Genomic DNA, 112,105 nt, shown 5'->3' with positions numbered 1-112,105 from the left:
GCCTGGAGGTGATCCCGGTGGACATCACGATCGTTAAAGAGGGCCTCCCGTTCCTCGCGGGGGACGTCCAGATCGTCACCGTGGACCTCCTCTCGCTCCTCGACGCCCACCCGCCCGCCCGCCCGCCCGCACTCGAAACGGAGATCCGCCGTGCCGGACCAGACCGAGGATCCCGCCGCAGCGGCGGCGCAGCGCGAGAAGTGGAAGGAGAAGGGCGTCGCCCTGCGCGCGTTCTTCTACATCTTCGGGACGCACGTGTTCGCCGGGTTCGTCTGGCTGCTGTTCTACCTGGGCGAGCACGCCAAGAAATGAGGCTCACAGGGCCGGCCCGTACGGCTCGCGCGCCCCTCAGTCCTCGCCGCTCCGGGCGCGCGCACCCGACCGGGTCCGCCCCGGCGTCTGGGCGCGCTGGGGGTGCCGGCGTACGTACTCGTGCTCCAGCTCGTTCATCCGCTGCGTGTGGGTGACCAGCGCCTCGTCCGACCCGTACAGCAGGGTCTCGTGGCGGGTCCGGTGGATGGCCTCCAGCTCCTTGAGCAGCTTGCCTTCCTCCAGGTTCGCCGCCGAAGGGCCGCCGTCATGCTCCGCCATGGCCCGTACACCTCCTCCCCTCCATCATCCCCTCCGGCGCCCCATTCGTCCCGGTCACGCCGGGTTCGGCCACCCTTCCCCCCGACTGCACGGCGTGGCGCTGCGGCTACCCTTGCGCCATGACGATGCGAGCGGCCGTCCATGTGAGTGTGGATGCGATGATCGAGGACCTCAGGACACTCGTCGAGATCGAGTCCCCCTCGCGGGACCTCGACGCGCTGGGGGTATCGGCCAAAACCGTCGCCGCCGTCATCGAGAACCGCCTCGGCGGGGAGGCCGTCCTCATCGAGAGCGAGACCGGACCGCACGTCCACTGGTCGGGCGGTGGCGAGCCCCGGGTACTGATCCTCGGCCACCACGACACGGTGTTCCCGCTCGGAACCCTCGAACGCCGCCCCTTCGCGGTCGAGGACGGGCGCGCGACCGGTCCCGGCGTCTTCGACATGCTCGGCGGCTTGGTGCAGGCCATCCACGGGCTCGCGCTGCTCGACGACCTCTCGGGCGTCGAGATCCTGGTCACGGCCGACGAGGAGATCGGCTCCCCCTCCTCCCGGACCCTCATCGAGGAACGCGCCCTCGCCTGCGGCGCGGTGCTGGTGTTCGAGGGAGCCGCCGACGGCGGAGCCCTGAAGACCGGGCGCAAGGGCTGCGGCTCGTTCCACGTCTCCGTCGCGGGCCGGGCCTCGCACGCCGGCCTCGAACCCGAGGCCGGGGTCAACGCGCTGATCGAGGCGGCACACCTCGTACTGGACATCGCCGCACTCGGCCGGCCCGAGATCGGCACGACCGTCACCCCGACCGTCGCGTCCGCGGGCGGGGTGGACAACGTCGTCCCCGCCGAGGCGACCGTCACCGCCGACGTGCGGGTGGAATCGGCGCGCGAACAGGCGCGCATCGAGTCCGCGTTCGCGGCGCTCGCCCCGCACCTCGAAGACGCGGAGATCTCGGTCCACGGGTCCATCGGCCGGCCCCCGATGCCGGAGTCGGCGTCGGCCGATCTCTTCGCGGTGGCCCAGCGACTGCTCCCCGGCCTCGAAGGCCGGTCGGTCGGCGGCGGCAGCGACGGCAACTTCACGGCGGCGGTGGGAGTACCGACCCTCGACGGCCTCGGTGCGGTCGGCGGCGGTGCCCACGCCGACCACGAGTACCTGGTGGTCGACGCCATGGCCGAGCGGGCGAACCTCGTCGCCGGACTGGTGCGGGCGATCCGGAACACCCGGGAGAGCGCGAGCGCTTAGCACCCGCACTCCCGGCCCCGCGCCGTAGGGTCCAGTCCGGCCACATCGGGTAGACAGCGTCTACGCCCTGCTGGTAGACACTGTCCATGGATTCGCACAGCCCGCTCCGGGAACGTCTGATCGACGTCGGCGTCGACCTCGTACTGACCGAGGGCACCGCCGCCCTCGGCCTGCGGGAGATCGCCCGCCGCGCCGGGGTGTCGCACGGCGCGCCCCGGCGCCACTTCCCCACCCACCACTCCCTGCTCTCGGCGATCGCCGGGCGCGGATTCGCCGACCTCGGCGGCCGGTTCGCGGCGGCGACCGCTCACGCGTCCTCACCGCGCGAGCAGGTGCGGGCACTCGGGTGCGCGTACGTCGGCTACGCGCTGGAGCACCGCGGGATGTTCGAGCTGATGTTCCGCCACGACCTGCTCGACAGCGAGGGACAGGAGACCGCCGGGGAGGAAGCCGCCGGGGAAGAAACCGCCGGGCAGCAGTCGCCGCGACTGCGCGACTCCACGATCCCGCTCTTCCGCCTCCTCGTCGGGCTCGTCTCCGGCTGCCGGACCGACGGCGATCCCGAGGTGACCGCCGCCGCCCTGTGGGCCAACCTGCACGGCGTGGCCCAGCTGTGGGCCTGGGGCAGCCTGCCCCTGGCCCTCGGCGACGCCGCCGACCCCCGGGTCGGCGTCGAACGGCTCGTCGACGCCGCCCTCGACGCCCACCTCGGGCAGGACCGCGCATGACGACCCGCCCGAGGCAGCGGATCGCGCTGCTCGTCAGCGTCGGCGGCGCGATGCTCGTCGCCCTCGACGGCACCGTCCTCAGCGTGGCTCAGCCCAGCCTGCGCCACGACCTCGGGGCGAGCGTGGCCCAGGTCCAGTGGACCAGCACCGCCTACCTCCTCGCCGTGGCCGCCCTCCTCGTCATCGCCGGCCGCCTCGGCGACCGGTACGGACATACGCGGCTGCTCCTCATCGGCGTGCTCGGCTTCGCCGCGACCTCCGCCGGGGTCGCGCTCGCGCCCGGGGTCGGCTGGGTCATCGCCCTGCGCGCCGCCCAGGGGGCCTTCGGGGCCCTGCTGCAACCGGCCACCCTCGCGCTGCTGCGCCTCGCCTACCCGCCCGACCGGCTCTCCACCCCGGTGGCGGTCCGGACCAGTGCCATCGGCGCGGCCGCCGCGGCCGGTCCGCTGCTCGGGGGCGTGCTGGTCGCGCAGTCGGGCTGGCGTTCCGTGTTCGTGCTGAACGTGCCGATCGCCCTCACGATCGCCGCGCTCGCCCTCGCCGTACGCGTGCCAGCGCCGGACCGGGCCGGATCCGGGGGAGCCGGACCGGAGGGGGGCAGGTCCGACGGGCGCGGGTCCGGCAGGCCCTCGCTGACCGGTGCGGCGCTGCTGGCCGCGGCCCTCGCCGTGCTCGTCCACACGCTGGCCGGCGTACCCGCCCACGGCTGGGCCGCGCCGCCGACCCTGCTCGGGCTCTGCGCGGCCGCCGCCCTGGCGGCGGTGCTCGTACGGTACGAACGGCGGGCCGCGCAGCCCCTCGTACCGGCCGCCGTGGCGCGGTCCCGGCCGGTCGCGGCCTCGATGGCGCTGCTGCTGGCCGTCTCCGCCGGCATGTTCGGGGCGCTGTTCGCGGCAACCTTCCTGCTCCAGGACGTACGGGGACTCGACCCGCTCGCCACCGGCCTGCTGGTGCTCCCGCTGACCGGCTGCATGGTCGCCGGCGCACCGCTGGCGGGCCTCGCGCTGCGCCGGTACGGGCCGCGCCGGACCGCGCTCGCCGGTACGGGCCTGGTCGTCCTCGGGGTCGGCGGGCTGGGCGCGGGGGCGGGCGTCCCGGTGGTCATGGCGGCCTTCGCGGTGCTCGGCGCCGGGTTCGCCGCGGTCATGGTGACGGCCACCGGCACGGTGGTCGGCGACGCACCGGCCGGGTACGCGGGGGTCGTCGGCGGGCTCAAGCAGACGGCGATGAACATCGGTCCGACCCTGGGCATCGCCGTCGCTGCGGGCGGGGGCGCGGGCGCCGGCGCCGCGCCGACCGCGCTGTTCGCCCTGGCGGCGCTGGCGGCCGTGGGACTGCTGCCGGCGTCACTGCTGCCGCGCGGCGCGCGCCGTGCAGCTGCGGGCCACGTCGTCGGCGAAGACGCGGGCCAGCGGGGACAGGGCCGCCCAGCGGCGGACCGCCCAGCCGACCGGGAGCGGCGGCAGGGCCGGGACCGGGACGAGGCGCAGCGGGCCCTCTGATCCGGGGACCCGCCAGCCGGGCAGGGCGGGCACGAGGGCGTGGCCGAGGCCCAGTTCGGCCAGCAGCAGGGCGGTGTCCCAGTCGGCCACGCTGGTGTCGGACCGTATCCGGATGCCGGATTGCGCGAAGGCGGCATCGAGGTGGGCGCGGGAGGCGGAGTTCTCCGGGAGCCGGATGTGGCGGATGCCGGTGAGGTCGGCGGGCTCGACGCGGGGCCGGGCGGCGAGGGGATCGTCGGCGCAGACGGCGAGCACCCAGGGGAGCTCCATCACCGGCCGCTGCTCGATGCCGCGCACGGGCCGGCCGATGGTGATCCAGGCGAGGTCCAGGTCGTCGGCGGCGAGCGCGTCGAAGCAGCTGCGGCTGGAGTTCTCGGTCTGGAACTCCAGGCTGACCCGCGGGTGGCGGCGCCGGAAGCCGACGACGGCCTCGGACATGAAATGCCGTACGGTCGTCGCCCCCGTGGTGATGCGCACCGATCCGCTGTCCCCGCGGACGAGTTCGTCGAGGCGCCGCAGGGCTCCGTCGAGCCCGGCGATGCTGTCGGCCGCGGCCGTCTGGAGGATGCGCCCGGCCTCGGTGGGGACGACGCCGCGGGCGTGCCGCTCCAGCAGCTCGGCGCCGGTCTGCTTTTCCAGGCGGCGGACGTGCTGGCTGACGGCCGACTGCGTACAGCCGAGGTCGCGGGCGACGGCACTGAGACTGCCGGCCCGGCAGACGGCCACGAAGACGCGGAGATCGTCGAGGGTCACGGGATCCACGCTACTCCAAGTTCTGGCTTGGGACTTGATAGGGAATCAGAGGATTGACTTGCATCTGCGGGTGGACAACGATCCCTTCAGGGCCCCGGGCGGCAACCCGTCCCCGCTCGCGCCACGGTCCGGACCCCGGCGCGGGCGGGGACGGGTGTCGACCCACCCACCCGACCGAGGCACGCGGGAGAGGACCACGCCCATGCCGGCACCGACACCGACACCGGACGAGCGCCGGGAGGCGCGCGCCCTCGCGCTGCTGCGCGAGCTCGGCGCCGGGCAGCTGGACCACCCCGGTGGCACCCTGCTCGCGCATCTGGAACGCGTCCACGCACGGCTCGGGGCGTGGGGAGCCCGGCCGGCGCTCCGGCTCGCGGGCCTGTGCCACGCGTTCTACGGGACGGACGGCTTCGCCACCGCCCTGCTGCCGGTGGGCCGGCGGGCCGAACTGGCCGCGGTGATCGGGGCCGAGGCCGAGGAGATCGTCTACTTCTACGCCGGTTGCGACCGCGCGGCCTCCTGTCCGACGCTCGCCTCCGACGTCCCCCGCGCCGCAGACGCCGACGCCGACGTCAACGCCGCAGCCCACGCCGACGCCGACGCCGCCGACAACGAGGCGGTGCCGTCGGTGGCGCCGGCGTTCCGCGACCGGTTCACCGGCCACGTCCACTCCCCCGACCGGCAGTCCCGGCGGGACTTCGCCGAACTGTCCGCGGCGAACGAGCTGGACCTCGCCCGGATCGACCCGGCGTTCCGCGCGGCCCACGGGCCGGGCCTCCTCGCCCTGTTCACCCGGCTACGGGGGCTGCTGACCGAGCCGGCCTGGCGGGAGTGCCAGGCCGTGCTCGGCGACGGCGCGCCCTGACGAACGGTTTCGTCAGGGCGTGAAGGTCCAGCGTTGCGCGGGACCGCCGTCGCAGGCCGCGCGGGTGAGCTTGGTGCCGTTCCCCGTGCCCGCGCCGACCGGGGCCAGGCACTGGCCGAGCGTACGGAGACTGCCGTCCGGCCCCGGCTGCCAGGTCTGGCCGGCGGCCGCGCCGCACGTCTGGACGGTGACCGAGGTGGCGCTCGTACCGTCGAGGCAGACCCCGCCCAGGCCGGCGACCCGGCCGTCGGCCGTCAGGCTCCACCGCTGGTTGGGGCCGCCGTGGCAGGCGTACAGGGTGGGTTCGGTGCCCGGCGCGGTGGCGCTGTACGGCAGGTCCGCGCAGCGGGCGGAAGCCGCGTGGACGAGGGTGGCGTCGGCCGGCAGCGGGGCGGCCCGCCCGGTCAGGCTGATCTCGGCGGCGCTGGTCCAGGGGCCGCGGCCGCCGGCCTCGGTCAGGGACCGCAGGCGCAGGTAGCGGCCCGTCTTCGCGGACAGGGAGACGGACTTGGCGGCGGCGGTGTCGGCGAAGGTACCGGTCGCCACCGGTTGGCCCCAGTCGGTGGTGCTGTCGGAGACGTACACCTCGTAGCCGCCGATCCGGCCGTTGACGCCGCCGTCCTGGCGGGGCAGGTACCCGAGGCCGTCGACCGCGTAGCGGGCGCCGAGGTCGATGCGGATCTCGTGCGGCAGCGCGGCCGGGGTGCCCGAGGACCAGGCGGTGTGCCAGAGCGTGGCCGGGTTGCCGTCGAAGGCGTTCTTGGCCGCGCCGTTCTCGGCCGCGGTCTCCTGGCTGTCGGCGGAGACCAGGGTCCACCCCGACTGCGGGACGGGGGCGGAGGTCGCCGGGATCGGGTCGGCCGGCGGGACGGAGGTCCCGGTGACCGTGATGCCGAAGGCGCCCGGCTTCGTACCGGCCTTGACCCACAGGATGCCGCCGCGGTCGGCCGGGTCGAAGAACCAGCCGGACGCGGCCGCGTCGTACGCGGCCTTGGAGGTCTGGCGGGCCAGGGCGGCGCCGTCCGCGGCGACCGCGCCCGGCGCGGAGGCCACGTGGAGGCTGAACTCGTAGCCCCGGGATGCCGGTTTGCCGGTGTAGCTGCCGGTGGGGGCGCCGACGGAGACGGTGACCGTGCCGGAGCCCGCGGCCGGAGCCGTGACGTCCACCTGCTGGCGGGCGTACGCGCCGGACTGGTAGGCGCGGGTGAGACCGTCGTCCTCGTAGAGGCTGAAGGAGGAGTTCCCGCGCGGGTGGATGTCGTAGGTGAGGGTGGAGACGGGCTTCTCCCCCGTGTAGTTCATCTGCGGCCACATCGGAACGATCGCGCCGCCCTTGACGAACAGCGGCAGGGTGTCGAGCGGTGCCTGGTAGTTGTTCAGCCAGCCAGGTCCCGCGTACGTCTTCCCGCTCCAGTAGTCCGTCCAGGTCCCGGCGGGCAGGTAGATGCCGTCGCGGACGGAGGTGTCGGAGACCACCGGCGCGACGAGGAAGGAATCACCGGCCATGAACTGGCCGCTCGTGAGGTTGCCGCGGGCCACCGGGTCGTCCGGGTACTCCAGGACCATGGCGCGGGTGCTCGGCACACCGCTCTCGTGCGCGGTGCGGCTCATGGTGTACAGGTACGGCATCAGCCGCATCTTGAGCTGGAGGTACTTGCGGTTGATGGAGAGGTACGGCTCGGCGAACCGCCAGGGCTGCTTGTCCTGGTAGCCGGCGGCCGGGTTGGTCGCGCCCCAGCCCGACATGGTCATGAAGGCGGGGGTGAAGGCCTTCCACTGGAGGTCGCGGGCGTAGGTCTTGGGGCTGCCGCCGAAGATGCCGTCGACGTCGCCGGAGGCGTAGTTGAGGGCGGACAGGCCCGCACCGGTGACGGCGGGGACGTGCCAGCGCATGTCGTCCCAGGTGCCGTTGGTGTCTCCGGTCCACACGACGGCGTTGCGCTGGGTACCGGCCCAGCCGTCGACGGTCCAGACGTAGCGGCGGGCGTCGGAGTTCTTCTCGATGCCGTCGACGGCCTGCTGGACACCGCTGAAGGCGCTCTTGTAGCCGCCGCCGATCCACGCGACGTCCGTCTTCACGCCCCGGGTCCCGGCCGCGGCGACTTCGTCGGCAATCGAGCCGAGGCCGGTGGAGGTCCACAGTCCGGTCTGGAAGCCCTTGGCCTTCAGGGCGTCGACGGTCGATTTGAGCGGCGCGGTGTAGCCGCAGCCGTAGCCGTCGTTGGGGAGGAACCAGCCCGAGGGCATGTCTGCGGCGCGGGCGTCGGAGGCGTATCCGCCCACGTCGGGGGTGGTCTGGTGGCGCAGGCGGTTGTGGTCGCCCTGGTATGCGGGGTTGGAGGCGTTGAAACAGTCGGCGTTGCCCAGTTCCAGGCCCCACATGGGCGCCATGAACGGCTTGCCGCTCACATCGGTATAGCCGTCGAGGACGGATTTCAGCGAATCACCGGTGAAGTACCAGGCGTCGAAGCGCTTCTCGTCGTGGGTGAGGGTGGTGGGGGCGTTGAAACCGTACGAGCCGGGGGCCCAGGTGTTGCGCATGACGCCGTAGCCGTTGGTGGACATGTAGAAGGGGGCCGGGCTGGCGTTGTTGTTCTCCCGCCACTTGTTGTCGACGGCCACGGGGACGGTCTTGCCGCGCAGCGCCCATTCCCCGAGGCGCAGGCCGGTTCCGTAGAACTGCTCGTCGGCGCCGCGGGCCAGGTACTGGGTGGTCTGGGCGGCCGTCCAGGAGGTGGGCTGGGTCTCCTGCCAGACCAGGGTGGCGTTGTCGGCGCGGTAGACGGAGAACTGCAGGGGCGTCTTGTTGACGCGGATGTTCAGGGCGCCGGTGGTGATGCGGTAGTACGCGCCCGCGTCGCTGAAGGAGGCGTCGACCGGGCCGAAATCGGTGGTCGGGGCGAGGTCGGAGCCGGCCGGGTCGTTGGTGAAGGCGCCGTCGGGCGAGAGCCAGAGCCGGAAGATGTCGGCGCGGGCGATGACGACGCGGGCCTTCGCCCCGGCGGAGGTGCTGACGGTGAAGGTGTTCCCGGACCGGGTGAGGCCGGTGGCGTTGCCCGCCGTGGCGGGGGCCGGTGCGGCGGCGGCCGGTGAGGTCATCGGGCCGGCGGCGGCCAGGCCGGCGACGGCGAGGGCCGCTGCGAGCAGCGCGGCCAGGGGTGCCCGCTGTCGCTTGGCCTTCTTGTGCGTGCGGGTGGGGATGCGGCTGTGCGTGCGCCTGGGGATGCGGATGAGTCTCATGGGGCAGCTCCTCGTGCGGTCCGGATTACGGACACACCGCTTTGGCATGCGCCTGGCAAGATAGCGGCCCACGGAGATCACTTGAAGGATGCTGCTCGAAATCGTCTCCCATCAAGCATCTTTGAGCATCCGTCAGTTGCATCCTGCGCCAGGGGCGGCGTGTCGTTTCTGCGGTGAACCGGGCCGCCCGATCGGGTGATCGCGGGGCGGATGGCCTTCCGGCGGGACGAGCCGGACCGGTACAAACCCGTGCCGTGACCATGAATCTGAAGCATCAGGCCCTGGCCGCACTCGCCGTGGCCGTCCTGCCCCTGCTCATGACCTCCGTTCCGGCCCACGGGGCGCAGGCTGCGGCGCTGCCGCCGGGCGGCCCCACCAAGCTCGTGAACAGGAACTCGTCGAAGTGCGCCGATGTCGAGGCGTGGTCCAAGGACGACGGGGGCAACGTCCACCAGTGGAGCTGCAGGCTGGACAACGACTCGAACCAGAAGTGGACGTTCCGCCGCACGGCGGACGGGTACTGGAACGTCGTCAACCAGAACAGCGGCAAGTGCCTGGACATCCAGGGCCCTTCGTACGCCGACGGAGCCCACCTCCACCAGTGGACCTGCTCGGGCTACGGCAGCCAGAAGTGGGAGCTCCAGTACACGACCACCGAATACTTCAAGCTGGTGAGTGCGTACAGCGGGAAGTGCGCGGACGTCGAGGGCCCCTCGCTGAACGACGGGGCGCAGATCCACCAGTGGACCTGCCGGAACCAGGACAACAACAGCCAGCAGTGGCGGTTCTTCACCGCCACCTAGAGGGTGCCTCCCGGCGCGGCCGGGTCCGCGGGCTCATCGGGCGGGGGCGGGAGGTCCGCGAGCGGCATATCGGGGCGGACGACGCTGCTCGTGGCGGGGGCCGAGGCGGCCGGCAAGGTGACCGAGGCCGGGGAGGCGGGCATCGAGATCCTCGGCGAGGAGGCGTTCGCCGAGCGGATCGCCGCGTTCCTCAGCTGCTGAGCGGTACCGGCGTCCCCGGCCGCCCCACTGGTACGGGCGTCCGCGGCGCCGGGGTGACGGTCAGGATCGGCGGGGCCGGCGAGGCGTACCGGTGGCCGCAGGGGTCGAAGACCAGCAGCACCGGCCGGCCCGGGCACTGACGCCAGGAGATCCGCTCCGGTGCGCTCGCGCACACCGGGCAGCGCGGGAGCGGGCCCGGCTCGGCCGGAGGAGCCTCGGGGGCGGCCGCGAGCCGGGTCACGGGGTGCGGATCGCGCATGGGGGCTCCCTGGTCCGGCAGTGCTGTCCCAAGGACTGTGCCATGGCCCGCCCCTCCGGGACACGGGCCGATCCTCCAGGATCCCGGCTGGTCAGGGGTGCGTTCCCGGTGCGGACCGGCCGTACCGTCGGCCCGGGCGGACGAAGACGCCGGCGGTCGGTGGAGGAGACGCTCCACCGGCCGCCGGCGTCTTCATCGCCGTGCGGCGGTCACGCGGCCTTCGCGACCTCCGGGTGCTCCTTCAGCCAGTCGCGGACGGCCTGCTGCTCCTTGCCCTTGCCCGCCTCCTGGATCTTCGCCTCCAGGCCGGTCAGCTGGGCCTCGGTCAGCTTGAACGAGCGCAGCCAGGAGGCCACTTCGGGCTCGTCCGCCGCGAAGCCCTTGCGGGCCAGGGTGTGGATGCCGTCGCCCTTGCCCCAGGCCCCCTTGGGGTCCTCGAGCTTCTTCAGGTCGTACGAGGCGTACGCCCAGTGCGGCGACCAGAGCACGACCGCCACCGGCTCGTGCTTCTCGTAGGCCCGCTTCAACTCGGCGAGCATGCCGGGGGTCGAACCGTCGACGACCTGGTACTCGCCGTCCAGGCCGTACTCCTTGAGCAGTTTGCCCTTCAGGATCCCCATCGCTCCGGCGCTCGGTTCGATGCCGATGATCCGGCCCTTGAACTCGGCGCCCTTGCCCTTGAGGTCGGCGAGGGAGGTCACGTCCTTCATGTAGGAGGGGACGGACAGCTCGATGGAGGTGGGCCCGTACCAGGATCCCAGGTCGTCCAGCTTGTTCCCGTACTTCTCCCAGTACTGGGCCTGCGTGACCGGCAGCCAGGCGTCGGTCTGGAAGTCGACCTGGCCGCCCGCGAGCCCGGTGAACAGCGCGCCGAGCTCCAACTGCTTCGCCTCCACCTCGAAACCGCGGCGCTCCAGGAGCTCCTTCCACAGGTAGGTCGAGGCGATGCCCTCGTCCCAGGGGATGTAGCCGATGCTGATCTTGCGGCCCTTGCCGATGGCGTCGGCCCCGGCGGCGGCCGGCTGACCGGAGCCTCCGAAGGTGTTCAGGCCGCCGGCGACGAGGGCGAGCACCACGGCGCCGGTGACGGCGTAGGCGGGCTGGGGGCGGTGGTTCCACAGCTTGGCGGCGCCGCTCGCGGCGGCCTGCGCCTTGGCGAGGGTGCGCCGGCCGATCGGGGAGACCTGGCGGCCGAGCGCCCCGGTCATCCGGTCCAGGTACATGGCGAGGATGACGATGGAGATGCCCGCCTCGAAGCCGAGGCCGATGTCGACGTTGCCGATGGCCCGGTAGACGGCGCCGCCGAGCCCGCCGCCGCCGACCATGCCGGCGATGACGACCATGGACAGGCCCAGCATGATGACCTGGTTGATGCCCGCCATGATGGTGGGCAGGGCCAGCGGCAGCTGGACGCGTACGAGGGTGTCGCGCGGGGTGGTCCCGAAGGCGTCGGCGGCCTCGACGAGTTCCGCGTCGACCTGGCGGATGCCGAGCTCGGTCATCCGTACGCCGGGCGGCAGCGAGAAGATGATGGTCGCGATGATGCCCGGCACGACGCCCACGCCGAAGAAGATGATGCCGGGGATCAGGTAGACCATGGCCGGCATGGTCTGCATGAAGTCCAGGACGGGCCGCAGGACGGCGCTGACCCGGTCGGACCGGGAAGCCCAGATCCCGAGCGGGACCGCGATCACGAGGGTGACGAGGGTCGCGACGAGGACCAGCGAGAGCGTGGACATCGCGTCGGACCACAGGTCGACGGAGTCGACGAGTGCGAAGCCCGCGAAGGCCAGGAGCCCGGCGAGCAGCCCGCGCAGCCACCAGGCGGCGACGGCGAGGATGCCGGCGAACAGCAGCGGGGCGGGCGCGTCGAGCACGGCGTGGATGCCGTCGTACAGGCCGGTGACGAGCGCGCTGATGGCGTCGAACAGCCAGGACAGGTGGCGCTGGAGGAAGTCGACACCGCTGTCGACCCAGGCGCCGAGGTGCAGGCGGGGCATCAGGCGGCCACCTCCGCGCAGCGCACCGGGGCGCGCTGTTCGTCGCCGATGAAGGCGACCAGGCGGTCCTGCGGTACGGAGCCCACGACGACCCCGGCTCCGTCGGTGACGGCGACGGCGTGCGGGACACGGGCGCTGACGGCGCACAGGTCGGCGATCGGGGTGTCGGCGGTGACGCTGGGGCAGCCGCAGGCGCAGCCGCCGGCGACGGGCTCGGTCATCACGGCGTCGGCCGTGAGCACGCGCGAGCGGTCGACGTCCTGGATGAAGGAGGCGACGTAGTCGTCGGCGGGGCGGGTCAGGATGTCCTCCGCGGTGCCCTGCTGGACGATGCGGCCGTCGCGCATGACGGCGATGCCGTCGCCGAGGCGCATGGCCTCGTTGAGGTCGTGCGTGATGAACACGATGGTCTTCTTGAGCCGCTGCTGGAGCTCCAGCAGCTGGTCCTGCATGTCGCGGCGGATCAGCGGGTCCAGCGCGCTGAAGGACTCGTCCATCAGGAGCAGGTCGGCGTCCGTGGCCAGGGCGCGGGCCAGGCCGACACGCTGCTGCATGCCGCCGGACAGCTCGTCGGGCCAGGAGGCCTCCCAGCCGGCGAGCCCGCACAGCTCCAGGGCCTCGGCGGCGCGGTGCAGGCGCTCGTCGCGGGCGACGCCCTGCACCTCCAGCCCGTAGGCGGCGTTCTCGAGCACGCTGCGGTGCGGGAAGAGCGCGAAGTGCTGGAAGACCATGCTGATCTTGGTGGAGCGGACGTGGCGCAGCTCACGCCTGGAGAGGGAGGTGAGGTCCTGCCCGTCGAAGAGGATGCGCCCCTCGGTGGGTTCGAGCAGTCCGTTCAGCATGCGCAGCAGCGTGGACTTGCCGGACCCTGACAGACCCATGACGACGAATATCTCGCCGGGCTCGACGCGGAATGAGGCGTCGATCACAGCGGCCGTCGTACCGTCGGCGCGCAGCTCGTCGCGGCCTGCGCCGGCTCGGAGCGCGCGGACCGAGGCTGCGGCGTCGCCGGGTCGTCTTCCGAACACCTTGTAGACGTGCTCGGCCTGGAGCGTGGACACATACACCTCGCGGGTCGTACCGGGAACGGCCTGCGCCCGGCCACTGGGGCCGGGCGCGGGCCGTGGAGCGGTACGGGATCCGCCCGCACCCGAGCCGGCCGTGTGACGACCGGCGGAAGGGTCCGCTCCGGATCCGCGGGTGCCCAGGCTCCTGCGGGGTAAACGCCGAGGTGACCCACCTCACGCCGGACGCCCTCCGGGGAGGGCCCGGCGGGCTTCCGGGTCGGGCCTCGGGGGTGTCCGGGCCGGACCTCGGGGCGTCCGGGTCAGGCCTGGGGAGTGTCCGGGTCCGGATCCTCCAGCATGGAGGCGCGCAGGTGGGCGAGGACACGGGTCAGCAGGCGCGAGACCTGCATCTGCGAGATGCCGAGCGCGGCGCCGATCTGCGCCTGGGTGAGCTCCTCGCCGAAGCGCATCCGCAGCATCCGGCGTTCGCGGTCCGAGAGCTGTTCGAGCAGCGGCGCGAGGGTCTGGATGTCCTCGACGCGCTCCAGGGCCGGCTCCTCCTCGCCCATGACGTCGGCGAGGGTGTGGCCCTCGGCCGAGCCGTCGCCGCGCTCCGCGTGCGGGGCGTCCAGGGATCCGGTGGTGTGGCCGTTGGCCGCGACGAGACCCTCTATGACCTCCTCCTCCGTGAGGTCGAGGTGGCCGGCGAGGTCGGCGACCGTCGGCGCGCGGTCGAGGGTGGTGGTCAGCTGCTCCTTCGCCTGGGCGATGTCGATGCGCAGCTCCTGGAGCCGGCGCGGGACGCGCACCGCCCAGGACGTGTCGCGGAAGTGCCGTTTGATCTCGCCTGTGATGTACGGCATGGCGAGGGTGGCGAATTCGTTCTCGAGAGCCGGGTCGAACCGGTCGATGGCCTTGATCAGGCCGATGGCGCCGACCTGGACGATGTCCTCGATGTCGCCTCCGTCACCCCGGCCGCGGAAACGGCGGACGGCGTACTGGACGAGTGAGGCGTTCATCTCTATGAGCGCGTTCCGGACGTACTGGTGTTCCGGCGTGCCCTCGGGCAGTTCGCGCAGCCGCCGGAAGAACACCCGTGACAGCTCCCTCGCATCTGCGGGAGCCACCTCCCTGGGCTCCTCGATCCGCGGCAGGTCCGCGATCCGCGCGGCGTGGCTGTCGCGGCGCGGACGGGGGACGACTGCGGCGGTTTCGGAACTGGAGGACGGGGCAAAGGCGGGCATGGGGTTCGCTCCTTGGGCTTGTCGGCTTGCGGCGCGGGACCTTGACTGCCGTAGATGGTGGTCTCTTTCAGCTTGTACGTCAAGAATTGCCGGAAATGCGGCCGTCCGCTTATACGCGCACGCGCGCGTGCAAGCGCGTGAAAGCGGACGTGCGCGCGACCGGCGGGTCCGGTTCCTCCTCCGTACACGGCCTTGTGCGGGGCCCCTTGGCGCCCCAGTCTGAGCGGACGACTCAAGGGGGGATTCGACCCGAATGCTCAAGACATGGCACGGATCACAGGGGTTGCGCAGATCACACGGATTGCGCAGATCACGCGGGTTACATGGGTCACACGGATTACGGCAGTTGGGACTGCGGCGGTGCGGGGCCGTCCTGGCCCTCGCCGCGGCTCTCGCCCTCGGCGCGGACACCGGGGCCTCGGCCGCGAGCCCGCCCGAGGGGAGCGTCCGGTACGCCGGAGCGCCCGGAGCCGTCGCCGGCAGCTACCTCGTCCTGTTGAACCCGGCCCGCGCCGGCGCCCGTACCGCACAGGGCCGGTCCGTGGTCACGCGCTTCGGCGGCACGATCCGCCGGACCTACGACGCCGCCCTCAACGGCTACTCCGTCGAACTGTCGGAGCGGCAGGCCCGCCGGCTCGCCGCGGACCCCGCCGTCGCCGAGGTCGCGCAGAACCGGAAGCTGCGGCTCGATGCCACCCAGCCGGAGCCGCCCTCCTGGGGCGTCGACCGGATCGACCGGCGCAGGCTCCCGCTCGACGGGAGCTACACCTCTCCGGATTCGGCCGGGCAGGGTGTGACCGCGTACGTCATCGACACCGGCGTCAACATCAGCCACCAGGACTTCGGCGGGCGCGCCTCGTACGGGTACGACGCCATCGACGACGACTACGAGGCCGAAGACCTGCACGGGCACGGCACGCACGTCGCCGGGACCCTCGCGGGCACCACGTACGGCGTCGCGAAGAAGGCGAAGCTCGTGTCCGTCCGGGTGCTCGACTGGTCGGGCGAGGGCACCACGGAGCAGGTGGTCGCCGGGATCGACTGGGTCACCCGCAACGCCGTCAAGCCGGCCATCGCCAACATGAGCCTGGGCGGCGACCCCGACGACGTGCTGGACGCCGCCGTACGCAACTCCATCGCCTCCGGCATCACGTACGCGGTGGCCGCGGGCAACCAGAGCGCGGACGCCTCCACCCACTCCCCCGCCCGGGTGCCCGCGGCGCTCACGGTCGGGGCGACCAACGACCGCGACGCGCGCGCCTCGTACTCCAACTACGGCCCGCTGGTGGACCTGTTCGCCCCGGGCGACTCGATCACCTCGGCGGTCTTCTGGGGAGACGACTGGAGCACCGCCATGTCCGGCACCTCGATGGCCTCCCCGCACGTGGCGGGTGCGGCCGCGCTCTACCTCGCCGACCACCGTACGGCCACGCCCGCCCAGGTCGCGGGCGCCCTGACCGCGGCGGCCACGACCGGCTCGATGGTCGACGCCGGACCGGGCTCGCCCGACCGGATCCTGTACGTGGGAACGGCTCCCAACCGGGTGCCCGGGCCGCGCTTCGCGAACGCCTCGGACTACCCGGTCGAGGACCTGGAGCCGGTCGAATCCCCGGTCACGGTCAGTGGGATCCCTGGCCGCGCGCCCGCGCAGCTGGACGTGGAACTCGACATCAGGCACCCGGACTCCGGCACCCTCCAGGTCGATGTGGTCGCGCCCGACGGCACGCTCTACCCGATCAAGGACAGCTACACCGGCTGGGGAGAAGCCGACCTGCGGGGGGTGTTCGCGATCGACGCCTCGTCGGAAACCGCCAACGGCGTCTGGAAACTGCGGGTGTACGACGCCTTCGCGGGCTACACCGGCTCCATCGACTCATGGGCCCTGCGCTTCTGAGGGTCCCGTTCCGGGTGACGGCTCAGCCCCGCAGCGGGTTCGGGAGGGGGATGTAGCGGGCGGCGGCTCCGTCGGCGCGGGTCCAGCGGAGCAGCAGATTCGTTTTGGCCGGGAGGGAGCGTGCCGAGAGGAGCTCGGCGATCTCGGGCAGGCCGTGCTCCGCGTCGTGGCGCAGGAACTCCTCGCGCACCGCCGGCCACACCCCGGCGGCCGTGTCCGGATGCGCCTCGGCGAGGGCCCCCGCCACCTCTGTCAGGTGGTTGACGACCAGGCAGTAGACCAGCCGCTGCCAGGCAGCCGCCCGCTCCGTCTCCGGCACCAGCTTCACCCCCTCCGCGTCCCGGAACAGCGCCTGGACCGGCAGGCCCTGGGCGTCGACCGCCACAAGCGTGTTCTGCAGGTGCGCCTCCAGTACGACGCCGTGCCGGGCGAACAAGTCCAGTACGGGCGGTACGACATGGCGCAGGTACGCCCGCCACCAGCCGGCCGGATCGGCCGTCGCGGCCAGCGGACTGCCGGCGAACCCCTCCGCGAGCGCGGCGGACGCGAGCGGCACGGCCCCCGGCTCCAGCTGCGCGTGGAATCCGTCACGGACCAGGACGGCGAGTTCCTCGAAGGCGAAGGACGCGGTCCGGTAGCCGCGGTCGGCGAGCCAGACCGCGTTCGACCCGCGGCGCCGCAGGTCGGCGAATCCGGCCTCGACCGCGGCGTCCGTACGGCGCAGTTTCAGCAGGTCGTGCCGCCACAGCCGGCGCACGTCGTTGGTGATCCGGACGTCCAGGCTGAACTTGACGAAGAGGTCCGCTTCCCCCGGCACGTACAGCGTGCGGATCGACGCCGTCGGCCAGACCGTACGGCGGCCCGGGCCCAGGCGCAGCAGCCGCCCGTCGGCGAAGGCCGTGCGCAGGGCCGCCGACCCGCCGACCAGCTCCAGCTGCCAGGGATGCGCGGGAAGCAGCCGGTATCCCGCCGGCGGGCGCGGCCCGTCGAGCAGCCCGGCCAGCGCGTCGATCGCGCCGGCGGCGGCCGGCCCGCCCTCCTCGGTCACCTGGTCCTCCCGCAGCCCCAGGAAGACCAGCGGGTGGCGGGCGTACGCCTCCGGGGCGTACGGCAGCCAGCTCGCGGCGGGCGCGCCGCCCCGCGCCTTGGGGGCCGGGTGGTACGGGTGTCCCATGACGAGGGACTGCTCGGAGAGGACGTACGGGTCCCGCGGGGGCTCGTTCGCGGCGCGGGCGGCCAGCAGCGCGGCGACGGCATCACGGCTGTCGGCGATCTCGACCGGGAGATCGTCGTTCGGGATGCCCGTGTACCGGTGCAGTTCGTCGGCGGTCAGTTTGACCAGTTCGGTGTGGCTGAGCGGATGCCAGCCGTCCGCCGTGCGCAGCTCGGGGCGCAGCGGGCGGCGCGGGCCCCAGACGCGCAGGAGCCGGCCGCTGCCGCGCAACCGGTGGACCGACCAGCCGTCGTCCGGCGCGGCGGAGAGTTCCTCGGCGGGATCGGCCGCTTCCCGCAGCAGGCAGTTCAGCAGGGGGGTGGCGGCGTACGCGTCGGCTGCGGTGTTGAGGTCCACGGATTCCATTCGGTCCATCCCAAGTGCCGGGGTCGCGGGGCGTACCTCCGGCCGTGATCTTCAGTATCCGCGATGATGACGTGATCATCACGTCACCCGTGAGAGACCCGTGAGCGTCCCGTGAGAGGAACAGGGCCCTGCACCCCAGCATGAACCTCCCCGCCTCCCCGGCCGAAGAGGCCGTGTCCGCCGAACTGGCCGAAGTGCGTCCAGGCCTCGGTTCCGCTTACGGCGCCGCGCTCGGCGGCGCCCGGGCCGCCGTGCTGACCCGGCTGTGGCGGGCGCTGGCCTTCGAGCCGCTGCCGTGGGTGGAGCGCCGCGAGCGCGGGCCCGGCGGCCTGACGCTCCTGCTGTCCGGGGGCGGGCGGCTGGAGGGCCCGCCGCCGGACCCGTACGCGACGGACCCGTACGTCCAGGAGGTGCTGCTCGACGGCGTCCCGTACCGGCAGGCCGGGCGGCTCGTGGCGGCGCTGGGGGTGCCGCACGGGGAGGCCTTCGCCGCCGAGCTGGACGACAGCACGGCCTCGCTCGCGCTGTCCCGGGCCGGGCAGCCCCCCGCGGGGGAGGCGGCTGCGCAGGCCGCCTGGGAGTGGGAGCAGCGGGTGGTCGACGGCCATCCGTACCACCCCAACTGCCGCTCCCGTCCCGGGTTCTCGGTGGCCGAGCAGCTGGCGTACGCGCCGGAGCACCGGCCGCTGGTCGAGCTCGGGCTGGTCGCCGTACGGGCCGAGGAGTGCCTGGTCACGGGCGCGTGGCCGGCCGCTCTGCGCGAGGGTGGCCGGCTCCTGCTGCCGGTGCACCCGTGGCAGGCGGAACACGTCCTGAAACAGACCGGCCGGGGGCCGGCCGGGGTGCTGCGCCCCGGTTTCGCGGCGCATCCGCTGATGGCCCTGCGCACCCTCGCCCCCGCGGCGGGCGGCGCACACGTCAAGACGGCGCTGAGCACCCGGCTGACCTCCTCCGTACGGGACATCTCGGAGTACTCCATCGAGACGGCCGCCGCGGTCTCCGCCTTCGCGCAGGTCCTCTCGGAGCGGCTCGACGGGCGGCTGCACATCACCCGCACCCTGGGCGCCGCGACCGCGCACAGCCCCGACCTGGCGGCGGTGCTGCGCGAGGCGCCCGAGGTGTACGCGGACGCTGCGGCGGGCGAGCGGGTCGTGCCGGTGGCGGCCCTGGGCGGGGCGCCGTTCGCCCGTTCGGCCGCCTGGCGGGCCGAGTTCGCCCGCCTCGCGCTCTCGGTGTGCCTGCGGGTGCTGGACCTCGGGGTGGCGCTGGAGGCGCACGGCCAGAACCTGCTCGTCGTACTGTCCGCGACGGGGGCTCCGCTGCGGCTGGTCTACCGCGATCTCGCCGACATCCGGATCAGCCCGGAGCGGCTCGCCCGGCACGGCCTGCCGGTGCCGCCGCTCTCGGGCCGGCTGGTCACCGACGACGTGACCGTGCTGCGGCGCAAGCTGTTCGGTTCCCTGCTGACCGGGACCCTGGGGGCCACGGCGGGCTCGGAGACGGCCTTCGGCGAGGCGCTGGCCGAGGCCGCCGGGCTCCCGGCCACCGCCGACACCGAGGCCCTGTTGACGGCGCCACTGCCGACCAAGGCCCTGACGCTGATGCGGCTGAGCCCCGGAATCCCGGGCGACCAGTGGGCGGAGCTGGACAATCCGCTGGCCGGGGCCGACGGGCGGGGGCGGGCGGGCTAGTGTCACAGGGCATGAAGGAGACCTTCGACCTGAACTCCGTGCGGGCGTCGTACGACGCCGTCGCCGTCGACTACGCCCGGCAGCTCGGCGCGGAGCTGGCGGACAAGCCGCTGGACCGGGCCATGCTGGCGGCCTTCGCCGAGTGCGTGCGCGGCGACGAGGGCGGCGCGGCCCGGGCCGTCGCGGACCTGGGCTGCGGCCCGGGGCGCGTGACGGCCCATCTGGACGGGCTCGGCGTACGGACCTTCGGCGTCGACCTGTCCCCGGCGATGGTCGCGGTGGCCCGGCGGACCTATCCGGGGCTGCGCTTCGAGGTGGGCTCGATGGCCGCGCTGGACGTGGCGGACGGGGTGCTCGGCGGGGTCCTGGCCTGGTATTCGACGGTGCACACCCCGCCGGGGGAACTGCCGCCGCTGTTCGAGGAGTTCGCCCGCGTGCTCGCGCCGGGCGGCCATGCGCTGATCGCGTTCAAGGCGGGCGAGGAGAAGATCCGGCTGGAGCACGCGTACGGGCACCCCGTCGAGCTGGACGTGTACTGGACCCCGCCGGAGCTGATCGCCGGCCTGCTCGCCGCGGCGGGCCTGGAGGAAGTGGCCCGCCTGGTGCGCCGGCCCGCGGGCCAGGAGAAATCCCCCCAGGCCTTCCTCCTGGCCCGCAAACGCCTCTAGGGGGCGTCCGGCCCCGACGAAGGCAGAGAATGCGGACGGTGCCGCCGGGTCCTTGTCGACTGCTTCCCGGCCCTCAAGGTCATCGTGGGGGCGGGCGACCGCCTCCGGACCGTCTCCCTCACCGATCCGCTTCCCAAAGCCACATCCGGGCCGACCATCAGCTCGACACCGAGGAATTCGACGCGACGCGACAGTGAGCGAACCGAGCCGCTCAGCACGAGCGGCTGCCCTCCAGCACCTCCAGCCGCTGCTGGGTCAGCCGCAGGAGCCTCGGTTCGAGGCTCGGCAGGGCGCGCAGCAGGCGGACGAGTTCGGGGCCGGAGTCCCGGGCCGCGGCCTGGTCCTTCAGCTGGGTCCAGCAGTACAGGGCCCCCGCCGCGGCCGCGAGGACCTCGGGGGCGTCCGGCGGCTGGTGCTCCAGGCGGGTGTGCCCGGCGTTGATCCAGAGCTGGGTCGCCGAGCGGTAGTTCCCGGCCATCCGGGCCAGGTCGGCCCGGATCTCGGCCCAGTGCGTGGCTTCGGGCGAGGGGTACCCGTGGGTCTGGAGCACGTGCTGCTCCCAGGCCTGGGCGAGGGTGGCGGCCTCGTGGTGCCGGCCGTCGGAGGCGAGGGCGTGGATGTGCGGCCGCGGGTCGGGAACCTGCTGCTCCGGCTGCTGTTCCCGCGGGTGCTCCTGCTGGTGTTCCCGCGGCGCCTGCTGGGCCGCGGACGCGCTGAGTTCGCGCGTGGCGGGCAGGACGAGGGTGCCGGGCGGCAGGGCGGCGGCCCCGACGGCGAAGGCGTGCAGTTGCAGGTTGGCGGGGCGGGTGGGGCTGCGGCGCAGCTGGTCGATCCAGTTCCGGGTGTACGCGCTCACCTGCTGCGGCCCGCCTGAGAAGGCGGGCGGGACCACCACCCCGTACACCTCGGCGGAGGGTGAGGCGGGCAGGCTCCCGTACTCCTGGAGCACCGGCCAGGCGGATTTGTCCGCGACGAGGTCGAGCACCACGGTGGTGGGGCCGGTGGGGCGGGCCGCGAGCTCGGTCCCCAGCCAGTCCCACGGCAGGGCCGTGTAGCGGACGGTGGAGGCCGTGGTTCCCGCGAGCGCGAGGTGCAGGCCGTGCCCGCGGCGGTCGAGCGTGAGCCGGCCGGAGAGGTAGACGAGCAACGGCCCCGGGGTCGCCGCGGCGGCGCGCAGCCGCATCAGCACGGTGTTGGGATCCCGGGCCCCGTCGAGGTACGTGGTGTCACTGGGGACGTGACTGTTCAGCAGCACGGATGCGGGCAGCACTCCGAGCGCGGCCAGGTTCGCACTGGGTGCGACCTGAACGGCCCGCCGCCGTACGGCGGCGTCGCCCGCTATGAGAAGAACATGGCCCCGCTGCTGCCTGCCGGCTCCGTCGATCTGCATGGGCAGACCGTACTCACCTCACGCCCCCGTCGCAGCCCAGGGGTTCGAACGATACCCCTACGCCCCCCACCACCCGCCTGATCGGGCACCCGCCGAGTACCTCCTGAACCTGGCGCCCGTCAGCAGTCGAACCACACGACGAGACGCACGCCCTCGTCCCCGTGGATCCCCGCGAGGGTGCGCATGACGGCCCGGACGGCTCCCCACTCCTCGTCCGGCACGGCCTGCTTCCGCGTCAGCCGGCCGATCCGGAAGAGGCGGTCACCGTCGCGCCACTCGGTGCCCTCGGGCAGCACGCGGCCGGCGCGGTACAGAACCTGGGGGTCGCTCAAGCCGGACAGCTCGGCGAAGCGGGTGAGGCTGCTGTTCCGTCCGTACAGCTCCCAGGATCCGTCGGGGCCGCGGCGGTACTCGTGCACGCACTCGTCGACGTCCGTCGCGAGCTCGTTCCAGTCGGCCGACGTCAGCTCGGCCCAGGTGATCCAGGAGGTGCCATGGGCGGTGTCCCACCCTTCGAGGAAGGCGCGGACCTCCTTCGACGCGTCCGGGGGAAGCCCGCGACCGGGCGCCAGCGGCCGGAAGGACGCGGTGTCGCGGACACCGAACAGGGCCCCGAACGCCGCGTAGCTCCGCCCGTTGTAGAGGTGGTCCAGATCGATGGCCCCGCACCAGCTGCGGTCGTCCTCGTCCAGCCAGCGGTCCCAACGGCACTCGATGAACCCGTATATGTCGGTCCCCATGTCCGGGATGATCCACGGCCGTGCAGCCGCACGCGAGGGGATTTCCGCACGGTGGGCGGCTTCGTCGGGCGGGGCGTGGGCCGTTCGGGGGGCAGCGTCGTTCCGCTGGGCCCGCCTTCGCCGTGATCGGGCCGGGCGATGGCAGGAAGGAGGAATGAGCCTCCACCGCCGCCAGCTGCTGGGCAGCGCTCCCGCAGCCGTGCTGGCCGTCTTCGCCGTCGCGGCGGCGCCCGCCCGCGGTCCCGACTGGGCGGCGCTGGCCCGGGGGATCGACGGGCGGGTGGTGGTGCCGGGCGACCCGGACTACGCGGAGGCCCGGCAGCTGTTCCAGCCCCGCTACGACACGGTCGCGCCGGGCGCGGTGGCCTACCCCGCGCACGCCGCCGACGTGGCCGTCTGCCTGGACTTCGCCCGCCGCTCCGCCGTCCCCGTCGTACCGCGCGGTGGCGGCCACAGCTACGCCGGCTGGTCCACCCGCGCCGGCGGGCTCGTCGTCGACGTCGGCGCCATGGCCGGACTCGCCGTCGAAGGGGCGGCCGGCGTGCGCATCGGCGCCGGAGCCCGGCTCGGCGACGTCAACCGGGCCCTCGCCGCGCAGCGCCTCGCCGTGCCGACCGGCCTGTGCCCCTCCGTCGGGATCGCCGGACTCACCCTGGGCGGCGGGCTCGGCCTCGCCTCCCGCGCCCACGGGACCACCTCCGACGCCCTCACCGGCGCCACCGTCGTCACCCCCGACGCCGTCGTGCGCGAGGTCGACGCCACCCGTGACCCGGGGCTGTTCTGGGCCCTGCGCGGCGGCGGGGGCGGCAACTTCGGCGTGGTCACGGAGTTCCGCTTCCGCACCCACCCGGCCGCCGACTGCGCCTACGCCGAACTCCACTGGCCCGAAGCCGATTCCGCCGCCCTGCTGCGCGGCTGGCAGCGCTGGCTCACCGCCCTCCCCGAGCCCTTCTGGAGCCAGGTCGAGTTCCTGATCGAAGCCGGCCCGGCCCCGGCCCCGGCCCCCGCCGTACGCGTCCTGTGCTTCGACGGGCGCGCCGAGCTGGACCGGCAGCTGACCCGCCTGTCCGACCTGGTCGGCAGGCCGCTCCGGGACAGCTGGACCGTCGTACGCACCTACGAGGAGACCCTGCGGGCCATGTCGGGGTGCCTGGAGCAGAGCGCCGCGCAGTGCCATCTGCCCGGCACCCTGCCCGGCCGCACCCCCGGGGGCCTGCTCGGCCGGGACTCCTACGGCGGGCGCTCCGACTTCTGGGGCGGCGCCGGGCTGCCCGACGCGGGCGTCGCCGCGGTGCTGGCCGCCGTACGGCGCTACGGGCGGACCGTGCCGTCCGGCGGGCTCGGGGTCGTCCAGTTCTCCGGCGAATGCGGCGGGGCGGTGAACCGGCCGGCGGCGGCCGACACCGCGTTCGTGCACCGCGACAGCGCCTTCCTCACGCAGTACCTCGCCTACTGGCCCGCCTCCGCGACGCCCGCGCAGGTGACCGCGCACCAGGGCTGGCTCGACGGGCTGTGGCAGGACCTGCGCCCCTGGGCGGGCGGCCGCGCGTACCAGAACTACATCGATCCGAAACTGCCCGCCTGGCGCGAGGCGTACTACGGGCCGAACCTCGCCCGCCTCGAAGAGGTGCGGCGCGCCTACGACCCGGACCGGCTGTTCCGCTTCCCGCAGGCCATCTAGAGGAGCTCGACATGCGACGTACGTTGACCGTGGCGGCGGCGACGGCCGCCCTGCTGCTGCCCGCCGGACCGCTGCCGGTGGCCGAGGCCGGCAGCGCCCTGCCGCCGCCCGGCCGGTGGTCCGCCCGCGAGGCGGAGACCTTCTGGACGGCCGACCGGATGGCGTCCGCGGTGCCCATGACCCCCGCCTCGGCGGTCGCGGCCACGGACCCCGGCACCGGGCAGGACTTCGACGGGATCCCGGTCGTCGGCCGGATGTTCGTGATGAAGGGCGGCGGCGCGTACTTCTGCACCGCGAGCGTGGTCGCCTCCCCCGGCCGCGACCTGGTGCTCAGCGCGGCGCACTGCCTGCTCGGCACCGACGCCCGCCAGGTGGCCTTCGTACCGCTGTACACGGCGGACAACCCGCAGCCGTACGGGATGTTCCCGGTGCTGCGGGCCGCCGACGGGAAGTCCAAGGTGTGGATCGACCCCCGCTACAAGAGCCTGGGCGCCGACAAGGGGGCCACGCTCGACGTGGCCTTCGCACAGGTCGGGCCGGACGCCGACGGGTTCCCCGTCGAGGACGTGGTCGGCGGCAACCGCCTGGTCACCGGCGCCGGTTACGAGCACGCGAAGGTGTCGCTCATCGGCTATCCGGCCTCGGCCGCGCGCCCGCGGCTGTGCGTGAACCGTACGACCAAGTTCACCAGCAAGGACGCGGGGATCCCCGGATCGTTCCTGCGGATCGACTGCACCGGATACCCGGGCGGGACCAGCGGCGGCCCCTTCCTGAAGAACTACGACAAGGTGACCGAAACCGGGGACGTCGTCGGCGTCATCGGCGGCTGGAAGACGGGCGGGGACACCGCCGACACCTCGTACAGCTCGTACTTCGGCCCTGAGATCAAGAAGTTGTACGAGCAGGCGGTTGCCGGGGCGAAGGGGGCGTGAGCACCCGCACCCAGCGGGTGCGCCGGGGGTTGCCCACCGTGCGCGGGCTCGCCGGGATCCCGTCGGCGGTCAGCCGGTCGGCGGGCGGCAGCCCGAGCTGGCGGCGCAGGTCGGCGAGGGCGGCGTGCACCGGGGCCAGGAGGACCTCGGCGCGCGGATGGGCGTACGCGAGCGCGTGCGCGGTGGTCTCGATGGTCTCGGCGGCGTCCTCGGCCGCCGTACGGCTCCACCCGCCGGGCTCGGCGGAGCTCCAGGGGGCGACGGCGTCGTAGAGGTGGCAGGCGGCATCCGCCGCGGCGTCGGCCCGTTCACCGACGCCCGGCGCCGCGATGGTCGGCAGCAGCTCCATGCCGGGTCAACGACCGAAGCCCGCGCGGGGAACGAACGGCGGGCCGCCGGTTCGGCCCCGTCAGCCGGCCACCGTCTGCAGCCAGAGCGGGAGCAGCAGCAGGGAGACCACCGAACTCTTGATCACCAGTGAGGCGGAGAGGTCCACGCCCACGTCGTAGCGCTGCGCGAAGACGAACAGGTTCTGCGGGGTGGGCATCGCGGCGATCAGGACGAGGTACGTCAGCCACTCCCCCCGTACGCCGAACAGCAGCCCGCACACCACCCAGGCCAGCAGCGGGAAGGCCAGGCACTTGAAGGCGATGAGGGCCATCTCCTCGCGGGAGGTGCCCCGGACGTCCAGCCCCACGCCGCCGAGGTGCAGGCCGAGGGCGAACAGGGCGATCGGCGAGGCGCTGTCGCCGACGAAGGAGGCCCCGTCCAGGACCACCTTCGGGAGGTGCACCGAGAGGAGGTTGAGGACGATGCCCGCGTTGCAGGCCAGGACCACCGGGGTGGCGAGCGAGGCGCCGACGGCCCGCGAGAGCCGCTGCCCGGGACCGGCCGTGGCCGGTCCGGCGCGGCCCAGCTCCATGATGGAGATGACGACCAGGGAGAGCACGCAGACCTGGAAGAGCAGGACGGGGAAGATCGGCGCGGCCGTCCCGAAGAAGGTGATGAACACCGGGACGGCGAAGTAGGCGGTGTTCACCTGGACCCCGGCCATCACGCGCAGCGCCACGTCGCGGGGGTCCCGTAGGCCGCGGGCGCCCGAGGCGAAGGCTATGAGGAGCACGGCGAGGGCGGCGGCCGCGGCGTAGGAGCCGATCGCGTGCCAGTTGAAGAGGGCGCCGAGGTCGCTGGCGTAGATGTTGCCGAAGAGGTAGCAGGGGACGGCGAAGAGGAAGGCGTAGTCGGCGAAGGCCTTGGAGGCCTCGGCCGGGACGCTCTTGCGGCGGGCGAGCAGTACACCTCCGCCGAAGGCCAGCAGCACCGGTACGAGCTTCTCTAGTGCCGCTGCCGTGCCCATGTGTACCGGCTCCCCCTGTGATCGACCGTGAGCAGCGTACTCCTGCCATCCTGGAGCGCCCGCGGAGCATAGGCTGGTCCGATCATGAGCGATCGCGAAGAAGCCCGCCCCCGTACGCCGGCTCCCGCGAAGGGGTCCCGGGCGCCGATGCGGTTCACGGTGGTGCTGCGCACGCCCGCGCGGGCGGCGGAGCCGCTGTTCGCGCGGGCGCCGAAGGCCTGGCAGCGGATGCTGCCGTACGTGGTCGTCGGCATCTTCGTGCTGTCGCTGCTGCCGGCGACCATCACCGTGCTGACCAACGACTACCAGGCGGGCGGCGGCTGGGCGGGGGCGCTGGGCGTGGCCCAGACCGTGCCGCTGCTGCTGGCGGTGACGCGGCCGCTGCCCGCGTGGGCCCTGGTCCTGGTCGCGGACACGGTCGGGGCGGTGGTGCTGACGCACGCCGACGAGGTGGCCGGGCACGCCTGGCCGTGGACCCCGATGTGCATCGTCGGCTACCTGGTGCTGATGGTGTGCCTGGGGCTGCGCGAGTCGATCCGGACGCTGGTCGGGGTGTGGCTGGTGACGGGCGCCGTCGGGGTGGTGCTCGGCTTCTTCGAGCCCGACGGGGTGACCACCACGGTCGCGCTGCTCTTCGTACTGAGCGGGAGCTTCCTCGCCGTGACGGGGGCGCTGCGCGGGATCGGCGACGCGCAGCAGCGGATCGCCGAGCAGGAGAGCATCAGCGAGGCCGAGCGGGCCAGGCGGACCCTGCTGGAGGAACGGGCGCGGATCGCCCGGGAGCTGCACGACGTGGTGGCCCACCACATGTCGGTGATCACCGTGCAGGCGGATTCCGCGCCGTACCGGCTGCCCGGCATGCCGGAGCCGGTGCAGGAGGAGTTCGCGGCGATCGCGGCCAGTGCGCGCGAGTCGCTGGGCGAGATGCGGCGGCTGCTGACGGTGCTGCGCAGCGACGGGACGAACGGCGGGGAGGGAGCGCCGGACGGCGCGGGTGCGCCCGCCCCGCAGCCGGGGATCGGCCGGATCCAGCAGCTGGTGGAGGCGACCGTACGGGCCGGGCAGCCGGTGGAGTTGTCGCTCGCCGCGGGGGCGGAGCGGGCGGCTCCGCCGGCCGTGGACCTGTCGGCGTACCGGATCGTGCAGGAGGCGCTCGCGAACGTGGTGCGGCACGCACCGGGCGCCGGGACCCGGGTCTCGGTGACGCACGACGCCGGCGAGGTCCTCGTGCTCGTGGTGAACGGCCCGGCGGCCCGGGACGCCGTGGTGGAGCCGGGGAGTTCGGGCACCGGGCACGGCCTGGTCGGCATGCGGGAGCGCGTACGGTTGACCGGCGGGACGCTGGACACGGGTCCGCTGCCCGACGGCGGTTTCCGGGTCGCGGCCCGCCTGCCCCTGAACGAACCGACGAACGACGCGACGAACGACGCGACGAACGCCCCGTCGAACGACCCGACCGAGGACGCCAGTTGACCATCCGTGTGATCATCGTCGACGACCAGGCCATGGTGCGGGCGGGGTTCGCCGCCCTGCTGTCGGCCCAGGCCGACATCGACGTGGTGGGCGAGGCCCCCGACGGGCGGCAGGGGGTGCAGGTCTCGCGCACCGTGCATCCCGACGTGGTGCTGATGGACGTGCGCATGCCGGAGATGGACGGGCTGACGGCGGCCCGGGAGCTGCTCAGCCCGCCGCCGGGAGTGGTCCACCGGCCGAAGGTGCTGATGCTGACCACCTTCGACATCGACGACTACGTGTACGAGGCGCTGCGCGCGGGCGCCTCGGGGTTCCTGCTGAAGGACGCGCCGCCGGCCGATCTGATCGCGGCGGTCCGGGTGGTCGCGTCGGGCGAGGCGCTGCTCGCACCCTCCGTCACCCGGCGGCTGATCGCGGACTTCGTCCAGCAGCGGCCGGCCCCGCGCAAGGACCCGTCGCTGCGGCTGAAGGGGCTGACCCCTCGGGAGACCGAGGTGCTGGAGCTGATCGCGCGCGGGCTGTCGAACCAGGAGATCGCCGGGCACCTGGTGCTGGCCGAGCAGACGGTGAAGACGCACATCGGGCGGGTGCTGGCCAAGCTGGACCTCCGGGACCGGGCCCAGGCGGTGATCTTCGCGTACGAGGCGGGCCTGGTACGGCCGGGCGACTCGGACTGACCTCTCCTCCACCCCCTACCGGGGTATGACATCCGACTTGGCTCCACGGTCCGACGTCCGGCGCGACACCTTCTTCCTACCTTCCTCGTCACGAGGAGAGGAGAAGGGGCATGCGCCGCTTCGGAAGGACCCTGGCCACCGCCGCACTGGCCGTGGCCGTGGTCGGGGGGACCGCGGGCTGGGCCTCCGGCGACAGCCAGCAGGCGGTCACCGGACCGCCGCCCGGCACCGCCGCCTGGCGGGCCGACACCGCGTCGGGCCGGTCACTGCCCGACCCGGCGAGCGCCTCGCCGCACGACGTGGCCCGGTTCTTCGCCGGCCTGGACGACGCCGGGCGCCGGGCGCTCGTACGCCACCACCCGCTGGTGGTGGGCAACCTCGACGGCGCCCCCGTCACCCTCAGGTACGAGGCCAACCGGCTGGCCGTACTCGCGACCGGTGAGGCGCGCTACGCCTCGCTCGCCTCGCCGGGGCGGCAGATCCTCGCCTTCGATCCCCGCGGACGCGGCCAGGTCGTCGAGGTGTTCGGGGATCTGGGGCGGGCCGCGCACGTCTCGGTGATCGTGCCGGGTTCGGACAGCGACGCGACCACGTACGACGCGAAGCGCGCCCCGAACACCGGGCCGGCCGGGATGGCCCGGTCGCTGCGCGCCGCGGCCGGCGAGGACACCGCGGTGGTGGCCTGGACCGGCTACACCACCCCCGTCGGGGTCGGTCTGGACGCGGCCTCCGGGCGGCTCGCCGAGGCGGGCGCCGACCGGCTGGCCCGGTTCACGGCGGGGCTGGACGCGGTCGGCGCACCCGACCCGGTGCTGTTCTGCCACAGCTACGGCTCGGTGGTCGGGGGCCTCGCGGCCGGGCGTACGGACGCCGGCGACATCGTCGTGTTCGGCTCCCCCGGCATGCGCGCCGACACCGTCGCCGACCTGCACACCCGCGCCCGTGTCTGGGCGGCCCGGGGGCCCTCCGACTGGATCGGCGACGTGCCGAACGTGGAGTTCGCCGGGTTGGGCCACGGCGCCGACCCGACCTCCGCCGCCTTCGGCGCCCGCCGGGTGCCTGCCGCCGACGTGCACGGCCACACCGGCTACCTCGCACCCGGCACCCAGTCCCTGGCGGTCTTCGCCGCGATCGCGAAGGGAGAGGTCCGATGAGCACGACGCTGACCCGGCTCAGGAGGGCCGCCGACCGGATCGAGCGGCAGACCCCAGCCCACCGCGACCGCGCCGTCGACGGGCTGCGCGCCCTCGCCCTGCTGGCCGTGCCGACCGGGCACTGGCTGCTCGGCGGATTCACCCGCGACGCGGAGGGCGGCCTGCACAACGCCAGCCCGCTCTCCGCGTTCGGCGCCCTCGCCCCCGCCAGCTGGGTGCTCCAGATGCTCGGCATCTTCTTCCTCGTCGGCGGCTACGCCTCGGTGCTCTCCTACCACCGCCGCACCGGGTCCGCCGGGGCCTGGCTGAAGGGCCGGATCGCCCGGCTGGGGCGGCCGGTGCTCGGGGTGACGGCCGTTTGGGCGCTGGCCGCGCCGGTGCTCTACGCGGCGGGAGTGCCGGAGGCCACGCTGCGGACGGGGGCCACGCTGGTCATCCAGCCGCTGTGGTTCGTCGGGGTGTACGTGGTGGTCACCGCGCTGACCCCGTACTGCGTACGGGCGGCGCACCGGCTCGGCGGCTGGGCGGCGGCCCCGCTGCTCGCCTCGGTCGCGGTGATGGACTTCCTGCGGTACGGGCCGCTCGCCGACTCGGTGCCGTCCTGGCTGGCGGTGGTGAACATCCTGCCGGGCTGGCTGTTCGCGTACCAGCTGGGCGTGTCCTGGGGTGAGGGGCGGATCGGGCGGCGCGGGGCCTGGCTGCTGCTGGCCGGCGGGACCGTGCTGTTCGCGGCGCTGCTGGCGGTGTTCCACTACCCGGCGTCGATGGTGGGTGTACCGGGCGAGGCGCGGACCAATTCGCACCCGCCGTCGCTGCTGGTGCTGGCCCTGGCCGCGGCGCAGTCGGGGGCGGCGGTGCTGCTGCGCGACCGGCTGGCGAAGCTGCTCGCCAGGCCGGCGCTGTGGGCCCCGGTGGTCGTGATCAACCTGTGCGCGATGACGATCCTGTGCTGGCACCAGACGGCCATGCTGGCGGCGGCCGTTCCCGGTTCGTTCGCGGGCGCGCTGACGGGTCTGACGACGGCGCCGGACAGTCCGCTCTGGATCGCGGCGCGACTGGCGTGGATGCCGGTGTTCGCGGTGCTGCTGGTGGGCATCGCCCGGTACGCCCGCCGGTTCGAGGAGCCGTGGACCCGGGCGACGGCGGTGCGGCGCACGCTCGCGGGGGTGCTGGCGGCCGGTTTCGCGGTGTTCGCGCTGGGTCTTGCGTAGTACCGGCGGTCGCACCGGTATCCGCACATGTGACGAGAGCGCCGCTCCCTCGGGGGAGCGGCGCTCTCGTCGCGTCCGCGCGACGGGCGGGCACGTCACGCCGGCCAGGGCGGTCAGGCGATCGAGGCGGCGACGATGGCGGCCACCGCCAGGTTGCAGGAGGCCGTGACCCAGACCGCCGGGTGCGGCTCCGGGTCGACGACGATCGCGCCGAGCTTTCCGGGGGTCACCCAGTCCAGCACCAGGAAGGCGAGGCCCATCAGGACCAGGCCGAGCAACCCGAACGCGGCGGTGGACAGCAGCCCCTTGCCGAAGTCGTCGTACGTGGTCCAGATCGAGGTGAAGACGATCCCGCCGACGCCCAGGAGCGCGGAACTCAGCATGACGGCCGCGTTCCGGTTGCGCTCCTCCCAGATCTGCTTCGGGAGCTTCCCGGGCGTCAGCACGTCCACGAGGACGATGCCGAGGATCAGCAGGACCAGGCCGAGGGCACCGTAAGCGCTGGTGCGGCCAAGTCCGTTGATGATGTCGCTCATGGGGAAGCCGTTCTCCGGGGGTAGGAAGGACCTGCCGTACGTGACGGGACACCTCCCGTCAGGGGGGCTCAGGGTGGCCGAATCTATCGCACGGTCTCGCGGCAGGCCATGGGGAGGTCAGGGAATGGTAAAGCTCAGAGCGGCTCGGCCCGGTGAGGCGGAGCAGCTCACCGCTCTCGTGCTCCGCTCCAAGGCGCACTGGGGGTACGACGCCGCGTTCCTGGCCGCGTGCGCGGCGGAACTGCGGATCCCGGCCGGGGAGGTGGCGGGGCGCCGGATCGTGGTCGCCGAGGAAGCGGACGGCGGCCGGGTGCTGGGGCTCGCCTCCCTGGAGGAAGCGCCGCCGGTGGCCCGGCTGGCACTGCTGTTCGTGGAGCCCGAGGCCATCGGACGGGGCGTGGGGCGGCGGCTGTACCGGGACGCGCTGCGCCGGGCCGCCGAACTGGGGTTCCGCAGGCTGCTGATCGACGCCGATCCGCACGCGGCGGGGTTCTACCGGGCGATGGGCGCGCTGGGTCCGCCCGGCTCCCGCGCCGCCGGTGACGCGGCCGGTGGCGAGGGCGAAGCGCCCGCCGGTCTGGTGCGGTTCGAGGCGGCGCCCGCGCCGCTCGCCGACTGGGCGCGGGCCTGGACGGACGGCGGACCGGCCGTGCACGTGGGCAATGTCGCCGAGTACAACGCCCAGTTCGCCGATGCGTCCCTGGACCGCGAGCAGCGGGCCGCGCACCACTACGCCTGCCTCGCGGCGTTCTACAGCCCGTGGCCGGGGGCGCTGGTACTGCCCGGGGCGGTGCCGCCGGGCTGGATCGAGCGGGTCGGACGCGTCCTGGAGTGGGAGGGGGTGGAGGTCTACGACGGCCTGGCGGACGGCGGCCCCGGGCCGGCTCCGGATGCCGGGCTTCCGGAGCGTGCCGGGCTTCCGCCGCGTGCCGGGCTGTCGGATGCCGTACGGGCCCGGCCGGCGCTGGCCGGGCGGCTGACCTCGGCCGGGCTCCCCCTCGTACCGTGGGGGCGGACGGCGCCCTTCGCGCGGCTGGCCGGGCTGCCGTGGCGGCCCCGCGAGCTGCGGTACGAGGCCAAGTCGGCGGCGCACGGACTGTTCGGGCGGATCCTTGCGGGCGGCGGCCACCCCCGGATCCTGCTCCCCGGGCAGTGGCCGGCCCCCACCCGGCGGGCGGCGGCCAGGCTGCTGGCCGCCCGGGCCGGGGCGGGCGAGAGCACGGTGCTGAAATCGGAGCACGGAGTGGGCGGTTCGGGCACCACCGTGGTGACGCCCGACCGGGTCCGGGCCGCGGGCGGAGCCCGCGCCGTGCTGCGCGCCCTCCCGCGCGGCCCCCTGCTGGTGGAGGAGTACGTGTGCGGCCCGGCCGAGCCGGACGAGCCGCGGGATCTGACGTACGACGGGTTCGTGGACGAGGCGGGCCGGGTGCACGAGGTGGGCGGCGCGGTGATGGACGTGGCCGGCTCCGGGTACCGCGGGGCGACGGTGGGCCCCGGGGTGGTGCCCGCGTGGGCGGAGAAGGCGCTGCTCGCGTTCGGGGAGGCGGTGGGCCGGGAGCTGTCCGCCGCCGGCTACCGGGGCTGGTTCGACGTGGACTTCGTCGCCGACGGGGCGGGACGCCTGGCGCCGACGGAGACGAACCTGCGGCTCACCGGGCCGTCGATCGCCTTCATGGTGGCGGCCCGGCTCGACGCGCTGCGCGGCGCCGGGCACTTCGTACGGATCGCGGACCGGGTGGAGCTGGGGGCCAGGCTGCCCGGGGCCGCGCTCGACGAGCTGTGCGAGACCCTGGAGCGGGGCTGCGCGGAGCTCGGGGCGGTGTTCCTGCCCGCGATCCCGACGGGTGCCTTCGACCCGGCGCCCTGGCTGGGCGTGCTGGTGGCCGCGCACAGCGGGGAGGTGCTGGACGCGGCCGAGGCGCTGGTACGGGCGGGGGCGCTCGCCGTGGGGGCGGCGTTCGCCGGAGATCAGCGGTCGGAGGAGCCCCCGGGGGCGTCGGCCTCCTCGAAGTCGAACGGTGAAGGCGGTTTCCGGGTGACGTAGAAGGCGATGACGACGGCCGCGATCATCAGCGGGATGTTGAAGACGTAGACGAGGGCGGCCTGGAGCGGCCAGTCGTGCTTGGCCGCGAGCCGGTAGAAGTTGTCCTGTGGCCACCAGGCGACGAGCAGGTAGACCACCGCCAGGTGCGCGGCCGTGGTGAAGCGGGAGCTCTGGCCGGAGCCGTGGCGCAGCATCAGCGCGCGGCCCCCGAAGAGGAACACCAGCCCGGCGGCGAACGCGGCTCCCTCGAACAGGTAGAGCACGAAGAAGAGGAACGCCCACGGGTTGGGCACACCGCTCAGGTCGGTCGAGCCCGGCCAGAAGATCTTCGAGAGGACGAAGAAGAGCAGGCCGGTGCCGACCAGGAACGGAATGCCGCAGCCGACGATCCCGAACGGGGTGGGCGTACCGCCACCGGCGGCCGTGTACTTACCGGAGCCCCCCGCGGCGCCGCCCCGGCCCGGCTTCGCCGTGAGCACGGGCTGGGGCAGGGCCTCCCGGTTCTCCTGGCCCGCGCGGGTGCGGGGCAGGGTGCGCAGCCGGATCACGGTCTGCGGCATCCGCGCCCGGGGCAGCTTCCCCGCGAGGTGTTCGCGGAGCTGCCCACCGTCCGGCAGGTCGACGGCCGGGGGCCAGGACTGCGCGTCGGCGGGCGGTGCCACGTGGGCGACCAGTCGGCGCGCACCGCTCGCGCCCTCCGGGACCTCGGCCACCAGCGCGGCGCCGACGTCCGGGTGGCTCCGGATGACGGCTTCGACTGCGTGCGGGTCGAACGCGCCGTCGGCCGTGGTGATCCGGTCCCGGATCCGGCCGCGGAACTCCAGCAGCCCGTCGGCGCGGAGTTCCACGAGGTCGCCGGTGGGAAGCGCGTCACCGCCTTCGGGCGGGGTGAGGCGGAGCTGTCCGTCGCGGGTGTCCGCGCGGCAGCCGGGGAAGGGGGCGCCGATCAGGGAGAGCTGCTCGGGGTCGTCCAACGGGCCGGGCAGCTGGGGTAGTTCGAACCAGGTGCCGGTGCCGGCCGTCTCGGTGATCCCGTACACGTTGAGCAGCCGGGCGCCGGTCCGCAGCCTGGACTGCAGGGCGTCCTGCTCGTCGAGGAAGAGCCGGTCGCCGGTGACGCTGACCAGGCGCAGCGACCGCAGGGCCGGGTCGGATTCACGGCGGCCGCGCGCGCCGCCTCCGCCCGCGGATCCCGCGCCGGGTCCGGCGGGGGCCGCGGCGGCGCGCAGGAGCAGCCGGGTCGCGCCCACCGGGTCGGTGTGCACCATGGTGACCCGTTCGGTCTCGACCGCCCGGCGGATCCCCTCGGGCGTCCAGGGCGTGCGCTCGGGCACGACGAGGGCGCCGCCCGAGCACAAGGCCCGGGTCCAGCCGGCCGCGAACGGGGTGAGGTCCGGGCCGTGGGTGATCAGGTGGCGGTCCTCGGGGACCGGCCGGATGACCTTGACCCAGCCCTCGTGGGCGGCGAGCAGCCGGTCGTGGCCGACGGGCACGGCGCGCGGGGACGACGCCCCGGTGAACAGGACGGCGGCCGTCGCACCCGGCTCGGGCCGCTGCGGCGCTTCGGTGGGCCGGCCCGATATCTCGGCCGCCTCCGCGCCGAGGCGGACCACCCGCAGCCCGCTGCCGTCGTCGAGCCGGGCGTGGTGCGCGGCGTCGGTGAGCAGGACGTACGGGGTGAGGGCGGCGAGCTGCCGCTGCCCGGTGAGCGTGACCTCGACGTCGATGACGGCGTAGGCCCCGCCTGCCTTGAGGGCGGCCAGGAGGGCGACGACGATCTCGGTCCGGCGGGCGGTCCCGATGGCCACGACGGCGCCGGGCGGCAGTCCGTCGGCCATGAGGTGGTGCGCCAGCTGGTTGGCGCGGACGTCCAGTTGTCCGTAGGTGAGGCTGTCCGCGCCGGCGATGACGGCGTAGCCCCGCGGGGTGTCCCGCGCCTGTTGCTCGAAGCGGTGCAAGGCGGTGTCGGCGGTCGTCCGACCGGAGCGATCGGACCCTGGTTCCTGCGTCGATCCCTGCGTCGATCCCTGGGTCATTCCCCGATGATGGCACCCGCCGCCGACAGTCCGCAGGATGCTGAACATCCCTCGTGCGAGCGGGGGTTCGGTAGTGATCCGGCCAATCCATTGACCTCAAGTTTGGTTGAGGTCTTAGCGTTCCCCGCATGGACATGGAAGTCACCGCCTGGACATCGCTGCACAGCGCGATGAACGCCCAGCAGGACCGGCGCCCGCTCTCCCGGGCGAGCCTGCGCCGGGTCGCCGCATTCGCCCGCCCGCACCGCCGCGGGCTCACCCTCTTCCTGCTGCTCAGCGTGGTGACCGCGCTGCTCGCGGTCGCCACGCCGGTGCTCGCCAGCCGGGTGGTCACCGCCATCGTGGACGGGAAGGAAAGCACTACGGTCACCCGGCTCGCCCTGCTCATCGCCGTGATCGCGGTGGCGGAGGCGGGGCTCGGGCTGCTCACCCGCAAGCTGTCGGCCACCCTCGGGGAGGGGCTGATCCTGGACCTGCGGACGGCCGTCTTCGACCACGTGCAGCGGATGCCGGTCGCCTTCTTCACCCGGACCCGCACCGGCGCGCTGGTCAGCCGGCTCAACAACGACGTGATCGGCGCCCAGCGGGCGTTCAGCAACACCCTCTCCGGGGTGGTCGCCAATTCGGTGACCCTGCTGCTCACGCTCGCCGTGATGCTGAGCATCTCCTGGCGGATCACCCTGCTGGCCCTCGTCCTGCTGCCGGTGTTCGTGCTCCCGGCCCGCCGCATGGGGGCGCGGATGGCCGCCATGCAGCGGGAGGCGTCGACCCTGAACGCGGCGATGGGAACGCAGATGACGGAGCGTTTCTCCGCACCGGGCGCCACCCTCGTCAAGCTCTTCGGGCGGCCCGCCGACGAGTCCGCCGAGTTCGCGGCGCGGGCGGCGCGCGTACGGGACATCGGGATCCGTACGGCGATGGCCCAGTCCGCGTTCATCACCGCGCTCACCCTCGTCTCGGCGCTCGCGCTCGCGCTCGTCTACGGGCTCGGCGGGTACTACGCCCTGCGCGGGAGCCTGGACGCCGGGAACGTCGTCGCCCTCGCCCTGCTGCTGACCCGGTTGTACGCCCCGCTGACCTCGCTCGCCGGCGCCCGCGTCGAGGTGATGAGCGCCCTGGTGAGCTTCGAGCGGGTCTTCGAGATCCTCGACCTGAAGCCGCTGATCTCCCAGAAGCCGGACGCCGGCCGGGTCCCGGAGGGGCCGGTGGCCGTGGAGTTCGACCGGGTCTCCTTCGGCTACCCCTCCCCCGACAAGGTCTCGCTCGCCTCGCTGGAGGAGGTCGCGGTCCTGGACGCGCGGGGCGGTACGCGGGTCCTGCACGAGGTCTCGTTCCGCGCCGAGCCCGGGCAGATGGTCGCGCTCGTCGGCTCGTCCGGCGCCGGCAAGTCGACGATCGCGCAGCTGCTGCCGAGGCTGTACGACGTTGACGCGGGCGCCGTGCGCCTGGGCGGGGTCGACGTACGGGACCTGACGGCCGACTCGATCCGGGAGACGCTCGGCATGGTCACCCAGGACGGGCACCTGTTCCACGAGTCGGTGCGGTCCAACCTGCTGCTGGCCCGGCCGGAGGCGGGCGAGGAGGAGATCTGGGAGGCCCTGCGCCGCTCGCGGCTGGACGGTCTGGTCGCCTCGCTGCCGGACGGCCTGGACACGGTGGTCGGCGAGCGCGGCTACCGCCTCTCGGGCGGCGAGCGGCAGCGGCTCACCATCGCGCGGCTGCTGCTGGCCCGGCAGCGGGTGGTGATCCTGGACGAGGCGACGGCGCACCTGGACTCCACCTCGGAGGCGGCGGTTCAGGAGGCCCTGGGCGAGGCCCTGGCGGGCCGGACCGCGGTGGTGATCGCGCACCGGCTGTCGACCGTGCAGGCGGCCGACCTGATCCTGGTGGTCGAGGACGGGCGGATCGTGGAGCGCGGTACGCACCCGGAGCTGCTGGCGGCGGGCGGGCGGTACGAGGAGCTGTACCGGACCCAGTTCGCGGCGGCGGACGCCACCGCTCCGGGCGGCGCCGTACCGGCTGCGGGAGCATGATGCCGGGGGGGCCCGCGCGTGGCGGGCCGCCGCCGAGCACCGACCGTGGAGCACGTGGAGCACCGATGGACATCAAGCTGGAACTGGTCGCCGTCCCCGTCACCGACGTCGACCGGGCCAAGGCCTTCTACGAGCGGGTCGGCTTCCACGCCGACCACGACGTCACCGTGAGCGAGGACATCCGCTTCGTGCAGCTGACCCCGCCGGGGTCGGCCTGCTCGATCGCCCTGGGCAAGGGGCTCACCCGGATGGCCCCGGGGTCACTGGACAACATGCAGGTCGTCGTCACCGACATCGAGGAGGCGTACGAGGACCTGCGGGGCCGGGGCATCGAGGTGACGGAGATCCAGGACATGCCGTGGGGCTCGTTCGTCTACTTCTCCGACCCGGACGGCAACGGCTGGGCGGTCCAGCAGACGGCCCCGCGCACGGCGGCGGCCGAGGGCTAGTGCGGTCACGGCACTAGAGTCACGACGGGCCGCGCCCGGGTGCGCCGGGCGTGGGATGACCCGCCGGGCGGGGTGCGGCGCCGAGACTGGACGGACTGGACGTATCCGGAAGGGAAGTGACGCCGTGAACACTGTCGCTCTGCTGGGCACCGGGATCATGGGCTCGGGGATGGCACGGAACCTGCTGCGGGCCGGGCTCGGGCTGCGGGTGTGGAACCGGACCCGGGACAAGGCCGAACCGCTGGCCGCGGAGGGCGCGGTGGTCGTGGACACCCCGGCCGAGGCGGTCGCCGGGGCCGATGTGGTGCTGACCATGCTGACGGACGGCGCGGCCGTGGCGCAGGCGATGGCCGCCGCCGTGCCGGGGCTGCGCGCGGGGCAGGTGTGGGCGCAGATGAGCACGGTCGGCGTGGTCGCGCTCGACGAACTGGCCGGCTTCGCCCGCGAGCACGGCCTGGTGTTCGTGGACGCCCCGGTGCAGGGCACCCGGCAGCCCGCCGAGGCCGGGACGCTGGTCGTACTGGCTTCCGGGCCGGCGGATCCGCGGCTGGACCCGGTGTTCGACGCGGTGGGCGCCAAGACGCTGTGGGCCGGGGCCGGGGCGGGGGCCGCGACCCGGCTCAAGCTGACCACGGTCGGGTACGCGATCACGCTGACGGCGGCGGTCGGCGAGGCCCTCGCGCTGGCGGAGGGGCTGGGGGTGGACCCGGCCCTGTTCGCGCAGGCGGTGACCGGCGGCCCGATGGACAACCCGTACCTCCAGGCGAAGATGAAGGCGGTCCTGGAACGGGACTTCGCGCCCAGCTTCACGGTGCACGGCGCCGAGAAGGACACCGGTCTGATCGCGGAGGCGGCGGACGGGGCGGGCGTCGCGGTCGACCTGGCCCGGGCCACGGCGGCCCGCCTGCACCGCGCCGCGGCCGCGGGCCACGCCGAAGAGGACATGGCCGCCGCCTACTTCGCCGCCTTCGAGAACGCGCCGGTGGGGAACGTGTCGTGAACGCGCCGTGGCTGAAGGCGCTCTGGCTCTGCTCGGACGCGCCGTGCCCGAAAGCGCGCGTTGCCTGACTGCGCGCTGCCCGAGAGCGCGCTGCCCGAACGCGCCGTAGGGGCGCCCTAGAGGCCGGTCACGGGGAGGTGGGCGCCGGGGCGAGGACGTCGAGTTCCTCCAGGGCGCCCACCGCGATCCGCCGGGTCAGGGACTCGGCGCGGGCCGCGTCGCCCTCCCGTACGGCCTCGGCGACCTGGACGTGGAGGGTGACGGCGGCCGGGTCGGGGTCGGGGAACATCACGGCGTGCTGCGTGCGGCCGGTCAGGACCTCGGCGACCACGTCGCCGAGCCGGGCGAACATCTCGTTGCCGGAGGCGTTCAGCACGATCCGGTGGAAGTCGATGTCGTGGCGCAGGTACGCGTCGAGCTGGTGGCCGCGCGAGGTGCTGACCATGCCGAGGGCGGCCTCGGTGAGCGCGGCGCACTGGCCGGGGGTGGCCCGGGTGGCGGCGAGGCCGGCCGCGACCGGCTCGATCGCGGAGCGCAGCACGGTCAGGGAGCGCAGCTGGCGGGGGCGGTCGGCGCCGGCGAGGCGCCAGCGGATGACCCGCGGGTCGTAGACGTTCCACTCCTCGGCGGGGCGCACGGTGACGCCGACCCGGCGGCGGGACTCGACCAGTTGCATGGACTCCAGGACGCGGACGACCTCGCGGACCACGGTGCGCGAGGCGTCGAAGCGCTCCGCGATCTCGTCGGTGCGCAGGACGCTGCCCGGCGGGTGCTCGCCCGCGGTGATCGCGAGGCCCAGGGTGTCCAGCACGTGGGAGTGGAGTCCCTGGCCTTCGGTCGTCATGGCGTAAGCGTACGGCGGCCCCTCGATCGACAAAAGATGTGATGTGTGCCGCCAGACTCTTGAATAAGTACTACTTAATGGGTTTCAGTGAGGGCGCACACCGAGGTCGACGAAGACAGCGAGGTACGAAGTGAGCGGCACCCAGCGCGTGCTGGTGGTGATGGGCGTGGCCGGCACGGGCAAGACGACCGTGGGCAAGCTGCTCGCGGACGCGCTCGGCCTCCCGTACGTGGAGGGCGACGCCTTCCACCCGGCGGCCAACGTCGCCAAGATGTCCGCCGGCATTCCGCTGGACGACGCCGACCGGCGGCCCTGGCTCGACGCCATCGGCGCGTGGATCGGCGCCCGGCCGGCCGGGCAGGGCGCGGTGGTGGCCTCGTCGGCGCTCAAGCGCGCGTACCGCGACCGGCTGCGCGGCGCCGCGCCCGACGCGGTGTTCGTGCACCTGACCGGCGAACGCCCGCTGATCGAGCGGCGCATGGCGGCTCGTACGGGCCACTTCATGCCGGCCGTGCTGCTGGACTCGCAGTTCGCCACGCTGGAGCCGCTGCGGCAGGACGAACTCGGCGTCGTCGTCGACGTGTCCGGATCACCCGAGGAGATCACCGAACGGGCCCTGGCCGCGCTGTCCGCGCTGCCAGGCGGCTGCCCGGACGCCGCTCCCTCCCGAGAAAGCCAAGGAACCCCCCTATGACAGGTCTCAGCGTCGAGATACTGGCAGCGGCCGCGCCCGCCCCGATCACCTCGGCCGGGAACGCCCAACTGGGCGTGGCCGTCCTCGCGGGCATCGCCGTCATCGTCCTGCTCATCACCCGCCTCAAGTTGCACGCCTTCCTGGCGCTGACCATCGGCTCGCTCGCCCTCGGGGTGTTCGCGGGCGCCCCGCTGGACAAGGCCATCGTGAGTTTCACGGCCGGGCTCGGCGCCACGGTCGCGGGGGTCGGCGTACTGATCGCGCTCGGCGCGATCCTCGGCCGGCTGCTCGCGGACTCGGGCGGCGCGGACGAGATCGTCGACACCATCCTCGCCAAGGCCAAGGGCCGGGCGATGCCCTGGGCCATGGTGCTGATCGCCTCGGTGATCGGGCTGCCGCTCTTCTTCGAGGTCGGCATCGTGCTGCTGATCCCGGTGGTACTGCTGGTGGCCAAGCGCGGCAACTACTCGCTGATGCGGATCGGCATCCCGGCGCTGGCCGGCCTGTCCGTGATGCACGGGCTGATCCCGCCGCACCCCGGCCCGCTCGTGGCCATCGACGCGCTGCACGCGAACCTCGGCGTGACGCTCGCGCTCGGCGTGGTGGTCGCGATCCCGACCGTGATCATCGCCGGTCCGCTGTTCTCCCGGTACGCGGCCCGCTGGGTGGACGTCCCGGCGCCCGAGCAGATGGTCCCGCAGCGGCCCTCGGCGGAGCCGGCACACCGTCCCCGGTTCGGCGCGACGGTCTTCACCGTGCTGCTGCCGGTGGCGCTGATGCTGGTCAAGGCACTTGTTGACATCGTTGTCGACGATCCGAAGAACAGCCTGCAGCGGATCACGGACGTCGCGGGCTCCCCGCTGATCGCGCTGCTCGCGGCAGTGCTGGTGGGCATGTTCACCCTCGGCCGGGCGGCCGGGTTCACGAAGGAACGGCTCTCGACGACGGTGGAGAAGTCGCTGGCCCCGATCGCGGGCATCCTGCTCATCGTGGGCGCGGGCGGCGGCTTCAAGCAGACCCTGATCGACGCGGGCGTCGGCCGGATGATCCTGGACCTGTCGAAGGGCTGGTCGATCCCGGCCCTGCTGCTGGCCTGGCTGATCGCCGTGGCCATTCGGCTCGCCACGGGCTCGGCGACGGTCGCCACCATCTCGGCGGCGGGGCTGGTGGCTCCGCTCGCCGCGGGCATGTCGACCACGGAGACGGCACTGCTGGTGCTGGCGATCGGATCGGGCTCGCTGTTCTTCAGCCACGTCAACGACGCCGGGTTCTGGCTGGTCAAGGAGTACTTCGGGATGACGGTCGGGCAGACGGTCAAGACCTGGTCGGTGATGGAGACGATCATCTCGGTGGTCGGCCTGGGCTTCGTCCTTCTGCTCTCGCTAGTCCTGTAGAGCGCCGGCGGGGCATCCAGGGGAACAAGCAGCGGGGGGCGGGCCCGTGGCCGGGGTCGGGCGCGCGCGTGCCGCCTCGCCGCTTTGGGCCATTTGGCGATCAAGTTACTATTTCGCTCCTCGTACATGGATCACGCGGAGGGGGCGCACCACCATGGGACTGACCGAGGAGATATCCGACTACCGGGAGGGCCGGGGGGATCCGGGGCGGCTGGTCGGCTCGTTCCGCCGCACGGTCCTGCTCGTTCCGGTCACCGGCGCCACCGGAGCGGGAACGGGCACCGGTGACGCCTCCGGTGGTCTGATGTCGGCCCTTTCGGGCGGGATCCGCTGGTTCTACGCGTTCACCGACGAGGAGTCGTTGTTCCGGTTCGCCGGGGCCCGTGGCGAGGACGGCCGGGAGTGGCCGTACCTGGCAGTTCTCGGCGCGCGGTTGGTCGACGCGGTCGTTCCACAGGTCGACGGGCCGGCCGGAGTGGCGGTGAACGTGGCCGACCGGGACGGTTCGATGCTGTTCCCGCCGGTGGCCGGGATCGTTCCCGACGCCTGCGCCGTCGACGTCGCCCCCGAAGGGGCGGTGGCCTGATGGCGGGCGACGGGGATCTGGAGGTCTCGCCGGCGGCGGTCGCGTCCATCCAAGTCGGTCTGCGGGCGGCGATAGCGGAGTTGCGGGAGTCCGGCGATGCGGCCGGGGCCTCGCAGGGGGCGGGTTTCGAGAACCTGTCGATGACGGGTATGGAGACCGGGCACGCGGGACTGGCCACGGACTTCGAGGACTTCTGCGAGCGCTGGGAGTGGGGGGTGCGCGCCCTGATCCAGGACGCCTCCACCCTGGCCGCGAACCTCGGCATCGCCGCGGGGACGATGTGGGAGGAGGACCAGTACATCCAGGGCGCGTTCAAGGTGGCCGCGAACGCCACGTACGGCAACCCTCACGCCAGTGAGGACGAGATCGAGCAGAAGTCCTGGGGCGACATCTTCAGCGCGGACGTCTACAAGCCGGACTACAGCGCCGAGTCCTTCGAGAAGGGCGCGCAGGACATCAAGCAGACCTGGTCGGACACCAAGGACACGGTGACCTCCACCGGCAAGATCGGGTCGTTGAAGGACCTGCTGGACCAGGCGAAGGGCAACGGGGGCGACAACTGATGGGCTGGCGCGACTACATACCCGACTCCGTCGAGGATCTCGCCGAGGACGCCGCCGAGGGGGTCGGCGACGCCATCGAGTGGGCCGGCGACAAGACGGCCGACCTGGCGGAGGAGGTCGGCCTCGACGACGCGGGCGACTGGATCCGGGAGAAGAGCCGCTCGGCCGCCAACCGGCTCGGCGCGGACGTGGAGGAACTCGAACTCGGCCAGACCGACGACCCGAAGAAGCTGGTCTACGGCAGCCCTTCGAAGATCCGCGAACAGGTCGCCCACCTGAACGACTTCAGGAAGGCCTTCGAATCCGTCGGCAACGGCCTGAAGAGCCTGACCAGGCCCGACGGGCTCAAGGGCGAGACCGCCGGCGCGTTCCGCGATTCCGTCGCGAAGGAGCCGGCGCGCTGGTTCAATGCCGCCTCGGCCTTCGAGAAGGCCGCCGACACCATGGGCCGCTTCGCCGAAACCGTTGAGTGGGCGCAGGGCAAGGCCAAGGAGGCCCTGGAGGACTACAACAAGGCGAAGAAGGCCTCCGAGGACGCCCGTACCGCCCACAACAAGCTCGTCAAGGAATACAACGACGCCTACGACGCGAAGAAGGAACCCCTGCCGCCCCGCCCGGGGCGCGACTACGACGACCCGGGCAAGGCGATGGCCACGGCCGCGCAGGACAAGCTCGACGACGCCCGCAAGCAGCGCAACGAGGTCGCCGAGAACCTCCGCACCGCCATCAAGGCAGCCCGGGACGCCGCCCCGCCGAAGCCCTCGTACACCGAGCAGCTCGGCGACGGCCTCGACTACCTGGACCTCGCCACCACCCACCTGCTCGGCGGCGTGGTCAAGGGCACGGCGGGCATCGCCAACTTCGCCCGCGCGCTCAACCCACTGGACCCCTACAACCTCACCCACCCCGCCGAGTACCTCACCAGCCTGAACTCGACGGCGGCGGGCCTGGTCACCATGGCCAACGACCCGTGGGGCGCGGGCAAGCAGATGCTCGACGAGTTCATGAAGGACCCTTCCGAGGGCATCGGCAAGCTCCTCCCCGAACTCATCGGCTCCAAGGGCCTCGGCTCGCTGAAGAAGGTCGGCTCCGCCGCCCGGCACCTCGACGACCTCAAGGGTCCCAAGGTGCGCGAGCGGGTGGAGGAGGCCCCGGACGGCACCCACAACACGCCGGACGGGGACCGTGACGGCGGCGGCGACCCGGTGGACCTCGCCACGGGCCGGATGTACCTGCCCCAGACCGACGTCGAACTCCCCGGCATCCTGCCCCTGGTCTTCACGCGCCGTACCGAATCCGGCTGCCCGGTCGGGCGCTTCCTCGGACCGGCCTGGACGTCCACGGCCGACGACCGACTGGAGATCGACGAGGCGGGGGTCATCCACGTCACCGCCGAAGGCCTCCTGATCGCGTATCCGCACCCGGCGCCCGGCGTACCCACCCGGCCGCACAAGGGCCGGGCCCGCACCCTGCTGGCACGCGACGGGGACGGCGACTACACGGTCACCGACCCCGACAGCGGTCTTGTCTTCCACTTCACCGCCCCGGCTGGCAGCGAGCCGGGCGGCGACGGCGAGGCCTGGCTTTCGGCCATCACCGAACGCAACGGCCACACCATCACGGTCGACCGCGAGGAGGACGGCCTGCCGCTGGCCTTGGTGCACTCGGCCGGCCATCAGGTGAACGTCACCACCGCGGACGGCCTGATCACCGCCCTGTCCCTGGCCGGCGCGGGCGGCGGCGGCGCGGACCTGCCCTTGATGGAATACGGCTACGAGGAAGACAACCTCACCGCGGTCATCAAGCCGTCGGGCGCCACCACCTCCTACGTCTACGACGACCGCCGGCGCGTCATCGCCTGGATCGACTCCAACGGCAGCCGCTACGACTACGTCTACGACGACCGTGACCGCGTCGTGGCGGAGGGCGGCGAGGCCGGCCACATCCAGATCACCCTCGCGTACACCGAGCCGGACCCGCGGACGGGCCGGCACACCACCACCCTGACCACCCCCGACGGTCACGCGACCCGCCACCTGTTCGGCCCCGGCTGTAAACTCCTGGCGATCACCGACCCGCTCGGCCACACCACCCGCTTCACCTACGACCCGCGCGGCAACCTGCTGTCCCGCACCGATCCACTGGGTCTCACCACGCTCTTCTCGTACGACGAGGAGGGCCGGGTCGTCCGCGCGGTCCGGCCCGACGGCAGCGAACTGCACACCGTGCGCGGCCGGTTCGGCCTGCCGGTGGAAGTCGTCGGACCGGACGGCGCACGCGTGCTGCACGAGTTCGACGAACGCGGCAACCGCACGGCGGTCACCGATCAGGCCGGCGCGACCACCCGCTACACCTACGACGAGGCGGCCCGCCTCACGTCGCTCACCGACGCCGCCGGGGCCACGACCGAAGTGGTGTGCGACGCGGCGGGGCTTCCCGTGGAGGTGACCGACCCCGCCGGCGCCGTGACCCGTACGGAGCGGGACGCCCTCGGCAGGCCGGTCCGCATCACCGATCCGGTGGGCGGCGTCACCCGCCTGGAGTGGGACGCCGACGGGCGGCTCGCCCGCCGCACCGGCCCCGACGGAGCCACCGAGTCGTGGACGTACGACGGCGAGGGCAACCTGCTTGCCCGCACGGACGCGTCCGGCGGGGTCACGCGCTTCGAGTACACCCACTGCGACCTGCCGGTCGCCCGCACCGGACCCGACGGCGCACGCTACGAGTTCGAGCACGACTCCTCGCTGCGCCTCACCCGTGTCACCAATCCGCACGGGCTGACCTGGACGTACACCTACGACGCCGCCGACAACATCGTCTCCGAGACCGACTTCGACGGCCGCACCCTCACCTACCGGCTCGACGCCGCGGGCCGGCTCACCGCCCGCGTCGACGCGCTCGGCGGAACCATCTCGTTCGAACGCGACCTGCTCGGCCGGGCGGTCTCCAAGGACGTCGACGGCCGGGTGACCACCTATGCCTACGACACGGCCGGACGCCTGCTGGAGGCGGCCGGACCCGACGGTGAGCTCCGCTACCAGTACGACCGCCGAGGCAAGGTGAAGACCGAGCTGGTGGACGGCCGTCCCCTCACCTACGCCTACGACGTCCTCGGCCGCCGCACCCGCCGTACCACCCCCACCGGCCACGTCACCACCTACGCCTACGGCGCCGACGGAGCGCCGAACCGCCTGACCACGGGCCGCCACCGCGTGGACTTCACCCACGACGCCGCCGGCAGGGAGCTCTCCCGCGTCTTCGGCGACACGGTCACCATGACCTCCGCATGGGACGAAGCCGGACGGCTTTCCGAGCAGCACGTCGCGGCCGGAGGGAACGCGGCCAACAGCCGCGCCTACACCTACCGGGCCGACGGCCACCTCACCTCCGTCGCGGACCGGCTGTCGGGCACCCGCACCTTCGACCTCGACCGGGCCGGCCGGGTCACCGCCGTCCACGCCCGGGGCTGGACGGAGCGCTACGCCTACGACGACGCCGGCAACCAGACCTCGGCCTCCTGGCCGTCCGGCCACCCCGGCGGCGAGGCCACCGGGTCCCGCACCTACAGCGGAACCTCCCTCACCCGCGCCGGCGGCGTCCGGTTCGAACACGACGCCCTCGGCCGGATCGTCCTGCGCCAGAAGACCCGGCTCTCACGCAAACCCGATACCTGGCACTACGCCTGGGACACCGAGAACCGCCTCACCCGCGTCACCACCCCCGACGGAACGCGGTGGACCTACCGCTACGACCCGCTCGGCCGCCGCAGCGCCAAGCAGCGCCTGGCAGCCGACGGCGAGACCGTGGTCGAGGAGGTCAGGTTCACCTGGGACGGCCTGACCCTGTGCGAACAGACCAGCCACCAGCCGGACCTCCCGCACACGGTCGCCCTCACCTGGGACCACCGCTTGGACGTCCCCCTGGCCCAGACCGAGCGCATCCTCACGCCCGACACGCACCAGGAGGAGATCGACCGCCGCTTCTTCGCGATCGCCACCGACCTCGTCGGCACTCCCACCGAACTCATCGACGAGGCCGGTGACATCGCCTGGCGGGCCCGGGCCACGCTCTGGGGCACCACCGCCTGGGCCCGCGACAGCAGCGCCTACACCCCGCTCCGTTTCCCCGGCCAGTACTACGACCCGGAGACCGGCCTCCACTACAACCTCTTCCGCCACTACGACCCGGAATCCGGCCGCTACACCTCCCCGGACCCCCTCGGCCTGGCCCCCGCCCCGAACCCCCTCGCGTACGTGGACAACCCGCACGGCTGGTGCGACCCGCTGGGCCTGATGCCCAAGTACACGAAGGAGGAGAAGGCGGCCAAGGCCAGGGAGGACGCCCTCAAGGCCATGGACGAGGTCATCGAGAGGGCGCAGGACGGGAAGATCAAGAAGGCCGGCAACTACCACGGTGACACCCGGCACGGCTTCACCGACGAACGGGTCCTCGAGATCCTCAAGAACCCCGACGCGGTGTACCACTCGACGGCGAACAGCGGAAACCTGATCTTCAGGCAGGGTGAGGACGTCGTGGTGACGACGGGTGGTCCGCCGGGAGCGGGCAACGCCATCACTGCGTACGGTCCGTCAGGCGTCCTCGGCGAGTCCGGGGCGAAGGCCACGGGCGGCCTGCCCACCGACCGCGGCAATCCGATTACCCACGAAGACGTCGTGGAGGGCAGGATTCCGGCCAAGCAAGGCTATATGGCTCCGGCCGTACAGATCCGATGAGGCGGCACTTCCCATGAGACTCACCCTCGACGACGGCTGGACCGCGACAGTGACGGGCGAACCCCTGGGCATCGCGCCGCGCTTCGTCTTCCGGGACTTCACCGTGTCCATCGCGACGTACGCGGACGTGCAGGAGCGCGAGCGGTTCCTGCTGGACACCTTCGGCAGCCAGGACCACGTGTGGGACACCCCCGACGAACTCCGCTTCGATCCGGCCGGCCTGGAGCTGGTCGGTGCCGAGTTCCGGGTGCCCGCCTGGGTCGCCGCCGCCGAGGACTCGGCCCGCGTTCCCGCCGCGCCCCTCGTCCGCCCGGGCGGACTCCGGGCCGACGAGCCGCGGGACTTCCGCCTGGAGGTGACCTCGGACCTGTGCCGCGGCCCCGGGGACTCCGTACTGACCTGTCTGCGCGACCTCGACGTTCTCGACGAACCGCTGGAGGCCCGTATCGGCATCGCCCCCGACGTGGCGCTCCTGGTCCAGCACGGCGCCGTCGCCGGCTGGAGCCTGACCGACCCCGTGCGGTACCTGACCGTCGCCTTCACCGATCCCGACCCGGCTCCTCCGGCCCGCGCCACCCGGCACCTGTTCACCGCGTGCATGGACCTGGTCACCACACGGCTGCTGGACGAGGTGCGCGACCGGGTCCCGGCCGCCCTGGACCGGCTGCGGGCACTGGACGAGGCCCTGCGCGACCAGGCCGACGACCGGCACCGCGTCGGCGCCCTGCGCGCGCTCATCGCCGATCTGGTCGAGGACTACGGGAGGTGGTGATCCGGCGCGCCGGGAACCGGCGCGCCCCCGGCCTCAGCGGCCGTCCTCCAGCTGCGCGGCCGCCACGGCGAGACCGTTCGCGGCGGTGGCGCAGCGGTCGGCCAGGGCGGCGACCTCGGCGCGGAACGCGTCGGCCTGCGGGCCCTGCCAGTCCAGCGCTTCGGCTGCCGCGTGCAGCCGGAGCGCGTGGGCGCGCAGGGCGGCGGAGTGGCCGCGCAGGCCGTCGGCCGGGTCCGGCGGGCCGGGCCGGAGCCGGGTGGCGGGGCTCACCGGCTGCGCCAGGGCTGGACGAGGAGGATGCCGCCGGTGCCGAGGAGGCCGATGGTGTGGACGCAGCCTCGGTGCGGGGCGGTCGGGGCGGGGCGTTGCCCCTGATCCCGGCTCCGGTCTCGGTTGAGGTGCGGGCCCTGATCCCGGCTCTGATCCCGGCTCTGATCCCGGCTCTGATCCCGGATGCGGTCCCGGTTGCGGTCCCGGTCCCGGTCGAAGAACGCCCGGACGGCTGCGCCCAGTCCGAGCAGTGGCTGCGCGGGCACGGCCCGGCCGGTGGCCACTTGCCAGCCGGCGTGGTCGTTGAAGGGGTTCGCGTCGGTCAGGGCGTTCCAGGCGAACAGGTCGGCGAAGGACGGGGACAGCAGCGCGAACGCCCGCTCGGCGCCCCGGTCCCGCATGAGCCGGCGGAACACCCGGACGGCCGCCGCCTGCCGGTCCTCGTCCACGGCCCGGAGGATCGCCGCGCAGTCGGGGTCGTCCAGCAGGTCGGGCCGGTCCGCGCTCGCCGCCCGGATACGGGCCTTGAGCCCGCAGACGGCGAGGCTGACGGCGAGGCTCTCGCGGCCGGTGAGGATCCCGGCGAACCAGCCGGCCCGCGCCACGCCCTTGCCGCGCGGCGCCCAGCCCAGGCCCGCCGGGTCGGTGAGGGTGCGCAGCAGGGTGCGCCAGCCGTGCCGGGAGCGGGCGCGGCGGCGGCCCAGGGCGGCGGCCGGGAGCCGGGCGCCGAGGGCCAGTTCGGAGGCGTGCCGGGCGGCTTCGCCGACGGCGTCGGCGGCCTCCGCGAGCTCGCGGCACAGGGCGTCGAGCAGCTCGGCGTCCGGGTCGGTGGGCGCGGAGGTCGCGGCGTCGGACATGGAATCCTCGCGGGATGTCGGTGGGCAGGGGGCGTCGGCGACGGGTGTCGGCGGCGGGTGGCGTCGGTCAGCGGCGGGTGAGGGTGAGCCGGATGCCGCGCGGGTCCAGTGCCAGGGGCAGCGGTCCGGGCGGGTCGAGTACCGGCCGGGTGGCCGTGATCCGGCGGCGGCGCAGGACTTCGGCGCACAGCGCGGTGGTGATCAGCAGACCCAGCCGGTCACCCGGGCAGCGGCCCGGGCCATGGCCGAACGGGGCCATCCGGAGGTCCTCGTCCGCGCCGGGGGTCTTCCAGCGGCCCGGTACGAACACGTGCGCGGCGGGCACGTGCTCCGGGTCGCGCTGGTGGAAGTGGGCGGGCAACAGGACGGTGGTGCCGGCGGGGTGGCGTACGCCCCGCCACTCGCTCACGGTACGGGTGACGCGGATCAGGTCCGGCACCGCCGGGTACAGGCGCAGGCATTCCCGTACGCAGGCCCGCAGCCGGGGCAGTTCCTCGGGGGCGCCGCGGCCGGCGGCCTCGGCGGCCGCGGCGTCCTGCTCGGCGGAGTGGGTGCCGAGCAGGAGCAGGGTGCGCAGCACCGTGGCGGGGATGCCGTCCATGGCCCGCAGGGTCTGTTCCTCGCGGTCGGCGTAGGCGGCGGAGCGGCCGAGCAGGGTGTGCCCGTCGGCTTCCGCGGCGCGCTCGCGGCCGCGGCGGCGGAGCCGGCCGAGCAGGCCGGGCAGCGGCTCGTCTCCCGCGGCCGCGCCGTCTCCGAGCACGATGCGGCGGGCGGCGCGGGCCACGGTGTGCCGGGCGCGGGCCAGGTCGAGGGTGGCGGCGGCGGTCAGGTGCCGGGCCTCTTCGGCGATGACGGCGCGGACGGCGGCGCAGGAGCGGATTCCGCCGGGGCCGGGCGACAGGACGGCGGCGGGTTCCGCTTCGTAGAACTGCGGGAGTTCCTGCGGGTCGAGCAGGACGAGTACGGCTCCGGAGAGCCCGCGCACGAGTACGGGGGCTCCGCCGTGGCGGGCCCGCAGGGCGCGCAGGGTCTCGGCGGAGAAGGCGGGACGGGCGCCGCCGGAGCCGCGGCCGCGGACCAGGAGCGGAAGGGCCCGGCCGGCCGCGAACCGGACGGCCCCGCCGCGGCCGGCCCGTGCCTGCTGCCCGCGCGAGACGGCGGACTGGGTCGTACCGGGACCGGTCATGGCCGCACCACCTCCCTGCGATCCGGCCGCCGGGGCGAGGTCCTCCGGCAGGACGTCCAGGGCGGCGGCCTCGTGAAGCGTGCGCATCCGGGTACCTCCGCGCGCGGCCGGAAACCAACGGTCGGTGACATCGCCCTCACCGTACGTCCCCCAAGCCACCCCCGCGCCCCGAGCACTACCCGGGGGATCCGGAACGCGGGCCCCGGCCGCTAGGGAGTTGGTGCGAAGGCCGCTTCGCGGAAGGTTGTGCGGAGGGGGCCCGGGGGGTGGGTGGGGAGGAGGAGCGCCCAGCGGTGGAGGCGGGGGGAGAGCCAGAGCGCCGGGGCGTCGCCGTAGGACCAGGTGCCGTGCGGGGCCGGGTGCCAGAGGAGGCCGCGGGCCGGGGTCAGTTCGCCGGTGCGGATGCGGAGGGACTCGGTGATCCACGCGCGGGTGAGCGGGTGCTCCGCCGGGGAGAGGAGGTGGCTCAGGAAGCGGACGAGGTCGGCCGGGGGCGCGTGCAGGGTGCCGTCGGCGAAGCCGGTGGCGGTCATGCCGAGGGGGTGCCAGATCCGGGTGGCGGCGAGCTCGGCGAGGGGGCTGCCGGTGAGGTGCTCGGCGAGGCGGGTGAGTGCGGTGTGGGCCGTGGGGCCGGTGGAGTGGCTCAGGAGGTGGTGTGCGGTGGTCCCCGCGGCGGCTTCGACCCCGTAGGCCGTGAGGGGCGTGTGCAGCCGCAGGGCCTCTTCGGCGACGAGGCTCCCGATCACGGGCCACAGGGCGAGCACGGGCATCAGCCCGCCGACGTCGCGGACCGGGTCCCCGTCCGCCGACCCGGCGTACCGCCCCTCGGGCCCCCCGACGGCCCATGTCGCCTCGGGGTCCGCGGCCCGCAGCACGCCTCGGATCCGGTCGGCCGCCTCGGCCGCGCCGGGCACTTCGGGCACGTCGGTCCGGTCGCTTTGGAGCGTCATGGGCCCCACGCTAGCCATCGGGTGGGCGGGCGCGCGGGCGCGGCGCCCGGAGCCGGCGCGTATGCGCTTGCGGCCACCCGAATGGCACCGGGAGGGGCGGGCCGCCCTTCGGCGGCCCGCCCCCGCTGTCCGCCGGTGCCCGTCAGCCCTTGTCGGGGCGGTCCGTCACGCGGAGGGAGTTCAGCAGCGGCTTGCCGTACCCGCCGTGCGCGACGAAGCGGACGTTGAGCACGCCGTCCGTGACCGTGACCGTGTACGTCCGGGTCAGGGCCGTGTACGGGCCGGCCTCCAGCGCGATGTCCAGCGAGGGCAGTACCTGCGTGCCCTCGGCCATCACGTCGAAGACCCGCTTGTTCGGCTTCGTCGAGGACAGCTCCGCGAAGCCGAGCTCCACGGTGTACGTGCCGTTCGGGACGTTGTCGAAGCGGTACTCGTACATGCCCTCACGGGCGTTGCGGAACAGCTTCTGATCGGCCGTGCCCGCGATCGTGCGCCCGGTGGAGTGCGTCGAGGAGCTGCCCTGGTAGCCGTACGAGCCGGCCGTGTACTTGCGGTCCGGGGACCAGCTGTCCCCGAGCGTGTCCGTGGCCGCGGAGTCGGAGCCCGCGTCCAGGGCCACCTGGTAGCGCGGGACCACGACCTTGACCGGGACCGTGAGGACCGGGCTGCGGCCGCTCACCGAGCTGATCCGCAGGTTCGCCGTGAGGACGGAGCCGGCGGCCAGACCCGTGGTGTCGACGGCCAGGTTCACGGTGGCCTTGCCACCGATCGCCAGGTTCCCGGTGTCGGGGGTGGCCGTCAGCCAGGCCGCGTCCTCGGCCACGGTGAACTGCGAGTCGAGTGTGCCCGAGTTGGTGAGTTCCAGGGTGCGGGTGCGCTTCTGGCCCGCCGGGAGGACGAGCTCCAGGGCGGGCTGGGACGCGGTGACCCGCGCCGTGCGCAGGGACTCGTTCAGGGCGGTGACGCCGCCCTGCTCCACGGTGAGCGCGTTGGTCACCCCCGTGTACCAGTCGGCCAGGATGGTGACGGTGTTCTTGCCGGAGCGGGCTTGCAGGAGGTAGCCGCCGTCCGCCGCGGTGGTCGCCGTGACGGCGTCGGCGCCGGTGCCGACGGTCACCGTGGCCCCCGCGACGCCCTTGCCGTCGTTCGCGTCGAGCACCCGGCCCGCGACCACGCCGCTCTTGGTGGTCTTGAAGGCGATGGCGAGCCCGTCGGTGATGACGGCCTGGTTGAAGGAGTACCTGAAGGCGTCGGTGCCCGTCGCGTTCTCCACGCCGACCGTGGCCGTGGAGCCGCCCTTGATGCCGGTGCCGCCCGTCCCCTTGTACGTGTACACGACGGTGCCGTCCTCGCCGATCGCCGCCGAGAACGAGAACTTGTCGGTCTGCGCCGACCAGTGGGACACCTCGCGCCACTCGATCACGTACGTCCGGTGCGGAGCGGTGCCGGTGACGCCGGTGAAGACGCCCGAGCCGCTGCCGGCCGCGCCGACGACCAGGTCGTCCCAGAACGGGTAGAGCGCCGCGTTCGGCGTGGCCGTGCTGGGGAGGTCCCCGTTGATGTCACCGGTGTTGTTGCCGCCGAAGCTGACCGTGCCGTTCGTCCCGATCCAGGCCTGGCCGTACGTCTTTCCGTACAGCGGGACCGGGAACGGCAGGTCGACGCGCTCGGTGGTGTTGTCGCCGGTCAGCGCGAGCTGCCGGTCCCCGGCCGCGTACGGGCGGCCGCCCGGGGTGGAGCAGCCGTAGCCGTAGCCGTCGGTGCGCTCGGGCAGCGAGACCGCGACCGTCGTGTCGCCCGCGACGGTGGTCTGGGCGCTGCCGCCGGTGAGGCAGCGGGAGGAGTGCGCGGCCCGTACCTCGTACGTGCCGTGCGGCAGGGTGACCTCGAAGCGGCCCTGCTCGTCGGCGGTCGCGGTCACCGGGGTGTCCGTGACGGTGACGATGGCGCCCGCGGCGGGACCGGCGGCCGAGGTGACCGTGCCGGTGAGCTTGCCGGAGGGGGCCTGGGTGAGGGTGAAGTCGCCGGTGGCGGTGGCGTTCTCGGTCACCGTCGCCGTCGAGGTCTGCTGGCCGTAGCCGAACTTGGAGACGGTGAGCGTGTAGTCGCCGACCGAAAGGGAGCGGAAGGTGTAGGTGCCGTCGGCCGCGGTGGTCGTCGTACGGCCGATCGGGCCGGCGGCGGTGACCTTGGCGCCCGCGACCGGGGTGCCGGCGGAGCGGACGGTGCCGGAGACGGCGCCGATGGCGCCGCGCGGGGCGCCCGAGACGGCGGCGAACGCGTCGAGCTTGCCCTCGCCGAACACGTTGTTGTCGGCGGCGTTGCCGCCGCACTGGCCGTTGTCGGTGTCCTGGGCGGTGCCGTTCAGCAGCTGCTCCGTCTGCGCGACGTCGCCTTCGAGGGCGGGAGCGGCGGACCAGAGCAGGGCCACGGTGGCCGCGGTGTGCGGTGAGGCCATGGAGGTGCCGGAGAAGGCCTCGTACCCGCCGCCGGGGACGGAGGAGCGGACGTTCACGCCGGGGGCCGCGATGTTGGGCTTGACGATCCCGCCGGGGCCCGCGCCGCGCGAGGAGAACGGCGCGATCGCGCCGTTGATGTCGAAGGCGCCGGAGCTGTAGGAGCTCGCGTAGTCGCCGGGCGAACCGCTGGTGGCGCAGCCGGGGCCGGAGTTCCCGTTGGAGAAGGCGGGGAAGATGCCGGCGGCGCGCCAGGCGTCGACGATCTGCTGGTACCAGTCGTCGTGCGTCGCACTGCCCCAGGAGTTGTTGACGACGTGCGGGGCGAGGTCGGGGCGCGGGTTGTGGCCGCTGAGGTCGGTCGGGGCGACGATCCACTGGCCGGCGGCGAGGAGGGAGGCCTCGGAGCAGGAGTTGGTCTCGCAGCCCTTGGCGGCGATCCACTTGGCCCCGGGGGCCACGCCGATCTTGTTGGCGCCGCCGTCGTCGCCGACCATGGTGCCCATGGTGTGGGTGCCGTGGTCGTTGTTGTCGCAGGGGGCCGCGGTGGGGCAGACGCCGGCCGGATCGAACCAGTTGTAGTTGTGGTCGTACGAGCCGTCGGCGTTCTTGCCGCGGTACTGGCCGTTCACGGCCGGGTGCGTGTAGTCGACGCCGCTGTCGATGTTGGCGACGACGATGCCCTCGCCGCGCACGCCGAGCTGGTCCCAGACCTGCGGGGCCTTGATGCGGTCGATGTTCCACTCGACGGCGTCGGCGGCGGCCTTCTCCCGTTGGCCCTCTGCGGGCTTGGGGAGGGTGACCTTGTCGTCGGCGTCGATCCGGGAGACCTCGGGGCGCTGTGCGAGGGTGCCGGCGAGTTTCTGGCTGCCGACGACGCGGACGGCGTTCACGATCCAGTACGAGGTGTACTCGGCCTTGGCGCCGTCCAGGGCCTTGATCACCTCGGCCTGGCTGCGCGCGGCGTGTTCCTGCTTGGCGTGCAGAACCGTTTCAGCTTTGGCTGCGCGGGTCTTCTGCCGCCCCGCCGCCGTGAGGTCGGCGGCGCTGTCGAGGTAGACCCAGAAGACGGCTTTGCCCGCGTCGTCGAGCTGGGTGCGGAGTTTCGGCTCGATCTTGCGCTCGGCCGCTCCGGGGGTGGGGCCGGGTTCCGGCGCGGCCGCCGCCACGCCCGCGCCCATCGGCAGGAGCAGGGCCGTGGTGAGAGCGGCGAGCGCCGCGCGTAATGATCGTCGCCTGTTGCGTTGGGCCACGTGTGGTCCTCCTCGGACGCCGTGTGCAGGTTGTGCGGGAAGGGCGTGCGCGACGTGCGCGGTCATGGTGAAGGAGGGGTCATGAACATTACAAGAGGGCCTAATGAGCCGTATGCTGCGCGCCTGGGGTGGCCATCGCGGCCCTGGCGGGCCAGCCTGAAGACATGAGCGATCCAGCGTCGGGTACGCAAGAGCGCCTTCCGGCCGGGCCCGGTGTGCCGCTCGCGTCCGCCCGGGGCCGCTGGATCGTGCTGGCCACCGTGCTCGGGTCGACGATGGCCCTGCTGGACTCGACCGTCGTCAACGTCGCCCTCCCCACCATCGGGGTGGATCTGGGCGCCGACCTGGCCGTTCTCCAGTGGACGGTCAACGCGTACATGCTCACCCTGGCCGGGCTGATCCTGGTCGGCGGAGCGCTCGGGGACCGCTTCGGGCGGCGCCGGGTCTTCGTCCTCGGGGTGGTGTGGTTCGCGGGCGCCTCGCTGCTGTGCGGGATCGCGCCCAACGCCGGGGTCCTGGTGGCCGCGCGGGCCCTCCAGGGCGTGGGCGGTGCACTGCTGACCCCCGGTTCGCTCGCGCTGATCCAGGGCTCGATCGCCGCCGGGGACCGGGCCCGGGCCGTCGGGCTGTGGTCGGGGTTCGGCGGGGTGGGCGCGGCCGTCGGACCGTTCCTCGGCGGCTGGCTGGTGGACGGGCCCGGCTGGCGCTGGGTGTTCCTGCTGAACGTGCCGGTGGCCGCGGTGTGCGTGCCGATCGCCCTGCGGCACGTACCGGAATCGCGTGACCCGCACGCGCACGGACGGTTCGACGTGCTCGGCGCGGCCCTGGGGGCCGCGGCCCTCGCCCTGGTGACGTACGCGCTGATCGAGGCCCGTTCCGGGTCCCCGCTGGTGATCGCCTCGGCCATCGGGGGCGTGCTGCTGGGCGCCGTGTTCATCTACGTCGAGCGGCACCGGGCCGATCCGATGCTGCCGCCCGACATCTTCGCCTCCCGGCAGTTCACCGCCGTCAACGTGGTCACCCTCTTCGTGTACGCGGCCTTCAGCGGGTTCTTCTTCCTCGTCGTCCTCCAGCTCCAGGTGGTCTCCGGCTACTCGGCGCTGGCCGCGGGGGCGGCGCTGCTGCCGACGACCTTGCTGATGCTGCTGCTTTCGGCCCGGTCGGGGGCGCTCGGAGAGAAGATCGGGCCGCGGATCCCGCTCACGGTGGGACCGCTGCTGTGCGCGGCCGCGCTGCTGCTGATGCTGCGGGTCGGTCCGGACGCCTCGTACGTACGGGACGTGCTGCCGGCCCTGATCGTGATGGGCATGGGCATGGTGGCCCTGGTGGCTCCCCTGACGGCGACCGTGCTGTCCTCGGTGGACCCCGGGCGGGCCGGCCTGGCCAGCGGCATCAACAACGCGGCCGCCCGGGCGGCCGGGCTGCTGGCGGTCGCGGCGCTGCCGCTGCTGGCCGGCATGGGGCCGGACGCCTACCGCTCGGCGTCCGAGTTCGACGCCGCGTTCGGGCGGGCCATGCTGTGGTGCGCGGGGCTGCTGGTGGCGGGCGCCGTCGTGGCCTGGACCACCGTACGCAAGCCCGTGCCGGGAGCGGGGTGCCACCCGGAGTGCCACACCTTCTGCGCGACGACCTCCCCGCCGCTCGAACCCCCGAGGGCCGCGAAGCCGTGACCCGCGCGCCATGTGCTGGAACGCCACGGCCGATCTGACGGCGGGTGCGGTCGTCACCGCCGTCGGGATCGTGTGCGTGGCGCGCGTACGGCGGCCCCGCGATCTGCCCGTCGCCGCGCTGCCGCTGCTGCTGGGCGCCCACCAGCTGGTGGAGGCGGCCGTATGGCGTGCGGGCGGCGGCTGCGGCCCGGCCACCACGGCCTGGGTGGCGATCGCCCTGCCGGTGCTGCCGGTCTGGGTGCCGTTCGGGGTCCTGCTCGCGGCCGCTCCGGTGGACCGGCTCCGCCTGTGGGCTCCGGCGGCCGTCGGGCTCGCCACCGCCGCCGTGCTCTCGTACTGCCTCGCGACCCGGCCCGCCGTCGCCGAGATCCGGGGCCACACCCTCGGCTACGGCGTGAAGGTTCCGTGGATACCGCTCGTCCTCGCGGGCTACCTCTTCGCCACGCTGGGCGCCCTGCTGCTCTCCGGCGACCGGCGGCTGCGGCTCCTCGGCGCGGTGCTCGCCGTCGGGGCATTGGCCTGCTCAGCGCTGTGGCGGCTGGAATTCGCTTCCACCTGGTGCGCCTTCGCGGCGGTCGCCTCCCTGCTGGTCCTGGGGTGGGTCAGGCGCCCCGGGTCCGGCAGCCCTGTGGCGTGACAGGCCGAAAGTTACCTAGACGTATGTAGTGACTTCCCATGCGCCCGGCAGTAGAACTCGTTCCCATTCCGCCGAGAGTGAGGAACGTCACATGGGTGACAAAGGCCTGCACAAATCCGGCTCCAATGGAATCTCACGTCGTGGATTCATAGCGAGAACAAGTTCTATTCTGGGGGCCGCCGCCGTCGCCGGTCAGATCACCCCGGCGCACGCCCGGACCGTCGCCTCAGAGGCAGCGGCGGCGGCCGCCGGCCCCATCGACAACGGCGCGCACGTCCCGGCCCTGGTGATCGGCACCGGTTACGGGGGCTCCGTCGCCGCCCTGCGGCTCGCCCAGGCCGGCGTCGACGTCCACATGATCGAGATGGGCATGGCCTGGGACACCCCGGGCCCGGACGGCAAGATCTTCTGCAACACGACCACGCCCGACCAGCGCTCCTACTGGCTGCGGACCAGGACCAAGCAGCCCCTGAGCAACTTCCTCGGCTTCCCGATCGACAAGGACATCCCCCGCTACACCGGGATCCTGGACGCCGAGGAGATGGGCGGCATCATCGTCTACCAGGGCCGCGGCGTCGGCGGCGGCTCGCTGGTCAACGGCGGTATGGCGGTCACCCCGAAGCGCGCGAACTTCGGCGCCATCCTCCCGTCGGTGGACGCGGAGGAGATGTACGTCACCTACTACCCGCGGGCCAACGCCGGACTCGGGGTCGGCCTGGTCGACCCGGCCTGGTTCGACACCGTCGACTGCTACCAGTTCGCCCGCGTCGGCCGCAAGCACGCCCAGCGCTCCGGCTTCCCGTTCGTCTTCGTACCGGACGTGTACGACTGGGACTACATGAAGCAGGAGGCGGCCGGGACCGCCCCCAAGTCCGCGGTCGCCGGAGAGATCCTCTACGGCAACAACTACGGCAAGAAGTCGCTGCAGAAGACCTATCTCGCGCAGGCCAGGGCCACCGGCAAGGTCACCGTCTCCCCGCTGCACAAGGTCACTTCCGTCTCCCCCGCGCCGGGCGGCGGCTACACCGTCGCCATCGACCAGATCAACACCACCGGAGCCACCACCGCCACCAAGACCGTGGTCGCCGACAAGGTGTTCTTCGCGGCCGGCAGCGTCGGCACCAGCAAGCTGCTCGTGAAGCTCAAGGCCACCGGAGCGCTGCCCGCCCTGAACGGCGAGATCGGCAAGGGCTGGGGCGACAACGGCAACGTCATGTGCGGCCGGGCCAACCACCTGTGGGACCCCACCGGCAAGGTCCAGGCCTCCATCCCCTGCGGCGGCATCGACAACTGGGACGCGGGCGGGGCCTTCGCCGAGGTGGCACCGCTGCCGACGGGGATCGAGACGTACGCCTCCTTCTACCTGTCGATCACCAAGAACCCGAACCGCGCCGAGTTCACGTACAACGCGGCCTCGGGCAACGTCGAGCTGAACTGGCAGACGGCGTGGAAGCAGCCGTCCATCGACATGGCCAAGAGCATCTTCGACAAGATCAACTCCAAGGAGGGGACGATCTACCGGACGGACCTCTTCGGCACCAACAAGATCTGGGGCGACCACCTCACCTACCACCCGCTCGGCGGTGCGGTCCTGAACAAGGCCACCGACAACTACGGCCGCCTGCACGGCTACACCGGCCTGTACGTGATCGACGGCGCGCTGATCCCCGGCAACACCAGCGTCAACCCGTTCGTCACCATCACGGCGCTGGCCGAGCGCAACATCGAGAAGATCATCGCCACCGACCTGTAGGCGGTCCGTGGATCCGTGAATCCGCAGAGCCGCAGCGCTGCAGAGGCGCAGCGCCGCGCACAGAACAGAACCGGGGCCGTCGGACACACCGACCGGCCCCGGACCCGTTGCCCCGACCGGCCTCAGTGCCCCGGGAGCACGCACACGCTGTCGAGGCCGAGCACGTGGTTGAGCCGGCCGAAGGCCAGCCAGGACCCGATGCTCATCGTCAGCTCCACGATCTCCAGCTGGCTGTAGTGCGCGGTCATCCGCTCCCAGAACTCCTCGTCGAGGTTGTGGTGGTCGAGCGTGTAGCGCTCCGCGTACTCCGCCGCCAGCCGGGTCCGTTCGTCGAAGCGGTCCGTGGTGCGCCAGTCGGTGACGGCGTCTGAGAACTCCTCCTCGACCTTCTCCCCGTCCCGCTCGGTCCGCCAGTCGAGGCAGAACACGCATCCGTTGATCTGCGCGACGCGCAGCCGCGCCGCCTCGAACTCGCGCAGACCCAGGGTGGTGTGGGCGTACACCGACAGGGAGAAGTTCGCGGCGGCCATCCCGATCCCGGGGACCATGTCGCCCCACACGTACTCGATCGGGTGCTGGCCTTCGGGTATGTCGATCCTCATGGCTGTTTCCTTCCGAGTTTGCCGATGGCGGGGCGCAGGGGGACGTCGAGGGCGTCGTAGAGGCCCGGTCCGGCCTCCACCAGCCAGTCGATGGCGCCGACCAGGCGGCCAACGGCGGTGGCGTTGCCGCCCGCCGAGCGGTTCTCGCCCTCGTCGGTGGCCTCGACGGTGACCTCGATGTGCGGGCGGCCCTCGATGATCACGCGGTGGGCGCCGTCGCCGCCGTCGGGCGGCGACGGCCAGTCGGGGGCGCAGGAGGCGTGGATGCGGGTGACGTGCTCGATGACGAGGCGGGGTTCGCCCTCGACGATGCCCTGCACCTCGAAGCGGATGGCGCCCTGGGTGCCGGCCGCGAACTCGCCCATGGTGCGGGTGGTGACGGTGGTGTCGAGGGCGCGGCGGTCCACGGTCTCGCGGATCTCGTCGAGTTCGACACCCAGGGCCCGGGCCATCATGCGGATCTGCCCGCCCCACACCATGGTGGGGACGGACGGCATGAGCATCATCGGCTCGAAGTCCATGGGCTGGCCCATGCCGACGAGGTGACGGACCGAGTCGGGCTGGTCGTAGGTGGAGTAGTCGAATATCTCCTGGCAGCGGATGGCGTCGATGGTGCTGCCGACTCCGCTGAGCAGGAGCGGGAGTACGTCGTTGCCCCAGCCGGGGTCGACGCCGGAGGCGAACAGGGAGCCGCCGCCTTCCGCGACGGCCGCGGCCACCGGATCGCGGAACTCGGGCGGGGCGTTGCGGTGGTCGTAGAGCGGGTAGAGGGCGGGGCTGACGACGACGGCGCCGGACCGGATGGCCCGGGTGATGTCGGCCAGCGCGTCGTCGGGGCGGGTGTCGCCGGAGGCCGCGTAGACGACGGCCTGCGGCCGGGCGGCCAGGACCGCTTCGATGTCGTCGGTGGCCAGGACCCCGGTGTCGTGGTCGAGTTCACCGAGCCGGCCCGCGTCGCGGCCGATTTTATCGGGATGGTGGACGATGACGGCGGCCAGTTTCAGCGCCGGATGGGCCTCTACGGCACGGATGGCCAAACGGCCGACGTTGCCGGTACCCCAGACAACCGTGGAAATCATGCGCGGAGGGTAGCGACAGGACCTGCACGTTTCCAGAGTCGCGGACCCCGGCCTTCGGTTACTGGTTCTGGCCGCCCAGGACGAAGAGGAGGTAGACGAAGAAGGCGAAGAGGTGGCCGACGAACAAGTAGGCGACCAGCCGAATCAGCAGACCGCGCGGAAACTTGGACTGGACCTTCATGGTGGGGCTCCTGGGCTGGGACGGGTCGGAGGGGTTGGAGGGGTTGGAGGGGTCGGAGCGGATGGCGCGGATGGCGCGGATGGACGGGGTGGACGGGCTACCGCTGATGCGCGGGCCCGCCGGAGGCGCCGCCGCCCCCCAGGCACAGCCCGGCGAGGCTGCTCTGCAGCAGGGTGTGGACGAACAGCAGGTCGGCCCCGCCCCGGGTGGCCGCGCCGATCCGGTGCGGGGTGAGGGAGTCGAAGTGCGCGCTGTCCCCGGGCTCCAGCAGGTACTCGGCCTCGGCCAGGTGCAGCCGCAGCCGCCCCTTGAGGACGTACAGCCACTCCTCGCCGGGATGTACGCGGACCAGGTCGCCCTGGCCGCGCCCCTGGGGGTCCCCCCGGACGGAGTCCGGCGGAGGGACGTGCACGCGCAGCGCCTGCATCCCGCGGCCGGAGCCGCCGGCCCGCCAGTACGTCCACCCGTCGGCCTCGCGGGCGCCCGGACCGCCCGCCCGTACGATGGGATCGGCGACGGCGGAGGTCTCGCCGAGCAGTTCCGAGACCGTCGTACCGTAGGTGCGGGCGAGTCCGAGCAGCAGCGGCAGCGAGGGCTGGCGCCGCCCGGTCTCCAGCCGGGACAGGTGCGCGGGCGAGAGCCTGGCCCGCGCGGCGGCGGCCTCCAGGGTGAGCCCGGAGCGGCGTCGCAGGTCACGCAGCTGCGGTGCCACGGAGGGCAGCTCGTCGTCAGCGGCGCCGAGGCCGGGGCCGAGCGGTTCGTCGGGGCGCTCGGGACCGTCGGGGCCGGGGGCAGGACCGGATGTCATGCCCCGATTGAGCCAGAATCCTGCCTCCCTGGCAATGCGCCTTGCCTCTGAGGCAAAAAGCCCGTCGGCCGCCCCTCGCCTCAGCCGTCGCCGAGCACCGTCTCGACCGTGTCCGCCTCGTCCGCGCTCTTGTCCGGGCGGTGCCGCAGCACCCGGGCGAAGCGCAGCGCGACCCCGGCCGGGTAGCGCGGGGAGCGCTGGAGGCCGTCGTAGGCGATCTCCACGACCAGCTCCGGCCGCACCCGCACGGTGAAGCCGTCGTCCTCCACCGCCAGCTCCCCCAGCCGCTCCGTCTGCCAGCGCAGCATCTCGTCGGTGAGCCCCTTGAAGGTCTTGCCCAGCATGGCGAAGGAGCCGTCGGCGGCCCGCGCCCCGAGGTGCAGGTTCGACAGCAGTCCGGTGCGCCGGCCGTGGCCCCGTTCGACGGCGAGCACCACCAGGTCGAGGGTGTGCACCGGTTTCACCTTGAGCCAGTGTTTGCCGCGCCGCCCGGCCGCGTAGGCGGAGTCGAGGCCCTTGACCATGACCCCCTCGTGACCGCGGCGCAGGGTCTCGGTCCAGAACTCCTCGGCGGCCGCCGCCTGCTCCCGCACGTCCTCGACGACGAGCCGGCGGACCCGGGACTCCTGCGGCACCAGGGCGGCGAGCGCCGCGTACCGCTCGCGCACCGGGAGGTCGAGGAGGACCTCGTCCCCCGCCGCCAGGACGTCGAAGAAGTACGGGACGACGGGCAGCGTCCGCCGGGCGGCCTCGACGTCGACCCGTGATCCGACCCGGCTCGCGACCTCCTGGAAGGGCACCGGGCGGCCGTCGGGCGCCTGCCCGATCACCTCGCCGTCGAGGATGAACCGCTCCCCCGGCAGCGCCCGCGCGAGCTGCGCCACCTCCGGCAGCCGGCCGGTGATGTCGTCCAGGGAGCGCGTGTACACCCGTACGTCGTCCCCGTCGCGGTGCACCTGCACCCTGATCCCGTCGAGCTTCTCCTCGACCGCGCAGGGCCCGAGCGCGGCCAGGGCCGCGGCCACCGACTTGGCGGTGTTCGCCAGCATCGGCTGTACGGGCTGCCCGACGCGCAGGGTGACCCCGCGCAGGGCCTCCGCGCCGCCGGCCAGCACCGCCGCGGCCACCCGGGGCAGCGAGCCGTCGAGCATCGCGGCGCGGCGCAGTTCGGCGGCGGGTACCCCGGCGGCCGCGGCGACCCCTTCCAGGGCGACCGCGTCGAGGGCGCCCTGGCGGACCTCGCCGGAGAGCAGGCTGCGCAGGAACCGCTGTTCGGGCCCGGTGGCCGCGCCGAGCAGGGCGTCGAGGATCCGGCGCCGCTCGGCCTGCGCGCCCGTGCCCGCGACCGCGGCGAGCTCGGTCACGGCCGCGTCGACGGCGGTGACGGTCAGGGTGGGCCCGCCGGCGGGCTCGACGTCCCGGCCGAGCGCCCGCCAGCCGATGCCCGGCCGGCCCTGCGGGAGGCGCCCGGAGAGGTACGAGATGACCAGGCCGGCCTCCTCGGGCGGCGCGGCGGCGAACAGCTCCGCGAGCAGGGCGCTCTTGCGGGAGCGGGCGGAGGTCTCGGCGACCTCCCGGGACACGCGCGCGACCTCGGCGAGCAGCATGCCGTCATCCTCCCGCCGCTCGGCGTGCGCCGCAGGTCGGCTCCGGGTACCGCGGATGCGGTATGCCGGGCCGCCCGGGTACTCCTTCAGGAGGTGGGCGGTTCCGCCTGGGGGTGCTCAGGGGGCCGCGGCCCGGCGTCTAGGGTTCCCGTATGAAGCCCCGACTGCCGAAGCTCCGGCTGCCACGGCGCCGCCGCACCCGCCTGCTCGCGGGGGCCGCCGCGCTCGCCGTCGTCGCGGGGGCCGGCACGTGGACCGCCGCCGCGTCCGGCGAGGCGCCCGCCGTGCACCGCCAGGACCGCATGGTGGAGATGCCCGGCGCGGCCATCGACACCTCGTACTTCACGTCCGGCGGCGGGCAGAAGCGGCCCGCCGTGCTGCTCGGGCACGGGTTCGGCGGCAGCAAGGACGACGTCCGCGCGCAGGCCGAGCGGCTGGCCCGGGACGGGTACGCCGTCCTGACCTGGTCGGCGCGCGGCTTCGGCCGCTCCGGCGGGCAGATCGGGCTGAACGATCCCGAGCACGAGGTCAAGGACGTGTCCCGGCTCGTCGACTGGCTCGCGCTCCAGCCCGAGGTGCGGCTCGACGGGGACGGCGATCCGCGCGTCGGCGTCGCGGGCGCCTCGTACGGCGGGGCGGTCTCGCTGCTCGCCGCCGGATACGACCGGCGGGTCGACGCGATCGCCCCGCAGATCACGTACTGGAACCTCGCGGACTCCCTCTTCCCGCAGGGCGTGTTCAAGAAGCTGTGGGCGGGGCTGTTCTTCACCACCGGTTCGGCCGACGGGATGCAGCCCGGGGCGCTGCCGCCGGGCGGCGACGGCGCGGCGGCCGCCCCCGCTCCCTCCGATGCCGCCACCGCCACCGCCTGCGGGCGGTTCCAGCCCGAGCTGTGCGCCATGTACGAGCGGGTCGCCGTGGCCGGTAAGCCCGATGCCGAGGCCCGCTCCCTGCTGGAGCGGCGCAGTCCGTCGGCGGTCGGGGACCGGATCAAGGTACCGACCCTGATCGTGCAGGGCCAGGACGATTCCCTGTTCCCGCTGGACCAGGCCGACGCGATGGCGAAGGCGATCGCGGCGAACGGCGCGCCCGTCGCGGTGGACTGGGCGGCCGGCGGGCACGACGGGGGCGTGCGCGAGGCGGGCCGGGTCGAGGACCGGGTGACCGCCTGGTTCGACCGCTACCTCAAGGACGAGCAGGGCGCGGACACCGGTCCGGCCTTCCGCGTCTCGCGCTCCGGAGGCATCGATTCCACCGACGGGGAGGTCCGGCTGCGCGGCGCGAGCGGCGAGCGTTATCCGGGGCTGACGTCCGCTCCCCGGGAGTTCGCCCTGAGCGGGCGGGAGCAGACCTTCGCCAATCCGGCGGGCGGCGCCCCGCCCGCGCTGTCCTCCCTGCCGGGGATCGGCGGGCAGCTCGCCGCCGTCGGGGCCGGGCTGTCGCTGGACTTCCCCGGGCAGAACGCCCGGTTCGAGTCGCAGCCGCTGACCGGGGAGGTACGGGTCACCGGGACCCCGACCGTCACCCTGAACGTGAGGTCGACGGCTGCGGACGGGTCGGCCGTCCTGTTCGGCAAGGTGTACGACGTCGGGCCCGACGGCCGGCAGCAGGTGCTGCCGAGTCAGCTGGTCGCCCCGGTGCGGGTGGAGAACGCGCAGCAGGGCGCCACGGTGGAGCTGCGGCTGCCCGCCGTCGACCACGCCGTGGAGGCCGGGCACCGGCTGCGGCTCGTCGTCGCCGCCACCGACCTCGGCTACGCGTCTCCGGCCGCGCCGGCCACGTACACGGTCGCGGTGCGGGGCGCCCTGGCCGTGCCGGTGGCCGACGGGGTGCGGACGGCCTCGGCGGGGCTGCCCGCGTGGACCTGGGGGCTGCCGCTGGGCGCCGCGCTGCTGGCCGCGGCGCTGCTGGGGATCCGCAGGACCGGCCGGGAGGGTGCGGGGGTGCGGGCCGGGGTACCGCAGCCCGACCCGGCGCTGGCCGGCGTACCACTGGAAATCACGGGCCTGACGAAGCGGTACGCGCGGGCACAGGACCGGTACGCGGTGCGGGACCTGTCGTTCCGGGTGGAGAAGGGGCAGGTCCTGGGCCTGCTCGGGCCCAACGGCGCCGGGAAGACGACCACGCTGCGGATGCTGATGGGCCTGATCTCGCCGGACGAGGGCGAGATCAGGGTGTTCGGGCACGCGGTACGGGCGGGGGCGCCGGTGCTGTCGCGGGTCGGCGCGTTCGTCGAGGGGGCCGGCTTCCTGCCGCACCTGACGGGGCGGGCCAACCTGGAGCTGTACTGGCAGGCCACCGGGCGTCCGGCCGAGGACGCGCACCTGGCGGAGGCCCTGGAGATCGCCGGGCTCGGCGACGCGCTGGAGCGCGCGGTGCGCACGTACTCGCAGGGCATGCGGCAGCGCCTCGCGATCGCGCAGGCCATGCTCGGGATGCCGGACCTGTTGATCCTCGACGAGCCGACGAACGGTCTGGACCCGCCGCAGATCCGGGAGATGCGGGACGTGATGATCCGGTACGCGGCGGGCGGACGGACGGTCATCGTCTCCAGCCACCTGCTGTCGGAGGTCGAGCAGTCGTGCACGCACCTGGTGGTCATGGACCGCGGGCGGCTGGTACGGGCGGGCGAGGTCGCGGAGATCACGGGGGGCGGGGACACGCTGCTGGTGGCGCTGGCCGGGCCGGTGGACGAAGGGACCGTGGCGAAGGTGGCCGCGCTGGAGGGAGTGGGTGCGGTGACGGCCGCCGATGACGGACTGCTCGTACGGCTGGAGGGCGCGACGGCCACCGGGCTGATCGCCGAGCTGGTGAGGCTGGAGGTGCCGGTGAGCGCAGTGGGTCCGCACCGCCGGCTGGAGGACGCGTTCCTCACGCTGATCGGAGGTGCGGCATGAGCGCCGCGACGGAGGTGGCCCCCGGCTACCGGCCGAGCCGTACGCTGCCGCTGCGCGTGGAGGCGCTGCGGCAGTGGCGCCGGCGCCGGACGCTGGTGATGGGCGGGGTGCTGGCCGCGCTGCCGTTCGTCATGATCATCGCGTTCGCCGTGGGCGGCGGGCAGGACGGCGGCCGGGGCGGCGGGGACGGGCGGATCACGCTCATCGACACGGCCACGGCCTCGGGCGCGAACTTCGCGGCCACCTGTCTGTTCGTGTCCGCCGGCTTCCTGCTGGTGGTGCCGGTGGCCCTGTTCTGCGGGGACACGGTGGCCTCGGAGGCGAGCTGGTCCTCGCTGCGCTACCTGCTCGCCTCGCCGGTGCCGCGGGCCCGGCTGCTGTGGAGCAAGCTGGTGGTGGCGCTGGGCTTCAGCCTGGCGGCGATGGTGCTGCTGCCGGTGGTGGCGCTGGCGGCGGGCACGGCCGCGTACGGCTGGGGACCGCTGAAGCTGCCGACGGGCGGCTCGCTGGCGGCCGGTGAGAGCGTGCCGCGCCTCGCGCTGGTGGTGGCGTTCGTCTTCGTGTCGCAGCTGGTCACGGCCGGGCTGGCGTTCTGGCTGTCCACGCGGACGGACGCGCCGCTGGGCGCGGTGGGCGGGGCGGTCGGCCTGACGATCGTCGGCAACGTGCTGGACGCGGTGACGGCGCTCGGCTCGTGGCGGGAGTTCCTGCCCGCGCACTGGCAGTTCGCGTGGGCGGACGCGCTGCAGCCGCAGCTGGAGTGGGGCGGGATGATCAAGGGCGCCGCGGTGTCGGTGTCGTACGCGCTGGTGCTGTTCGCGCTCGCGTTCCGCGGGTTCTCCCGCAAGGACATCGTGTCCTGAGCGTGGGCCGTCCGTGCCCATCGGGACGGCGGCCGCGTGCGCCTGCCGCCCGGTCGCCCCGGCGCGCTGAACAATCGCGGTCGTCACGACGTACGGACGCGTCTGCGCGGCACCGAGGGGTACGACCGATGCACACAGCAGGACTTCCGGCTCGCAGGACCGTGCTGGCCGGAGGCCTCGTGGCGGCCGCCGTCGCACTCTCGGGATGCTCGCCCGCACCTCCCCCGAAGGTGGCGACCGCCGCCCCGCAGCCGCGGCCGGCCACTCCGCAGGCCGCGTTCGCCCGCCTGATGGAGGGCAACAAGCGCTGGGTGAACGGCAACCTCGACCACCCCGACCGTGATCCGGAGCGGCGCGAGCTGGTCGCCGAGGCGCAGGACCCCTTCGGGGTGGTCCTGTCGTGCATCGACTCCCGGGTGGCGCCCGAGCTGATCTTCGACACCGGGCTCGGCGATCTGTACGTGCTGCGCACGGGCGGGCAGGCGGTCGGCCCGGTGGTGACCGGCTCGGTCGAGTACGGGCCTCTGACGGGCGGGACCCCGCTGGTCGTCGTGCTCGGCCACCAGCGCTGCGGGGCCGTCGAGGCCGCGTACAAGTCGCTGAAGGCGGGCAAGCCGCTGCCCGGCAACCTGGAGGCGCTCGCGAAGGCGATGGTGCCGGCGTACGAGCTGACGGCGAAGGACCCCGGCGCCGACCCCGTCGACACCATGACCCACCACCAGATCAAGGTGACCGCGGACGATCTGCGGGCCAACTCCGACCTGGGGCCCCTCGTGGAGAAGGGCGCCCTGGGCGTCGTCGGGGCCTACTACTCGCTGGACACCGGAAAGGTGGAGGTCCTGACGGGTGCGCCCGCCTGAGCCCGGCCCGGGGTGCGGCTCACGGCGTGGCTCACGGCTCGGCGCACGGCGTGGCTCACGCCCCCGCGATCGCGTCGATCTCCGCCAGCAGTTCGGGCTCCAGGGGACGGTCGGCGACGGCCGCGTTGGCCCGCACCTGTTCGGGGGAGGTGGCGCCCGCGATGACGGAGGAGCAGCCGGGGCGGGCGGAGAGCCAGCCGATGGCGAGTTCGAGGATGCTGCGGCCGTGCTTGTCGGCGACGGCGGCCAGCGCCTCGACCGTGTCGAGCCGCTCCTCGGTGACGTAGCCGTCGCGGCCCTCCAGCCGGGAGCCGGCCGGAACGGCGGCGCCCCGGCGGATCTTGCCGGTCAGCAGGCCGTTGGCGAGGGGGAAGTAGGGGAGCACTCCGAGGCCGTAGTGCACGGCCGCCGGAACGAGCTCCCGCTCCGCGGACCGCTGGAGCAGCGACCATTCGTTCTGCGCCGACACGAAGGGCACCGCGCCGGTTTCGCGGGCGACGTGGGCGGCTTCGGCGAGCTGCCAGCCGCTGAAGTTGGAGTGGCCGATGTAGCGGACCTTGCCCTCGGTGACGAGCTCGGTGAGCGCGGCCAGGGTCTCGGCGATGGGGGTCACCGGGTCGGGGCTGTGGAGCTGGTAGAGGTCGATGTGGTCGGTGTCCAGGCGGCGCAGCGACTCCTCCACGGCCCGCCGGACGTACGCGCGGCCGCCGCGGGATCCGGCGGCGGGCCCGTACTCCATGGACATGCCCGCGTAGCCGAACTTGGTGGCGAGGACGACCTGATCGCGGCGGCCCTTGAGGGCCTGTCCGAGGTGCCGCTCGGAGCCGCCGAGCCCGCCGTAGATGTCGGCGGTGTCGAGGAGGGTGATCCCCGCGTCGAGGGCGGCGTCGACGACGGCGCGCGTGGCCCGGGCGTCGAGGCGGCCGCCGAAGTTGTTGCAGCCGAGGCCGACGGCGGAGACCTGGAGACCTGAACTGCCCAGCGGGATGTAGCGCATGCGTTTCGTTCCTCCGAACGTCAGTAGAGATCGACGAGAGTCTTGCCGATGGCCCAGGTCCCGTCCACCAGGCCGTCGAAGGGCTCGGACGGCCCGTCAGAGAACGCGCCCGGCCCCGGCGGCCGGGGCCGCCGCCGTCACGCGCGGCGGCTTGGATCCGGCCGCGACGAAAGCCTCCGTGACCGCCCGGGTCACGTCCGCCTCGGCCTCCGCGTCGATCAGGGCCAGGGCCGAGCCGCCGAAGCCGCCGCCGGTCATCCGGGCCCCGTGGGCGCCCGCCGCGTTGGCCGTGGCGACGGCCAGGTCGAGCTCCGGGCAGGAGACCTCGTAGTCGTCGCGCAGCGAGGCGTGGCCCTCGGTCAGCAGCGGGCCCGTCTCGCGCAGCCGTCCGGCGCGCAGCAGTTGCTCCACCCGCAGGACCCGCTCGTTCTCGGTGACGACGTGCCGGACCCGGCGGCGCCGGACCGGATCGTCGAGGCGGGCCAGGGCCCGGTCCAGGTCCTCGTACGGGAGGTCGCGCAGGGCGGGCAGCCCGAGCGCGGCGGCCGCGCCGTGGCAGGAGGCGAGGCGCTGGGCGTACGCCCCGTCGCCGAGGGCGTGTGTGACGCGGGTGTCGATGACCAGGAGGCGCAGTCCGGCCGCCGCGCAGTCGAAGGGGATGTGCCGCTGTTCGAGGGTGCGGGTGTCGAGGTGGAGGGCGTGGCCTTCGGTGGCGCAGGCCGAGGCCATCTGGTCCATCACCCCGCAGGGCACGCCGACGTAGGCGTTCTCGGCCCGGCGGGCGAGCGCGGCCAGTTCGGGCCGGGTGAGCGGGATCCCGTACAGGTCGGTGAGCGCCAGGGCGGCGGCCACCTCCAGGGCGGCGGAGGAGGAGAGTCCGGCTCCGGTGGGCACGTCGGAGCGGATGTGCAGGTCCGCGCCGCCGACGGGCAGGCCCGCGTCCAGCAGCGCCCACACGGCTCCGGCGGGGTAGGCGGCCCAGCTCTCCGGGCCCTCGGGCGGGCGGGCCGGGTCGAGCCGGTCCAGGTGGAGGGTGACGACGCCGGAGGGGACGTCGGCGGAGTGGAGCCGCAGCGTCCGGTCGGGGCGGCGGGCCGCCGCCACCTCCGTGCGGTGCGGGAGGGCGAAGGGCAGGGCGAAGCCGTCGTTGTAGTCGGTGTGTTCGCCGATCAGGTTGACCCGGCCCGGCGCCGCCCAGACCCCCTCGGGCAGGGACCCGTACAGCCGGTGGAATCCGTCCGCGGCCCGGCTCATCGGCTCGCCACCTCCCGCAGCCGCGCGGCCGCGTCCTCGGGCCGGACGTCGTTCATGTAGGCCTCCATCCCGGATTCGGTACCCGCCAGGTACTTGAGCTTGTCAGCGGTGCGGCGGACCGTGAAGAGCTCCAGGTGGAGCGCGAAGTCGGCCCGGCCCTCGCCGGAGACCGGCGCCTGGTGCCAGGCGGAGATGTACGGGGTGGGCGCGGACGTCCCGAAGAGCCGGTCGAAGCGGCGCAGCAGCTCCAGGTAGAGGCCGGGGAACTCGGCGCGGGCCGCGTCGTCCAGGGTGGTCAGGTCGGGGGTGCGGCGGTGCGGGTGGAGGTGGACCTCGTACGGCCAGCGCGCGGCGTACGGCACGAACGCGGTCCAGTGCTCCCCTTCGAGGACGACCCTGGTGCGCCCGGCGCGTTCGGCGGCGAGCACCTCCTCGAAGAGGTTGCCGCCGGTGCGGGCGCGGTGGGCGGCGACGGTGGCGAGCATGCGGGTGGTGCGCGGGGTGATGAAGGGGAAGGCGTAGATCTGGCCGTGCGGGTGGGCGAGGGTCACGCCGATCTCGGTGCCGCGGTTCTCGAAGCAGTAGACCTGCCGGACCCCGGCGCGGGCGGAGAGCTCGGCGGTGCGGTCGGTCCATGCGGCCAGGACGAGCGCGGCGCGTTCCTCGTCGAGCTCGGCGAAGGAGGTCCGGTGGTCGGGGGTGAAGCAGATGACCTCGCAGCGGCCGGTGTCGCCGGCGAGGGAGGGGAAGCGGTTCTCGAAGACGACCACGTCGTAGTCGGGGGCCGGGACCTCGCTCGCGCGCCCCTCAGTGGAGGGGCAGAGCGGGCAGGCGTCGGCGGGCGGGTGGTAGGTGCGGCCCTGGCGGTGGGAGGCGATGACGACGGCGTCGCCGAGCAGCGGGTCCAGGCGCACCTCGGAGGAGGTGGCGGACGCGTCGAGGGGGCGGGTGTCGGGGACGGCGCGGGCCGCGCCGTCGTCGGCGTCGTAGTACAGGATCTCGCGGCCGTCGGCCAGGCGGGTGCTCGTTCGCTTCACGGGAAGAGCTTCTCTCAGGGGAAGGTCGGGGAGGTGCGAGGGGGTTCGCCGCGGGTCGCGTCGCGGTCGCGTCGCGGTTTCGCCGCGGTCCGCCGCTGTCCGCCGCTGTCCGCCGCTGTCCGCCGCTGTCCGCCGCGATGGGCCGGGATTCATTCGAGGGTGACGACGGTGGGGCGGCCGAGGTCGGGGCGGTCGCGCAGCGGCAGGTCGGTGCCCGGGCGCTCCAGTTCGAGGAGGACGATCTCGTTCCGGCCGGCCCGCCAGAGGGGCGCGGGGGCGTAGAGGGTGCGCTGCGGGCCGCACGGGGTGTCGTAGTGGCCGAGGAGGAAGCCGTTCAGCCAGACGAGGCCGGTGCCCCAGCCGGAGACGTCGACGAATCCGTCGGCGGCGTCGCCCGGGAGGGCGTGCGTGAAGCGGTGGAAGGCCGGGCGGCCCGTGTCCTGCGGGCTCGTCTTGGTTTCCGACGACCAGCCGAGGCCGCTGAGGCCGGTGAGCGGGAGCGGCCGGATCTCCCACTCGAACAGTTGCTGGTGGCCGTGCCGGACGCCGCGCCAGATGCCCTTGCGGTCGTCGAGGAGCGGGCCGTAGTTGACCCGGCCCTGGGCCCGGACGAGGACGTCGAGGACCGCCCCGGCCTCGCCGACGGCCAGGTCGAGCCCCTCGTCGGGCCGGTTGCGGTCGAGGATGCCGAGGGGCTCGCCGTCGGCGAAGACGTACGCGCGGTCGCCGAGGCCGTCGATCCGGACGGGCATCGCGGGGCGCGGCCCGGTGATGGTGGTGCGGTAGTGGATCAGCCCGTGGGACTGGCCCAGCTTCTCCATGGGTTCGGGCGCGGGGCGCAGCACGGGCGCCCCGCCGAGCACGTCGAGGTGGTCCAGGAGCGGGGCGCTGCCGGCGGGGACGGCGAGGGCCGGGGTGATGCGGGGCGGCGGTTCGGGCAGCGGTCCGTCGGGGAGGGGGACGTACTTGCCGATGACCTCGCGGAACGCGTGGAACTTGGGGGTGAGTTCGCCGGCCTCGCCGATCGGGGCGTCGTAGTCGTAGCTGGTGACCGTGGGCTGGTAGCCGGGGTCGCCGGGGCGGGCCCCGGTGTGGTTGGCGCCGGCCCAGAAGCCGAAGTTGGTACCGCCGTGGGCCATGTAGAGGTTGACGGAGGCGCCGGTGGCGAGGAGTTCGTCGAGGGACCGCGCCGCGTCGTCGACGGCGCGGACGTGGTGGTCCTCGCCCCAGTGGTCGAACCAGCCGATCCAGAACTCCATTGCCGCGAGCGGGCCGGTCCGCTGGTAGCGGCGCAGGTGGGCGAGGCGTTCGGCGGGGCGCGCGCCGAAGGTGGCGGTGGCGAGGCGGCCGGGGAGCGTGCCGCCCTGGAGCATGGCGTCCTCGGGCCCGTCGGCGGTGAACAGGAGGCAGTCCACGCCGCGTTCGACCAGGGCCCGTTCCACATGGGCGCGGTAGCGGGTGTCGTTGCCGTACGAGCCGTACTCGTTCTCGATCTGGACGGCGACGACCGGACCGCCGCGGCTCGCGAGCAGGGGCAGCAGCTCGGGGGCGACGAGGTCGAACCAGCCGTCGACCTCGGCCTCGAAGCGCGGGTCCGAGCAGCGCAGGTGGAGGCCGTCGACGGCGAGGAGCCGGGCGGGCAGGCCGCCGAAGTCCCATTCGGCGCAGATGTACGGGCCGGGGCGGACGATGGCGTCGAGGCCGAGGTCCTGGGCGGTGCGCAGGAAGCGGCCGAGGTCGCGCGGGCCGGTGAAGTCGGCTGTGCCCGGGGCGCTCTCGTGGAAGTTCCAGGGGACGTACGTGTCGACCGTGTTGGCACCGAGGGCGCGCAGCCGCCGCAGCCGGTCCTCCCACAGGTCCGGATGGACCCGGAAGTAGTGCAGGGCCCCCGAGACGATGCGGTGGGGCCGTCCTGCGCGCCGGAATCCGTCCTGGTCGTACGTGAGCATGCGCTGACTCCCGGGAGAGGTCGTGATGCCGTGAGGTGCGAGACGCCGCCGAATATATGAACGTGGCGTCCACGCCGTCAATGACCGGTTGATCGGAAACGATCGAATCGATCGGTTCAGTTCTCTATGATGGCGGTGCAGACACGGACACGGACACGGACACGGGCACGGACACAGACACGGATGCCGTCGGAAGACCGCAGGGGGTAGGGAAACCTTGAGACCACATGTGGACCAGCGCCAGGCGCAGGTGCTCGCGCTCGTCCGGGCGCGGGGCAGTGTGCGCGTGGCGGACCTGGCGCAGGAGCTGGGCGTCTCGCCGGTCACCCTGCGGCGCGACATCGAGGCGATGGCGGCCCGGGGCGAGATCCACCGGATGCACGGGGTGATCAGCCGCGTGGAGACCGGGCGGCCGGAGCGCGGGCCGGCGGCCCGGGCATCGGTGTCGGCGGCGGCTGCGGCCGGGGACAGGGCGGCGGCCCCGGCCGGCGCCGAGGGACTGGTGGTCGGGATGGTCGTGCCGACCACGGAGTACTACTACGCCGATGTCGTACGCGGGGCCCGCGAGGTGGTCGAGGCGCGCGGCGCGCGGCTGACCGTGGGCCTGACCCGGTACCTGCCCGGCGAGGACCGCACGCAGGCGGACCGGCTGCTGTCGACCGGGGCGGACGGGCTGCTGCTCACCCCGAACTGGGATGCCGGCTCGCCGGGCCCCGGGGAAGGGGCGTGGACCGCGGAGCTGCCGGTTCCGACGGTACTGGTGGAGCGGTGGGCCCCGCCCGGGCATCCGGCGGCGGCGCTGGACCGGGTGGCCTCCGACCATGCGCACGGCGCGGCGACGGCGGTGCAGCACCTGGTGGAGCGGGGGCACCGGCGGATCGCACTGGCCAGCCGTGCGACGCCGACGACGCCGCGGCTGCGGGCCGGGTACGAGGCGGCGGTGGCCGCGCTCGGCCTGGAGCCGGCGCCGCCGTGGCCGCCGGCCGGGCCGGGCCCGCTCTCGGACGCGGACCTGTTCGCACGGACGCTGGACTACTTGTGCGAGGCGGTGACGGCGGGCGGGGTGAGCGCCGCACTGATCCACAGCGACACCGACGCGATCATGCTGATCCCGCGGCTCCAGGCGCGCGGCGTGCGGGTGCCGGAGGACCTCGCGGTGATCACGTACGACGACGAGGTGGCGGGACTGGCCGACGTACCGCTCTCGGCGGTCGCACCGGCCAAGCGCGAGGTGGGGGCGCGGGCGGCGGGGCTGCTGCTGGACCGGCTGACGGCGCCGGGCGAAGGTGACGGCGAGGGTGACGGCGACCGCGACGGCGCCTGCGCCGGCGGCGGCCCGCGGCAGCACGTGGAGCTGCTCCCCCGACTGACGATCCGCTCATAAGGAACAGGAAGGGACTCCACTGGCGATCATTTCGATCGAGTTGCGCATTCGCTCTTGACGGTGTGCGTGTTCGCACAAAAGATGGGCCGCGTTCTCCCATCCGCCGCTGTCCGCGGTCGTCCGTAGGAGCCACTCCATGTCGCGCAGCCTCCGTTCCTCCCGCATGCCCCGACTCGCCCTGACCGCCTCGCTCGCCTCCCTGGCCCTGCTCGCCACCGCGTGTGGCGGGGAGGCGAAGCCGGGCGGGGCGGGGGCGGCCGGCGGTTCGCCGGAGCAGCCGGTCACCGTCACCTACTGGTCCTCGTCCGCGGGTGCGCAGCAGACGGCCGACGCGTTCAACAAGACGCACCCGAACGTCCGGGTGCAGTTCTCGGCGGTGCCGGGCGGGCCGGACGGGGCGGCGAAGCTGGCCAACGCGGTCAAGGGCGGCAACGCACCGGACATCGCGACGATGGACTACTCGGCGCTCCCGGAGTTCGCGAGCGGCGGGAACCTGGAGGACCTGAGCGGGGCTTCCGGGAAGCTCGTCTCGGAGAAGTTCCCGGAGGCGGTCCAGACGCTGGTGAAGCTGGGCGGCAGGACGTGGGCCGTGCCGTTCGACGTCACCCCGCTCGAACTCTTCTACCGGAAGGACATCTTCGAGAAGCACGGGGTGGCCGTGCCGAAGACGTGGGAGGAGTACAAGGCGGCTGCGGAGAAGATCCACCAGGCCGATCCCTCGGTGAGGATCACGAACTTCGGCGGCGGCGACCCGGCGGTGCTGGCCGGCCTCTCCTGGCAGGCGGGCGCACGGTGGTACGGGACCGAGGGCGAGAAGTGGAAGGTCGCGATCAACGATCCCGCCTCGAAGAAGGTGGCGGAGTACTGGAACGGCCTGATGGCCTCCGGGGTGGCGTCGAAGACCCCGCTGTGGGGTGAGGGCGAGGCGAAGGAACGTTCATCCGGGCAGGTGGCGACCGTCATCGGCGCCGCCTGGACGGCCGGCACGTTCCTCGCGAACTACCCCGACCTCAAGGGGAAATGGGGCATCGCCCCGCTGCCGACCTGGGACGGCAAGCCCGCCACCGGCATGTACGGCGGGACCTCGTACATCGTGCCGAAGGGCAGCAAGCAGACCAAGGCCGCGGCGGAGTTCATCGCCTGGGTCACCACCGACCCGGAGGCGATCAAGGCGAGGCTCAGCTCGCTCAAGTCGCCGAGCAGCGCCCTGCCGGCCAATGCCGAGATGCGGGCCGAGGCCGCGAAGCTGTTCGACACGACGTACTTCGAGGGGCAGGACCCGTACGGCCTGGCCGGCGCGGCCGCCGCGACCATCGTGCCCGGCTGGACCTGGGGCCCGGTCCACCTCCAGGTCAGCTCGGTGCAGAACGCGACCGGCCCGGACCTGGTCAAGGCCCTGAGCGAGGGACAGTCGGCCGCCGAGAAGGCCATCAAGGACCGCGGCCTGGGTCTGGCCGGCTGATGCCCCGCACCGACTCCCCCGGCCGGTCCGCCGGAGGCGGTGGCGCGGCAGCCGGGTTCATGGCGCCGTTCTTCCTCCTCTTCGCGCTCGTGACCGTCGCCCCCATCGGGTACGCCGCCTGGCTCAGCCTCTTCCGCGAGGAGCGGTCCGGCCTCGGATTCGGTGGAGCCCAGCAGGTCTTCAGCGGAATCGGGAACTACACCAAGGCCCTGGCCGATCCCCTCTTCCTCGCCTCGTTCCGCCACGTCGCCGTCTACTGCCTCCTCTACATCCCCGTCATGGTCGGCGGCGCCCTGGTCCTCGCCCTGCTCCTGGACTCCGCCCTCGCCCGCGCCCGGCGGTTCTTCCAGATCGCCTTCTACCTGCCGCACGCCGTCCCCGGCCTGATCGCCGCGATGATCTGGCTCTACCTGTACACCCCCGGTCTCAGCCCCGTCCTCGACGTCCTCGACTCGGCCGGGATCTCGTGGAACTTCTTCGGCCGCGACGAGACCCTGCTGTCCGTGGTCAACATCTCGGCCTGGCAGTGGATGGGCTACAACATGATCATCTTCTTCGCCGGGCTCCAGGCCGTCCCCCGCGAGACCCTGGAGGCCGCCACCATGGACGGTGCCGGAGCCGTCCGCACCGCGTTCCAGGTCAAGGTGCCGAGCATCCGGCCCACCCTCGTCCTGACCGTCCTGTTCACCTGCGTCGGCGCCGTCCAGCTCTTCGACGCCCCGCAGTTGCTCCAGCTGCGGGCCACCGAGATGGGCGAGTCCTGGTCCCCGACCATGTACGTCTTCAGCGCCGCGTTCAAAGGCCACGACTACGGGCTGGCGGCCGCGAGCGCGCTGCTCCTCGCCCTGGTCGCCGGAGCCGCCTCGTACGTCGTCACCAAGCTCGGCAACCGCTGGAGGTCCGCATGACCGCCTCACTCGCCGCTGCCGGGGCAGCGGGCGCGGCCGCGGGCCCGGGTCCCGCCCCGGCCCCCGGAGCCGCGACCCCGCCCGCGACCCCGCCCGCGGCTCCGCCCGCGGGCCCGGCCCCCGCCCCCGCCCTCCGTACGCGCGGCAGCGCCCTGCTCTCCCGTACCGCCGTCAACGCCGCCCTCCTCCTCGTCGCCGCCTACACCCTGATGCCCCTCGCCTGGCTGGTCCTGGCCGCCACCAAGAACCGCCGGGACCTCTTCGCCACCGACCCCTACGCGCTGGGCGACTTCAGCCTCCTCGGCAACCTCGGCGAGGTCTTCACGTACGACGACGGCATCTTCGGCCGCTGGCTCGCCAACAGCCTCCTCTACACCGTCGTGGGCTCCACCCTCTCCGCCCTCATCAGCGTGGCCTGCGGCTACGCCTTCCACGCGTACGAGTTCCGGCACAAGGAGAAGCTGTTCGGCGTCGTCCTCGCCGGGATCCTGGTCCCCGCCACCGTGCTCCAGCTGCCGCTGTACCTGATGGCCTCGGCCGCCGGCGCCGTGAACACGTACGGGGCCTACCTGGTGCCCGCCCTGGTCAACCCCTTCGGCGTCTACCTGGCCCGGGTGTTCGCCGAGGGCTACGTCCCCGACGAGGTGCTGGCCGCCGCCCGCGTCGACGGCGCGGGTGAACTGCGGCTCTTCGCGCACGTGTCGTTCCCGATGCTGTGGCCGGGGTTTGTGACCATCTTCCTGTTCACCTTCACGGCCATCTGGAACAACTTCTACGGCGCGCTGACCATGCTGAACGACGAGCGGCTCTACCCCGTCAGTCTGGGCCTGTTCATGTGGAACCGCAGCGTCTACCAGCAGCCCGAGCTCTATCCCCTGGTGATCACCGGTTCACTCGTCGCCGTCGTCCCGCTCGTGCTGGCCTTCCTCGGTCTGCAGCGGTTCTGGCGCTCGGGTCTCACCGCAGGAGCCGTCAAGTGACCCACCGCCTCCTCCCCGCCGGCCCCGGCCCCCGGCGCCGCCCCGCCACCGTGCTCGCCATGAGCGCCGGCACCCGGGCCGCCCTCCTCAGCGGCCGCGTGCTGCCCGAGCTGGTCCGGGTCGCCGATGTGGACACCGACCTGCTGCTGACCGGCTTCGAGCACGAGGAACCCGAGCTGCGGCGCCGCCTGGCCGACGCCGAGGTGCTGTTCACCGGGTGGGGCTGCCCGCCGCTCGACACCGAGGCGATGGAGCGGATGCCGCGGCTGCGCGCCGTGGTCCATGCCGCGGGCAGCGTCAAACACCATGTCACGGAGGCCTGCTGGGAGCGCGGGCTGCTGGTGTCCAGCGCGGCCGCCGCCAATGCCGTGCCGGTCGCCGAGTACACGCTCGCCGCCATCCTGTTCGCCAACAAGCGGGTCCTGGAATCGGCCCACGCGTACCGGGCCGCGCGCGGCCCGATCGATCTGCTGCGCCGCTACCCGGCCGTCGGCAACTACCACCGCACCGTCGGCATCGTCGGCGCCTCGCTCATCGGCCGCCGCGTGATGGAGCTGCTGCGCCCCTTCGACCTGCGGGTGCTCGTCCACGATCCGTACGCCGACCCCGGCGAGCTCGCCGCACTGGGCGGGGAGTCCTGCGCGCTCGACGAACTGCTGAGCCGCAGCGACGTGGTGAGCTTGCACGCCCCCGCGCTTCCCCAGACCCGCCATCTGCTGGACGCGTCCCGGCTGGCGCTGATGCCGGACGGCGCCACGCTCGTCAACACCGCTCGGGGCTCGCTCGTCGACACCGCGGCGCTGAGCGAGGAGCTGGTGGCGGGCCGGCTGCACGCCGTACTCGACCACACCGAGCCCGAGGTGCTGCCCGCCGGTTCCCCGCTGTACAACCTTCCGAACGTGCTGCTCACCCCGCACGTGGCGGGTTCGCTGGGCGGGGAGCTGGACCGGCTCGCGGCAACGGCGGTCGAGGAACTGGAGCGGTACGCCCTGGGGCTGGACTTCCGCTACGCCGTCGACCGCGGCCGGCTCGCCTACTCGGCCTGAGCCCCCGGTCCCGCTCCCGCCCCTCTCGTCACCAGCTGTTCCAGGTACTCCCGGCCCCGCGCGAGCTGAGCGGGCAGCTCGGCGGCGCCGGCGTACCAGCGCTTCTCGTACTCCCAGCAGAGCCAGCCGTCCGGCGGTGCGGCGGCCACGGCCTCGGCGAGCGGCAGCACCCCGGCGCCGAGCCCGAGGGGCGTGAGCTCCTGCGCCGACGCCACGTCCTTCACCTGTACGTAGCCCAGGTGCCGCTCCAGCGCCGACCGCGACCGCGTCGGGGACTCGCCGCCGAGCCAGGTGTGCAGTACGTCCCACAGCGCGCCCGCACCGTCGTGCCCGACCCGGTCCAGGACCCGCGCGGCGGCGGCTCCGGTCCGGTGCGAATCGTGCGTCTCCAGCAGGATCCGCACTCCGTGCCGCTCGGCGAACGGTGCGGCGGCGGCCAGCCGGCGCACGGCATGGGCGTCGGCGGCGGCCTCGGACTGGTCGGCGCCTCCCGGGAACACCCGGACGTACGGGGCTTCGAGGTCGGCGGCGAGCCGGACCAGGGCGTGCAGCTCGGCCAGGACCTGCTCGTCGGGGCCGGGGGCGGCCACCCGGGCATAGCCCGCGACCCCCAGGACCGCGACCCCGGCGGCGGCGAGGGTGCGCAGGCCCGCCGCCCGGTCCGACGTCGGGCTGTCGGGGTGCAGGGGCTCCTCGGGGTGGGCGCGCAGTTCGAGGGCGTCGTAGCCGTGGGCGGCGGCGAGCGCGGCGCTCCGGTCGAGCGGCGCCCCGGGCAGGCCGAGGGTGGAGAAGGCGTACCTCACGGACGGCTCCCCCCGGGCGGGGGCGGCGCGGTCGAGCCGCGGACCATGAGTTCGGTGGGCAGGGTGGTGATGCCGCCCGGCGGCAGGGGCCTACGGCCCGTGACCAGCTGGGCGGCGAGTATGCCGGCCTCGCGCAGCGGTACGCGGACGGTGGTGAGCGCCGGGGCGGTGTCCACGCAGACCGGGAGGTCGTCGAAGCCGGCGACGGAGACGTCCCCGGGGATGCGCAGGCCCGCCTCGCGCAGGGCCGCGGCCACTCCGGTGGCGACGGTGTCGTTGGCCGCGGCGACGGCGGTGAACGGGACCCCGCGGCGCAGCAGCTCGCGGGTGGCGTCGTAGCCCGCGGAGCGCTCGAATCCGGCGTGCACGGTGAGCGGCTCGCAGGCTTCGGGCAGGCCGGGATCGTGCCGTCGCAGCGCCTCGCGGTGGCCGCCGAGCCGCTCCCGGGTGGTGCTCAGCCCCGGCGGGCCGGCGACGTACGCGATGCGCCGGTGGCCGAGCGACAGCAGGTGTTCGGCGAGGCGGAAGGCGCCGCCGCGGTCGTCGAACGTGACGGTGGCGACGGGCAGTGCGGGGGGTACGGGCAGCGGGGGCCGCCCGCACAGGACGACGGGGGCGCCGGCATCCGCCATTCGGGTGATGCGGGCGGTGAGGGCGGCGGTGTGCCCGGGCTCCTCGACGGCGCCGCCGGTCAGGACGACCCCGCCGGCCCGCTGGCCCTCCAGCAGGGTGAGGTAGGCGAGTTCGGCCGCGGGGGCGCCCTCGGTGTTGCAGACGACGGCGAGGCGGCGGGGGTCGCCCTGGCCTGTCGGGGCGAGCGCGCTCTGGAGGGATCCGGCGAGGATGCCGAAGAAGCTGTCCGCCACGTCGTGGACGAGGACGCCGACCAGGTCGGAGGTGGCGGCCGCGAGGGCGCGGGCGGGGCCGTTGGCCACGTAGCCGAGCTCTTCGACGGCCTGTTCCACGCGGGTCCGGGTGCCGCCGGCCACCGGGTATCCGCCGTTGAGCACGCGCGAGACCGTCGCGGGCGACACGCCCGCGTGCGCCGCGACTTCGGCGAGAGTCACCGCCATCTTGCACCCCTCCTGCTCGTCCCGGGCCATCGTCTCATCCGGGTGTGGATCTCCATACTCCCCGATTGAGAAAGCGCTTTCCATCACTCGAACGAGTGTTGCGCGGTGGATGTTCCCGGCCCTAGCCTGAGGGGAATGAAAGCGCTTTCTATCAGACTTTCCTCCGCGCTTTCCGCCAGGCCGCGCAAGACCACGAAGGCAACGAGCACGAAGGACACGAAGGAGGGGACACCGTGGAGCGCAGGACGATCAAGATCGCCATGAACGGCGTGACCGGGCGGATGGGATACCGCCAGCATCTGGTCCGCTCGCTGCTCGCCCTGCGCGAGCAGGGCGGGCTGGACCTGGGCGACGGACGGGTGCTGTGGCCCGAGCCGGTGCTGGTCGGGCGCCGGGAGCCGGCGCTGCGGGCCATCGCCGAGGAGCACGGGCTGGAGCAGGTCAGCACGGACCTCGCGGCCGTGCTCGCCGACCCCGAGGTCGAGATCTACTTCGACGCTCAGGTCACCGGTGCCCGCGAGGCCGCGGTCCGGCAGGCCGTGGCGGCGGGCAAGCACGTGTACTGCGAGAAGCCGACGGCGCTGAGCTTCGCCTCCTCCCTGGAGCTGGCCCGCCTGGCCGCGGAGGCCGGGGTGAAACACGGGGTGGTCCAGGACAAGCTGTTCCTTCCGGGGCTGCTGAAACTGAAGCGGCTGGTCGAAGGCGGCTTCTTCGGCGAGATCCTGTCCGTGCGCGGGGAGTTCGGCTACTGGGTGTTCGAAGGGGACTGGCAGCCGGCCCAGCGGCCGTCCTGGAACTACCGGGCGCAGGACGGCGGGGGCATCGTCGCCGACATGTTCCCGCACTGGGAGTACCTGCTGCACGAGCTGTTCGGCCGGGTCCGCACGGTGCAGGCCCTGGCCCGTACGCACATCGGCCGCCGCTGGGACGAGGAAGGAAAGCCGTACGAGGCGACGGCGGACGACGCGGCGTACGGGGTCTTCGAGCTGGAGGGCGGCGCCGTCGCGCAGATCAACTCCTCCTGGGCGGTGCGGGTCCACCGTGACGAGCTGGTGGAGTTCCAGGTGGACGGGACGCACGGGTCGGCGGTGGCCGGGCTGCGCAACTGCCGCGTCCAGCACCGGGGGGCGACGCCCAAGCCGGTGTGGAATCCCGATCTGCCGCAGACGGAGCCCTTCCGCGCCCAGTGGCAGGAGGTCCCGGACAACGGCCCGTTCGACAACGGCTTCAAGGCCCAGTGGGAGCTGTTCCTGCGCCACGTCGTGCTCGACGAGCCCTGGCAGTGGGACCTGCTGGCCGGCGCGCGCGGAGTACAGCTCGCCGAGCTGGGGCTGCGCTCCTCGGTGGAGGGCCGGCGACTGCCCGTGCCGGAGGTGGTCCTGTGAGCATCCGGCTTCCGGCGGCGGACGGCGGATACCGTCTGCACCGGCCGTGTACCGATCCGCTCGCGCCGCTGGTCTGCGGTCCGGCACGCAGCCGCAGGTTCTACGCGGCGGCGCACGTGGTGGCGGATCCGCTCGCCGCCTGTGCCGACGGCTCGGCCTCCCGGACCGGGCCGGCCGTGGACTGGGAGGCGACGCTGGCTTTCCGGCACCGGCTGTGGGCACAGGGCCTCGGGGTCGCGGAGGCCATGGACACGGCGCAGCGCGGGATGGGTCTGGACTGGCCGGCTGCGGCGGAGCTGATCCGCCGGTCGGCCGCCGAGGCCCGGGCGGTGGGCGGCCGGATCGTCTGCGGGGTGGGCACCGACCAACTCGCGCCGGGCGGCGGGCACGCTCTGGCCGCGATCACCGCCGCGTACGAGGAGCAGCTCGCGCACGTCGAGGAGTGCGGGGCGGGAGCCGTACTCATGGCCTCCCGCGCCCTGGCAGCCACGGCGCGCGGCCCGGAGGACTATCTGGAGGTGTACGGAAGACTGCTGCGGCAGAGCGCCCGGCCGGTCGTACTGCACTGGCTGGGCCCGATGTTCGATCCTGAGCTGGAGGGCTACTGGGGGCACGCCGACCCCGACGCGGCCACCGAGGTGTTCCTGAAGGTCATCGCCGACCGCCCGGAGAAGGTGGACGGGATCAAGGTCTCGCTCCTGGACGCGGAACGGGAGAAGGACATCCGGCGCAGGCTCCCGCCGGGCGTGCGCTGCTACACGGGCGACGACCACCACTATCCCGAACTGATCGCCGGGGAGGGTGCCGGGGATCCGGCGAGCGATGCGCTGCTGGGCGTCTTCGACCCGATCGCTCCGCTGGCCGCCCGGGCCGGGCTCGCGCTGGACCGGGACGACGCCGCCGGTTTCCGTGAGGTGCTGGATCCGACGCTGTCCCTGTCCCGGCACCTGTTCGCCCCGCCGACCCGCTACTACAAGACGGGGGTGGTGCTGCTGGCCTGGCTCGCGGGGTACCAGGAGCACTTCACGATGCTGGGCGGGCTCCAGTCGGCCCGGCCGCTGCCCCATCTGGCCACCGCGTACGAACAGGCCGATCTGCTGGGCCTGTTTCCCGATCCGGAGCTCGCCGAATCGCGGATGCGGCAGCTCTTGGCGGTGTACGGAGTGGCGTCATGAGCCGGGGTCCGGCCCCGGCCCGGTTCAGCCTCAACCAGGAGACCGTCCGGCAGTGGTCGATGCCCGAGCTGGTCGGCGGGTGCGTCGCGGCCGGGGTGGGCGCGGTCGGGCTGTGGCGGGATCCGGTGCGGGAGTTCGGGCTGCGCGAGACGGCGAAGCTGGTCGCCGGGGCCGGGCTGCGGGTCAGCTCGCTGTGTCGCGGCGGGTTCTTCACCGCCGCCGATCCGGCGGGGCGGGCCGCGGCGCTCGAGGACAACCGCCGGGCCGTGGAGGAGGCCGCCGAGCTGGGCGCCGACGTACTGGTCCTGGTCTCGGGGGGCCTGCCCGACGGGGATCGGGACCTGGTGGGGGCGCGGCGGCGGATCGTCGACGTCCTGGGCGAGCTCGCCCCGTGGGCGGCCGCACACGGGGTACGGCTGGGGATCGAGCCCCTGCATCCGATGTTCGCCTCGGACCGCTGCGTGGTCTCCACGCTCGGCCAGGCCCTGGACATCGCCGAGCAGTTCCCGGCGCACCAGGTGGGGGTGGTCGTGGACTCCTACCACCTGTGGTGGGACGAGCGGCTGCCGGCCGGTCTGCACCGGGCGGGTGCGGGCGGGCGGATCGCGTCGGTCCAGGTGGCCGACTGGGTGACCCCGCTCCCCGAAGGGGTGCTGCTGGGGCGGGGGCAGTTGGGCGACGGCTGCATCGATCTGCGGGCGTTCCGGGAACTGGCCGACTCGGCCGGCTACCGCGGCCCGGTGGAGGTGGAGATCTTCCATCCGGGGCTGTGGGCGCGAGACGGTGCCGAGGTGCTGCGGGAGGTGATCGACCGCTACCGCGAGCACGTGGCCTGAGGCGCGTGGCAAGAGGCACGGGGGATGAGGCGTGGGGCACGCGGCAGGGCGCGTTCGAGTGGGGCAAGTGACGGGCCGGCGGGGGCCGGTAAGGGATCGGACAAGGAGCATGCGATGACAGACGTGTGGAGTCGGCGCGCCTTCCTCTCCGCCGCGGGCGGGGGTGCGCTCCTGCTGGGAGCACCCGCCGCGCGGGCGGGGGCCGCGCCGGCGGACGGGGTCCACGACGCCATGCGGGCGGTGTGGCGCGGCCTCGTCCTGGGCGGTGACATCCCTGCCGCGGCCGAGCCGTTCCGTACGAGACTCGCCGATCTCGGCGCCCTGGCCCGCGGGTACCGCTCCGCCATGGCTCCGGCGGCCGGCTCGCTCTGGCCCGACCTGGGGTACGGCAGCGACCCCGAGATGATGATGCAGAGCTACTACCGGCTGCGGACGATGGCCGAGGCCTACGTCCAGCCCGGGACCGGGCTCACCGGGGACGCCGGGCTGCGCTCGGCCCTGCTGACCGGGCTGGACCATCTGCACACGGACGTCTACCACGCCGGCCAGGTGCGGTACGGCAACTGGTACTGCTGGCAGATCGGCGCCCCGCAGGCCCTGCTGGACCTGTGCGTGCTGCTGTACGAGGAGCTGCCGGCCGCCCGGCTCGCCGACTCCTGCGCGGCCGTCGACCACTTCGTCCCGGACTCGGCCGTCGGCTCCTACACCGGGACCAGTACGGGGGCGAACCGGGTCGACCTGTGCCGGGTGCTGGCGCTGCGCGGGGTGGTCGGCGGGGACTCGGCGAAGATCGCGCTGGCCCGGGACGCGCTCGCGCCGGTGTTCCCGTACGTCACCGCGGGCGACGGGCTCTACCCGGACGGGTCGTTCGTCCAGCACACCTGGGTGCCGTACACGGGGACGTACGGGGCGGTGCTGCTCGGCGGGCTGGGCATGCTCTTCGCTCTTCTGAGGGGCACCGCGTGGGAGGTCACGGACCCAGGGGCGCAGATCGCCTTCGACGCGGTGGAGCGGGCCTGGGCGCCGTTCCTGTTCAACGGGCTGGTCATGGACGCCGTGTCGGGGCGGGCGGTGAGCCGGGGTCTGATGGTCGCCGATCCACGGCAGGTCCAGCAGGACGACCATGCCCGCGGGCATGCGGTGCTCGCCGCGATCCTGCTCCTCGCGGAGGGTGCGAGCGCCGTCGAGCGGGCGCGCTGGCGGGGGTTGGTGAAGGGCTGGATGGCCCGGGACTACTACGGTCGTCCCCTCGCCGACACGACGCTCGCCCTGTCCTCGCTCGCCCGCCTGGCACAGGTCGAGTCCGACGCGTCGGTCACCGCACTGCCCGAACCGGTCGGTCACCGCCTGTTCGCGTCCATGGACCGGGCCACGCACCGGCGGCCCGGCTGGGCGGCCTCGCTGTCCATGGCCTCGAAGCGGATCGCCCACTACGAGACGGGCAACGGGGAGAACCTCCGCGGCTGGCACACCGGGAGCGGAATGCTCTCCTGGTGGGGGGCCACGTACGGCAACGGCCAGTACTCGGACGCCTTCTGGCCCACGGTGGATCCGTACAGGCTGCCGGGGACCACGGTGTCACGGAAGGTGCTGGCGGACGGCGCGGGCGGTGACTGGGGGGCCTCCCGGCCCGATGCGGCCTGGGTGGGCGGGACGACCGACGGGGAGTTCGCCTCGCTGGGCCAGCACCTGCGGGGCCTGGGCAGCACGCTCACGGCCCGCACGTCCTGGTTCTTCCTCGACGACACGATCGTCTGCCTGGGGGCCGGGATCCGCTGCTCGGACGGGACGGCGGTCGAGACGGTGGTCGACAACCGCAATCTGGGCGCCGCCGGCACCCATGCCCTCACCGTGGGCGGCACCCTCCAGCCGGCCGCCCTCGGCTGGACGGCCGCCTTCCCCTCCCCCGGCTGGGCGCATCTGGCGGGCTTCGGCGGGTACGTGATGTCGGGCCCGGGCTCGTTCAGGGCCCTGCGGGAGGTGCGCACCGGCCGGTGGAGCGAGATCAACCGGGGCGGCTCCGCCACGGCCCTGACCCGGCGCTACCTCACCCTCTGGTACGACCACGGCAAGGACCCGGCCGGCGCCGGGTACGTCCACCAGGTGCTGCCGGGGGCGACGATGGCCCGGACCGCCGCCAGAGCCGCCGCCACGGGGTGGCTCTCCGTACTCGCCAACGCGGAGACGGCCCAGGGCGTCTCGGTGCCCTCGCTGGGCTTCACCGGGGTCAATTTCTGGCAGGCCGGATCGGCCGGTCCGCTGGAGGCGGGAGCACCCTGTTCGGTGACGGTCCGGGAGAGACCGGACGGCACGGCCGCGGTCTGTGTCGCGGACCCGGCCCGGGCGCTGACCTCGCTGACGCTGGTGTGGAACCGCCCCGTCACCGCGGTGCTGTCCCGCCCGCCGAGCCTGGTCTCGGAGGCCACCGGTGCCCGGTTGCGGCTTGACTTCGGGAACCTCACGGCGGCGGCGGGCACCGGCCAGCGGTTGGTGGTCCGGCTGGGGTGAGGCGTCAGGGGTGACATAGCGTGCCCTTCATGGATCATGAGCACATAGCCGGGGCCGGGGACGGCGACGGCGCGGGCAGGCGGCGGTTCCTCGCGATCGCGACGGGAGCGGCCACCGCCGCCGGGCTCGGGGCCGTGGCCGGCTGCGCGAACGGAGCCGGCGACGGGGCGGCCCCGAAGAGCGAGGGCACGGGGACAACTCCCGGCGGGGCGGCGGGGAAGGGCGGACCGGCCGGCTTCGACGTCAAGGCCGAGAACGCCAAGCCCGGGCATGCCGACTGGCGTGTGACCAGAGCCGGGGCGGCCCGGGCCATCGAGGGCTTCGCCGACAAGGTCAGCGTCCTGCCCGGCGAGTCCTTCGGCCTGCACGTGTCCACCACCGCGCCCCGGTTCACCGTCTCCGCCTACCGGATGGGCTGGTACGGCGGCGCCCGGGCCCGGCTGGTGTGGCGGTCCGAGGCGCTGCCCGGCGTGCGCCAGCCCGAGCACACGGTGGATCCGGCGACCCGGATGGTCCGTACCCGGTGGCCCCGTACGGCCACCGTCGACACCAAAGACTGGCCGGAGGGGTGCTACCTGCTGCGGCTCGACGCACAGGGCGGCGAAGGACAGCGCTTCGTCCCGGTCACCGTCCGCTCGGCGGCGAGCGCCGGCCGTACGGTCGTGGTGAACGCGGTGGCGACCTGGCAGGCGTACAACCGGTGGGGCGGCTACGGCAGCTACGACGGCCCCAGCGGCGGCTACGCCTCGCGCTCCCTCTCCGTCACCTTCGACCGTCCCTACGAGTACGACGACGGCGCCGGCCTGTTCCTCGTGTACGAGGCCCCGCTGCTCGCCCTCGCCGAGCGGCTCGGCATACCCCTGGCCTACGCGACGACCACCGACGTGGCGCGGGAGAAGCGGCTGCTGGAAGGGGCCTCGGCGGTCCTCTCCCTCGGCCACGACGAGTACTGGTCGCCCGAGCAGCGGGCCCACTTCACCGCCGCCCGGGACGCCGGGACCAACATCGCGGTCCTCGGCGCGAACTGCTGCTTCCGCCGGATCCGGCTGGAGCCCTCCGATCTCGGTCCGGACCGCACGGTGGTCTGCTACAAGTCCGCCTACGACCAGGACCCGGGGTTCAAACGCGGCCAGCCGGCCACCGTCGACTTCCGCTCGGCGCCCGGCGCCGATCCGGAGAGCTCGCTGCTCGGCGTGATCTACGACGGCTACCCGGTGGACGCCCCGTACGTGGTGACCCACCCCGGCCACTGGCTGTTCGAGGGCACCGGCGTGCGGGCCGGCGACCGGTTCGCGCACCTGGTGGGGGTGGAGTACGACAAGGTCAACACCGGTTTCCCGACGCCCCGGCCGATCGAGATCCTGGCCCACTCCCCGGTGGTGTGCGAGGGCCGGCCCAGCCACCAGGACACGGCGTACTACACGGTGCCGAGCGGCGCGGGCGTGTTCGCGACCGGGACCATGCGGTGGGTGGAAGCCCTCGACGCGACGGGCGACGGCCGCGGCGGCGCCAACCACGGCCTCGACGCGAAGGCGGGCGCGCTGACCACCCGGGTGACGGAGAACCTGCTGCGGGCCTTCGCGGCCGGCCCGGCGGGCCGCGCGCACCCCGCGCAGGACAATGTGAAGGCGGTCTACGGGGGCACGGCCTAGGATCGTGATCACGGCATCGCGTGTCGGTCACCGACCGGGTGAGGCATGGAGGTGCCGTGATGTGCCTTGCGGAGGCATTCACTCATGTCAGTACAGCTGAACCACACGATCATCCACTCCCGGAACAACAGGGAGGCCGCCGCATTCCTGGCGGACGTCCTCGGCCTTGAGGTCGGGACCGAGTGGGGCCCGTTCGTCCCCGTCGAGACCGCGAACGGCGTCACCCTCGACTTCGCGACCGTGCCGGCCGATTCCCTCACCACCCAGCACTACGCGTTCCTCGTCTCGGAGGAGGAATTCGACGTGTCGTTCGGGAGGATCCGGGCGGGCGGGATCCCGTACTTCGCCGATCCCCACATGAAGCGGCCCGGCGAGATCAACCACAACGACGGCGGCCGCGGCGTCTACTTCCTGGACCCGTCGGGCCACGGGATGGAGATCATCACCCGCCCGTACGGCTACCAGGAGCCCGCGGCCGGCTAACCGGCCGGACCGATGCGTCGGCCTCCCGCTCCCCCTCAGGCGAGCGGGAGGTAGACGATGTTCGGGGCGGCGGTGGCCGGGTGGGTGGTGACGCGGGTGCGGACCCCGTACACCTCGGCCAGCAGGTCCTCGGTCAGCACCTGCGACGGTGTCCCCGAGGCCGCCACCCGGCCGCCCGCCAGCACGTACAGGCGGTCGCAGTACGAGGCCGCCAGGTTGAGGTCGTGCAGCACGAGCAGCACGGTGGCCGGCAGGGCGCGGACCAGGGCGAGGACCTCCAGCTGGTAGCGGATGTCCAGGTGGTTCGTCGGCTCGTCGAGCGCGAGCAGGCCCGGCTCCTGGACGAGGGCGCGGGCCACCAGGGCGCGCTGGCGTTCGCCGCCGGAGAGCCCGTCGTAGCGCCGGCCCGCGAGGCTGCTCGCGCCGACGGTCTCCAGTGCCTCGGCGACGCGCCGGACGTCGTCCGGGCCGTCCTGCTCCCAGAACCGCTTGTGCGGGCTGCGCCCCATCGCGACCACCTCGCGGACGGTCAGCCCGAAGGTCCCCGCCGCCTCCTGCGGGACCACCGCGACCCGCCGGGCCCGGTCCTTGACGCCCAGCCGCGCCGCGTCCGCGCCGTCCAGGAGCACCCGGCCGGCGCTGGGCCGCAGGGCGCCGTAGACGCAGCGCAGCAGCGTCGTCTTGCCGCTGCCGTTGGGGCCGACCACGCCGACCGTCTCGCCGGGCCGGGCGGTGAGGTCGACTCCGTGGAGCAGCGTGTGCCCGTCGGTCTCGTAACGCACGGCCTCGACGGCGAGTTCCACCGGCCGGCGCCCGCTCATCCCGCCACCCCCTCGACCCGGGTGGAACGGCGCAGCATCCACAGGAAGAACGGCCCGCCGACGAGCGCGGTGACCACGCCGACCGGTATCTCCTCGGGCGCCGCGGCCGTACGGGCGACCAGGTCGGCCAGGGTCAGGAACACGGCCCCGCCCAGTGCGGCCACCGGCAGCAGCGCCCGGTGCCCGGCGCCGACGATCATCCGGGCGGCGTGCGGAACCATCAGCCCGACGAACCCGATGGCGCCGCTGTAGGCGACGAGCACGCCGCTCACGAGGGAGGTGAGGACGAAGACGGCTGCGCGGAAGCGCGCGGTGTCCAGGCCGAGCGTCCGAGCGCCCTCCTCCCCGGCGAGGAGCAGGTCGAGCGGCCGGGCGAGCGCGGTGAGCACGGCGGTGCCGGCGAGCAGCGCGGCGGCGGGCAGGGCGAGTTCGTCCCAGCGCGCCCCGCCCAGGCCGCCCAGGGTCCAGAACAGGACGGACCGGATCTGGTCGGGGTGCGCGGCGAGCACCAGCACCAGGCTGGTGAGCGCGGACAGGATGTACTGGACGGCGACCCCGGCGAGGATCAGCCGCCCGGTGGTCATGGTGCCGCCGCGCCGGGCCATGGCGTAGACGGCGACGAGGGCCCCCATCGATCCGGCGAACGCGGCGGCCGGCACGCCCAGGGCGCCGATCCCGCCGAGGGCGCCCTCCGTTCCTTCCGTTCCCGCCGTTCCCGCCGTCGCAGCCGCTCCCGCGCCGAAGACGATGACGAGGACGGCGCCCAGCGAGGCCCCGGAGGAGGCCCCCAGCAGGAACGGGTCGGCGAGCTGGTTGCGTACGAGGGCCTGTAGGACGGTGCCGGCCACGGCGAGCCCCGCTCCGACGACCGCCCCGAGCAGCACCCGCGGCATCCGCACGTCCCACACGATGGAGGCGAAGGCCCCGGTGCGGTGTCCGGGGCCGCCCAGCACGATGTCGAGGACCTGGCCGGGGGCGATCCGTACCGGCCCCAGGGCCAGGCCCGCGACGGCAGACGCGAGGAGCGCCACGGTGAGGAGGGCGAGGACGACCGGGGTACGGGGCGTACGGGGTATGCGGGGCGCAGCCGTCGTACGGGGGCGCCTCACGCGGCGTCGGGGTGGAGCTGGCGGCCCAGGGACTCGACGGCGTCGGCGACGCGCACGCCGAGGACGGCCGAGGACAGGGGCAGCACCACGAACCGCTTGTTCTTGACGGCGGGAACCTCCGCGAGCGCCGGGTCGTTCAACAGGCGCTGCTTCTTGGCTTCGACGGTGGTGCCGCCGTAGTCGTAGATGAGGACGACCTCGGGCCGCCGCTCGATGACCTTCTCCCACGACACGTCACCGAACGTGTCCTTGAGGTCGGCGAAGGTGTTCGTCCCGCCCGCCAGCGAGACGATCTCGTTGCCGATGCCGCCGCCTCCGGAGGTGAAGGCGGTGCCCTCGCCGGAGTCGTAGACGAAGACGGTCGGCCTGGCCTCGTCCTTGACCCGGGCGGTGACGGCGTCGATGCGGCGCTGCTCGTCCGCGATGAGGCGCGCGCCGCGCTCGGGCACGCCGAAGGTGCGCGCGACCTCGGTGATCTCGGTCTTCAGCTGGTCGAGGCCGACCGGGCCGGTGCTGCAGTACTCCACGCTGAGGCGGGAGTTGATGCCGGCCTTGGCGAGTCCCTCGCGGTCGCGTCCCTGCGCCTTGTCGAAGGCGCTCGCGTAGCCGCCGTAGACGAAGTCCGGGTCGGCGCCGAGGAGGACCTCCTTCGAGGGGTACTCCTTGGCCAGCACCTTGATCTTGTCGTAGGCGGGCCGGTAGGCGGGCAGTACGGAGTCGTCGAGGTAGGCCGTCGCGGCCATCCGGTCCTGGAGGCCGAGGGCGAGCAGGATCTCGGTGGCGTGCTGGTTCATGGTGACGGCCCGCCGCGGCGGGGCCTGGTAGGTGCTGCTGACACCGCAGTTGGTGACGGTGTACGGGAACCCCGGCGCGGCGGCCTCGCCCGCCGCCCCGCCCCCCGCCGAGGGCGGACCGCCGCAGGCGGCCAGGGGCATCAGGAGCGCGATCGGGACAAGGGCGCGCAGAAGGGCGCGGGAAGGCGGCATGGCGAAGCCTCTCCGGGGGATCCTCGTCCCCTGGTCGACGTGAAGAGGCGGTGCGTCAGTGTCTGGCTCCCGGTCCCCGCGGGGACCGGTCACAGTGGCGGGACCGCACCGGATTCGCACCGGTTTCCTGTCCTGCACCGCCTGGGGTGGTTCGCCCCAGTCTGCCAGACGGCCGCGGAACGCCGTCGGGCCCGCCCCCGTGGAGGGGGCGGGCCCGACGCCGCGTACTTCTCGCAGGGGCGGCAGGATTCGAACCTGCGGCATCTGGTTTTGGAGACCAGCGCTCTGACCAGCTGAGCTACACCCCTTCGGTGAGGGAAACTCTGACATGGGGCGCCGCGGAGATCCAAACGGATTAGTGGGTCAAGCGGGTGGAAGTTCGGCCCGCGTGCGGGCGCCGACGGTGCGGAGCCAGTCGATCAGTACGTCGTTTCCGCTGGTCAGGGCGGTGTCCAGCGGGGTCGTGTCGCCGTATCCGATCCAGTTGACGTCCACGCGATCGGACAGGAGGTACGGGGCGGCGGACCGTTGACCGCCGTGGCAGGCGGACCAGAATGCGGCGGTGAGTTCTTCGGCGGGCGGGGAGCCCGCGGAGAGGAACTCCGCGACGCGGTCGAGCAGTCCGAGGGCCGTCCGTGGCGATGTGCAGCAGGCTGCGCTCGCCGGCGCCCGCACACCGTTTGACGATGCGGCCGGCCGCGAGCCCGGGGTGCGCGTCCAGCAGCCGGGCGCGGCCGCCGCCGAGTTTCGTACGCACCCTTGACCCAGGTGGTCCAGACCAATAGTTTCCGGCATGCACCGCGCACGCGTCCCGCACCGCTCCCGCACCCGCAAAGGAAGCCCATGCGCCGCAGCATGCCCGGCAGGCTGGCCGTCGCCGCCTGTTCCCTCTCCCTGCTCACCGCCCTCGCGCCCGCCGCCGCCGCGCAGGCCGACACCGGGCACGACCGCTCGTACAAGCGGGTCGGGTACTTCACGCAATGGGGCGTCTACGGACGGGACTTCCAGGTCCAGGACCTGGAGACCAGCGGCACCGCCGGCAAGCTCACCCACGTCAACTACGCCTTCGGCAACATCAACGCGGAGGGCAAGTGCTTCACCGGCAACGTGCCGGGTGAGGCGGACGCCTGGGCCGACTACGTGCGCCCGCTCGACGCGGCGAACTCCGTCGACGGGGTCGCCGACAGCGCCGAGCAGCCGCTCGCCGGGAACTTCAACCAGCTGCGGGAGCTCAAGGCCAAGCACCCCGGCCTCAAGGTCCTCCTCTCGCTGGGCGGTTGGAGCTGGTCCACGCACTTCTCGGACGCCGCGCTCACCCCTGCCTCACGCAAGGCCCTCGTCCAGTCCTGCATCGACCTCTACATCAAGGGCGACCTGCCGCAGGACGGTGCCCGCGGCGGCGCGGGCGCGGCGGCCGGCCTCTTCGACGGGATCGACCTCGACTGGGAGTGGCCCGGCTCGGCCGGTGACACGGACACCACGTACCGCCCGGAGGACAAGCAGAACTTCGCGGCGCTCGTGAAGGAGTTCCGCACGCAGCTCGACGCGTACGCGCACGGCCGGAAGCGGAAGGAGAAGTACGAGCTGACGGCGTTCGTACCGACCGCCCCCGCCAAGATCGACGCGGGCTTCGATGTCCGCCGCATCATGCGCGACCTCGACTTCGTGACCCTCCAGGGCTACGACTTCCACGTCTCCGGCGAGCCGGCCACCGCCCAGCAGTCCGCGCTCCACGCCCGCGGCGACTTCAGCGCGGCCGGCACGGTGGAGGCCTGGCGCCACCGCGGGGCGCCGGCGAACAAGCTGGTGATGGGCCTGCCGTTCTACGGGCAGGGCTGGACCGGCGTCAGCGGCGGCGGGGACGGCATGGGACAGCCGGCGACGGGCCCGGCGCCGGCGACCTGGGCGGCCGGCTACGAGGACTACAAGGCGCTGAAGAAGCTCGCCGGTTCGGGCACGTACAAGGTCTACCGCGACCGCCGGGGCGGCCACGCCTGGCTGTTCGACGGCAGCACGCTGTGGACGTACGACGACCCGCAGGTACTGCGGACCAAGACGGAGTACATCCGCGAGAACGGCCTGGGCGGCGCGATGTTCTGGTCCCTGGACGCGGACACCGCCGACGGCGAGCTCATGACGGCCGTCGACCGGGGCCTGCACGGCCGCTGACCGGCCGACGGAACGACCGCCCGACCTGCCGGCCGGCAGCGCAACCGGCCGAGAGACCGGCGCCGCCGGGCCGCGGGAATCGACCCGGCCCGGCGGCGTCCCACCACCTGCGCCCGCCGCCCTGCAGATCACGACGGTACGGGCGGTCAAGCGTCCACCCCTGCTCCCGCCCGGTGCTCGCGCGGGCCGGGTCGCCGAGCCGAGCCGGTTACCCTCGCGCCATGACCTCCGAAACGATCACCGCGGCTGCATCCGGCACCTGGCGGCTCGGCGACCTCGCCGTCCGCCGGATCGGCTTCGGCTCCATGCGCCTGACGCACCTCGCCGACGGCTCCCCCACCGACCGCGAGCGGATGGTCTCCGTCCTGCGGCGGGCCGTCGAGCTCGGCGTGAACCACATCGACACCGCTTCCTTCTACTTCTCCCCCACGCGCTCCGCCAACGAGCTGATCAACCGCGCGCTGGCCCCCTACGCCGCAGACCTCGTCATCACCACCAAGGTCGGACCGGGCCGCGACTGCGCCGGCCAGTGGTGGTGGGCCACGCCCGAGCAGCTGCGCGGGCAGGTCGAGGAGAACCTGCGCCAGCTGGGCCGGGACCACCTGGACGTGGTCAACCTGCGGATCCCGCGCCGGGAGACCACGGGATCGATCGCCGAGCACTTCGGCGCCCTCGCCGAGCTGCGCACGGCCGGGCTCATCCGCCACCTCGGCGTGTCCAACGTACGGCCCGACCACCTGGCCGAGGCCCGGGCCATCGCTCCCGTCGTCTGCGTGCAGAACCCGTACGGGATCGGCTCCCCGGCCGAGGACCACGCCTTCCTCGACGCGTGCGGGCAGCAGGGCATCGCCTTCGTGCCGTTCTTCGCGATCGCCGGCGCGGGCAAGGAGGCCGGGGTGGTCACGGAGGAGGCCGCGCCGGTACGGGCCGTCGCCGCGGCCCACGGCGTGTCGGCGGCGCAGGTGCGGCTCGCCTGGACCCTGAACCGGGGCCCGCACGTGCTGGCGATCCCGGGCACCGGCAACCGCGACCACCTCGTCGAGAACATCGCCACCGGGGCGCTGCGGCTGTCCCCCGAGGAGATCGCGCTGCTCTCGGCCGTCTAGACCGGCCCGAGCCCGCGGTGGGCGGCGGCCAGGGCCGCCGTTTCGGGGAACGCCGGGACGCGGCCCGTGCCGCCGCGGCCGGAGACCGAGAGGGAGGCCGCCGCCATGCCGTACGCGACGGCGTCGGCGAGGCAGTCGCCCAGGGCGAGCCGGGCGGTGGCGGTGCCGGTGAAGCAGTCCCCGGCACCGGTCGCGTCCACCGGATCGGGGTTGACCGGTACCGGGTGGTACTCGGCCCGCGTCCCGTCGTCGAGCAGCAGCCGGCCGGCGCCCGCGGTGACCACGACCGTACGGGCGCCCAGGGCCCGATAGCGGGCGGCGGCGGCGCGCGGATCGGCGGTGCCGACCAGGGCCTCGGCGTCGGCCGGGCAGGAGGTCTTGAGCAGCCCGGTCAGCGGGGCGATCCGCGCCAGCAGCCCGCGGGCCTCGGCCCGACCGGTCAGGCGGGAGCGGAAGTTGGGATCGTACGAGACGTGCCCGCCGGCGCCGTGCACGGCCTCGGCGGCGGCCAGCACCGCCTCGCGGCTGCTCGGGGACAGCGCGCCCGCGATCCCGCTGGTCACGAGCGCCCTCGTGCCGGTCAGCAGGTCCCGCCAGGACTCGACGTGCCGCGTGGAGAGGGTGGAACCCGCGCTGTGGGTGCGCCAGTAGACGAACGCGCGGTCGCCCTCGGTGTCGGAGGCGAGCAGGTAGGCGCCGTTGGGGCGCGGGGCGCGGCGCACGTGGGAGACGTCCACGCCGAGCGCGGCCGCGCGGTGCAGGAGCGGGACGCTGAGCTCGTCTTCGCCGACGACGGCGAGGAGGGCGGTCCGGGCCCCGGCGGCCGCGGCGGCGGCCGCCGTGTTGAGGGCGTCGCCGGAGTAGGAGAGACGGGCCGGGGTGCCGTCGGCGGCTTCCCGCAGGGCGGTGTCGGCGTGGATCTCGACGAGGACCTCACCGAGGACGAGGACGTCGTAACCGGTGCCGTGGCCGGTGCCCTGGCCGGTGCCGTGGCCGGTGCCGTAGCCGGTGCCGTGGCCGGTGCCGTGGCCGGTGCCGTGGCCGGTACGGGGCGCGGGCGCCATCCTCAGCTCCCCGCCCCGGCGCAGCCGGTGCAGCACGGCCGGGCCAGAGCCGCGAAGACGGCGGCCAGTTCGCCGGGATCGTCGGGCAGGCCGCTGCCGATGCCCACCGCGGCCGCCCCGGCGGCGAGCCACTCCCGGATCTCGGCGGGCCGGATGCCGCCGGTCGGTATGAACAGCGCCCCGGGCAGGACCGCCTTGAGGGAGCGGATGAACCGCGGACCGCCGACGTGCGCCGGGAACACCTTGGCGGCGCCCGCGGACCGGACGGCGGAGGCGATCTCGCCCGGGGTGAAGCCGCCCTCGACGAAGACCGCCCCGCGCCGGGCGGCGACCGCCCGGACCTCGGGAGCCGGGTAGGGGGAGATCAGGAAGGCCGCGCCCGCGTCGAGGGCGGTCTCGGCCTGGCCGGCGGCGGTGACGGTGCCGACGCCGATCAGGGCGGGCCGGTCGTGCGCGTCGGCGAGCGGGGCGGTCCGGGCGACGGCCTCGGCCCAGCCGGGGGTGGAGGTGGTCAGCTCGACCACGCGGCAGCCGGCGGCCAGTAGGGCGGCGGTCCGGCGGACGGCTTCGTCCGCGTCGGCGTCGCGCAGGACCGGCAGCAGGCACTGGGCGGCCAGCGCGTCGTACGGGTGGCAGGACAAAGGACCCCTCCCTCTCCATCTGTTCCACTGCGCCACACGCCATTTGTTCCACGTAGTGGAACGCAGTACCGTGTAGCGGAACCACTTCGCAGACCTTACCCCCACCCACCCCGCACCGGGAGAGCGCATGCGCGACGACGGGCCCACGAAGGACGCGGCCGAAGACCCCGCGCACGGCGGCCGGACCTCGGCCGCCGGCACGGCGCTGGAGAAGTCGATGCGGATCCTGGAGGCCGTGGCCGCGCCGGGCGGACCGCACCGGCTCACCGATGTGGTGGCCGCGGCCGCCGTGCCCAAGTCGAGTGCCTTCCGGATCCTCGCCTCGCTGACCGAGCAGGGCTTCGTACGCCCGGAGAGCGGATCGCGGTACGGGGTGGGTCCCCGGCTGCGCGGACTGTCCGCCCTGGTCAGCGGCGGCGAGCCGCACAGCATCGGGCGGATCCTCGGCGAGCTGCGCGAGGAGGTCGGCCAGACGGTCCACCTGGCCCTGCACAGCGGGGAGACGCTCACCTACATCCGGAAGCTGGAGGGCGACCAGCCGTTCCGGACGGCCTCCCGGGTCGGGATGCGCATGCCGCTGCACAGCACCGCGATCGGCAAGAGCATCCTGGCGCACCTGCCCGAGGAGGAGGTACGGGCGCTGATCGCGAGCGCGGGCCTGCCGCGCCGCACGCCGCGGACGCTCACCGGACCGAAGGCCCTGCTGGCGGAGCTGGAGGCGGTCCGGGCCCGGGGCTTCGCCGTGGACGACGAGGAGAACGAGCCGACCATCCGGTGCATCGGCGCCGCGGTCCTGGGCCCCGGGGGCCGCCCGATCGGCGGGGTCAGCGTCACCACGGTGACCTTCCTCGTCTCCCGCGAGGAGATCGAGGCGTACGCGCCGGCCCTGCGCGCGGCCACGGAGGCACTCGCCCCGCTGCTGTGAACGGCCGGGAAAAACTTCTTCGGGTTCTTTTTCCGGATAACCGTTATCCGACCCGCGCTCGACGGTCTCCCAGGTATCGGGCATCATCGACCGCCGGTACGGACAGGGAACCTCACATGACTACACAGCACACGGCAGAGCTGGTGGCAGCCGCCCGCGCGGGCGATCTCCGCGCGCAGGACGAGCTGGTCGGCACCTATCTGCCGCTCGTCTACAACATCGTCGGGCGCGCCCTGAACGGCTCCGTCGACGTGGACGACGTGGTGCAGGACACGATGCTGCGGGCGCTCGACGGGCTCGGCACCCTGCGGTCGGACGAGAGTTTCCGGTCCTGGCTGGTCGCGATCGCCATGAACCGGGTGCGGGCCCACTGGCAGGCGCGGCACAGCGCCCCCGGCGAGAGCGGGCTCGAGGCCGCTTGGGAACTGGCCGACCCGGGCGCCGACTTCGTGGACCTGACGGTCCTGCGGCTCCAGCTCGAAGGCCAGCAGCAGGAGACGGCCCGCGCCACCCGCTGGCTGGACACCGACGATCGCGCCCTACTGTCGCTGTGGTGGCTGGAGTGCGCCGGTGAGCTGACCCGCGCCGAGGTGGCCGCGGCCCTCGAACTGTCCCCGCAGCACACGGCGGTGCGCGTGCAGCGGATGAAGGCGCAGCTGGAGTCGGCCCGGGTGGTGGAGCGGGCGCTGGCCGCGCAGCCCCCGTGCGAGGAGCTGCGCGGGGTCACGGGCGCCTGGGACGGGGTGCCGTCGACGCTGTGGCGCAAGCGAATAGCCCGGCACGCGCGCGAGTGCGTACGGTGCGCGGGACTGTGGAGCGGACTGCTCCCGGCGGAAGGGCTGCTGGCGGGTCTGGCCCTGGTCCCGGTCTCGATGGCACTGCTGGCGGGCATACGGTCGGCCGCGGCAGCCGGCTTCGCCCCGGCCGACGCGGCGTACGCGTACGACGGCGGCGCGGATGCCAGTGCCCCGGCGTACTCCCCCAGCGGCGGCGCGGGTACGGGCTACGACGGCACGGGCTACGACACCACGGGCTTCGACGGCACGGACGTCTCCGACGCCGCGACGCAGCTCACCCCCACGGTCTCCGCCCAGGGCGGCGTACCGGACGCCACCCCCGGCGGCGGCCGCGGCGTCCTGCGCAAGCGCCGCAGGAGCCGCCGCCGCGCGGTCGGCGGCGCGGTGCTCGCCGCGTGCGTCGCGGGCGGCGGGCTCGCGTACCTCGGCGGGTTCCCCGGCTCGGACGACAAGGACACCGGCGCCGCGCCCGCCGCCCCGCTGTCCGCACTGGCGGCCCCCGACCCCGGCTCCGCGTCCCCCTCGGACTCGGCCTCTCCCTCCGCGTCGGCCTCCCCGTCCCCCTCGGCCTCCGCCTCGCCGAGCCCGTCCGCCGAGAGCCCGACGCCGAGCCCCACGCCGACCAAGTCCAAGGCGCCGGCTCCGCGCCCCTCGGCGCCCGCTCCGGGCCCCGCCCCGGCGGGCGTCGCCGGCCAGGTCATCGCGCTGGTCAACTCCGAGCGCGCGGCGGCCGGCTGCGGCCCCCTGAAGGAGGACCCGCAGCTGCGGTCGGCCGCCCAGGGGCACTCCGACGACATGGCGGCCCGTAGCTTCTTCGACCACACCAACCCCGACGGCGCCGACCCGGGGAAGCGGACGACGGCCGCCGGCTACCGCTGGTCGACGTACGGCGAGAACATCGCGCGGGGCCAGCAGACCGCGGCCTCGGTCATGGACTCGTGGATGAAGAGCCCGGGCCACCGCGCCAACATCCTCAACTGCTCCTTCAAGGACATCGGCGTCGGCATCCACTCGGGCCCGGGCGGCCCGTGGTGGACGCAGAACTTCGGCGCCAAGATGTGATCCGGACGCTCCGCCCGCGGCGCGGACCCGCACGCTTCACATGTCGTGCAGGATGGAGTCTGGAGCCGAAAGGGCTGATCGGAGCAGGGGCGGGCGGACGGAGCAGGGCGCATGGCGAGGAAAGAGCTCCGTCCGCACCAGCGGGAGGCCGTCGACGCGGTCCTGCGGGCGCTCGAACTGCCCGCCGGCGGCCGAGTACCCGGGGCCGGGCTGCGGACCCAGGTGATCATGGCCACCGGCTCCGGCAAGTCCCTGGTCGCCGTGCGCTCGGCCGAGGAGCTGCGGGCCGGGCGGGTGCTGGTCCTCGTGCCCTCCCTGGACCTGCTCGTACAGACGGCGGCGGCCTGGCGGGAAGGCGGCCGGAGCGGGCGCGCCCTCGCGGTGTGCTCCCTGCGCCCCGCGGACGCGGGCATGCCGGCCACGACCGATCCGGCCGAACTGGCCCGCTGGGCGGGCCCGTCGGCGGACCGGGTGACGGTGTACGCCACGTACGCCTCGCTGGGCCTCGGCACGATCGAGCAGGCCCACCTCGCCGGGCTGCCGGGCTGGGACCTGATCGTGGTCGACGAGGCGCACCGTACCTCCGGACGGATCGGGAAACCGTGGGCCGTGGTGCACGACAACACCCGGATCCCGTCCGTCCGGCGGCTGTACATGACGGCCACGCCCCGGGTCTGGCAGGACGGCGCGGAGGAGGACGAGGAGAGCGGCCGCGGGCGGGGCGAGCTCGTCGCGTCCATGGAGGACGACCCCGACGGCCCCTTCGGCGCGCGCTGCCACACCCTGACCCTCGCGGAGGCCATCGACCGCGGCATCTGCGCCCCGTACCGGGTGGTGTGCGTGGACGTCAGCGATCCGGGGTTCCAGGCGGCCGTGCTGCTGGGCGCGGACGCCCGCTCCGACGCCGTCCGCGGGTCGCGGCTGGCGGCCCTTCAGGCGGCGCTGGTGAAGGCCGCCGCCGACCAGGGGTTCCGGCGGACCCTCGTCTTCCATCACCTGACCCGGGAGGCAGAGGCGTTCGCCGCCGGGCTGCCGGAGGTGGCGCGGCGGCTGCGGGCCGCCGAGGACGCGCCGAAGCCGGTGTACCCCCGTACGGTCAGGGCGGACTGGCTGTGCGGGCAGCACACGGCGGCGCACCGGCGGCGGGTGCTGGCGGATTTCGCGGCGGACGGGGCCGCGGACAAGGCCTTCCTCGGCAGTGTCCGGGTGCTGGGCGAGGGCGTGGACACCAAGGAGTGCGATTCCGTCTTCTGGGCCGACGTACGGGGGTCCATGCCCGACCTGGTCCAGGCCGTCGGGCGGGCGCTGCGCATCCACCCCGGCGAGGGCAAGGTCGCCTCGCTGGTGGTGCCCGTACTGCTGGGGCCGGACGAGACGGCCGAGTCGATGCTGACCTCGCGGGCCTACGGGGACCTCGCGCGGCTGCTGGAGGCGCTGCGGGCGCACGACACCCGGCTGGTCGAATCGCTGGCGCAGCCGCAGGCGCCGAGCCGGCCGCGGGCCGGGTCCGAGGCCGTGGCCGTGGCGGGCGCCGGGATGCGGACCGGGGCGCGGGCCCTGCTGAGCTTCTCCACCCCGCGCGATCCGGCGCTGCTGGCGGCGTTCATCCGGCTGCGGGTGCTGCACCCGGAGCGCGAGCACTGGCGGCGCGGGGTGGAGGCCGCCCGGATCTACGCGGCCGGGGCCGGGGACCTGCGGGTGCCGTTCGCGTTCAAGGTGCCGGCCGGGTCGCCCGTCGCGCCGGGTACGGAGGCCGGTGGGCAGACCGGTACGCAGGCGGGTACGGAGGCCGCCGCCGAGGCCTGGCCGCCCGGGCTGGCCCGGTTCCCGCTCGGCCAGTGGATCGCGGACGTGCGGCGCACCCACCGCCGGGGCGCCCTCGGCCGGGAGCGGGTCGCGCAGCTCGACGAACTCGGCATGGTGTGGAGCCACTTCGACGTGGCGTACGAGGAGGGGCTCGCGGCGGCCCGCGGCTGGGCGGCGGAGCACGGGCACCTGCTGCCGCCGGCGGAGGCCACCTGGCGCGGAGCACCGGTCGGGGTGTGGGTCAAGAACCAGCGGGCCGCCGCCCGCCGCGAGGGCCCCGGCGCACTGCCGGAGGAGCGCCGGGAGGCCCTGGAGGCCATCGACGCCTCGTGGTGCCCGGCCTGGGACATCTCCTGGCAGCGCGCCTTCCACCTGACCCGCGTCCACCTCGACGCGGGCGGCCGGCTGCCGCTCGCCCCCGGCGAGGTGGTCGTCCAGGGCGAGGACCTGGGCCGGTGGGTACGCGCTCAGCGGCTGGCCTGGGAGCAGCTGACCTGGGCACAGCGCTGGCTGCTGGAGCACACGCTCGGGGTGACCGGGGCGAGCGCGGCCGAGCGCCCGCGGCCGCGGCGCACGCAGGCCGAGAAGTGGGCGGAGCACCTGGCGGCGGCCCGCCTGTTCCACACCCGCGAACAGCACCTCCGGGTCCCGCGCGCCCATGTGGAACGGGTCGGCGCGCAGGACGTCCGCCTGGGTGTCTGGATCGCCAATCAGCGCTCGCGCGCGGCGGCCCTCACCCCGGACCGGATCGCCGCCCTCGACGCACTCGACATGCGCTGGTCCACCTCCGCCTGAGCGGCACCCGGCCGGGGCCCGCCGCCGGCGCCCGTTCGCCGGCGCCTGTCCGACGGGTCGCGTCACCGACCCCGCCCCCGACAGCACCGTCACCCGAATGGCCCAATATGACGCGCCACCCACATGGGTGAAGATCAAGCTGGCTAGTGCCCCAACCGAGGCAATCCGTGAAAGGGAGACCACATGCGCATTCGACGAATCCTCGCCGCCGTCATCGCCACGGCAGCCCTCGCCGGACTCGGCCTCACAGGCGCCGCCAGCGCCGCCACCACACAGGGCGCCGCAACCTACGTCACCCCTTCCCAGTGCAGGCAGGGCGGCGGAACGCCCGCGATCAACGACCAGGGCAACTACTGCCAGGGCGGCACGTACAACGGGGAGCAGATCGACTAACACCACCAGGCGCCCCGCGGCCACGCGCCGCGGGGCGCTCCCGCGCGAGGGTGGCCGCGAGGGTCGCAGGGAACGGGACCTAGTGGTGGAATCCCGACCGGGGCTCGGTCGCCGGGGCCGGCGGGGGTGCGGCGGTGAGGTGTTCCACCGCGTTGCGCAGGTCCGTGACGAGCAGGGCGATCTGGTCGCGGGTCACTCCGTGCCGGATCAGCACGCGCTGGATGACGGTGTCGTCACGGTCGGCCGGCAACGGGTACGAGGGAACCTGCCAGCCGCGCATCCGCAGCCGGTCGGAGAGGTCGTACAGGCTGAAGCCGGACGCGGCCTGGTCGGTGAGCCGGTAGGAGACGGCCGGGAGGCCGCCGGTGCCGTCGTAGAGGATGGTGAAGGGGCCCATCGCGGCGATCTCCCCGGCCAGGTACTGGGCGGTGTCGGCGCAGGCCTTCTGGACGCGCCGGTAGCCGCCGCGGCCGAGCCGCAGGAACAGGTAGTACTGGGCGATGACCTCGCCGCCGGGGCGGGAGAAGTTGAGGGCGAAGGTCGGCATGTCGCCGCCCAGGTAGTCCACGTCGAAGACGAGCTCCTTGGGCAGGAGGTCGGAGGTGCGCCAGACGATCCAGCCGACGCCGAGCGGGGCGAGTCCGTACTTGTGGCCCGAGGTGTTGACGGAGGCGACGCGCGGCAGCCGGAAGTCCCACACCACGTCGGGGTGGAGGAAGGGGGCGACGAAGCCGCCGCTGGCCCCGTCCACGTGGATCGGGACGTCCCAGCCGTGCTCGGCCTGGATCCGGTCGAGTTCGGCGGCGATCTCGGCGACGGGCTCGTAGTCGCAGGTGTACGTGACGCCGAGGATGGCGACGACGCCGATGGTGTTCTCGTCGACGTACTCGGCGAGCTGGTGGGGGCGCAGCCCGGTGGCATCCGCCTCGAGCGGGACCTGGCGCAGCTCGACGTCGAAGTAGCGGGCGAACTTCTCCCAGCAGATCTGGACCGGTCCGCACACCAGGTTGGGCCGGTCGACGGGGAGGCCCTGGGCCTGGCGGCGGGTGCGCCAGCGCCATTTGAGGGCGAGGCCGCCGAGCATCGCGGCCTCGCTGGATCCGGTGGTGGAGCAGCCGGCGGCCGCGCCGCCGGGCGGGGCGTTCCACAGGTCGGCCAGGATGTTGACGCAGCGGGCCTCGATCTCGGCCGTCTGCGGGTACTCGTCCTTGTCGATCATGTTCTTGTCGAGACACAGGTTCATCAGGCGGTGCACGCCGTCGTCCGACCAGGTGGTGCAGAAGGTGGCCAGGTTCTGGGCCGCGTTGCCGTCGAGGAGGAGCTCGTTGCTGAGCAGCTCGTAGACCACCTCGGTGGGCGAGTGGTCGTCGGGCATCCGGTACTTCGGGAGGACCTGGCCGCTCAGTGCGGACGCGAACACGTCCGTGTCGGCGTCACCGGCGTGTACGTCTTTCGTCTCATGGAGAGCCATATCCGGACTATAGGTGACTGATCCTCACAAATATGGCTTTAGCCGCCTGAGCGGAGAATTCCGACGCGCCACCGAGAGCTTCCGGCCGACTCCGCGGCGTGACCCCCTCCATAGGGACGGCGCGCGGCCGGACAACTTACTGTCCAGTACACTTTTATACGAAGATCTTCCCGTCCGGGCCGCTGGAGCCGGTTCGGACGGGAAGATCGACCAACTGGTTCTACGGGCAACTTATCCGCCGATGTCCGGATACCGGCCAACGGCCCGCGTGGTCCTGATAGTTCTTCGGCCCATGAACAAGATCACCCGCCGGCAGGCCTTGGGCACCACAGCCGGCGCACTCTCCGCCCTCGGCATAGCCGGCGCCACCGCGCACGCTGCCGCCGCCGACTCCCGTGCCTCCATACCCGCCGGCACGGTCGACGAGGTGTACCAGGGCCGCCGCATCCAGATCACCCCGGGCACGACCGGGGGCGGCCACCACGGCGGCCATCACGGTGGAGGCCACGACGGCCTGCCCACCGTCCGGATAGACGGACGCGAACTGCACGTCATGCGCAACGCCGACGGCACCTGGATCAGCGTGGTCAACCACTACGAGACCTTCGCCGATCCGGCCTCGCTCGCCCGCGCCGCCGTGCGCGAGCTCCAGGGCGCCGTCCTCGCCCCGTTCGCGCCCATGGGAGGCACGGCATGACCGTCCGCAAGAACCAGGCCGCCCTCACCGCCGAGGAGAAGCGCGCCTTCACCAACGCGCTGCTCGAACTCAAGCGCACCGGCTCGTACGACCGCTTCGTGACCACCCACAACGGGTTCATCATGGGCGACACCGACTCGGGCGACCGGGTGGGCCACCGCTCCCCCTCCTTCCTGCCCTGGCACCGCCGCTTCCTCCTGGAGTTCGAGGCCGCGCTGCAGAAAGTGGACCCGAAGGTTTCGCTGCCGTACTGGGACTGGACCGTGGACCGCACCTCCCGCTCCTCCCTCTGGGCCGCCGACTTCCTCGGCGGCACCGGCCGGGCCCGCGACGGGCAGGTCATGGACGGTCCGTTCGCGTACGCCACCGGGAAGTTCAACGTGAACGTACGGGTGGACGGGCGCGCCTACCTGCGCCGCGCGCTGGGCGAGGGCGTGGCCGAACTGCCGACCAAGGCCGAGGTGGAGTCCGTCCTCGCCATGCCGGTGTACGACATGGCCCCGTGGAACAGCTCCTCGAACGGCTTCCGCAACCACCTGGAGGGCTGGCGCGGCGCCAACCTGCACAACCGGGTGCACGTCTGGGTCGGCGGCCAGATGGCCACCGGGGTCTCGCCCAACGACCCGGTGTTCTGGATGCACCACGCCTACATCGACAAGCTGTGGGCCGAGTGGCAGGCCCGCAACCCGAAGTCGACGTACCTGCCGGCCGCCGGCACCGCCAACGTGGTCGACCTGCACGACACCATGCGGCCGTGGAACGACGTGACCCCGGCCGACATGCTGGACCACCGGAAGTTCTACACCTTTGACACGGAACCGGTCCCGGCCGCAGCCAGCCAGCGGTAGTGCAGTTCGGGGCGGCCGACCTGCCCGTAGCGGGGGGTGCGGTCCGCCCTCCCGGTGTCCACCAGGTGCTCCAGGTAGCGGCGGGCCGTGATCCGGGAGATCCCGGCCGCCTCGGCCGCCCCCGCGGCGGTCAGCCCCTCGGGCGCCGCCCGCAACAGCGCGCCGACCCGGTCCAGGGTCGGCGCGCTCAGCCCTTTCGGGAGCTCGGCGGGGGCCGGGGAGCGCAGGGCGGCGAGCGCCCGGTCGACGTCGTCCTGGCCTGCGGCCTCGCCCGCGGTGGCACGGAACTCGGCGTAGCGCAGCAGCCGTTCGCGGAGCGTCGGGAAGGCGAACGGCTTCAGTACGTACTGGACCACGCCGAGCGAGACGCTCTCGCGCACCACGGCCAGGTCCCGCGCCGAGGTCACGACGATCACGTCCACGGGATGCCCGGAGGCCCGCAGCCGGCGGGCGAAGCGCAGTCCGTGCCCGTCGGGCAGGGTGAGGTCGAGCAGCAGCAGGTCGACCCGGGTCCGCTCCAGGACGCGGGTGGCCCCGGCGAGCGAGTGGACGGCGCCGACGGCGGTGAAGCCGGGCACCCGGCCGACGTACAGGGCGTGCGCGTCGGCCGCCACGGGGTCGTCCTCGACCACCAGCACCCGCACGTCGGGCGCCCCGCGGGTCTGGCGCGCCCCGCTGGGTTCGCGGGCTTCGTCGCTCATGCTGTCGGCTCCCTTCGCATGGGCAGTCGTACGGTGAACTCGGCTCCCCCGCCCGGCCCTTCGGCGGCGACCGCGCTGCCTCCGTGCCGGTGGGCCACCTGGCGGACCAGGGCGAGACCGAGGCCGCGCCCCTCTCCCTTTCCCGACCAGCCGCGCAGGAACACGTCGGAGGCGGCGCCCGCGGGCAGCCCGGGGCCGTTGTCGGCGACGCGGAGCAGCAGTCCCTCCCCGTCGGGCCGGACGGTGACCGCGATCCGGGCCCCGGGGACGCCGGTCAGGGCGTCGACGGCGTTGTCGAGGAGGTTGCCGAGCACGGTGACGAGGTCCCGCGCGGGAAGGGTTCCGGTGCGGCCGTCGACGGCCCGGCTGTCGGGGGTGACGACCAGGTCGACCCCGCGCTCGTGCGCCTGGGCGGCCTTGCCGAGCAGCAGTGCCACCAGGACGGGCTCTCCGACGCCGGTGACGACCTCGTCGGTGAGGGCCTGGGCCAGCTGCAGTTCGGCGGTGGCGAATTCCACCGCCTCGTCCGCGCGGCCGAGCTCGATGAGGGAGACCACGGTGTGCAGCCGGTTGGCGGCTTCGTGGGCCTGGGAGCGCAGCGCCTCGGTGAATCCGCGTTCCTGATCCAACTCTCCGGTGAGCGACTGGAGTTCGGTGTGGTCGCGGAGGGTGACCACGGTGCCGCGGCGGCCGCCGCCCGCGACGGGCGAGCTGTTGAGGACGAGCACCCGGTCCGCGGTCAGGTGCACCTCGTCCACGCGGGGCCGGTCGGCGAGCAGGGCGCCGGTGAGCGGGGCGGGCAGCCCGAGATCGGCGGCGCCTGTGCCCCTGACCTCCCCCCGCAGGCCGAGCAGTTCGCGTCCGGCGTCGTTGATGAGGGTGATCCGGCGCTGGCCGTCGAGCATGAGCAGGCCCTCGCGGACCCCGTGCAGGGCCGCCTGGTGGTAGTCGTACATCCGGCTGAGCTCGCCCGCGTTCATCCCGTGGGTGTGCCGGCGCAGCCGGGCGTTGACGACGTACGTGCCGGCTCCGCCGAGGGCGAGGGCGCCGGCCGCGACCCAGGCGAGGGCGGTGAGCTGCTCGGCGAGCCGGGCGCTGATCGCGCGGACGGTGATGCCGGCGCTGACCATGCCGGTCACCCGGCCGTCGTCCATCAGCGGGGTGACCACGCGGATGGAGGGCCCGAGGGTGCCGGTGTAGGTCTCGCTGAAGGTCTCGCCGCGCAGGGCGGGGGCGGTGTTCCCCATGAAGGGCTCGCCGATGCGGTGGGGGTCGGGGTGGGTCCAGCGCCGCCCGTCGGGGGCCATGATCGTCACGAAGTCCACCCCGGAGTCCACGCGGACCCGCTCGGCGTAGGGCTGAAGGGCGGCCGAGGGGTCGCCGCCGGCCGCGGCCCCGCGTACGGCCTCGCGTACGGACGGGGAGTCGGCGACGGCACGGGCCACGGCCCCCGCCTGGCGCCGGGCGGCCTCCTCGGCCTGCCCTCGGGCGGTGGCGTACGCGAAGACCGCGCAGCCGGCCACGACCACGGCGACCAGCAGCACCTGCATGGCGAAGAGCTGGCCGGCGAGGCTGCGCGGCGGTCGGGGGAAACGGAACATGGCGCTCAGTGTGCACCGGGCCGTGAACTCAATGAACGCAAGGGTGACCGGGGTCACAGCCTCGGGCGATGGTCCTCCCGGGACGTATTCACCACCAGGAGGCGAGCCGTGGCCGGCAGACGCGACAAGACCCACTACCTGTACATCGCGGTGATCGCCGCCGTACTCCTCGGCATCGCCGTCGGCTTCGCCGCACCCGGCACGGCCGTGGAGCTCAAGCCGCTGGGCACCGGCTTCGTGAACCTCATCAAGATGATGATCTCGCCCGTGATCTTCTGCACGATCGTGCTGGGCATCGGGTCGGTGCGCAAGGCCGCGAAGGTCGGCGCCGTGGGCGGCCTCGCCCTCGGCTACTTCATGATCATGTCCACGGTGGCCCTGGCGATCGGGCTCCTCGTCGGGAACCTGCTGGAGCCGGGCAGCGGACTGCACCTGACCGAGGCCGTCAAGCACGCCGGCGAGGCGCAGGCCAAGGCGGGCGGGGCGCAGAGCACGCCCGAGTTCCTGCTCGGGATCATCCCGACCACCCTGGTCTCCGCCTTCACCGGCGGGCAGGTGCTCCAGACGCTGCTCGTGGCGCTGCTGTGCGGGTTCGCGCTCCAGGCCATGGGCCCGGCGGGCGAGCCGCTGCTGCGCGGGATCGGGCACGTGCAGAAGCTGGTCTTCCGGGTACTGGCGATGATCATGTGGGCGGCGCCGGTGGGCGCGTTCGGCGCGATCGCGGCGGTGGTCGGAGCGACCGGGATGGACGCGCTGAAGTCGCTGGCCGTCATCATGATCGGCTTCTACACGACCTGCCTGCTGTTCGTGTTCGTGGTGCTCGGCGCCCTGCTGCGGGTGTGCACCGGGCTCAACGTGTTCTCGCTGCTGCGCTACCTGGGCCGCGAGTTCCTCCTGATCCTCTCCACCTCCTCCTCGGAGTCGGCGCTGCCGCGGCTGATCGCGAAGATGGAGCACCTGGGCGTCTCGAAGCCGGTGGTCGGCATCACGGTGCCGACGGGCTACTCGTTCAACCTGGACGGGACCGCGATCTACCTGACGATGTCCTCGCTGTTCATCGCGGAGGCCATGGGCAAGCCGCTGGCCATCGGCGAGCAGATCTCGCTGCTGCTGTTCATGATCATCGCCTCGAAGGGCGCGGCGGGCGTGACGGGCGCCGGGCTCGCGACGCTGGCCGGTGGGCTGCAGTCGCACCGGCCGGAACTCGTCGACGGCGTCGGGCTGATCGTGGGCATCGACCGGTTCATGAGCGAGGCCCGGGCGCTGACGAACTTCGCGGGCAACGCCGTGGCGACGGTGCTCATCGGCACCTGGACCAAGGAGTTCGACCGCGAGCGGGCCACCGAAGTCCTGGCGGGACGCCTGGAGTTCGACGAGACCACGCTGATCGACGACGGCCACGGCGCGGAGCTCCCCACTGTGCCCGCCCCGTCGCCGGCCGGCGCCAAGGACGGCGTACCGGTCTGACCGGAACGCCCGTCACGGGCCGGCCGGGCCGGGCTCGCCCCCACGGTGCCCGGGCCGGTCGGCCCTCACAGCCCCTTCACACCGCGCCCACGCGGCCCCACGGTCGATTTTCGGCCATGGGGCCGTTAAGTGTCGTGCGGTAAAAGGTACTTCCATACCGGGGCACGCGTCTGACATCTTGCGTCCACCACTCGTTTCGTACGGCCCGGTAGGTGTCATGAGCACCTCCGGGCCGTCTTCGGAGGACGCATTGATACCCCACATATCCAGCCGACCTCGACGTACTCTCGTGCTGGCCGCCACCCTCGGCGCCGCACTCGCCTTCGGGGCCCCCGCCGCGCTCGCCGGCACCGCCCCGGTCTCCCCTTCCGGCCAGACCGCCCCCTCCGCCCCCGCCAAGGCCGCGGGCAAGGCCGCCGCGGCGCCGACCTCCCAGAGTGCGACCTGGGTTGCCGGCACCCGTGCCTACCTCGTGATCACCGCCCCCGGTGACAGCTCGGCGGTCCGCAGCGCCATCGCCGCCAACGGCGGCACCGTCTTCTCCACCTTCGACTCCATCGGCGTGATCGTCGCCCACTCCGCCTCCGCCGGCTTCGCCGCGACGATGCGCGGGGTCAGCGGGGTCCAGCAGGTCGGCGCCACCCGTACCTCGGACGTCCCGGCCGACGCCTACAACCCGGCGCTGCCCGCGAACCCGGCCCAGTCGACGACCCCGGCCGGCGAGCCCGTCCGCGCCGACATGAGCCAGATCAAGGCGGACCAGGCCTGGGCCGTCACCACCGGCTCCTCCTCCGTCAAGGTCGGCATCCTGGACACCGGTGTGGACGACCAGCACCAGGACCTGGCGCCGAACTTCAACGCGGCCGACTCCGTCTCCTGCGCGTACGGCAAGCCGGACACCCGGACGGGCGCCTGGCGGGACGTGGACAGCCACGGCACGCACGTCGCGGGCACCATCGCGGCCGCCAAGAACGGCAAGGGCGTCGTCGGCGTGGCCCCGGGCGTGAAGATCTCCGCGGTCCGCGTCGCCGAGCCGGGCAACTCGTTCTTCTTCGCCGAGAACACCATCTGCGGCTTCGTGTGGGCCGGTGACCACGGTTTCAAGGTCACCAACAACAGCTACTACACGGACCCGTGGCAGTTCAACTGCCCCGACAACATCGACCAGGCCGCCATCATCGAGGGCGTCAAGCGCGCCCAGGAGTACGCGGAGGGCAAGGGCTCCCTGCAGATCGCCGCGGCGGGCAACGAGAACTACGACCTCGCCCACAAGACGACCGACTCCGCGAGCCCGAACGACTCGACGCCGGTCACCCGCACCATCACCAACGCCTGCCTCGACATCCCGACCGAGCTCCCGGGCGTGGTCACGGTCGCGGCGAACGGCACCGGCACCTCGAAGGCCTCGTTCTCCAACTTCGGCTCCGGCGTCATCGACGTCGCCGCCCCGGGCAGCGACGTCTACTCCACCGTGCCGGGCGGCAAGTACGGCACCAAGAGCGGTACGTCGATGGCCACCCCGCACGTGGTGGGCGTCGCGGCGCTGCTCGCCAGCACCAACCCGGGCATCACCCCGGCGCAGCTGCGCGACAAGCTGGCCACCCAGGCCAACGACATCGCCTGCCCCTCGGACAGCCGCTGCACCGGTACCGCGGCCAACAACTCGTTCTTCGGGGAGGGCCAGGTCGACGCGCTGAAGGCGGTCGGCTCCACCCCGCCCCCCGGGAAGTACTTCGAGAACCTCGGCGACTTCGCGATCAACGACAACGCGACCGTGGAGAGCCCGATCACCGTCAGCGGGGTGACCGGCAACGCGCCGGCCACCCTCAAGGTGGGCGTGGACATCAAGCACACCTACATCGGTGACCTGAAGGTCGACCTGGTGGCTCCGGACGGCACCGTCTACACCCTGAGCAACCGGGCCGGCGGCGGTACGGACAACATCGTCCAGAGCTTCACCGTCAACGCCTCCTCCGAGGTTGCCAACGGCCTCTGGAAGCTCCGCGTGAACGACAACGCCAGCGCGGACACCGGCAAGATCGACGCCTGGAACCTCACGTTCTAGTGCTGCCGGCCTAACGCCGCAGGACGTCGGCGAGCCAGTCGAAGACGACGTCGCAGTGCTGTTGCGGGGCCATCGGGGAGCAGTGCAACTGCGCCCCGGTGGCCTCCGTCATCTTCACGTACGCGCGCTCCGAGCGCAGCAGGTCGTACATCTGCCGG

Annotated in this window: 92 protein-coding genes, 1 tRNA gene, 1 pseudogene and 1 riboswitch (1 of these 95 only partly in view); of the genes and pseudogenes, 52 read left to right on the top strand and 42 right to left on the bottom strand. The window is 73.6% G+C overall.

Annotated elements, in window-relative coordinates:
- The first annotated feature begins 150 nt into the window (after positions 1-150).
- Positions 151-312 (top strand): DUF6126 family protein, encoded by a 162-nt coding sequence (locus ADK52_RS43100; protein WP_182508482.1) that lies wholly within the window; start codon positions 151-153, stop codon positions 310-312.
- A 36-nt stretch (positions 313-348) separates the two neighbouring features.
- Here the strand turns inward: ADK52_RS43100 and ADK52_RS26715 are convergent, their stop codons facing one another.
- On the bottom strand, positions 349-591 hold the full coding sequence (locus tag ADK52_RS26715) for a DUF6158 family protein (RefSeq protein ID WP_053692372.1): 243 nt from the start codon (positions 589-591) through the stop codon (positions 349-351).
- Between the two features lie 119 nt (positions 592-710).
- On the opposite strand from ADK52_RS26715, the gene ADK52_RS26710 reads away from it, so the two are divergent.
- The 3 genes and pseudogenes from ADK52_RS26710 to ADK52_RS40510 form a co-directional block, all read left to right on the top strand.
- Positions 711-1,829, top strand: a complete 1,119-nt coding sequence (locus ADK52_RS26710) for a M20 family metallopeptidase (RefSeq protein ID WP_053692371.1) — start codon at positions 711-713, stop codon at positions 1,827-1,829.
- Positions 1,830-1,915: 86 nt separating this feature from the next.
- On the top strand, positions 1,916-2,557 hold the full coding sequence (locus ADK52_RS26705) for a TetR/AcrR family transcriptional regulator (RefSeq protein WP_053692370.1): 642 nt from the start codon (positions 1,916-1,918) through the stop codon (positions 2,555-2,557).
- Positions 2,554-3,969, top strand: a pseudogene (locus ADK52_RS40510) (MFS transporter); the annotation flags it as partial. The gene ADK52_RS26705 and the pseudogene ADK52_RS40510, both read left to right, overlap by 4 nt.
- Here the strand turns inward: ADK52_RS40510 and ADK52_RS26695 are convergent.
- Entirely contained in the window at positions 3,904-4,812 is a 909-nt protein-coding gene (locus ADK52_RS26695; protein ID WP_053692369.1) for a LysR family transcriptional regulator, read from the bottom strand. The pseudogene ADK52_RS40510 and the gene ADK52_RS26695 sit on opposite strands and share 66 nt — an antisense overlap.
- 202 nt (positions 4,813-5,014) lie before the next feature.
- Here ADK52_RS26695 and ADK52_RS26690 point away from each other — a divergent pair, with 202 nt between their 5' ends.
- Positions 5,015-5,677 carry a DUF6817 domain-containing protein gene (locus tag ADK52_RS26690; protein WP_053692368.1) on the top strand — a complete coding sequence of 221 codons (663 nt, stop codon included), beginning with the start codon at positions 5,015-5,017 and terminating at the stop codon, positions 5,675-5,677.
- A gap of 12 nt (positions 5,678-5,689) precedes the next feature.
- On the opposite strand, the gene ADK52_RS26685 is transcribed toward ADK52_RS26690, so the two are convergent.
- Entirely contained in the window at positions 5,690-8,917 is a 3,228-nt protein-coding gene (locus ADK52_RS26685) for a TIM-barrel domain-containing protein (RefSeq protein WP_078988616.1), read from the bottom strand.
- A gap of 260 nt (positions 8,918-9,177) precedes the next feature.
- Between ADK52_RS26685 and ADK52_RS26680 the strand changes: the two genes are divergently transcribed.
- Entirely contained in the window at positions 9,178-9,720 is a 543-nt protein-coding gene (locus tag ADK52_RS26680) for an RICIN domain-containing protein (RefSeq protein ID WP_053692367.1), read from the top strand.
- Positions 9,721-9,910: 190 nt separating this feature from the next.
- On the opposite strand, the gene ADK52_RS26675 is transcribed toward ADK52_RS26680, so the two are convergent.
- From ADK52_RS26675 to ADK52_RS26660, 4 genes are all read right to left on the bottom strand, one after another.
- Positions 9,911-10,180 (bottom strand): hypothetical protein, encoded by a 270-nt coding sequence (locus tag ADK52_RS26675; protein WP_053692366.1) that lies wholly within the window; start codon positions 10,178-10,180, stop codon positions 9,911-9,913.
- Between the two features lie 209 nt (positions 10,181-10,389).
- A complete protein-coding gene (locus ADK52_RS26670) occupies positions 10,390-12,180 on the bottom strand; it encodes an ABC transporter permease/substrate binding protein (RefSeq protein ID WP_053692365.1) in 1,791 nt (596 codons plus the stop codon).
- Complete coding sequence (locus ADK52_RS26665; protein ID WP_053692364.1) at positions 12,180-13,241, bottom strand: quaternary amine ABC transporter ATP-binding protein; 1,062 nt, start codon at positions 13,239-13,241, stop codon at positions 12,180-12,182. Before ADK52_RS26665 ends, ADK52_RS26670 begins: the two co-directional genes overlap by 1 nt.
- Before the next feature lie 266 nt (positions 13,242-13,507).
- Positions 13,508-14,431 carry a SigB/SigF/SigG family RNA polymerase sigma factor gene (locus ADK52_RS26660; RefSeq protein WP_053692363.1) on the bottom strand — a complete coding sequence of 308 codons (924 nt, stop codon included), beginning with the start codon at positions 14,429-14,431 and terminating at the stop codon, positions 13,508-13,510.
- Between the two features lie 346 nt (positions 14,432-14,777).
- Here ADK52_RS26660 and ADK52_RS26655 point away from each other — a divergent pair, with 346 nt between their 5' ends.
- Entirely contained in the window at positions 14,778-16,325 is a 1,548-nt protein-coding gene (locus ADK52_RS26655) for a S8 family peptidase (RefSeq protein ID WP_053692362.1), read from the top strand.
- Between the two features lie 22 nt (positions 16,326-16,347).
- Here ADK52_RS26655 and ADK52_RS26650 read toward each other — a convergent pair whose 3' ends face one another.
- Complete coding sequence (locus ADK52_RS26650; protein WP_053692361.1) at positions 16,348-17,913, bottom strand: IucA/IucC family protein; 1,566 nt, start codon at positions 17,911-17,913, stop codon at positions 16,348-16,350.
- A gap of 131 nt (positions 17,914-18,044) precedes the next feature.
- Between ADK52_RS26650 and ADK52_RS26645 the strand changes: the two genes are divergently transcribed.
- Both ADK52_RS26645 and ADK52_RS26640 read left to right on the top strand, forming a co-directional pair.
- Positions 18,045-19,595 carry an IucA/IucC family protein gene (locus ADK52_RS26645; protein ID WP_053692360.1) on the top strand — a complete coding sequence of 517 codons (1,551 nt, stop codon included), beginning with the start codon at positions 18,045-18,047 and terminating at the stop codon, positions 19,593-19,595.
- Between the two features lie 11 nt (positions 19,596-19,606).
- Positions 19,607-20,263, top strand: a complete 657-nt coding sequence (locus ADK52_RS26640) for a class I SAM-dependent DNA methyltransferase (RefSeq protein WP_053692359.1) — start codon at positions 19,607-19,609, stop codon at positions 20,261-20,263.
- 211 nt (positions 20,264-20,474) lie between these two features.
- Here the strand turns inward: ADK52_RS26640 and ADK52_RS26635 are convergent, their stop codons facing one another.
- Both ADK52_RS26635 and ADK52_RS26630 read right to left on the bottom strand, forming a co-directional pair.
- On the bottom strand, positions 20,475-21,653 hold the full coding sequence (locus tag ADK52_RS26635; RefSeq protein WP_053692358.1) for a hypothetical protein: 1,179 nt from the start codon (positions 21,651-21,653) through the stop codon (positions 20,475-20,477).
- Positions 21,654-21,772: 119 nt separating this feature from the next.
- Positions 21,773-22,393: a hypothetical protein gene (locus ADK52_RS26630; RefSeq protein WP_053692357.1), complete on the bottom strand. Its 621-nt coding sequence runs from the start codon at positions 22,391-22,393 to the stop codon at positions 21,773-21,775.
- A 154-nt stretch (positions 22,394-22,547) separates the two neighbouring features.
- On the opposite strand from ADK52_RS26630, the gene ADK52_RS26625 reads away from it, so the two are divergent.
- On the top strand, positions 22,548-24,074 hold the full coding sequence (locus ADK52_RS26625; RefSeq protein ID WP_053692356.1) for an FAD-binding oxidoreductase: 1,527 nt from the start codon (positions 22,548-22,550) through the stop codon (positions 24,072-24,074).
- A gap of 11 nt (positions 24,075-24,085) precedes the next feature.
- A complete protein-coding gene (locus ADK52_RS26620; RefSeq protein ID WP_063783942.1) occupies positions 24,086-25,006 on the top strand; it encodes a S1 family peptidase in 921 nt (306 codons plus the stop codon).
- Here the strand turns inward: ADK52_RS26620 and ADK52_RS26615 are convergent.
- Positions 24,960-25,355, bottom strand: coding sequence for a hypothetical protein (locus tag ADK52_RS26615; RefSeq protein WP_053692354.1), 396 nt, complete (start codon positions 25,353-25,355; stop codon positions 24,960-24,962). The two genes, ADK52_RS26620 and ADK52_RS26615, sit on opposite strands and share 47 nt — an antisense overlap.
- A 60-nt stretch (positions 25,356-25,415) precedes the next feature.
- On the bottom strand, positions 25,416-26,363 hold the full coding sequence (locus ADK52_RS26610) for an AEC family transporter (RefSeq protein WP_053692353.1): 948 nt from the start codon (positions 26,361-26,363) through the stop codon (positions 25,416-25,418).
- Between the two features lie 84 nt (positions 26,364-26,447).
- On the opposite strand from ADK52_RS26610, the gene ADK52_RS26605 reads away from it, so the two are divergent.
- The 4 genes from ADK52_RS26605 to ADK52_RS26590 all read left to right on the top strand — a co-directional run bounded on the left by ADK52_RS26605 (position 26,448) and on the right by ADK52_RS26590 (position 30,878).
- Positions 26,448-27,836, top strand: a complete 1,389-nt coding sequence (locus tag ADK52_RS26605) for a sensor histidine kinase (protein ID WP_078988613.1) — start codon at positions 26,448-26,450, stop codon at positions 27,834-27,836.
- Positions 27,833-28,513 carry a response regulator gene (locus ADK52_RS26600; RefSeq protein WP_053692352.1) on the top strand — a complete coding sequence of 227 codons (681 nt, stop codon included), beginning with the start codon at positions 27,833-27,835 and terminating at the stop codon, positions 28,511-28,513. The genes ADK52_RS26605 and ADK52_RS26600 overlap by 4 nt, the downstream gene beginning before the upstream one ends.
- A gap of 110 nt (positions 28,514-28,623) precedes the next feature.
- Entirely contained in the window at positions 28,624-29,667 is a 1,044-nt protein-coding gene (locus tag ADK52_RS26595) for an alpha/beta hydrolase (protein ID WP_053692351.1), read from the top strand.
- Positions 29,664-30,878 carry an acyltransferase family protein gene (locus ADK52_RS26590; protein ID WP_053692350.1) on the top strand — a complete coding sequence of 405 codons (1,215 nt, stop codon included), beginning with the start codon at positions 29,664-29,666 and terminating at the stop codon, positions 30,876-30,878. The genes ADK52_RS26595 and ADK52_RS26590 overlap by 4 nt, the downstream gene beginning before the upstream one ends.
- A gap of 113 nt (positions 30,879-30,991) precedes the next feature.
- Here the strand turns inward: ADK52_RS26590 and ADK52_RS26585 are convergent, their stop codons facing one another.
- Complete coding sequence (locus ADK52_RS26585; protein ID WP_030873439.1) at positions 30,992-31,414, bottom strand: DUF350 domain-containing protein; 423 nt, start codon at positions 31,412-31,414, stop codon at positions 30,992-30,994.
- Between the two features lie 124 nt (positions 31,415-31,538).
- On the opposite strand from ADK52_RS26585, the gene ADK52_RS43960 reads away from it, so the two are divergent.
- Positions 31,539-33,458 carry a GNAT family N-acetyltransferase gene (locus ADK52_RS43960; RefSeq protein ID WP_234344243.1) on the top strand — a complete coding sequence of 640 codons (1,920 nt, stop codon included), beginning with the start codon at positions 31,539-31,541 and terminating at the stop codon, positions 33,456-33,458.
- Here the strand turns inward: ADK52_RS43960 and ADK52_RS26575 are convergent.
- The gene (locus ADK52_RS26575) at positions 33,383-35,494 is read right to left on the bottom strand and encodes an AMP-binding protein (RefSeq protein ID WP_159046036.1); all 2,112 of its coding nucleotides are present in this window, start codon (positions 35,492-35,494) and stop codon (positions 33,383-33,385) included. The two genes, ADK52_RS43960 and ADK52_RS26575, sit on opposite strands and share 76 nt — an antisense overlap.
- A 128-nt stretch (positions 35,495-35,622) precedes the next feature.
- Here ADK52_RS26575 and ADK52_RS26570 point away from each other — a divergent pair, with 128 nt between their 5' ends.
- The 3 genes from ADK52_RS26570 (at position 35,623) to ADK52_RS26560 (ending at position 38,976) form a co-directional block, all read left to right on the top strand.
- Entirely contained in the window at positions 35,623-37,527 is a 1,905-nt protein-coding gene (locus tag ADK52_RS26570; protein ID WP_053692348.1) for an ABC transporter ATP-binding protein, read from the top strand.
- A gap of 65 nt (positions 37,528-37,592) precedes the next feature.
- Positions 37,593-37,976 (top strand): VOC family protein, encoded by a 384-nt coding sequence (locus tag ADK52_RS26565; RefSeq protein ID WP_053692347.1) that lies wholly within the window; start codon positions 37,593-37,595, stop codon positions 37,974-37,976.
- Positions 37,977-38,100: 124 nt separating this feature from the next.
- On the top strand, positions 38,101-38,976 hold the full coding sequence (locus ADK52_RS26560) for an NAD(P)-dependent oxidoreductase (RefSeq protein WP_267887291.1): 876 nt from the start codon (positions 38,101-38,103) through the stop codon (positions 38,974-38,976).
- A 127-nt stretch (positions 38,977-39,103) separates the two neighbouring features.
- Here the strand turns inward: ADK52_RS26560 and ADK52_RS26555 are convergent, their stop codons facing one another.
- A complete protein-coding gene (locus tag ADK52_RS26555; RefSeq protein ID WP_053692345.1) occupies positions 39,104-39,820 on the bottom strand; it encodes a FadR/GntR family transcriptional regulator in 717 nt (238 codons plus the stop codon).
- A 160-nt stretch (positions 39,821-39,980) separates the two neighbouring features.
- Here ADK52_RS26555 and ADK52_RS26550 point away from each other — a divergent pair, with 160 nt between their 5' ends.
- From ADK52_RS26550 to ADK52_RS26525, 6 genes are all read left to right on the top strand, one after another.
- Positions 39,981-40,514, top strand: a complete 534-nt coding sequence (locus ADK52_RS26550; protein WP_053692394.1) for a gluconokinase — start codon at positions 39,981-39,983, stop codon at positions 40,512-40,514.
- Positions 40,511-41,908: a gluconate:H+ symporter gene (locus ADK52_RS26545; protein WP_053692344.1), complete on the top strand. Its 1,398-nt coding sequence runs from the start codon at positions 40,511-40,513 to the stop codon at positions 41,906-41,908. Before ADK52_RS26550 ends, ADK52_RS26545 begins: the two co-directional genes overlap by 4 nt.
- A 154-nt stretch (positions 41,909-42,062) precedes the next feature.
- Positions 42,063-42,494 (top strand): hypothetical protein, encoded by a 432-nt coding sequence (locus tag ADK52_RS26540; protein WP_053692343.1) that lies wholly within the window; start codon positions 42,063-42,065, stop codon positions 42,492-42,494.
- Positions 42,494-43,057 carry a hypothetical protein gene (locus tag ADK52_RS26535; RefSeq protein WP_053692342.1) on the top strand — a complete coding sequence of 188 codons (564 nt, stop codon included), beginning with the start codon at positions 42,494-42,496 and terminating at the stop codon, positions 43,055-43,057. Before ADK52_RS26540 ends, ADK52_RS26535 begins: the two co-directional genes overlap by 1 nt.
- Positions 43,057-47,790 (top strand): putative T7SS-secreted protein, encoded by a 4,734-nt coding sequence (locus ADK52_RS26530; RefSeq protein WP_053692341.1) that lies wholly within the window; start codon positions 43,057-43,059, stop codon positions 47,788-47,790. Before ADK52_RS26535 ends, ADK52_RS26530 begins: the two co-directional genes overlap by 1 nt.
- A gap of 13 nt (positions 47,791-47,803) precedes the next feature.
- Positions 47,804-48,562 (top strand): hypothetical protein, encoded by a 759-nt coding sequence (locus ADK52_RS26525; RefSeq protein WP_053692340.1) that lies wholly within the window; start codon positions 47,804-47,806, stop codon positions 48,560-48,562.
- Between the two features lie 33 nt (positions 48,563-48,595).
- Here ADK52_RS26525 and ADK52_RS41750 read toward each other — a convergent pair whose 3' ends face one another.
- The 5 genes from ADK52_RS41750 to ADK52_RS26500 form a co-directional block, all read right to left on the bottom strand.
- On the bottom strand, positions 48,596-48,832 hold the full coding sequence (locus ADK52_RS41750) for a hypothetical protein (protein WP_053692339.1): 237 nt from the start codon (positions 48,830-48,832) through the stop codon (positions 48,596-48,598).
- Positions 48,829-49,689: a hypothetical protein gene (locus ADK52_RS26515; protein ID WP_053692338.1), complete on the bottom strand. Its 861-nt coding sequence runs from the start codon at positions 49,687-49,689 to the stop codon at positions 48,829-48,831. Before ADK52_RS26515 ends, ADK52_RS41750 begins: the two co-directional genes overlap by 4 nt.
- A 67-nt stretch (positions 49,690-49,756) precedes the next feature.
- Positions 49,757-50,962, bottom strand: a complete 1,206-nt coding sequence (locus tag ADK52_RS26510) for a cytochrome P450 (protein ID WP_053692337.1) — start codon at positions 50,960-50,962, stop codon at positions 49,757-49,759.
- A 122-nt stretch (positions 50,963-51,084) separates the two neighbouring features.
- Complete coding sequence (locus ADK52_RS26505) at positions 51,085-51,825, bottom strand: serine hydrolase (protein WP_053692336.1); 741 nt, start codon at positions 51,823-51,825, stop codon at positions 51,085-51,087.
- A gap of 142 nt (positions 51,826-51,967) precedes the next feature.
- Positions 51,968-55,462, bottom strand: coding sequence for a S8 family serine peptidase (locus ADK52_RS26500; RefSeq protein ID WP_199828553.1), 3,495 nt, complete (start codon positions 55,460-55,462; stop codon positions 51,968-51,970).
- A 236-nt stretch (positions 55,463-55,698) separates the two neighbouring features.
- Between ADK52_RS26500 and ADK52_RS26495 the strand changes: the two genes are divergently transcribed.
- The 3 genes from ADK52_RS26495 to ADK52_RS26485 all read left to right on the top strand — a co-directional run bounded on the left by ADK52_RS26495 (position 55,699) and on the right by ADK52_RS26485 (position 59,594).
- Complete coding sequence (locus ADK52_RS26495) at positions 55,699-57,204, top strand: MFS transporter (RefSeq protein ID WP_053692393.1); 1,506 nt, start codon at positions 55,699-55,701, stop codon at positions 57,202-57,204.
- Positions 57,205-57,214: 10 nt separating this feature from the next.
- On the top strand, positions 57,215-57,841 hold the full coding sequence (locus ADK52_RS26490; protein WP_053692334.1) for a DUF6629 family protein: 627 nt from the start codon (positions 57,215-57,217) through the stop codon (positions 57,839-57,841).
- A gap of 91 nt (positions 57,842-57,932) precedes the next feature.
- Positions 57,933-59,594, top strand: coding sequence for a GMC oxidoreductase (locus ADK52_RS26485; protein WP_053692333.1), 1,662 nt, complete (start codon positions 57,933-57,935; stop codon positions 59,592-59,594).
- A gap of 122 nt (positions 59,595-59,716) precedes the next feature.
- Here ADK52_RS26485 and ADK52_RS26480 read toward each other — a convergent pair whose 3' ends face one another.
- From ADK52_RS26480 to ADK52_RS26460, 5 genes are all read right to left on the bottom strand, one after another.
- Positions 59,717-60,196, bottom strand: a complete 480-nt coding sequence (locus ADK52_RS26480; RefSeq protein ID WP_053692332.1) for a carboxymuconolactone decarboxylase family protein — start codon at positions 60,194-60,196, stop codon at positions 59,717-59,719.
- The gene (locus ADK52_RS26475; RefSeq protein ID WP_053692331.1) at positions 60,193-61,275 is read right to left on the bottom strand and encodes a dihydrodipicolinate reductase; all 1,083 of its coding nucleotides are present in this window, start codon (positions 61,273-61,275) and stop codon (positions 60,193-60,195) included. Before ADK52_RS26475 ends, ADK52_RS26480 begins: the two co-directional genes overlap by 4 nt.
- Positions 61,276-61,333: 58 nt before the next feature.
- On the bottom strand, positions 61,334-61,456 hold the full coding sequence (locus ADK52_RS26470; RefSeq protein WP_053692330.1) for a DUF6126 family protein: 123 nt from the start codon (positions 61,454-61,456) through the stop codon (positions 61,334-61,336).
- A gap of 97 nt (positions 61,457-61,553) precedes the next feature.
- Entirely contained in the window at positions 61,554-62,264 is a 711-nt protein-coding gene (locus ADK52_RS26465) for a helix-turn-helix domain-containing protein (protein WP_234344241.1), read from the bottom strand.
- Positions 62,265-62,344: 80 nt separating this feature from the next.
- On the bottom strand, positions 62,345-63,871 hold the full coding sequence (locus ADK52_RS26460) for an ATP-dependent DNA ligase (RefSeq protein ID WP_053692329.1): 1,527 nt from the start codon (positions 63,869-63,871) through the stop codon (positions 62,345-62,347).
- Between the two features lie 152 nt (positions 63,872-64,023).
- Here ADK52_RS26460 and ADK52_RS26455 point away from each other — a divergent pair, with 152 nt between their 5' ends.
- From ADK52_RS26455 to ADK52_RS26445, 3 genes are all read left to right on the top strand, one after another.
- Positions 64,024-66,768, top strand: a complete 2,745-nt coding sequence (locus ADK52_RS26455) for an alpha/beta fold hydrolase (RefSeq protein WP_053692328.1) — start codon at positions 64,024-64,026, stop codon at positions 66,766-66,768.
- Positions 66,765-67,631 carry an ABC transporter permease gene (locus ADK52_RS26450; RefSeq protein ID WP_053692327.1) on the top strand — a complete coding sequence of 289 codons (867 nt, stop codon included), beginning with the start codon at positions 66,765-66,767 and terminating at the stop codon, positions 67,629-67,631. The genes ADK52_RS26455 and ADK52_RS26450 overlap by 4 nt, the downstream gene beginning before the upstream one ends.
- Positions 67,632-67,759: 128 nt before the next feature.
- On the top strand, positions 67,760-68,491 hold the full coding sequence (locus ADK52_RS26445) for a carbonic anhydrase (RefSeq protein ID WP_182508485.1): 732 nt from the start codon (positions 67,760-67,762) through the stop codon (positions 68,489-68,491).
- Between the two features lie 55 nt (positions 68,492-68,546).
- Here ADK52_RS26445 and ADK52_RS26440 read toward each other — a convergent pair whose 3' ends face one another.
- The 4 genes from ADK52_RS26440 to ADK52_RS26425 all read right to left on the bottom strand — a co-directional run bounded on the left by ADK52_RS26440 (position 68,547) and on the right by ADK52_RS26425 (position 73,728).
- Positions 68,547-69,488, bottom strand: a complete 942-nt coding sequence (locus tag ADK52_RS26440; RefSeq protein WP_053692326.1) for an aldo/keto reductase — start codon at positions 69,486-69,488, stop codon at positions 68,547-68,549.
- A gap of 96 nt (positions 69,489-69,584) precedes the next feature.
- On the bottom strand, positions 69,585-70,742 hold the full coding sequence (galK, locus tag ADK52_RS26435) for a galactokinase (RefSeq protein WP_053692325.1): 1,158 nt from the start codon (positions 70,740-70,742) through the stop codon (positions 69,585-69,587).
- Positions 70,739-71,779 (bottom strand): galactose-1-phosphate uridylyltransferase, encoded by a 1,041-nt coding sequence (galT, locus tag ADK52_RS26430; RefSeq protein WP_053692324.1) that lies wholly within the window; start codon positions 71,777-71,779, stop codon positions 70,739-70,741. Before galT ends, galK begins: the two co-directional genes overlap by 4 nt.
- A 149-nt stretch (positions 71,780-71,928) precedes the next feature.
- Positions 71,929-73,728 carry a glycoside hydrolase family 35 protein gene (locus ADK52_RS26425; RefSeq protein WP_053692323.1) on the bottom strand — a complete coding sequence of 600 codons (1,800 nt, stop codon included), beginning with the start codon at positions 73,726-73,728 and terminating at the stop codon, positions 71,929-71,931.
- A gap of 217 nt (positions 73,729-73,945) precedes the next feature.
- Between ADK52_RS26425 and ADK52_RS26420 the strand changes: the two genes are divergently transcribed.
- From ADK52_RS26420 to ADK52_RS26400, 5 genes are all read left to right on the top strand, one after another.
- Complete coding sequence (locus tag ADK52_RS26420) at positions 73,946-75,112, top strand: substrate-binding domain-containing protein (RefSeq protein ID WP_053692322.1); 1,167 nt, start codon at positions 73,946-73,948, stop codon at positions 75,110-75,112.
- A gap of 136 nt (positions 75,113-75,248) precedes the next feature.
- Positions 75,249-76,574, top strand: coding sequence for an ABC transporter substrate-binding protein (locus ADK52_RS26415; protein ID WP_107090173.1), 1,326 nt, complete (start codon positions 75,249-75,251; stop codon positions 76,572-76,574).
- A gap of 59 nt (positions 76,575-76,633) precedes the next feature.
- Positions 76,634-77,482 (top strand): carbohydrate ABC transporter permease, encoded by an 849-nt coding sequence (locus tag ADK52_RS26410; protein ID WP_053692389.1) that lies wholly within the window; start codon positions 76,634-76,636, stop codon positions 77,480-77,482.
- A complete protein-coding gene (locus tag ADK52_RS26405; RefSeq protein WP_078988610.1) occupies positions 77,479-78,462 on the top strand; it encodes a carbohydrate ABC transporter permease in 984 nt (327 codons plus the stop codon). Before ADK52_RS26410 ends, ADK52_RS26405 begins: the two co-directional genes overlap by 4 nt.
- Before the next feature lie 59 nt (positions 78,463-78,521).
- Positions 78,522-79,508 (top strand): hydroxyacid dehydrogenase, encoded by a 987-nt coding sequence (locus ADK52_RS26400; protein WP_053692387.1) that lies wholly within the window; start codon positions 78,522-78,524, stop codon positions 79,506-79,508.
- Here the strand turns inward: ADK52_RS26400 and ADK52_RS26395 are convergent.
- Together ADK52_RS26395 and ADK52_RS26390 are read right to left on the bottom strand one after the other, a co-directional pair.
- Entirely contained in the window at positions 79,496-80,311 is an 816-nt protein-coding gene (locus ADK52_RS26395) for a sugar phosphate isomerase/epimerase family protein (RefSeq protein ID WP_053692321.1), read from the bottom strand. The genes ADK52_RS26400 and ADK52_RS26395 overlap by 13 nt on opposite strands.
- Positions 80,308-81,384 carry a LacI family DNA-binding transcriptional regulator gene (locus ADK52_RS26390; RefSeq protein ID WP_053692386.1) on the bottom strand — a complete coding sequence of 359 codons (1,077 nt, stop codon included), beginning with the start codon at positions 81,382-81,384 and terminating at the stop codon, positions 80,308-80,310. Before ADK52_RS26390 ends, ADK52_RS26395 begins: the two co-directional genes overlap by 4 nt.
- 260 nt (positions 81,385-81,644) lie before the next feature.
- On the opposite strand from ADK52_RS26390, the gene ADK52_RS26385 reads away from it, so the two are divergent.
- From ADK52_RS26385 to ADK52_RS26360, 6 genes are all read left to right on the top strand, one after another.
- Positions 81,645-82,769, top strand: coding sequence for a Gfo/Idh/MocA family protein (locus ADK52_RS26385; RefSeq protein ID WP_078988622.1), 1,125 nt, complete (start codon positions 81,645-81,647; stop codon positions 82,767-82,769).
- Positions 82,766-83,944: a dihydrodipicolinate synthase family protein gene (locus ADK52_RS26380; RefSeq protein ID WP_053692319.1), complete on the top strand. Its 1,179-nt coding sequence runs from the start codon at positions 82,766-82,768 to the stop codon at positions 83,942-83,944. The genes ADK52_RS26385 and ADK52_RS26380 overlap by 4 nt, the downstream gene beginning before the upstream one ends.
- Positions 83,941-84,780 carry a sugar phosphate isomerase/epimerase family protein gene (locus ADK52_RS26375; RefSeq protein WP_053692318.1) on the top strand — a complete coding sequence of 280 codons (840 nt, stop codon included), beginning with the start codon at positions 83,941-83,943 and terminating at the stop codon, positions 84,778-84,780. The genes ADK52_RS26380 and ADK52_RS26375 overlap by 4 nt, the downstream gene beginning before the upstream one ends.
- 114 nt (positions 84,781-84,894) lie before the next feature.
- Complete coding sequence (locus ADK52_RS26370) at positions 84,895-87,288, top strand: polysaccharide lyase 8 family protein (protein ID WP_053692317.1); 2,394 nt, start codon at positions 84,895-84,897, stop codon at positions 87,286-87,288.
- Between the two features lie 29 nt (positions 87,289-87,317).
- Positions 87,318-88,940 (top strand): N,N-dimethylformamidase beta subunit family domain-containing protein, encoded by a 1,623-nt coding sequence (locus tag ADK52_RS26365; RefSeq protein WP_053692316.1) that lies wholly within the window; start codon positions 87,318-87,320, stop codon positions 88,938-88,940.
- 84 nt (positions 88,941-89,024) lie between these two features.
- A complete protein-coding gene (locus ADK52_RS26360) occupies positions 89,025-89,423 on the top strand; it encodes a VOC family protein (RefSeq protein ID WP_053692315.1) in 399 nt (132 codons plus the stop codon).
- A gap of 35 nt (positions 89,424-89,458) precedes the next feature.
- On the opposite strand, the gene ADK52_RS26355 is transcribed toward ADK52_RS26360, so the two are convergent.
- The 5 genes from ADK52_RS26355 to ADK52_RS26335 form a co-directional block, all read right to left on the bottom strand.
- Positions 89,459-90,244, bottom strand: a complete 786-nt coding sequence (locus ADK52_RS26355) for an ABC transporter ATP-binding protein (protein ID WP_053692314.1) — start codon at positions 90,242-90,244, stop codon at positions 89,459-89,461.
- Positions 90,241-91,353 carry a FecCD family ABC transporter permease gene (locus tag ADK52_RS26350; protein WP_053692313.1) on the bottom strand — a complete coding sequence of 371 codons (1,113 nt, stop codon included), beginning with the start codon at positions 91,351-91,353 and terminating at the stop codon, positions 90,241-90,243. Before ADK52_RS26350 ends, ADK52_RS26355 begins: the two co-directional genes overlap by 4 nt.
- Positions 91,350-92,339 (bottom strand): ABC transporter substrate-binding protein, encoded by a 990-nt coding sequence (locus ADK52_RS26345; RefSeq protein ID WP_053692312.1) that lies wholly within the window; start codon positions 92,337-92,339, stop codon positions 91,350-91,352. Before ADK52_RS26345 ends, ADK52_RS26350 begins: the two co-directional genes overlap by 4 nt.
- Positions 92,340-92,395: 56 nt before the next feature.
- Positions 92,396-92,470: riboswitch (cobalamin riboswitch) on the bottom strand.
- A gap of 103 nt (positions 92,471-92,573) precedes the next feature.
- Positions 92,574-92,647: transfer RNA gene (locus ADK52_RS26340), tRNA-Trp, on the bottom strand.
- Positions 92,648-92,702: 55 nt separating this feature from the next.
- A complete protein-coding gene (locus ADK52_RS26335) occupies positions 92,703-93,014 on the bottom strand; it encodes a hypothetical protein (protein ID WP_053692311.1) in 312 nt (103 codons plus the stop codon).
- Positions 93,015-93,182: 168 nt separating this feature from the next.
- Between ADK52_RS26335 and ADK52_RS26330 the strand changes: the two genes are divergently transcribed.
- The gene (locus ADK52_RS26330; protein ID WP_053692310.1) at positions 93,183-94,508 is read left to right on the top strand and encodes a glycoside hydrolase family 18 protein; all 1,326 of its coding nucleotides are present in this window, start codon (positions 93,183-93,185) and stop codon (positions 94,506-94,508) included.
- A 221-nt stretch (positions 94,509-94,729) separates the two neighbouring features.
- Positions 94,730-95,614, top strand: coding sequence for an aldo/keto reductase (locus ADK52_RS26325; RefSeq protein WP_053692309.1), 885 nt, complete (start codon positions 94,730-94,732; stop codon positions 95,612-95,614).
- Here the strand turns inward: ADK52_RS26325 and ADK52_RS26320 are convergent.
- Complete coding sequence (locus tag ADK52_RS26320; protein WP_078988621.1) at positions 95,611-96,678, bottom strand: PfkB family carbohydrate kinase; 1,068 nt, start codon at positions 96,676-96,678, stop codon at positions 95,611-95,613. The two genes, ADK52_RS26325 and ADK52_RS26320, sit on opposite strands and share 4 nt — an antisense overlap.
- 2 nt (positions 96,679-96,680) lie before the next feature.
- The gene (locus ADK52_RS26315) at positions 96,681-97,319 is read right to left on the bottom strand and encodes a bifunctional 4-hydroxy-2-oxoglutarate aldolase/2-dehydro-3-deoxy-phosphogluconate aldolase (RefSeq protein ID WP_053692308.1); all 639 of its coding nucleotides are present in this window, start codon (positions 97,317-97,319) and stop codon (positions 96,681-96,683) included.
- A 127-nt stretch (positions 97,320-97,446) separates the two neighbouring features.
- Between ADK52_RS26315 and ADK52_RS26310 the strand changes: the two genes are divergently transcribed.
- From ADK52_RS26310 to ADK52_RS26295, 4 genes are all read left to right on the top strand, one after another.
- Entirely contained in the window at positions 97,447-98,244 is a 798-nt protein-coding gene (locus ADK52_RS26310; RefSeq protein WP_078988609.1) for an IclR family transcriptional regulator, read from the top strand.
- A gap of 116 nt (positions 98,245-98,360) precedes the next feature.
- Complete coding sequence (locus ADK52_RS26305) at positions 98,361-100,103, top strand: sigma-70 family RNA polymerase sigma factor (protein WP_053692307.1); 1,743 nt, start codon at positions 98,361-98,363, stop codon at positions 100,101-100,103.
- 111 nt (positions 100,104-100,214) lie between these two features.
- On the top strand, positions 100,215-102,704 hold the full coding sequence (locus tag ADK52_RS26300; RefSeq protein ID WP_078988608.1) for a DEAD/DEAH box helicase: 2,490 nt from the start codon (positions 100,215-100,217) through the stop codon (positions 102,702-102,704).
- A gap of 183 nt (positions 102,705-102,887) precedes the next feature.
- Positions 102,888-103,097: a hypothetical protein gene (locus ADK52_RS26295; RefSeq protein ID WP_053692306.1), complete on the top strand. Its 210-nt coding sequence runs from the start codon at positions 102,888-102,890 to the stop codon at positions 103,095-103,097.
- A 79-nt stretch (positions 103,098-103,176) separates the two neighbouring features.
- Here ADK52_RS26295 and ADK52_RS26290 read toward each other — a convergent pair whose 3' ends face one another.
- Entirely contained in the window at positions 103,177-104,568 is a 1,392-nt protein-coding gene (locus ADK52_RS26290) for a glutamate decarboxylase (protein WP_053692305.1), read from the bottom strand.
- Between the two features lie 292 nt (positions 104,569-104,860).
- Here ADK52_RS26290 and melC1 point away from each other — a divergent pair, with 292 nt between their 5' ends.
- Both melC1 and melC2 read left to right on the top strand, forming a co-directional pair.
- Positions 104,861-105,265 (top strand): apotyrosinase chaperone MelC1, encoded by a 405-nt coding sequence (melC1, locus tag ADK52_RS26285; protein WP_053692304.1) that lies wholly within the window; start codon positions 104,861-104,863, stop codon positions 105,263-105,265.
- Positions 105,262-106,113 (top strand): tyrosinase MelC2, encoded by an 852-nt coding sequence (gene melC2, locus ADK52_RS26280; RefSeq protein WP_053692303.1) that lies wholly within the window; start codon positions 105,262-105,264, stop codon positions 106,111-106,113. Before melC1 ends, melC2 begins: the two co-directional genes overlap by 4 nt.
- Here the strand turns inward: melC2 and ADK52_RS26275 are convergent.
- Both ADK52_RS26275 and ADK52_RS26270 read right to left on the bottom strand, forming a co-directional pair.
- The gene (locus tag ADK52_RS26275; RefSeq protein ID WP_053692302.1) at positions 106,065-106,814 is read right to left on the bottom strand and encodes a response regulator; all 750 of its coding nucleotides are present in this window, start codon (positions 106,812-106,814) and stop codon (positions 106,065-106,067) included. The two genes, melC2 and ADK52_RS26275, sit on opposite strands and share 49 nt — an antisense overlap.
- Entirely contained in the window at positions 106,811-108,415 is a 1,605-nt protein-coding gene (locus ADK52_RS26270) for a sensor histidine kinase (RefSeq protein WP_053692382.1), read from the bottom strand. The genes ADK52_RS26275 and ADK52_RS26270 overlap by 4 nt, the downstream gene beginning before the upstream one ends.
- 108 nt (positions 108,416-108,523) lie before the next feature.
- On the opposite strand from ADK52_RS26270, the gene ADK52_RS26265 reads away from it, so the two are divergent.
- Both ADK52_RS26265 and ADK52_RS26260 read left to right on the top strand, forming a co-directional pair.
- Positions 108,524-109,882, top strand: coding sequence for a cation:dicarboxylate symporter family transporter (locus ADK52_RS26265; protein WP_053692301.1), 1,359 nt, complete (start codon positions 108,524-108,526; stop codon positions 109,880-109,882).
- A 289-nt stretch (positions 109,883-110,171) separates the two neighbouring features.
- Complete coding sequence (locus ADK52_RS26260; RefSeq protein ID WP_053692300.1) at positions 110,172-111,947, top strand: S8 family peptidase; 1,776 nt, start codon at positions 110,172-110,174, stop codon at positions 111,945-111,947.
- Positions 111,948-111,957: 10 nt separating this feature from the next.
- Here the strand turns inward: ADK52_RS26260 and ADK52_RS26255 are convergent, their stop codons facing one another.
- Positions 111,958-112,105, bottom strand: the final stretch of a protein-coding gene (locus ADK52_RS26255; protein ID WP_107090172.1) for an alpha/beta hydrolase family protein. The gene runs 1,286 nt beyond the window's last position; 148 of the gene's 1,434 nt are visible here — the last part of the coding sequence; its start codon lies off the right edge, out of view; the stop codon is at positions 111,958-111,960.

The organism is Streptomyces sp. WM6372 (genome assembly GCF_001279655.1).
Classification (GTDB): domain Bacteria; phylum Actinomycetota; class Actinomycetes; order Streptomycetales; family Streptomycetaceae; genus Streptomyces.
Note: the sequence above shows the minus strand (reverse complement) of the source record. Positions and strands in the feature narration are given on the sequence as shown.

What these genes read in the sequence shown, in the direction of transcription:
- ADK52_RS26715 (WP_053692372.1), bottom strand. Translation starts at nt 591, where the DNA reads ATGGCGGAGCATGACGGCGGCCCTTCGGCGGCGAACCTGGAGGAAGGC.
- ADK52_RS26710 (WP_053692371.1), top strand. Translation starts at nt 711, where the DNA reads ATGACGATGCGAGCGGCCGTCCATGTGAGTGTGGATGCGATGATCGAG.
- ADK52_RS26705 (WP_053692370.1), top strand. Translation starts at nt 1,916, where the DNA reads ATGGATTCGCACAGCCCGCTCCGGGAACGTCTGATCGACGTCGGCGTC.
- ADK52_RS26690 (WP_053692368.1), top strand. Translation starts at nt 5,015, where the DNA reads ATGCCGGCACCGACACCGACACCGGACGAGCGCCGGGAGGCGCGCGCC.
- ADK52_RS26685 (WP_078988616.1), bottom strand. Translation starts at nt 8,917, where the DNA reads ATGAGACTCATCCGCATCCCCAGGCGCACGCACAGCCGCATCCCCACC.
- ADK52_RS26680 (WP_053692367.1), top strand. Translation starts at nt 9,178, where the DNA reads ATGAATCTGAAGCATCAGGCCCTGGCCGCACTCGCCGTGGCCGTCCTG.
- ADK52_RS26675 (WP_053692366.1), bottom strand. Translation starts at nt 10,180, where the DNA reads ATGCGCGATCCGCACCCCGTGACCCGGCTCGCGGCCGCCCCCGAGGCT.
- ADK52_RS26670 (WP_053692365.1), bottom strand. Translation starts at nt 12,180, where the DNA reads ATGCCCCGCCTGCACCTCGGCGCCTGGGTCGACAGCGGTGTCGACTTC.
- ADK52_RS26660 (WP_053692363.1), bottom strand. Translation starts at nt 14,431, where the DNA reads ATGCCCGCCTTTGCCCCGTCCTCCAGTTCCGAAACCGCCGCAGTCGTC.
- ADK52_RS26650 (WP_053692361.1), bottom strand. Translation starts at nt 17,913, where the DNA reads ATGGACCGAATGGAATCCGTGGACCTCAACACCGCAGCCGACGCGTAC.
- ADK52_RS26645 (WP_053692360.1), top strand. Translation starts at nt 18,045, where the DNA reads ATGAACCTCCCCGCCTCCCCGGCCGAAGAGGCCGTGTCCGCCGAACTG.
- ADK52_RS26640 (WP_053692359.1), top strand. Translation starts at nt 19,607, where the DNA reads ATGAAGGAGACCTTCGACCTGAACTCCGTGCGGGCGTCGTACGACGCC.
- ADK52_RS26635 (WP_053692358.1), bottom strand. Translation starts at nt 21,653, where the DNA reads ATGCAGATCGACGGAGCCGGCAGGCAGCAGCGGGGCCATGTTCTTCTC.
- ADK52_RS26630 (WP_053692357.1), bottom strand. Translation starts at nt 22,393, where the DNA reads ATGGGGACCGACATATACGGGTTCATCGAGTGCCGTTGGGACCGCTGG.
- ADK52_RS26625 (WP_053692356.1), top strand. Translation starts at nt 22,548, where the DNA reads ATGAGCCTCCACCGCCGCCAGCTGCTGGGCAGCGCTCCCGCAGCCGTG.
- ADK52_RS26620 (WP_063783942.1), top strand. Translation starts at nt 24,086, where the DNA reads ATGCGACGTACGTTGACCGTGGCGGCGGCGACGGCCGCCCTGCTGCTG.
- ADK52_RS26615 (WP_053692354.1), bottom strand. Translation starts at nt 25,355, where the DNA reads ATGGAGCTGCTGCCGACCATCGCGGCGCCGGGCGTCGGTGAACGGGCC.
- ADK52_RS26610 (WP_053692353.1), bottom strand. Translation starts at nt 26,363, where the DNA reads ATGGGCACGGCAGCGGCACTAGAGAAGCTCGTACCGGTGCTGCTGGCC.
- ADK52_RS26605 (WP_078988613.1), top strand. Translation starts at nt 26,448, where the DNA reads ATGAGCGATCGCGAAGAAGCCCGCCCCCGTACGCCGGCTCCCGCGAAG.
- ADK52_RS26595 (WP_053692351.1), top strand. Translation starts at nt 28,624, where the DNA reads ATGCGCCGCTTCGGAAGGACCCTGGCCACCGCCGCACTGGCCGTGGCC.
- ADK52_RS26590 (WP_053692350.1), top strand. Translation starts at nt 29,664, where the DNA reads ATGAGCACGACGCTGACCCGGCTCAGGAGGGCCGCCGACCGGATCGAG.
- ADK52_RS26585 (WP_030873439.1), bottom strand. Translation starts at nt 31,414, where the DNA reads ATGAGCGACATCATCAACGGACTTGGCCGCACCAGCGCTTACGGTGCC.
- ADK52_RS43960 (WP_234344243.1), top strand. Translation starts at nt 31,539, where the DNA reads ATGGTAAAGCTCAGAGCGGCTCGGCCCGGTGAGGCGGAGCAGCTCACC.
- ADK52_RS26575 (WP_159046036.1), bottom strand. Translation starts at nt 35,494, where the DNA reads ATGACCCAGGGATCGACGCAGGGATCGACGCAGGAACCAGGGTCCGAT.
- ADK52_RS26570 (WP_053692348.1), top strand. Translation starts at nt 35,623, where the DNA reads ATGGACATGGAAGTCACCGCCTGGACATCGCTGCACAGCGCGATGAAC.
- ADK52_RS26565 (WP_053692347.1), top strand. Translation starts at nt 37,593, where the DNA reads ATGGACATCAAGCTGGAACTGGTCGCCGTCCCCGTCACCGACGTCGAC.
- ADK52_RS26555 (WP_053692345.1), bottom strand. Translation starts at nt 39,820, where the DNA reads ATGACGACCGAAGGCCAGGGACTCCACTCCCACGTGCTGGACACCCTG.
- ADK52_RS26550 (WP_053692394.1), top strand. Translation starts at nt 39,981, where the DNA reads ATGGGCGTGGCCGGCACGGGCAAGACGACCGTGGGCAAGCTGCTCGCG.
- ADK52_RS26545 (WP_053692344.1), top strand. Translation starts at nt 40,511, where the DNA reads ATGACAGGTCTCAGCGTCGAGATACTGGCAGCGGCCGCGCCCGCCCCG.
- ADK52_RS26540 (WP_053692343.1), top strand. Translation starts at nt 42,063, where the DNA reads ATGGGACTGACCGAGGAGATATCCGACTACCGGGAGGGCCGGGGGGAT.
- ADK52_RS26535 (WP_053692342.1), top strand. Translation starts at nt 42,494, where the DNA reads ATGGCGGGCGACGGGGATCTGGAGGTCTCGCCGGCGGCGGTCGCGTCC.
- ADK52_RS26530 (WP_053692341.1), top strand. Translation starts at nt 43,057, where the DNA reads ATGGGCTGGCGCGACTACATACCCGACTCCGTCGAGGATCTCGCCGAG.
- ADK52_RS26525 (WP_053692340.1), top strand. Translation starts at nt 47,804, where the DNA reads ATGAGACTCACCCTCGACGACGGCTGGACCGCGACAGTGACGGGCGAA.
- ADK52_RS26515 (WP_053692338.1), bottom strand. Translation starts at nt 49,689, where the DNA reads ATGTCCGACGCCGCGACCTCCGCGCCCACCGACCCGGACGCCGAGCTG.
- ADK52_RS26510 (WP_053692337.1), bottom strand. Translation starts at nt 50,962, where the DNA reads ATGCGCACGCTTCACGAGGCCGCCGCCCTGGACGTCCTGCCGGAGGAC.
- ADK52_RS26505 (WP_053692336.1), bottom strand. Translation starts at nt 51,825, where the DNA reads ATGACGCTCCAAAGCGACCGGACCGACGTGCCCGAAGTGCCCGGCGCG.
- ADK52_RS26500 (WP_199828553.1), bottom strand. Translation starts at nt 55,462, where the DNA reads ATGGGCGCGGGCGTGGCGGCGGCCGCGCCGGAACCCGGCCCCACCCCC.
- ADK52_RS26495 (WP_053692393.1), top strand. Translation starts at nt 55,699, where the DNA reads ATGAGCGATCCAGCGTCGGGTACGCAAGAGCGCCTTCCGGCCGGGCCC.
- ADK52_RS26490 (WP_053692334.1), top strand. Translation starts at nt 57,215, where the DNA reads ATGTGCTGGAACGCCACGGCCGATCTGACGGCGGGTGCGGTCGTCACC.
- ADK52_RS26485 (WP_053692333.1), top strand. Translation starts at nt 57,933, where the DNA reads ATGGGTGACAAAGGCCTGCACAAATCCGGCTCCAATGGAATCTCACGT.
- ADK52_RS26480 (WP_053692332.1), bottom strand. Translation starts at nt 60,196, where the DNA reads ATGAGGATCGACATACCCGAAGGCCAGCACCCGATCGAGTACGTGTGG.
- ADK52_RS26475 (WP_053692331.1), bottom strand. Translation starts at nt 61,275, where the DNA reads ATGATTTCCACGGTTGTCTGGGGTACCGGCAACGTCGGCCGTTTGGCC.
- ADK52_RS26470 (WP_053692330.1), bottom strand. Translation starts at nt 61,456, where the DNA reads ATGAAGGTCCAGTCCAAGTTTCCGCGCGGTCTGCTGATTCGGCTGGTC.
- ADK52_RS26465 (WP_234344241.1), bottom strand. Translation starts at nt 62,264, where the DNA reads ATGACATCCGGTCCTGCCCCCGGCCCCGACGGTCCCGAGCGCCCCGAC.
- ADK52_RS26460 (WP_053692329.1), bottom strand. Translation starts at nt 63,871, where the DNA reads ATGCTGCTCGCCGAGGTCGCGCGCGTGTCCCGGGAGGTCGCCGAGACC.
- ADK52_RS26455 (WP_053692328.1), top strand. Translation starts at nt 64,024, where the DNA reads ATGAAGCCCCGACTGCCGAAGCTCCGGCTGCCACGGCGCCGCCGCACC.
- ADK52_RS26450 (WP_053692327.1), top strand. Translation starts at nt 66,765, where the DNA reads ATGAGCGCCGCGACGGAGGTGGCCCCCGGCTACCGGCCGAGCCGTACG.
- ADK52_RS26445 (WP_182508485.1), top strand. Translation starts at nt 67,760, where the DNA reads ATGCACACAGCAGGACTTCCGGCTCGCAGGACCGTGCTGGCCGGAGGC.
- ADK52_RS26440 (WP_053692326.1), bottom strand. Translation starts at nt 69,488, where the DNA reads ATGCGCTACATCCCGCTGGGCAGTTCAGGTCTCCAGGTCTCCGCCGTC.
- galK (WP_053692325.1), bottom strand. Translation starts at nt 70,742, where the DNA reads ATGAGCCGGGCCGCGGACGGATTCCACCGGCTGTACGGGTCCCTGCCC.
- ADK52_RS26425 (WP_053692323.1), bottom strand. Translation starts at nt 73,728, where the DNA reads ATGCTCACGTACGACCAGGACGGATTCCGGCGCGCAGGACGGCCCCAC.
- ADK52_RS26415 (WP_107090173.1), top strand. Translation starts at nt 75,249, where the DNA reads ATGTCGCGCAGCCTCCGTTCCTCCCGCATGCCCCGACTCGCCCTGACC.
- ADK52_RS26410 (WP_053692389.1), top strand. Translation starts at nt 76,634, where the DNA reads ATGGCGCCGTTCTTCCTCCTCTTCGCGCTCGTGACCGTCGCCCCCATC.
- ADK52_RS26405 (WP_078988610.1), top strand. Translation starts at nt 77,479, where the DNA reads ATGACCGCCTCACTCGCCGCTGCCGGGGCAGCGGGCGCGGCCGCGGGC.
- ADK52_RS26400 (WP_053692387.1), top strand. Translation starts at nt 78,522, where the DNA reads ATGAGCGCCGGCACCCGGGCCGCCCTCCTCAGCGGCCGCGTGCTGCCC.
- ADK52_RS26390 (WP_053692386.1), bottom strand. Translation starts at nt 81,384, where the DNA reads ATGGCGGTGACTCTCGCCGAAGTCGCGGCGCACGCGGGCGTGTCGCCC.
- ADK52_RS26385 (WP_078988622.1), top strand. Translation starts at nt 81,645, where the DNA reads ATGAACGGCGTGACCGGGCGGATGGGATACCGCCAGCATCTGGTCCGC.
- ADK52_RS26375 (WP_053692318.1), top strand. Translation starts at nt 83,941, where the DNA reads ATGAGCCGGGGTCCGGCCCCGGCCCGGTTCAGCCTCAACCAGGAGACC.
- ADK52_RS26370 (WP_053692317.1), top strand. Translation starts at nt 84,895, where the DNA reads ATGACAGACGTGTGGAGTCGGCGCGCCTTCCTCTCCGCCGCGGGCGGG.
- ADK52_RS26365 (WP_053692316.1), top strand. Translation starts at nt 87,318, where the DNA reads ATGGATCATGAGCACATAGCCGGGGCCGGGGACGGCGACGGCGCGGGC.
- ADK52_RS26360 (WP_053692315.1), top strand. Translation starts at nt 89,025, where the DNA reads ATGTCAGTACAGCTGAACCACACGATCATCCACTCCCGGAACAACAGG.
- ADK52_RS26355 (WP_053692314.1), bottom strand. Translation starts at nt 90,244, where the DNA reads ATGAGCGGGCGCCGGCCGGTGGAACTCGCCGTCGAGGCCGTGCGTTAC.
- ADK52_RS26345 (WP_053692312.1), bottom strand. Translation starts at nt 92,339, where the DNA reads ATGCCGCCTTCCCGCGCCCTTCTGCGCGCCCTTGTCCCGATCGCGCTC.
- ADK52_RS26330 (WP_053692310.1), top strand. Translation starts at nt 93,183, where the DNA reads ATGCGCCGCAGCATGCCCGGCAGGCTGGCCGTCGCCGCCTGTTCCCTC.
- ADK52_RS26325 (WP_053692309.1), top strand. Translation starts at nt 94,730, where the DNA reads ATGACCTCCGAAACGATCACCGCGGCTGCATCCGGCACCTGGCGGCTC.
- ADK52_RS26320 (WP_078988621.1), bottom strand. Translation starts at nt 96,678, where the DNA reads ATGGCGCCCGCGCCCCGTACCGGCCACGGCACCGGCCACGGCACCGGC.
- ADK52_RS26310 (WP_078988609.1), top strand. Translation starts at nt 97,447, where the DNA reads ATGCGCGACGACGGGCCCACGAAGGACGCGGCCGAAGACCCCGCGCAC.
- ADK52_RS26305 (WP_053692307.1), top strand. Translation starts at nt 98,361, where the DNA reads ATGACTACACAGCACACGGCAGAGCTGGTGGCAGCCGCCCGCGCGGGC.
- ADK52_RS26300 (WP_078988608.1), top strand. Translation starts at nt 100,215, where the DNA reads ATGGCGAGGAAAGAGCTCCGTCCGCACCAGCGGGAGGCCGTCGACGCG.
- ADK52_RS26295 (WP_053692306.1), top strand. Translation starts at nt 102,888, where the DNA reads ATGCGCATTCGACGAATCCTCGCCGCCGTCATCGCCACGGCAGCCCTC.
- ADK52_RS26290 (WP_053692305.1), bottom strand. Translation starts at nt 104,568, where the DNA reads ATGGCTCTCCATGAGACGAAAGACGTACACGCCGGTGACGCCGACACG.
- melC1 (WP_053692304.1), top strand. Translation starts at nt 104,861, where the DNA reads ATGAACAAGATCACCCGCCGGCAGGCCTTGGGCACCACAGCCGGCGCA.
- melC2 (WP_053692303.1), top strand. Translation starts at nt 105,262, where the DNA reads ATGACCGTCCGCAAGAACCAGGCCGCCCTCACCGCCGAGGAGAAGCGC.
- ADK52_RS26275 (WP_053692302.1), bottom strand. Translation starts at nt 106,814, where the DNA reads ATGAGCGACGAAGCCCGCGAACCCAGCGGGGCGCGCCAGACCCGCGGG.
- ADK52_RS26270 (WP_053692382.1), bottom strand. Translation starts at nt 108,415, where the DNA reads ATGTTCCGTTTCCCCCGACCGCCGCGCAGCCTCGCCGGCCAGCTCTTC.